The organism is Rhizobium sp. ERR 942, assembly GCF_007828395.1.
In the GTDB taxonomy this organism is placed as follows: Bacteria; Pseudomonadota; Alphaproteobacteria; order Rhizobiales; family Rhizobiaceae; genus Rhizobium; species Rhizobium dioscoreae.
On sequence record NZ_VIUA01000001.1, the window covers coordinates 1 to 112,573 of the forward strand.

At 60.5% G+C, this 112,573-nt stretch carries 110 protein-coding genes and 3 tRNA genes (1 of these 113 cut by a window edge); 62 read left to right on the top strand and 51 right to left on the bottom strand.

Annotation, left to right across the window (positions count from 1 at the left end):
• Positions 1–17 precede the first annotated feature (17 nt).
• Positions 18–94 (top strand) — tRNA-Met (locus FBZ97_RS00005).
• A gap of 16 nt (positions 95–110) precedes the next feature.
• Here FBZ97_RS00005 and FBZ97_RS00010 read toward each other — a convergent pair.
• Positions 111–950 carry a methyltransferase domain-containing protein gene (locus FBZ97_RS00010; RefSeq protein WP_186449458.1) on the bottom strand — a complete coding sequence of 280 codons (840 nt, stop codon included), beginning with the start codon at positions 948–950 and terminating at the stop codon, positions 111–113.
• A gap of 205 nt (positions 951–1,155) precedes the next feature.
• On the opposite strand from FBZ97_RS00010, the gene FBZ97_RS00015 reads away from it, so the two are divergent.
• Positions 1,156–2,019: an alpha/beta hydrolase gene (locus tag FBZ97_RS00015; RefSeq protein ID WP_145315858.1), complete on the top strand. Its 864-nt coding sequence runs from the start codon at positions 1,156–1,158 to the stop codon at positions 2,017–2,019.
• Between the two features lie 65 nt (positions 2,020–2,084).
• On the opposite strand, the gene FBZ97_RS00020 is transcribed toward FBZ97_RS00015, so the two are convergent.
• The 3 genes from FBZ97_RS00020 to FBZ97_RS00030 form a co-directional block, all read right to left on the bottom strand.
• Positions 2,085–4,646 (bottom strand): FAD-dependent oxidoreductase, encoded by a 2,562-nt coding sequence (locus FBZ97_RS00020; protein WP_145315860.1) that lies wholly within the window; start codon positions 4,644–4,646, stop codon positions 2,085–2,087.
• Positions 4,647–4,846: 200 nt separating this feature from the next.
• Positions 4,847–5,737 (bottom strand): amino acid ABC transporter substrate-binding protein, encoded by an 891-nt coding sequence (locus tag FBZ97_RS00025; RefSeq protein WP_113354452.1) that lies wholly within the window; start codon positions 5,735–5,737, stop codon positions 4,847–4,849.
• 144 nt (positions 5,738–5,881) lie between these two features.
• On the bottom strand, positions 5,882–6,745 hold the full coding sequence (locus tag FBZ97_RS00030) for a haloalkane dehalogenase (protein ID WP_145315862.1): 864 nt from the start codon (positions 6,743–6,745) through the stop codon (positions 5,882–5,884).
• Between the two features lie 76 nt (positions 6,746–6,821).
• Here FBZ97_RS00030 and FBZ97_RS00035 point away from each other — a divergent pair, with 76 nt between their 5' ends.
• A complete protein-coding gene (locus FBZ97_RS00035; protein WP_113354454.1) occupies positions 6,822–7,304 on the top strand; it encodes a MarR family transcriptional regulator in 483 nt (160 codons plus the stop codon).
• A 217-nt stretch (positions 7,305–7,521) separates the two neighbouring features.
• Positions 7,522–8,226: an isochorismatase family protein gene (locus FBZ97_RS00040; RefSeq protein WP_145315864.1), complete on the top strand. Its 705-nt coding sequence runs from the start codon at positions 7,522–7,524 to the stop codon at positions 8,224–8,226.
• Between the two features lie 60 nt (positions 8,227–8,286).
• On the opposite strand, the gene FBZ97_RS00045 is transcribed toward FBZ97_RS00040, so the two are convergent.
• A complete protein-coding gene (locus FBZ97_RS00045) occupies positions 8,287–9,018 on the bottom strand; it encodes a dienelactone hydrolase family protein (protein ID WP_145315866.1) in 732 nt (243 codons plus the stop codon).
• 208 nt (positions 9,019–9,226) lie between these two features.
• On the opposite strand from FBZ97_RS00045, the gene FBZ97_RS00050 reads away from it, so the two are divergent.
• Positions 9,227–10,756 (top strand): carboxypeptidase, encoded by a 1,530-nt coding sequence (locus FBZ97_RS00050; RefSeq protein ID WP_145315868.1) that lies wholly within the window; start codon positions 9,227–9,229, stop codon positions 10,754–10,756.
• Between the two features lie 46 nt (positions 10,757–10,802).
• On the opposite strand, the gene FBZ97_RS00055 is transcribed toward FBZ97_RS00050, so the two are convergent.
• Positions 10,803–11,408 carry a TetR/AcrR family transcriptional regulator gene (locus tag FBZ97_RS00055; protein ID WP_145315870.1) on the bottom strand — a complete coding sequence of 202 codons (606 nt, stop codon included), beginning with the start codon at positions 11,406–11,408 and terminating at the stop codon, positions 10,803–10,805.
• Positions 11,409–11,487: 79 nt separating this feature from the next.
• Between FBZ97_RS00055 and FBZ97_RS00060 the strand changes: the two genes are divergently transcribed.
• Positions 11,488–12,099 carry an NAD(P)H-dependent oxidoreductase gene (locus tag FBZ97_RS00060; RefSeq protein ID WP_145315872.1) on the top strand — a complete coding sequence of 204 codons (612 nt, stop codon included), beginning with the start codon at positions 11,488–11,490 and terminating at the stop codon, positions 12,097–12,099.
• Here FBZ97_RS00060 and FBZ97_RS00065 read toward each other — a convergent pair.
• Positions 12,096–13,610, bottom strand: a complete 1,515-nt coding sequence (locus FBZ97_RS00065) for a mechanosensitive ion channel family protein (protein ID WP_145315874.1) — start codon at positions 13,608–13,610, stop codon at positions 12,096–12,098. The genes FBZ97_RS00060 and FBZ97_RS00065 overlap by 4 nt on opposite strands.
• Before the next feature lie 224 nt (positions 13,611–13,834).
• Between FBZ97_RS00065 and FBZ97_RS00070 the strand changes: the two genes are divergently transcribed.
• Positions 13,835–15,415, top strand: coding sequence for an aldehyde dehydrogenase (NADP(+)) (locus FBZ97_RS00070; protein ID WP_145315876.1), 1,581 nt, complete (start codon positions 13,835–13,837; stop codon positions 15,413–15,415).
• Positions 15,416–15,879: 464 nt separating this feature from the next.
• Here FBZ97_RS00070 and FBZ97_RS00075 read toward each other — a convergent pair whose 3' ends face one another.
• On the bottom strand, positions 15,880–16,794 hold the full coding sequence (locus FBZ97_RS00075; protein WP_113389325.1) for a 3-hydroxyacyl-CoA dehydrogenase: 915 nt from the start codon (positions 16,792–16,794) through the stop codon (positions 15,880–15,882).
• Between the two features lie 251 nt (positions 16,795–17,045).
• Here FBZ97_RS00075 and FBZ97_RS00080 point away from each other — a divergent pair, with 251 nt between their 5' ends.
• Positions 17,046–18,029, top strand: coding sequence for a substrate-binding domain-containing protein (locus FBZ97_RS00080; protein WP_145315878.1), 984 nt, complete (start codon positions 17,046–17,048; stop codon positions 18,027–18,029).
• Positions 18,030–18,100: 71 nt separating this feature from the next.
• Here the strand turns inward: FBZ97_RS00080 and FBZ97_RS00085 are convergent, their stop codons facing one another.
• Genes FBZ97_RS00085 through FBZ97_RS00105 form a run of 5 tightly spaced genes read right to left on the bottom strand, consistent with a single transcriptional unit; the run spans position 18,101 to position 23,141 of the window.
• Positions 18,101–19,366 (bottom strand): ABC transporter substrate-binding protein, encoded by a 1,266-nt coding sequence (locus FBZ97_RS00085; protein ID WP_113354461.1) that lies wholly within the window; start codon positions 19,364–19,366, stop codon positions 18,101–18,103.
• Positions 19,367–19,398: 32 nt separating this feature from the next.
• Positions 19,399–20,235: a carbohydrate ABC transporter permease gene (locus FBZ97_RS00090; RefSeq protein ID WP_145315880.1), complete on the bottom strand. Its 837-nt coding sequence runs from the start codon at positions 20,233–20,235 to the stop codon at positions 19,399–19,401.
• The gene (locus FBZ97_RS00095) at positions 20,232–21,155 is read right to left on the bottom strand and encodes a sugar ABC transporter permease (RefSeq protein ID WP_145315882.1); all 924 of its coding nucleotides are present in this window, start codon (positions 21,153–21,155) and stop codon (positions 20,232–20,234) included. The genes FBZ97_RS00090 and FBZ97_RS00095 overlap by 4 nt, the downstream gene beginning before the upstream one ends.
• Positions 21,148–22,311 (bottom strand): ABC transporter ATP-binding protein, encoded by a 1,164-nt coding sequence (locus FBZ97_RS00100; RefSeq protein ID WP_145315884.1) that lies wholly within the window; start codon positions 22,309–22,311, stop codon positions 21,148–21,150. The genes FBZ97_RS00095 and FBZ97_RS00100 overlap by 8 nt, the downstream gene beginning before the upstream one ends.
• Positions 22,308–23,141 (bottom strand): metallophosphoesterase, encoded by an 834-nt coding sequence (locus tag FBZ97_RS00105; protein WP_145315886.1) that lies wholly within the window; start codon positions 23,139–23,141, stop codon positions 22,308–22,310. Before FBZ97_RS00105 ends, FBZ97_RS00100 begins: the two co-directional genes overlap by 4 nt.
• A gap of 234 nt (positions 23,142–23,375) precedes the next feature.
• Between FBZ97_RS00105 and FBZ97_RS00110 the strand changes: the two genes are divergently transcribed.
• The 6 genes from FBZ97_RS00110 to FBZ97_RS00135 all read left to right on the top strand — a co-directional run bounded on the left by FBZ97_RS00110 (position 23,376) and on the right by FBZ97_RS00135 (position 27,601).
• A complete protein-coding gene (locus FBZ97_RS00110; RefSeq protein WP_069615920.1) occupies positions 23,376–23,585 on the top strand; it encodes a SlyX family protein in 210 nt (69 codons plus the stop codon).
• Between the two features lie 120 nt (positions 23,586–23,705).
• Positions 23,706–24,455, top strand: a complete 750-nt coding sequence (msrA, locus tag FBZ97_RS00115) for a peptide-methionine (S)-S-oxide reductase MsrA (RefSeq protein ID WP_145315888.1) — start codon at positions 23,706–23,708, stop codon at positions 24,453–24,455.
• Positions 24,456–24,578: 123 nt separating this feature from the next.
• Positions 24,579–25,502 (top strand): bestrophin family protein, encoded by a 924-nt coding sequence (locus FBZ97_RS00120; RefSeq protein WP_145315890.1) that lies wholly within the window; start codon positions 24,579–24,581, stop codon positions 25,500–25,502.
• A gap of 63 nt (positions 25,503–25,565) precedes the next feature.
• Positions 25,566–26,105, top strand: a complete 540-nt coding sequence (locus tag FBZ97_RS00125) for a sigma-70 family RNA polymerase sigma factor (RefSeq protein ID WP_145315892.1) — start codon at positions 25,566–25,568, stop codon at positions 26,103–26,105.
• Positions 26,092–26,862 carry an anti-sigma factor gene (locus tag FBZ97_RS00130; RefSeq protein ID WP_113389270.1) on the top strand — a complete coding sequence of 257 codons (771 nt, stop codon included), beginning with the start codon at positions 26,092–26,094 and terminating at the stop codon, positions 26,860–26,862. Before FBZ97_RS00125 ends, FBZ97_RS00130 begins: the two co-directional genes overlap by 14 nt.
• 22 nt (positions 26,863–26,884) lie before the next feature.
• A complete protein-coding gene (locus FBZ97_RS00135; protein WP_112341769.1) occupies positions 26,885–27,601 on the top strand; it encodes a Bax inhibitor-1/YccA family protein in 717 nt (238 codons plus the stop codon).
• A 325-nt stretch (positions 27,602–27,926) separates the two neighbouring features.
• On the opposite strand, the gene dgoD is transcribed toward FBZ97_RS00135, so the two are convergent.
• A complete protein-coding gene (gene dgoD / locus FBZ97_RS00140) occupies positions 27,927–29,075 on the bottom strand; it encodes a galactonate dehydratase (protein ID WP_106999017.1) in 1,149 nt (382 codons plus the stop codon).
• 30 nt (positions 29,076–29,105) lie between these two features.
• Positions 29,106–29,900: a FadR/GntR family transcriptional regulator gene (locus FBZ97_RS00145; RefSeq protein ID WP_145315894.1), complete on the bottom strand. Its 795-nt coding sequence runs from the start codon at positions 29,898–29,900 to the stop codon at positions 29,106–29,108.
• Between the two features lie 357 nt (positions 29,901–30,257).
• Between FBZ97_RS00145 and FBZ97_RS00150 the strand changes: the two genes are divergently transcribed.
• The 5 genes from FBZ97_RS00150 to FBZ97_RS00170 all read left to right on the top strand — a co-directional run bounded on the left by FBZ97_RS00150 (position 30,258) and on the right by FBZ97_RS00170 (position 36,514).
• Positions 30,258–30,689, top strand: coding sequence for an OsmC family protein (locus FBZ97_RS00150; RefSeq protein ID WP_004117925.1), 432 nt, complete (start codon positions 30,258–30,260; stop codon positions 30,687–30,689).
• A gap of 117 nt (positions 30,690–30,806) precedes the next feature.
• On the top strand, positions 30,807–31,286 hold the full coding sequence (locus tag FBZ97_RS00155; RefSeq protein WP_113332470.1) for a hypothetical protein: 480 nt from the start codon (positions 30,807–30,809) through the stop codon (positions 31,284–31,286).
• A gap of 228 nt (positions 31,287–31,514) precedes the next feature.
• Positions 31,515–32,123, top strand: a complete 609-nt coding sequence (locus tag FBZ97_RS00160; protein ID WP_145317492.1) for a TetR family transcriptional regulator — start codon at positions 31,515–31,517, stop codon at positions 32,121–32,123.
• A 60-nt stretch (positions 32,124–32,183) separates the two neighbouring features.
• Entirely contained in the window at positions 32,184–33,332 is a 1,149-nt protein-coding gene (locus FBZ97_RS00165; protein WP_113354474.1) for an efflux RND transporter periplasmic adaptor subunit, read from the top strand.
• A gap of 23 nt (positions 33,333–33,355) precedes the next feature.
• Entirely contained in the window at positions 33,356–36,514 is a 3,159-nt protein-coding gene (locus FBZ97_RS00170) for an efflux RND transporter permease subunit (protein WP_186449430.1), read from the top strand.
• Positions 36,515–36,570: 56 nt separating this feature from the next.
• On the opposite strand, the gene FBZ97_RS00175 is transcribed toward FBZ97_RS00170, so the two are convergent.
• The 3 genes from FBZ97_RS00175 to FBZ97_RS00185 all read right to left on the bottom strand — a co-directional run bounded on the left by FBZ97_RS00175 (position 36,571) and on the right by FBZ97_RS00185 (position 38,863).
• The gene (locus FBZ97_RS00175; protein ID WP_113332531.1) at positions 36,571–37,314 is read right to left on the bottom strand and encodes a metallophosphoesterase family protein; all 744 of its coding nucleotides are present in this window, start codon (positions 37,312–37,314) and stop codon (positions 36,571–36,573) included.
• Positions 37,315–37,543: 229 nt separating this feature from the next.
• Complete coding sequence (locus tag FBZ97_RS00180; protein WP_145315896.1) at positions 37,544–38,017, bottom strand: VOC family protein; 474 nt, start codon at positions 38,015–38,017, stop codon at positions 37,544–37,546.
• Between the two features lie 99 nt (positions 38,018–38,116).
• Entirely contained in the window at positions 38,117–38,863 is a 747-nt protein-coding gene (locus FBZ97_RS00185; RefSeq protein WP_113396073.1) for an SDR family oxidoreductase, read from the bottom strand.
• A 112-nt stretch (positions 38,864–38,975) separates the two neighbouring features.
• On the opposite strand from FBZ97_RS00185, the gene FBZ97_RS00190 reads away from it, so the two are divergent.
• Positions 38,976–39,890 (top strand): LysR family transcriptional regulator, encoded by a 915-nt coding sequence (locus FBZ97_RS00190; RefSeq protein WP_145315898.1) that lies wholly within the window; start codon positions 38,976–38,978, stop codon positions 39,888–39,890.
• An 8-nt stretch (positions 39,891–39,898) separates the two neighbouring features.
• On the opposite strand, the gene pdxA is transcribed toward FBZ97_RS00190, so the two are convergent.
• The 3 genes from pdxA to FBZ97_RS00205 form a co-directional block, all read right to left on the bottom strand.
• A complete protein-coding gene (gene pdxA / locus FBZ97_RS00195) occupies positions 39,899–40,912 on the bottom strand; it encodes a 4-hydroxythreonine-4-phosphate dehydrogenase PdxA (protein WP_145315900.1) in 1,014 nt (337 codons plus the stop codon).
• A complete protein-coding gene (locus FBZ97_RS00200) occupies positions 40,909–42,093 on the bottom strand; it encodes a four-carbon acid sugar kinase family protein (RefSeq protein WP_145315902.1) in 1,185 nt (394 codons plus the stop codon). Before FBZ97_RS00200 ends, pdxA begins: the two co-directional genes overlap by 4 nt.
• Positions 42,094–42,292: 199 nt before the next feature.
• Complete coding sequence (locus FBZ97_RS00205) at positions 42,293–43,144, bottom strand: oxidoreductase (RefSeq protein WP_145315904.1); 852 nt, start codon at positions 43,142–43,144, stop codon at positions 42,293–42,295.
• Between the two features lie 182 nt (positions 43,145–43,326).
• On the opposite strand from FBZ97_RS00205, the gene FBZ97_RS00210 reads away from it, so the two are divergent.
• Positions 43,327–44,205 (top strand): AraC family transcriptional regulator, encoded by an 879-nt coding sequence (locus FBZ97_RS00210; protein ID WP_113354480.1) that lies wholly within the window; start codon positions 43,327–43,329, stop codon positions 44,203–44,205.
• Positions 44,206–44,323: 118 nt separating this feature from the next.
• A complete protein-coding gene (locus tag FBZ97_RS00215; protein ID WP_113332530.1) occupies positions 44,324–44,671 on the top strand; it encodes a CAP-Gly domain protein in 348 nt (115 codons plus the stop codon).
• Between the two features lie 36 nt (positions 44,672–44,707).
• Here FBZ97_RS00215 and FBZ97_RS00220 read toward each other — a convergent pair whose 3' ends face one another.
• Positions 44,708–45,772 (bottom strand): D-alanine--D-alanine ligase family protein, encoded by a 1,065-nt coding sequence (locus FBZ97_RS00220; RefSeq protein ID WP_145315906.1) that lies wholly within the window; start codon positions 45,770–45,772, stop codon positions 44,708–44,710.
• Positions 45,773–45,898: 126 nt separating this feature from the next.
• On the bottom strand, positions 45,899–46,453 hold the full coding sequence (locus FBZ97_RS00225) for a hypothetical protein (protein WP_145315908.1): 555 nt from the start codon (positions 46,451–46,453) through the stop codon (positions 45,899–45,901).
• Between the two features lie 24 nt (positions 46,454–46,477).
• Between FBZ97_RS00225 and FBZ97_RS00230 the strand changes: the two genes are divergently transcribed.
• Complete coding sequence (locus FBZ97_RS00230) at positions 46,478–46,873, top strand: hypothetical protein (RefSeq protein WP_145315910.1); 396 nt, start codon at positions 46,478–46,480, stop codon at positions 46,871–46,873.
• Here FBZ97_RS00230 and FBZ97_RS00235 read toward each other — a convergent pair.
• Positions 46,852–46,926, bottom strand: a tRNA-Thr gene (locus tag FBZ97_RS00235). The genes FBZ97_RS00230 and FBZ97_RS00235 overlap by 22 nt on opposite strands.
• A 155-nt stretch (positions 46,927–47,081) precedes the next feature.
• On the opposite strand from FBZ97_RS00235, the gene FBZ97_RS00240 reads away from it, so the two are divergent.
• From FBZ97_RS00240 to FBZ97_RS00300, 13 genes are all read left to right on the top strand, one after another.
• Complete coding sequence (locus FBZ97_RS00240; RefSeq protein ID WP_145315912.1) at positions 47,082–47,366, top strand: hypothetical protein; 285 nt, start codon at positions 47,082–47,084, stop codon at positions 47,364–47,366.
• A gap of 158 nt (positions 47,367–47,524) precedes the next feature.
• The gene (murA, locus tag FBZ97_RS00245; RefSeq protein WP_145315914.1) at positions 47,525–48,817 is read left to right on the top strand and encodes a UDP-N-acetylglucosamine 1-carboxyvinyltransferase; all 1,293 of its coding nucleotides are present in this window, start codon (positions 47,525–47,527) and stop codon (positions 48,815–48,817) included.
• 442 nt (positions 48,818–49,259) lie between these two features.
• Positions 49,260–49,703: a DUF2948 family protein gene (locus tag FBZ97_RS00250; protein ID WP_145315916.1), complete on the top strand. Its 444-nt coding sequence runs from the start codon at positions 49,260–49,262 to the stop codon at positions 49,701–49,703.
• A gap of 58 nt (positions 49,704–49,761) precedes the next feature.
• Positions 49,762–51,060 (top strand): histidinol dehydrogenase, encoded by a 1,299-nt coding sequence (gene hisD, locus FBZ97_RS00255; RefSeq protein WP_145315918.1) that lies wholly within the window; start codon positions 49,762–49,764, stop codon positions 51,058–51,060.
• Positions 51,061–51,063: 3 nt separating this feature from the next.
• A complete protein-coding gene (locus tag FBZ97_RS00260; RefSeq protein WP_069615945.1) occupies positions 51,064–51,537 on the top strand; it encodes a UPF0262 family protein in 474 nt (157 codons plus the stop codon).
• A 5-nt stretch (positions 51,538–51,542) separates the two neighbouring features.
• A complete protein-coding gene (locus tag FBZ97_RS00265; protein ID WP_113332452.1) occupies positions 51,543–52,025 on the top strand; it encodes a low molecular weight phosphatase family protein in 483 nt (160 codons plus the stop codon).
• Between the two features lie 142 nt (positions 52,026–52,167).
• A complete protein-coding gene (gene infA, locus FBZ97_RS00270; protein ID WP_004117876.1) occupies positions 52,168–52,386 on the top strand; it encodes a translation initiation factor IF-1 in 219 nt (72 codons plus the stop codon).
• Positions 52,387–52,475: 89 nt separating this feature from the next.
• Entirely contained in the window at positions 52,476–53,096 is a 621-nt protein-coding gene (locus FBZ97_RS00275) for a Maf-like protein (protein ID WP_095435914.1), read from the top strand.
• Between the two features lie 5 nt (positions 53,097–53,101).
• Positions 53,102–53,317 (top strand): DNA gyrase inhibitor YacG, encoded by a 216-nt coding sequence (yacG, locus tag FBZ97_RS00280; RefSeq protein WP_075851761.1) that lies wholly within the window; start codon positions 53,102–53,104, stop codon positions 53,315–53,317.
• 195 nt (positions 53,318–53,512) lie between these two features.
• Positions 53,513–53,588, top strand: a tRNA-Phe gene (locus FBZ97_RS00285).
• Positions 53,589–53,922: 334 nt separating this feature from the next.
• Positions 53,923–55,869 (top strand): PrkA family serine protein kinase, encoded by a 1,947-nt coding sequence (locus tag FBZ97_RS00290; protein WP_069615949.1) that lies wholly within the window; start codon positions 53,923–53,925, stop codon positions 55,867–55,869.
• An 18-nt stretch (positions 55,870–55,887) separates the two neighbouring features.
• Positions 55,888–57,159, top strand: a complete 1,272-nt coding sequence (locus FBZ97_RS00295; protein WP_069615950.1) for a YeaH/YhbH family protein — start codon at positions 55,888–55,890, stop codon at positions 57,157–57,159.
• The gene (locus FBZ97_RS00300; protein ID WP_113354486.1) at positions 57,159–58,709 is read left to right on the top strand and encodes a SpoVR family protein; all 1,551 of its coding nucleotides are present in this window, start codon (positions 57,159–57,161) and stop codon (positions 58,707–58,709) included. The genes FBZ97_RS00295 and FBZ97_RS00300 overlap by 1 nt, the downstream gene beginning before the upstream one ends.
• Before the next feature lie 3 nt (positions 58,710–58,712).
• Here the strand turns inward: FBZ97_RS00300 and FBZ97_RS00305 are convergent, their stop codons facing one another.
• From FBZ97_RS00305 to FBZ97_RS00330, 6 genes are all read right to left on the bottom strand, one after another.
• Positions 58,713–60,164, bottom strand: a complete 1,452-nt coding sequence (locus FBZ97_RS00305) for a DHA2 family efflux MFS transporter permease subunit (RefSeq protein WP_113389321.1) — start codon at positions 60,162–60,164, stop codon at positions 58,713–58,715.
• Positions 60,165–60,366: 202 nt separating this feature from the next.
• Complete coding sequence (locus tag FBZ97_RS00310; RefSeq protein WP_145315920.1) at positions 60,367–61,248, bottom strand: DUF6030 family protein; 882 nt, start codon at positions 61,246–61,248, stop codon at positions 60,367–60,369.
• Positions 61,249–61,468: 220 nt separating this feature from the next.
• Positions 61,469–62,179, bottom strand: a complete 711-nt coding sequence (locus tag FBZ97_RS00315; RefSeq protein ID WP_145315922.1) for a copper homeostasis protein CutC — start codon at positions 62,177–62,179, stop codon at positions 61,469–61,471.
• A complete protein-coding gene (locus FBZ97_RS00320; protein WP_145315924.1) occupies positions 62,169–63,095 on the bottom strand; it encodes an ROK family protein in 927 nt (308 codons plus the stop codon). The genes FBZ97_RS00315 and FBZ97_RS00320 overlap by 11 nt, the downstream gene beginning before the upstream one ends.
• A 102-nt stretch (positions 63,096–63,197) precedes the next feature.
• Positions 63,198–64,550 (bottom strand): ATP-binding protein, encoded by a 1,353-nt coding sequence (locus FBZ97_RS00325; protein WP_145315926.1) that lies wholly within the window; start codon positions 64,548–64,550, stop codon positions 63,198–63,200.
• Positions 64,547–65,206 (bottom strand): response regulator transcription factor, encoded by a 660-nt coding sequence (locus tag FBZ97_RS00330; RefSeq protein WP_069615956.1) that lies wholly within the window; start codon positions 65,204–65,206, stop codon positions 64,547–64,549. Before FBZ97_RS00330 ends, FBZ97_RS00325 begins: the two co-directional genes overlap by 4 nt.
• Positions 65,207–65,529: 323 nt before the next feature.
• Here FBZ97_RS00330 and FBZ97_RS00335 point away from each other — a divergent pair, with 323 nt between their 5' ends.
• The 9 genes from FBZ97_RS00335 (at position 65,530) to FBZ97_RS00375 (ending at position 75,345) form a co-directional block, all read left to right on the top strand.
• Entirely contained in the window at positions 65,530–65,985 is a 456-nt protein-coding gene (locus FBZ97_RS00335; RefSeq protein ID WP_145315928.1) for an RbsD/FucU family protein, read from the top strand.
• 59 nt (positions 65,986–66,044) lie between these two features.
• Complete coding sequence (locus tag FBZ97_RS00340; protein WP_113332443.1) at positions 66,045–66,998, top strand: sugar-binding transcriptional regulator; 954 nt, start codon at positions 66,045–66,047, stop codon at positions 66,996–66,998.
• Between the two features lie 146 nt (positions 66,999–67,144).
• A complete protein-coding gene (locus tag FBZ97_RS00345; RefSeq protein ID WP_113332442.1) occupies positions 67,145–68,461 on the top strand; it encodes a sugar ABC transporter substrate-binding protein in 1,317 nt (438 codons plus the stop codon).
• A 144-nt stretch (positions 68,462–68,605) separates the two neighbouring features.
• Positions 68,606–69,478, top strand: coding sequence for a sugar ABC transporter permease (locus tag FBZ97_RS00350; protein ID WP_095435901.1), 873 nt, complete (start codon positions 68,606–68,608; stop codon positions 69,476–69,478).
• Between the two features lies 1 nt (position 69,479).
• Positions 69,480–70,322 (top strand): carbohydrate ABC transporter permease, encoded by an 843-nt coding sequence (locus FBZ97_RS00355; protein WP_113395333.1) that lies wholly within the window; start codon positions 69,480–69,482, stop codon positions 70,320–70,322.
• 11 nt (positions 70,323–70,333) lie between these two features.
• Entirely contained in the window at positions 70,334–71,338 is a 1,005-nt protein-coding gene (locus tag FBZ97_RS00360) for an ABC transporter ATP-binding protein (RefSeq protein ID WP_113332441.1), read from the top strand.
• Positions 71,339–71,486: 148 nt separating this feature from the next.
• The gene (locus FBZ97_RS00365) at positions 71,487–72,968 is read left to right on the top strand and encodes a mannitol dehydrogenase family protein (RefSeq protein ID WP_145315929.1); all 1,482 of its coding nucleotides are present in this window, start codon (positions 71,487–71,489) and stop codon (positions 72,966–72,968) included.
• Between the two features lie 98 nt (positions 72,969–73,066).
• Complete coding sequence (locus FBZ97_RS00370; RefSeq protein ID WP_069615964.1) at positions 73,067–73,741, top strand: HAD family hydrolase; 675 nt, start codon at positions 73,067–73,069, stop codon at positions 73,739–73,741.
• 20 nt (positions 73,742–73,761) lie between these two features.
• Positions 73,762–75,345 carry an FGGY-family carbohydrate kinase gene (locus FBZ97_RS00375; protein WP_145315931.1) on the top strand — a complete coding sequence of 528 codons (1,584 nt, stop codon included), beginning with the start codon at positions 73,762–73,764 and terminating at the stop codon, positions 75,343–75,345.
• 5 nt (positions 75,346–75,350) lie between these two features.
• On the opposite strand, the gene FBZ97_RS00380 is transcribed toward FBZ97_RS00375, so the two are convergent.
• Entirely contained in the window at positions 75,351–76,202 is an 852-nt protein-coding gene (locus FBZ97_RS00380) for a MurR/RpiR family transcriptional regulator (protein WP_113332525.1), read from the bottom strand.
• Positions 76,203–76,455: 253 nt separating this feature from the next.
• On the opposite strand from FBZ97_RS00380, the gene FBZ97_RS00385 reads away from it, so the two are divergent.
• Positions 76,456–77,172 carry a sulfate transporter family protein gene (locus FBZ97_RS00385; RefSeq protein WP_113332437.1) on the top strand — a complete coding sequence of 239 codons (717 nt, stop codon included), beginning with the start codon at positions 76,456–76,458 and terminating at the stop codon, positions 77,170–77,172.
• Between the two features lie 2 nt (positions 77,173–77,174).
• Here the strand turns inward: FBZ97_RS00385 and nth are convergent, their stop codons facing one another.
• Positions 77,175–77,954 carry an endonuclease III gene (gene nth, locus FBZ97_RS00390; protein WP_173002423.1) on the bottom strand — a complete coding sequence of 260 codons (780 nt, stop codon included), beginning with the start codon at positions 77,952–77,954 and terminating at the stop codon, positions 77,175–77,177.
• A 22-nt stretch (positions 77,955–77,976) separates the two neighbouring features.
• Here nth and FBZ97_RS00395 point away from each other — a divergent pair, with 22 nt between their 5' ends.
• Both FBZ97_RS00395 and FBZ97_RS00400 read left to right on the top strand, forming a co-directional pair.
• Positions 77,977–78,480, top strand: a complete 504-nt coding sequence (locus FBZ97_RS00395) for a DUF2244 domain-containing protein (protein WP_145315933.1) — start codon at positions 77,977–77,979, stop codon at positions 78,478–78,480.
• Between the two features lie 111 nt (positions 78,481–78,591).
• Positions 78,592–79,464 (top strand): bifunctional helix-turn-helix domain-containing protein/methylated-DNA--[protein]-cysteine S-methyltransferase, encoded by an 873-nt coding sequence (locus FBZ97_RS00400; RefSeq protein ID WP_069615970.1) that lies wholly within the window; start codon positions 78,592–78,594, stop codon positions 79,462–79,464.
• Positions 79,465–79,840: 376 nt separating this feature from the next.
• On the opposite strand, the gene FBZ97_RS00405 is transcribed toward FBZ97_RS00400, so the two are convergent.
• Positions 79,841–80,830, bottom strand: coding sequence for a sugar-binding transcriptional regulator (locus FBZ97_RS00405; RefSeq protein ID WP_145315935.1), 990 nt, complete (start codon positions 80,828–80,830; stop codon positions 79,841–79,843).
• Between the two features lie 502 nt (positions 80,831–81,332).
• Here FBZ97_RS00405 and tal point away from each other — a divergent pair.
• A complete protein-coding gene (gene tal, locus FBZ97_RS00410) occupies positions 81,333–82,298 on the top strand; it encodes a transaldolase (protein WP_069615972.1) in 966 nt (321 codons plus the stop codon).
• A gap of 546 nt (positions 82,299–82,844) precedes the next feature.
• Here tal and FBZ97_RS00415 read toward each other — a convergent pair.
• From FBZ97_RS00415 to FBZ97_RS00430, 4 genes are all read right to left on the bottom strand, one after another.
• Positions 82,845–84,002: a CaiB/BaiF CoA-transferase family protein gene (locus tag FBZ97_RS00415; protein ID WP_145315937.1), complete on the bottom strand. Its 1,158-nt coding sequence runs from the start codon at positions 84,000–84,002 to the stop codon at positions 82,845–82,847.
• Position 84,003: 1 nt separating this feature from the next.
• Positions 84,004–84,549, bottom strand: coding sequence for a MaoC family dehydratase (locus FBZ97_RS00420; RefSeq protein ID WP_069615974.1), 546 nt, complete (start codon positions 84,547–84,549; stop codon positions 84,004–84,006).
• Between the two features lie 30 nt (positions 84,550–84,579).
• Positions 84,580–85,416: an amidohydrolase gene (locus FBZ97_RS00425; protein WP_145315939.1), complete on the bottom strand. Its 837-nt coding sequence runs from the start codon at positions 85,414–85,416 to the stop codon at positions 84,580–84,582.
• A 65-nt stretch (positions 85,417–85,481) separates the two neighbouring features.
• A complete protein-coding gene (locus FBZ97_RS00430; protein ID WP_145315941.1) occupies positions 85,482–86,273 on the bottom strand; it encodes an IclR family transcriptional regulator in 792 nt (263 codons plus the stop codon).
• A gap of 179 nt (positions 86,274–86,452) precedes the next feature.
• On the opposite strand from FBZ97_RS00430, the gene FBZ97_RS00435 reads away from it, so the two are divergent.
• From FBZ97_RS00435 to FBZ97_RS00485, 11 genes are all read left to right on the top strand, one after another.
• The gene (locus FBZ97_RS00435; RefSeq protein WP_113354501.1) at positions 86,453–87,769 is read left to right on the top strand and encodes a sugar ABC transporter substrate-binding protein; all 1,317 of its coding nucleotides are present in this window, start codon (positions 86,453–86,455) and stop codon (positions 87,767–87,769) included.
• Positions 87,770–87,959: 190 nt separating this feature from the next.
• Positions 87,960–88,853 (top strand): sugar ABC transporter permease, encoded by an 894-nt coding sequence (locus tag FBZ97_RS00440; protein WP_113354502.1) that lies wholly within the window; start codon positions 87,960–87,962, stop codon positions 88,851–88,853.
• Between the two features lie 2 nt (positions 88,854–88,855).
• Positions 88,856–89,722: a carbohydrate ABC transporter permease gene (locus FBZ97_RS00445; protein WP_113389248.1), complete on the top strand. Its 867-nt coding sequence runs from the start codon at positions 88,856–88,858 to the stop codon at positions 89,720–89,722.
• A 5-nt stretch (positions 89,723–89,727) separates the two neighbouring features.
• Positions 89,728–90,825 carry a sn-glycerol-3-phosphate ABC transporter ATP-binding protein UgpC gene (gene ugpC, locus FBZ97_RS00450; protein WP_145315943.1) on the top strand — a complete coding sequence of 366 codons (1,098 nt, stop codon included), beginning with the start codon at positions 89,728–89,730 and terminating at the stop codon, positions 90,823–90,825.
• Between the two features lie 12 nt (positions 90,826–90,837).
• Positions 90,838–91,950: a mandelate racemase/muconate lactonizing enzyme family protein gene (locus FBZ97_RS00455; protein WP_113389247.1), complete on the top strand. Its 1,113-nt coding sequence runs from the start codon at positions 90,838–90,840 to the stop codon at positions 91,948–91,950.
• 13 nt (positions 91,951–91,963) lie between these two features.
• The gene (locus FBZ97_RS00460) at positions 91,964–92,293 is read left to right on the top strand and encodes an L-rhamnose mutarotase (RefSeq protein ID WP_113333829.1); all 330 of its coding nucleotides are present in this window, start codon (positions 91,964–91,966) and stop codon (positions 92,291–92,293) included.
• Positions 92,294–92,620: 327 nt separating this feature from the next.
• Positions 92,621–93,694, top strand: a complete 1,074-nt coding sequence (locus FBZ97_RS00465) for a Gfo/Idh/MocA family oxidoreductase (RefSeq protein ID WP_145315945.1) — start codon at positions 92,621–92,623, stop codon at positions 93,692–93,694.
• 3 nt (positions 93,695–93,697) lie between these two features.
• Positions 93,698–94,159 carry a MaoC/PaaZ C-terminal domain-containing protein gene (locus tag FBZ97_RS00470; protein WP_145315947.1) on the top strand — a complete coding sequence of 154 codons (462 nt, stop codon included), beginning with the start codon at positions 93,698–93,700 and terminating at the stop codon, positions 94,157–94,159.
• Positions 94,156–95,289, top strand: a complete 1,134-nt coding sequence (locus FBZ97_RS00475; protein ID WP_145315949.1) for an extracellular solute-binding protein — start codon at positions 94,156–94,158, stop codon at positions 95,287–95,289. Before FBZ97_RS00470 ends, FBZ97_RS00475 begins: the two co-directional genes overlap by 4 nt.
• A 104-nt stretch (positions 95,290–95,393) precedes the next feature.
• The gene (locus FBZ97_RS00480) at positions 95,394–96,125 is read left to right on the top strand and encodes an SDR family oxidoreductase (RefSeq protein ID WP_069615985.1); all 732 of its coding nucleotides are present in this window, start codon (positions 95,394–95,396) and stop codon (positions 96,123–96,125) included.
• Positions 96,126–96,233: 108 nt separating this feature from the next.
• Positions 96,234–96,908: a DUF1345 domain-containing protein gene (locus FBZ97_RS00485; protein WP_113330574.1), complete on the top strand. Its 675-nt coding sequence runs from the start codon at positions 96,234–96,236 to the stop codon at positions 96,906–96,908.
• Between the two features lie 31 nt (positions 96,909–96,939).
• Here FBZ97_RS00485 and FBZ97_RS00490 read toward each other — a convergent pair whose 3' ends face one another.
• From FBZ97_RS00490 to FBZ97_RS00525, 8 genes are all read right to left on the bottom strand, one after another.
• Positions 96,940–97,113, bottom strand: coding sequence for a DUF1328 domain-containing protein (locus FBZ97_RS00490; protein ID WP_069615987.1), 174 nt, complete (start codon positions 97,111–97,113; stop codon positions 96,940–96,942).
• Positions 97,114–97,696: 583 nt separating this feature from the next.
• Positions 97,697–99,124: a gamma-aminobutyraldehyde dehydrogenase gene (locus tag FBZ97_RS00495; RefSeq protein ID WP_113330573.1), complete on the bottom strand. Its 1,428-nt coding sequence runs from the start codon at positions 99,122–99,124 to the stop codon at positions 97,697–97,699.
• Between the two features lie 13 nt (positions 99,125–99,137).
• Positions 99,138–99,953: an ABC transporter permease gene (locus tag FBZ97_RS00500; RefSeq protein WP_145315951.1), complete on the bottom strand. Its 816-nt coding sequence runs from the start codon at positions 99,951–99,953 to the stop codon at positions 99,138–99,140.
• Complete coding sequence (locus FBZ97_RS00505; protein WP_145315953.1) at positions 99,943–100,917, bottom strand: ABC transporter permease; 975 nt, start codon at positions 100,915–100,917, stop codon at positions 99,943–99,945. The genes FBZ97_RS00500 and FBZ97_RS00505 overlap by 11 nt, the downstream gene beginning before the upstream one ends.
• Positions 100,914–101,900, bottom strand: a complete 987-nt coding sequence (locus FBZ97_RS00510; RefSeq protein ID WP_112722590.1) for an ABC transporter ATP-binding protein — start codon at positions 101,898–101,900, stop codon at positions 100,914–100,916. The genes FBZ97_RS00505 and FBZ97_RS00510 overlap by 4 nt, the downstream gene beginning before the upstream one ends.
• 67 nt (positions 101,901–101,967) lie before the next feature.
• Positions 101,968–103,128 (bottom strand): ABC transporter substrate-binding protein, encoded by a 1,161-nt coding sequence (locus FBZ97_RS00515; RefSeq protein WP_145315955.1) that lies wholly within the window; start codon positions 103,126–103,128, stop codon positions 101,968–101,970.
• A gap of 135 nt (positions 103,129–103,263) precedes the next feature.
• Entirely contained in the window at positions 103,264–103,890 is a 627-nt protein-coding gene (locus FBZ97_RS00520) for an exonuclease domain-containing protein (RefSeq protein ID WP_145315957.1), read from the bottom strand.
• 68 nt (positions 103,891–103,958) lie between these two features.
• A complete protein-coding gene (locus FBZ97_RS00525; protein ID WP_113230838.1) occupies positions 103,959–104,867 on the bottom strand; it encodes a LysR family transcriptional regulator in 909 nt (302 codons plus the stop codon).
• 195 nt (positions 104,868–105,062) lie between these two features.
• Here FBZ97_RS00525 and FBZ97_RS00530 point away from each other — a divergent pair, with 195 nt between their 5' ends.
• Positions 105,063–105,899 (top strand): hypothetical protein, encoded by an 837-nt coding sequence (locus FBZ97_RS00530; protein WP_145315959.1) that lies wholly within the window; start codon positions 105,063–105,065, stop codon positions 105,897–105,899.
• Positions 105,900–105,940: 41 nt separating this feature from the next.
• Here FBZ97_RS00530 and FBZ97_RS00535 read toward each other — a convergent pair whose 3' ends face one another.
• From FBZ97_RS00535 to gltX, 3 genes are read right to left on the bottom strand one after another with little or no spacing between them, the layout of a single operon-like run.
• On the bottom strand, positions 105,941–106,225 hold the full coding sequence (locus FBZ97_RS00535; RefSeq protein WP_145315961.1) for a hypothetical protein: 285 nt from the start codon (positions 106,223–106,225) through the stop codon (positions 105,941–105,943).
• Positions 106,226–106,262: 37 nt separating this feature from the next.
• The gene (lysS, locus tag FBZ97_RS00540) at positions 106,263–107,759 is read right to left on the bottom strand and encodes a lysine--tRNA ligase (RefSeq protein WP_113354868.1); all 1,497 of its coding nucleotides are present in this window, start codon (positions 107,757–107,759) and stop codon (positions 106,263–106,265) included.
• A gap of 16 nt (positions 107,760–107,775) precedes the next feature.
• Positions 107,776–109,233, bottom strand: coding sequence for a glutamate--tRNA ligase (gltX, locus tag FBZ97_RS00545; protein WP_095435868.1), 1,458 nt, complete (start codon positions 109,231–109,233; stop codon positions 107,776–107,778).
• Between the two features lie 360 nt (positions 109,234–109,593).
• On the opposite strand from gltX, the gene FBZ97_RS00550 reads away from it, so the two are divergent.
• The gene (locus FBZ97_RS00550; RefSeq protein ID WP_145315963.1) at positions 109,594–110,004 is read left to right on the top strand and encodes a hypothetical protein; all 411 of its coding nucleotides are present in this window, start codon (positions 109,594–109,596) and stop codon (positions 110,002–110,004) included.
• A 45-nt stretch (positions 110,005–110,049) separates the two neighbouring features.
• Here the strand turns inward: FBZ97_RS00550 and FBZ97_RS00555 are convergent, their stop codons facing one another.
• The 3 genes from FBZ97_RS00555 to FBZ97_RS00565 form a co-directional block, all read right to left on the bottom strand.
• A complete protein-coding gene (locus FBZ97_RS00555; RefSeq protein WP_145315965.1) occupies positions 110,050–110,793 on the bottom strand; it encodes a TerC family protein in 744 nt (247 codons plus the stop codon).
• 157 nt (positions 110,794–110,950) lie between these two features.
• Complete coding sequence (locus FBZ97_RS00560; RefSeq protein ID WP_145315967.1) at positions 110,951–111,790, bottom strand: GyrI-like domain-containing protein; 840 nt, start codon at positions 111,788–111,790, stop codon at positions 110,951–110,953.
• 208 nt (positions 111,791–111,998) lie between these two features.
• On the bottom strand, positions 111,999–112,573 hold the 3' portion of the coding sequence (locus FBZ97_RS00565; RefSeq protein WP_113354877.1) for a TetR/AcrR family transcriptional regulator. 106 nt of this gene lie beyond the right edge of the window; only the last 575 of its 681 coding nucleotides appear in the window; its start codon lies off the right edge, out of view — the gene reads right to left on this strand; the stop codon is at positions 111,999–112,001.

Consider the following 112,573-nt stretch of genomic DNA (forward strand, 5'->3'; position numbering starts at 1 on the left):
GCGGCTTACGCTGGTGACGCGGGGTGGAGCAGCCCGGTAGCTCGTCAGGCTCATAACCTGAAGGCCGCAGGTTCAAATCCTGCCCCCGCAACCAAGCTCTCCAAAATACATTAGATAGCGCTCGCGCGAAGACTGCTGCTCAGTGAACGGACTCGCTCGGCAGTGATGATCCATGCGCGGGAGTCGAAGAGCACGCCTTCGCAGGTCATATGCGCTTTCAGCAAATCACGTAGCCGCTGCAGTGGTTGGTCGGGTGCCTCGTTGGTGTGCATGAGTGCGTCCTTGACCATATAGAGGCCGGCAAGGGCATCGAGGGCGGCCTCGACATTTGCTCCATAAAACACTGGTTCCTTCACCTCGGTGAAGTCGATCGAGGTGAAGCCGGCAGCGCTTAGCAGCTCTTTGGCTCTGGTGGGATCGCCAAGCGAAAACGGCTTGCCGGCATTTTCTGGAATTGCGTTTCCCGGAGCCAGCGCATGCCTGATGGCGCTGGACCATTCGTTGCGCTCCTGGCTTTGCCATACCATCCAGGCGATGCGTCCACCCGGGCGGATTGCTTGGGCGATGTTGGCGAATGCCACCGGCGGATCGGCAAAGAACATAACGCCGAACCGGCTGATGCATAGGTCGAAGCCGGCTGCTGGAAAGTCGTGGTTTTGAGCGTCACCCAGCTCGAAGCTGACGTTGCGCAACCCCGCCTCAGCGCTACGCTGGCGGGCAATCTCTAGCATCTCGGCGGAAGTGTCCACGCCGACCGCGCTGCCTTGTGTTGCGGCAAGAGCTGCTTCGCGGGTAGTCTGCCCAGCGCCGCAGCCGATATCGAGTACACGGTCATGCGGCCGAACGCCGGCGGCGGCTCGCAAATGCCGGTTATGCCGTGATAGTTCAGCGTCGTAAAAATCAGCACATTGCAGCACTACAAGCCTCCCCTGTCTCGCCTCGATCTCCATCGGGCGCAGTTCTTGCAAGATCTTCCAACAGCTCCAACGGCATTATTCCCACGCAATTCCGAATGGAAAACTGCTGAGCGCTTTTCTGGAACTGCTCTGACGGACGTCGATGACCGCGTTGCAGCTTCCTCATAAACTGATTGCATAATAAGATCAGTTATGCAATATCAATCCAGTTGCGATTTGCAATCGGATGGATTCTGTCATGGAAGAAACGAGATCATTCATCGCCACCGAGACGTCAATCGAGGTCAAGGGAGCGAGACTGCAGACCCAGGCTTTCGGTGATCCCTCCAGCCCGCCCATCATATTGATCATGGGGATGATGGCTTCGATGCTGTGGTGGCCGGAGGGGTTCTGCGAGGCGCTTGCCGCCCGTCAACGCTATGTGATCCGATATGACCAGCGCGATACAGGCCTTTCGACACATTATCCGCAAGGCGAGCCGTCTTATTCGTTCAGCGACCTTGCCGACGATGCCATCGCCATTCTCGACGGCTATGGATTGGAAACAGCGCATGTGGTGGGCATGTCGATGGGCGGCGTCGTTGCGCAGGAAGTCTCGTTGCGCCACTCTCGACGTGTTCGGACGCTCACGCTGATCAGCACATCACCGCTCGGCGTCGAGGGCTTGCCTTCCTCGACAAAGGCCTATCAAGAGCATTCCAGGTCTGCCGAAGCAATCGACTGGTCGAACCTCAAGGCCATTGCCGATTTTTTGCGTCGCGATACGGCCATGCTTGCCGGCACCCGGCACCCGCATGATCATGACGCTGCAAATGCCCTGATCGCCCGTGACATGGCCCGGGCACCGTCATTTGCGAGTGCTACGAACCATTTCACGCTCGTGAGCGAGGAAAGGCCCGAAAGACTTCAAGCTTCCGATATCAAGCTGCCGGTGCTTGCGATCCATGGCACGGCCGATCCGCTGTTTCCTGTAGGACACGGCGAGGCCTTCACCAAGGTCGTGCGAGATGCCCGGCTGCACCGGGTCGAGGGTGGAGGGCACGAAATCCACGAGCGCGATATTGACGAGATTGCGCAGGCCATCATCGATCACACGACCTGACAGGCGTCCGGCCCGACAGACGACCGGAAAGCAAGGCATGACCTCGCTTTCCGGTCTGTTGGAGATCAGCTTCTCGGCTTCAGGTTCTCTGCGTCGTAGAGCGGTTTGTAGCCGACGCCGGCGACTTCGACCGGGTAGGTTTCGCCGAAATATTCGACCTTCAGCTTGCGGCCTTCCTGGGCATAGGACCAGGGGAGATAGGCGAGCGCAATGTTCTTGCCGATGGTCGGGCCGTAGGCGATCGAGGTGGTGAAGGAGCGGCGGCCGAGCTCGTCGACCAGGGTTTCGCCGGTTTCGGGATCCATGACCGGCAGGATGCCGACGGGGTAGCGGGCCACGCCGTTGGAGTCGATATTGTCGGTCATCACAAGCGTGCAGAGCATGGCCGGCTGATGCTCGCGGGCGCGGTATTCGAGGTGCTTCGCCTTGCCGCGGAAATCGGCCTCCTTGACCTTCGGGCGGGCGAGATCGGCTTCGAGAAGATTATATTCCGTCAGCAGGTCGGCATTCTGCAGGCGCAGGCTCTTTTCCATGCGGCGGCTGTTGGCATAGGTCTCGACGCCGACGGCAATGGCGCCGGTCGAACGCAGCGCATCCCAGACCGCCAGCGCATCACCATAGGCCATGTGCAGTTCCCAGCCCTGTTCGCCGACATAGGAGATGCGGAAGGCCGTGACGTTCTTGCCGGCGATGCGGATCTGCCTGATCGCGGCGAAGGGGAAGTTCTCGTGCGAAAGGCTTTCCGGGTTTTCGACGACCTTCTGCAGGTTGGTGCGGGCATTCGGTCCCCAGATACCGATCGTGACATAGCGTTCGGTGACGTCGGTGATGGTGACGTCAAAGCCCTTGTCCTGGGCAACGCGGCGCATGTAGTGGAAATCGCGCGGGCCGGCATCGGCGCCGTCGATCAGGCGGCAACGGTCGGCCATGCGGATGACGGTAAAATCGGCCCGCACCATGCCCTCGTCGTCGAGGAAGTGGGTGTAGATGCCCTTGCCGATATTGGCATCGCCACCGATCTTGGCCGCACAGAGCCATTCCAGCAGCTCGACATGATCGGGGCCCTCGATGTCGTACATTGCGAAATGCGAGAGGTTGATGATGCCGCAATCTTCGCTGAGCGCCAGATGCTCGGCATTGGAGACGCGCCAGAAATGGCGGTTATCCCATTCGTTTTCGCGCACGGGGATGCGATCGCCATATTTTTCCAGCAGGTGCTCGTTGGCGGCATAGCCATGCGCACGCTCCCAGCCGCCAAGCTCCATGAAGTAGCCGCCGAGCTCCTTTTCGCGCTCATAGAAGGGCGAGCGGCGGATGTTGCGGCCGGTCGCGTAGGGCTCGCGCGGATGGACGGCGGGATTATAGATCTTCTGCGCGGCCTCGGTGCAGCGGCCTTCGATGAACTTTTCTTCCAGCATATGCGGGTAGAAGCGGGAATAATCGATCCTGTTGTGATCGATCGGCGTGCGGCCGTCGGTCATCCAGTCGGCGACCAGTTTGCCGAAGCCCGGGCCGTCCTTCACCCAGATGGCGACGCAATACCAGAGCCCGCGGACCTTCTGGCTTTCGCCGACGGATGGGCCGCCATCGGTAGTGACCTGCAGAAGGCCGTTGAAGGAATGGCCTTCATTATAGCCGAGTTCGCCGAGGATTGGCGTCAGTTCCATGGCGCGCTCGAGCGGCTCGATGATCTGCTCCATGTCGAGATCGCGTTGTGAAGGGGAGAGGCGGGCCTCGTGCTTTTCAAGGAGATCGCGGGGATGGCAGAGGCGCGGGTTCTTCTCTTCGTAGTAGCCCCATTCGATCTGGCCGCCTTCGGCGGTCTTCGGGTCGCCGGTGTCGCGCATATAGGCGGAGTTGCCCTGGTCGCGCATCAGCGGGAAGCCGATTTCCTTGCCGGTATTGGCGAATTCATTGTAGGGGCCGAAGAAGGTCAGCGGATGGTCGACCGGCATGACCGGCAGGTCCTCGCCGACCATTTCGGCGATCAGGCGGCCCCAGAGACCGGCGCAGACGATCACATATTCGGCTTCGATCGTGCCGCGATGGGTGACGACGCCGCTGATGCGGCCGTCCTTGACGATCAGCGACTGGGCCGGCGTATTGGCGAAGGACTGCAGCTTGCCGCTCTTTTCGCCCTGGTCGATCAACTTGCCGGCAACGGTCTGCGAACGGGGAATGACGAGGCCGGCATCCGGGTCCCACATGCCGCCCTGAACCATGCTTTCCTCGATCAGCGGGAATTTTTCCTTGATCTCGGCAGGCTCGATCAGGCGGGCGCGTGTGCCGAAGGCCTTGCCCGAGGTGACCTTGCGCTTGATTTCGGCCATGCGGTCATCATCGCCGACGCGCGCAACTTCCAGGCCGCCGACGCGGGCATAGTGGCCGAGCTTATCGTAGAAATCGATGGAATAGAGGGTCGTCCAGCAGGAAAGGAAATCATGGCTCGTCGTGTAGCAGAAGTCGGAGGCGTGCGCCGTCGAGCCGATATCCGTCGGGATGCCTGATTTGTCGATGCCGACAATATCGTCCCAGCCGCGCTCGATCAGATGGTGGGCGATCGATGCGCCGACGATACCGCCGAGACCGATGATGACGACCTTCGCCTTTTGAGGAAATACTGCCATTGCGTGCGACCCTGATTGATATTGAATACGGATTTTATGACGTGTGCGGCGGCGACCAGAGCCTGTCTACGACATATTGAAGATGCTTGCACGACGACCGTCACGCTGTCCCGTCTGGAATGGTTGGGTTTGTTGGCGACATATGATCAGGAGAACTGTCGCAAAGGCGACTTTGTGACAACCGGAAAGTTGCTGCCGCATTATTGCGGGATGGATTGCATCATGATCTCGCGGCGCAAGACCGGGCCTTCCTCGCCGAAATAGGTGGTCAGCAGCTTGGCGAAATCATCCGACTGGTAGATCTCGGTCAGCGTTTGATCAACGAGCAGGCGGAAGGCGGAGTCATCCTGCCGGAGGGCGATGCCATAAGGCTCATGTGTGAAGAGACGGTTGCCGATGGCGAGCGTGGAGGGATTGCGGGCATGAGAAGCGAGATCGAAGAGCAGGGCGCGATCGGCAAAATAGGCATCGATCTTATGGTTTTCGAGCGCGACCAGGCCGTCCTGATGCGTAGCGAAATCGGCGATCCGCGTCTTCGGCACGTCGGAGCCCAGCGCTTCGCGCAGGGTCGCGCCCGTCGTCGTGTCGGCGCGAACGCCGATCGTGCTCGTTGCGGGGGCGGGCTTGGCGGAGACTTGCGCCAGCCGCTTGTCGAGGAACAAAGCCATCAGATAATCGGGCGAATCCTTGCGCAGCAGGGCGCTTGCGCCGGTGATGAAGATCGGCTGCGAGAAGTCGACGCTTTGACGTCGTCCGAGATTGATGGTGATGGCGCCGCAGAGAAGGTCGACCTGGCCGCTTTTGACTGCATCGAAGCCATCGGCAAGCGTGGTTTCGACATAGTCCCGTTTCAGATTGGCGACGTTGGTACCGACAGCATCGGCGATCTTGTTGCAAAGGTCGATGGCATAGCCCGTTGGGTTGCCGTCCTTCTTCTTGAAGGAGAAGGGTTCTTCGTCGCTGATATAGCCGATGCGGATCGTGCCCTTTTGCGCGATAGTGTCGAGTGTCTGTGCGGCCACCGCCGTATAGGCAGACATGCCTAGGAGAATGCCTGCCAGAACCAGTCGTCTCATGCAGTTTGCCGGCATGATCCCGATCTCCAAAAGAAAAATGGGCAATCGCAAGGGCTTAGGCGCAGATTATGGGCTGGCAGGTTTTTGTCAACGATGGATTGTTCCCGGTGGTTAGTGATCGAGCACGAGTGGCGCAAGGCTCCTGTTCGATTACGAGGCCTATCTGGAGAAGGCGTGACGATCCGCCCAGTCGGAAATCGCTGACGCGATGGCCTTCGGCTGATCTTCCGGCGCATTGTGCCTGGCCGGCCCGCAATTCCTGATCTCGAGGTCGGCTATATTCTCCCGGCACCAGGCGGTCATCACCTCGCTGATCAGCAATGTCTCTGCCGGTCCTTCGAAGGTCAGCAGTAGCTTCGGGACATCAGCGCTTTGTGCCAGCCAGGCGTCATAAGCTTCGATGCGCTTGATCACGTCGGCCGGTTCTCCTTCGATTGGCATCGAGCGGGGCCAGGCGAGCAGCGGTCGTCGGCTGTCGCGCGTCGGATAGGGTGCCGCGTAGACGGCATGATCCTCTTCGCTGAGGCCGTTGAGAACGGTAACCTTCAATGCCTGCTCGATGAAGAAATTCTCGTCCAGCACTTTGGTCTCACCGATACCAGGCGACCGGAGCGCTTCAAAACGAGGACGCGCGCCCGGAAAATCGTCCCAGGTCATCGGCCGGACGATCGTTTCCATGAAGGCGATGCCGCGCACGCGCTCTGGGTGGCGAGCTGCCCAATCGAATCCGAGCGCACCGCCCCAATCGTGGCCGACGAGCACGACATCGTCGAGCGCCAGGGCGTCGAACCAGGCGTCGAGATAGCGGGCGTGATCGTGGAAGCTGTAGGCAATATCCGGTTTGCCGGAGCGGCCCATGCCGATGAGGTCAGGCGCCAGACGACGGCCCGGCGTGGTGACGCCAGGCGACACATTTCGCCAGAGGTAAGATGAGGTGGGATTGCCATGCAGGAACACGAAAGGCGTTCCCGTTCCCGTGTCCTGATGGAAAATGGTTGAATCCAGCACGTTGAGCGAGGGCATGCGGGTATCCTTTCCTTGGTAAGAATGGTAAGGTACCTGTCTATCTACCATAGTAGTCAGGTGCCTGTCTATATTCATGAAAGAGCCTATTTCCCCCCATCTGTCGCTGGGCCTGCTTTTGCGGCTCGTTCATCAGCATTATGCGCAGGCTGTCGATGCCGCGCTGGAGGAGGCCGGCTTCCGTGACATCCGCCCGCCGCATTCCAATGTCTTCACCTTCGCGCGTCCGGAAGGCATCCAGGTGAGCGAACTCACCAAGCTCGCCCATGTGCGCAAGCAGACGATGACCCAGGCGGTGGAGGAACTGGAGCGCCTGGGTTATGTCGAACGGCGACCGGATCCGAACGACCGGCGCGCGCGGCTGGTGTTTCTGACCGAGCGCGGCAAGGGTGTGCGGCCGGTCGCCATGGCCGCGGGCAAGATGGTGGAGCAGCGTTGGTCCGACATGGCCGGTTCGGGCGAAATCGAAGTGATCAGGCAGGGATTGCAAAATCTGCTGGAGACGCTGCGTGGTGGCGAAAAAGGTAGCGAACAGCCGTCCGACGATGCCGGCGCCTAAAGCAATTGCGGGAAAAATGCGCAGCGGTTTTCCGTCCGGGATTGCGTGAAAACAAAGGGATAGAGCGGCTCAGAGATTCCGTGAAAAACTGAACCGCTCTAGCGGCTCCTGTTGCTCGCCGTGATCCGGGCGGGCGACGCATCACGAAGAGTTTCGGTGCCCTGTCGGAATTTATGGCCTATCTCTCTTCCACCACCGTCAATCCAAGAGGACGTCGATGCAGGAGAGGAACTCGATCAGAAAAACAAGCGGCAGGGTTGGCAAGACAAGCTTTGCATTCGGTGCGGGTTTTGCAATCCTATGCATAGGCTTCAGTTCTGCGCTGATCTCGCCGGCAGCCGCCCAGACGATCATCGATGACTGGCAGAAGGTGAAGCCGCCGGCGGCGCCGGAGCTGAAGGAGGTTACCGTCGATCCGAAGACGACGGCGCTTCTGATCCTTGATTTCAATGGCGCACAGGACCCGACCAAAGGGCCGTGCAATGCAAAAATCAAGCCGCGTTGTCTGGCGTCCGTCCCCAAGGTCAAAACTCTGCTCGATCAGGCGCGCGCCAAGGAGATGCTCGTCGTCTTCAGTCTGGCCGGCGCTGGCGAGGCGCAGGATATCGCAACGGCGCTGGCGCCTCTGGCGAGCGAACCGATCGTCAAATCCGGCCCGGACAAGTTTATCGGCACCAACCTGCGCAGCATTCTTTCCGACAAAGGCATCAAGACCGTCATCGTCACGGGTACGGCCTCTGAGGGCGCGGTGCTCGATACGGCAACGGATGCCGCATTGAATGGTATGAATATCGTGCTGCCTGTCGACGGCATGTCATCGACAGAGCTCTATGGCGAGCAATATGTCGCCTGGCACATGGTCAATGCGCCCGGCGTCTCCCAGAAGACGACGCTGACCAGCATCGACAGGATCAAGTTCTGATCTCCGGATCGGATAGCGGCATCCCGCTCGTGATGCCAACGGGATGTCGCCATCAATCGATTACACCAGGGCTTCCTCGAACAGGTTCAGCAGCCGCTTCCAATGCCTTTCGGCGCCGGTCTCGTCATAGACGCCATGATCCGGCACGGTCCATCCATGTGCCATTCCGACATAGTTTTCGATGGTGTGATCGACGCCGCCAGTGCGGAGCGCCTCGGCAAGACGCGCCGATTGTTCCGGCGGAAAGCTGTTGTCGACGCCGGCGACGCCGATATAGATGCGCGCCTTGATATTGGCGGCGAGTCGGTGCGGGCTGTCTTCCGCGTCGCTCGCAAGATTGCCGCCGTGGAAGCTTGCGGCTGCCGCGATGCGATCGGGATAAGAGGCAGCGGCAGTCAGCGCGCGGCCCCCGCCCATGCAATAGCCTACAACGCCGGCCGCACCTTTTGCTCCGGCAGCTGAGAGAGCGTCGAGGAAGGCGGCACTATCGACTTTGGTCATTTCCTGCGTCGTGCCGCGCAGCATCGTCATGATCGTTTCACGGGAGGCCGGATTGCCAAAGGCACCGCCGTCGAAGGGGCCATAGGCGCCGAAGCGATAGAAGAGATCGGGAAGCAGCACGATATAGCCGGCATCAGCCAGCCGCTGCGCCATGCCATCGAGCGCCGCGCGCGGACCCATGGCATCCATATAGAGTATCACGCCATGCTCGGCTGACGCGCCATTCTCGGGGCGGAATATGGCGGCTTTGGCGGTGCCCTCGGCCGTCTTGATTTCGATATCCTGTTTCATCGTCGTTTCCCTTGCGATCTCATTATGGGCTGATGTCCCCGCGGCACATACCACTTTGGCAAACGATATATAGACCCTCAAGATCATGGTTCTTCGAAAAGGCCGAGACCATCAATCAACATCTCTTGAGTTTCGGCGCTTGTCGTCTGTGACATAGTATCGCCAGTAATGACGTCTATGCGACGATCCCCTTGGAGGATGTGATTTCATGTCTTTTCGCCAGATGGTTCCCGGCCTGGCGCTGGCCCTTTCGCTGCTATCGGCAACAGCGTCCGCCGCTCCGCCCGAGCAAGGTCATGGCACGCCTGCAAGCGCCGGTGGCGTGCTCTCGCTCCTGCCGCCTGATGCGGTGAGCGATCATGTGCTGAATGCCGATGGCAAGACCATTCCCTACACGGCGACAGCCGGAACGCTCGATCTTTTCGGCCAGGATGGTCAGCGCAGTGCCGCGATCTTCTACACTGCCTATGTCGCCAAGAACCGCGATACGAGCCGCCCCGTGACCTTCGTGTTCAATGGCGGGCCGGGCGCGGCTTCGGCCTTCCTCAATCTCGGGCTCGTCGGCCCACGCATCGTCGATTTCGGCGCAGACGGGCGCGATGGCGCCCATGCCAAGCTGGTCGACAATCCGCAAAGCTGGCTCGAATTTACCGATCTCGTGCTGATCGATCCGATCGGTACCGGCTGGAGCCGCACTGCCAAGCCCGATGATCAGAATGATTTCTATAGCGTCGACAGCGATGCCGAAAGCCTTGCTAAGGCGATTGCCCTCTACGTCGCCCATAACAGCCGGGCGGCATCGCCGAAATATATTCTCGGGGAGAGCTATGGCGGATTTCGTTCGATCAAGGTTGCCAACAGCCTGCGCGAGGATCAGGGCATTCTGATTTCCGGCGTCGTGATGCTGTCGCCCCTGCTGGAGGGCCGGTTCGTCTTTGGCGGCGGTGAGGATGCGCTTGGCGCAGCCTTGCAACTGCCGTCGCTGGCGGCGGCCGAGCTGGAACGGCAAAATGCCTTCAGCGAGAAGGCGGTTCAGGATGCGGAGGCGTTTGCCCTAAACGAATATCTGCCAGCCCTTGCAGGGCGCCCGCCCTCGGGAGATGCCGGCCAAGCCTTCTATGGGCGCGTGGCGAAGCTGGCCGGCATACCGCAGGATGTCGTCGCCAAGAACCAGGGCTTTCTCGGCGGGGTCTATCGCAAGCATTCCGATGGCGATGGGGCGGATGTGGCGAGCGCTTATGATGCTTCCTTCCTGGCGCCCGACCCCTATCCGCAGTCGGAGGCCGAGCATGGCGGCGATCCGGTTCTGGATGGCTTCGTCCGCGCCTATGGTGGTGCCTTTTCCGGCTATGCCCGTGACGAGTTGGGCTTCCATACCGACATGACCTACACACTGCTGTCCTCATCCGTGAACAGGGAATGGAAATGGGGTGGGCGCAATGGCGGCTCGCGCGGGACCGCCGGTGTTGGCGATGATCTCAAAGAGCTGCTGTCGCTCTCGCCATCATTCCGGGTGATGATCGGGCAGGGTTACAGCGATCTCGTCATTCCCTTCGGCGTGAACAAATATGTGCTCGACCATATGCCACCCGCTTTTGCGGATCGCATGGAGATGAAGCTCTATCGCGGCGGCCATATGTTCTACACGCGGCCAGCGTCGCGCGAGCAGTTCACGGGCGATGCCAAGTCGTTTTATACAGGGCAGGTCAAGGCGGTGCCGACACCGCAATCGAACTGACCGCCATGCGGGGCTCTACCTGGAATGCGGCGGCGTTGGCTGGCCTTCATCTGTTTCTCGCAACCATGGCCTTGATGGTTTCAAAGAGTTCGTCCTTTGCCTGCTGCGGGCTGATATCCCCCGTCGTCGCGGCATAGGACAGGGCTTCGGCCGCACCCAGCATCGCCCAGAGGCCCGCCGATGCAATGGAACCGGTAGTAGCGAAGGGAGCAAGCAGCGCACGGCACTTCTCGAGGAAGGCCGTTTCATATTCGCGCTTGATTTTTTCAAGCTCCGGCGAGCCCGCGAGCGCGGCGATAATGCCGGGTATTTCGCGCCCCTGCAGCAGCACGCAATCGACATAGGAGGCCGCTATCACCTCCGCCCGACCTGCCAGTGTCGGGGTGCTTGCATCAAGCGCCTTGTCCATCACCTCCGTCTGCCTGATATCGAACTCGCGATAGAGGGCGGCCAGCAGGCCGGAACGGGTGACAAAATGGTCGTAAACCACGGGTTTCGTCACGCCGGCGCGCTCCGAAAGCCGGCCCAATGTCAGGGCTTCCGTTCCCTCTTCGCCGATGATTTGCCAGGCAACCTGAATGAGCTGCCGGTAGCGCTCCTCCCGCGTCAGCCGGCTGCGGGACTCCGGTTTCTTTGTCTGCATGCTTGACATCGCTATATACCAAAAGTAACTTACTAAAAGTATATAAGACTGAGCCGCCGCTCACAACGTGTCAGCAGGAGTTTTGCACATGCACGCGCTTATTGTCGTCGCCAATCCGAATTCGGCTTCTTTCAGCCACAGCGTCGCGGCCAAAGTCGCCGAGGGTGTAACGGCTTCGGGCGCTACATTCGAAATCGCGGATCTTACGGCGGAAGGTTTTGATCCGAGGTTCAGCGCTGCCGATATTGCCGCCCATCTCAGAGAAGGACCATCGCCCGAGGATGTCGCTGCCGAGCAAGCGCGGATCGGTCGCGCGGATGCACTGGTGCTCGTCTATCCCGTCTATTGGTGGTCCATGCCCGGGCTTCTCAAGGGATGGATCGACCGGGTGTTCAGCAATGGCTGGGCCTATGACGACATACCGGGTAACGGAACGATCAAAAGATTACGCCATCTTCGCGTCCATCTGATCGCCATCGGCGGTGCGACCATGCGCACCTATGCGCGCCACGGCTATTTCGGCGCCATGAGGACGCAGATCGATCATGGAATTTTCGGATATTGCGGCGCTCCCGTCGCGACCTCCGAACTGCTCTTGACGGAAGCGCAGGATATGAGTCCCCATCTCGACACCGCCCGCGCCATCGGGCAAAATCTCTTTGCTGTTTCGCGATCGACGAAGGCGGCGGATGCGGCCTAATCGTGCTGCTGCAGTTGAAAGAGATGCTTGATGCGCGAGCTTAGCGAGGTCACGTGAGCGCCATGGCCGAGCATATCGGCATTGGCGAAGAGATGCTGCTCCGCCTCGATGCGTTTTGCTAGAATGGCGCCGAGCTCTTCGGCAAGGGTCGGCCGATCGTGCAATAGCGGCGCCAGACATTCCTCGCCGATTTCGTAGGTGACGACAAAGGTCAGGGCGCGAACCGTCCCGACTTCACCCGACCCCATCAGCAGCCCGTTCTCCCCGAAATAATCCCCTGGCGCAAGGCGCGTCAGCTCGATCTGGCGATGTCCTTCGCGGCGGGTGATGCTGACGACGCCCGAGCGGACGATCGTGAGTGCCCGCATGCGAGCATCCTGTTCGGCGATGATGGCATCCTTGCGATAGGTCCGGCGCTGCATATGCGATGCCAGATGTTCCTTTTCATCCTCGGTCAGCGAAGAGAACAGGGGGATATTGCTGACAAGCCGCCAAGGCGTTCCGGGTGCATGTTGCTTCTCGTCGGCCGTCTCAGGTTTTTGCTCCATCGGAAGCATGATCGTGCCGGGGGGATCGGCGAATTTCAAGTTCGCCGCCTTGGCGTGGCGAAATAGCAGATCATAGATCTCGTTCTTTGCGGCTTGTGTCAGCGACATATCGCGCACGCGAAAGGACAGCTGCAGTTCGATCGCCTGCCCATCGATGGAATTGATGGCGACATTGGGTTCGGGGTTCTTCTGGATCGAATTGCAGCTGATCAAGACGTTTTGCATCACATCCGCGATGATGCGCGGTAGAGTGGTGGGCTGAATCCGAACGGTGACGGTGGCGCCATGGCTCTCGTCGGGCGCGGAGAGATTGGTCAACCGCGTCTTGGCAAGGATGCTGTTCGGAATGACGACCAGATCGTTGGTGCCGCTCAGCAATTGCGTGGCGCGCCAATTGGTTTCGACGACGCGGCCCTGGACATCATTTTCGAGCACGATCCAGTCGCCGACGGAGTAAGGGCGGCCGAGATTGAGAGCGATGCCGGAGAAGACATCACTCAGGGTGCTCTGCAAGGCAAGACCGAGAATGATGGCGAAGACGCCCGATGTCGCGATCAAGGTGCCGATGGGCACACTGAAAACATCGCCGACGATGGAGAGAATGGCCCCAAGATAGATGACGCCGACGATCAGATCCTGCAGCAGCCGGCCTTCGCGGGGCTTGCGCTCGAAAATCAGGAACAGCCGCACGCAGGCGATCAGTACCCAGGCACCATTGACCCACCAGACGATCTTGGCAAAGCCCGTGAAGGTGCGCAGCGTCACCGAGTCCTGCGGCGGGCTCGGCTCATAGGGCACGATGCCGTGATAGAACAAAAGTGCGGTCAGGCAGACGAAAAAGGCGACCTGACCGATCAGGCGGCCGGCCCGCTGACGACGCAGCATGACGCGGCTGACGAACGTGCCGACGACAACCAGAATGAAGAACTGGACGATCGGATCGCCAAGAAGTGCAATGGACATGGGGACTTGGTCGCACTCGGTCTTTCGGATGGGCGCTAAATTGGCACGAAAGAGGCCGCAGCGCCATATCTGGAAAAAGTATGATTAATTGACGCAGACGCCTTGATCTCAGGACGTGTACCTTGATAATTAGATGACGATTATCATCTTATATCTGTCATCCCGTCCTGCTATCTGCTCTCGCAGCGCAATCCCCGGCGCTCCGACATCATTAAGGAATACCCATGACACAGTCTTTCGAGATTCGCGGCGATCTGCTGATCGGCTCAGATTCCACCGGCGGCAACAGAACCGTGCGTGCCATCAACCCGGCAACCGGCGCAAGCTTGGAGCCGGCTTTTGCGATCGCCGGCGAGAGCGAAGTTGCCAAGGCGTGCGAACTGGCGGCGCAGGCGTTTGACGTTTACCGTGCGACCACTCCCGAACAGCGCGCAGCATTCCTCGAAAAGATTGCCGACAATATCATGGAAATCGGCGATGCACTGATCGAGCGGGCGACGGAAGAGACCGGCCTGCCGGTGGCGCGTCTGCAGGGTGAGCGCGCCCGCACCGTCGGCCAGTTGCGGCTCTTCGCACAGGTGGTCCGTGCCGGTGAATGGCTCGATCTGCGCGTCGATCCGGCCTTGCCGGAGCGCAAGCCGCTGCCGCGGCCGGACCTGCGTCTGCGCCAGATCCCGCTCGGTCCGGTCGCCGTCTTCGGCGCCAGCAACTTCCCGCTCGCCTTCTCGGTTGCTGGTGGTGATACGGCTTCGGCTCTTGCCGCCGGCTGCCCCGTCGTCGTCAAGGGTCACCTTGCCCATCCGGGGACGGGCGAGCTTGTCGGCCGCGCCATTCGCGCCGCCGTCGCCGCTTGCGGTCTGCCGGAAGGCACATTCTCGCTGCTGACCGGCGCCAACGAGACCGGTGCGGCGCTGGTGCGCGATCCCCGCATCAAGGCAGTCGGCTTCACCGGCTCGCGCGGCGGCGGTCTGGCGCTTGGCGCTATTGCCGCTGCCCGGCCGGAACCTATCCCGGTCTATGCCGAGATGAGCAGCGTCAATCCCGTCTTCCTCTTCCCGGCAGCACTTGCCGCGCGCGCCGAGGCGATCGGGACCGGCTTCATCGATTCCCTGACGCTTGGTGCCGGTCAGTTCTGCACCAATCCGGGCCTGCTTTTTGCAATCGAGAGCCCCGATCTCGACCGCTTCGTCCAGGCCGCAGGCGATGCGCTGAGCGGCCGTGCGCCCGCACCGATGCTGACACCAGGCATTCACGCCGCCTTCGACAAGGGCGTTGCGGCTTTGGCGGAACATGAGGCTGTCAAGACCGTCGCTCACGGCGCCCCGGCCGAAGGCGTCAACCGGAGCCCGGGCATCTTCTTCGAGACAGAAGCGGAGGAGTTCCTCGCCGACGAGCGTCTGGGCCACGAAGTTTTCGGCGCAGCAAGCCTTCTCGTGCGTTGCAAAGACGTCGATCAGATGATCGCCGTTGCGGAAAAGCTCGAGGGCCAGCTGACCGCGACGCTGCAGGTCGAAGCGGATGACTATGCGACGGCCGCCAAGCTGGTGCCGGTGCTGGAGCGCAGGGCTGGGCGCATCCTCGCCAATGGCTGGCCGACCGGTGTCGAAGTCTCCCATGCCATGGTGCATGGCGGGCCTTTCCCGGCGACCTCGGACAGCCGCACGACCTCGGTCGGCACGCTCGCCATCCGCCGCTTCCTGCGCCCGGTCTCCTATCAGGATCTGCCGGAAGGTTTGCTGCCGGCTGAGCTGCGTGACGATGGGGTGAAGTCGCTGCCGCATCTGCTGGATGGCGTGCGCAAGTAACTGATCAGAACCTCATCCGCCCTCGCCCTTCGAGGGGTCCTTCGGACCCTCCTCAGGGCAGGGCTATCGCATATGAGCGGAGATCGCCGCCGTCCCCTTCTCCCCAGCGGGGAGAAGGTGCCGCCAGGCGGATGAGGGGGTGCCTGCCAAGACCACAAAAATCCATGAATTCAAATCGATAACCCCCTCATCCGACCCTTCGGGCCACCTTCTCCCCAAGGGGAGAAGGAGCTTATGGTGCTCATCCGCCTCCATATGCGATAGCCCTGCTCCTCAGGGTGAGGGCTACTCTCTTCCACCAAACGCACCAAATAAAAATAGCTTCAGCATCATTGCTTCAGGCGAGCGGCTTGTTCCGCCCTCATCCTGAGGCGGGAGCGACTGAGCTTGGCGAAGGAGTGCCCCTCGAAGGACGAGGGTCGGCCCCAAAGCGCCACGCTAGGCACACAAAGCATATTCCAACCTCAAATCTCTGCGTAAACAATCCCTGTGAACGAGCCGGCATGATGCAGCAGTTCTCGCTCGCCCGAACCATCGAGGCTGGCGGAATAGAGATTGCCGCCGATGTCCGTGAAGAACATGCGGTTGTTGGGGAGATCGAGTGAGAGGCCGATGCCTTCGTCCAGGCCCTCGAGGACGACTTCGGAGGTTGCGGCGATATCGTTCATCGCTGCGCGGTTGACGGTATTGCCGCGCGGAAGATTGCCGCGGTCGGTCCAGTAGATCGTGCGAGTGGCGAGATCCAGTTCGAGGTCGATCGGTTCCGGCAGCTTGTCCAACAGAGTTTCGATGTCGCTGCGGCTGGTGGCGGTTTCTCCGGCAGGAATATTGATGCCGGCACGGAAGATGCGGCCGAGACCGGCATCCGGCGGTCCTTTCTGGGTCCAATAGATCTGGCCGAGTGGCAGATCGAGGGCAATGCCGACGCACCAGCGTTCAATATCGGCACTATCTTCCGGGCTGTCGCCGTTCTGCACAAGGGTTTCGATATCGCTGCCGTCGATATTGGCGCGCATGACGCGCATGCCTTCGCGGTCGCACCAATAGAGCTTGCCGTTGTCGCGGTCGAGCTGGATCTGCTTCGGCGTGACGAGCGTGCTGCCCGGCGGGATCAGCGTGATGTGGTTGCCGCCGTCGAGGTCCATGCGCTCGATGGAGCCATCATGGGCGTTGTAGTCGTTGCCCATCTCCGTCCAATAGATCCAGCCGTTCTCGCTGTCGACGAGAATGCCGTCTGGGCTGCGGCCCTGCCGCTGGACGATGAGCTTCAAATCGGTGCCGTCGATGGCGGAGGAGAGGATTCGTCCGTCGTTGATATCGAGGAAAAACAGTCTTTCGATCTTGTCGGTGGTGGAGGCAGGCGTCCGTGCTTCTGACATGAGAGCATCCTTTCGAGGGGCGGATCTGCGGATCACAGTGCGGCAATCATGGCATCGGTTGATGACAGCATCATTGGCGGCTGCGAGCGGGACGAGCATCTGCTGCGCTGCAGCAAAGATCAAGGGTCGGATTGTCGCGGTGCGCGCGGAGGGCTGTCAAATAAGTGTCATCGGCCTGATATAAATCCCCGACATTCCCTTAGGGCTGCACCAGTCGAGGGCTGACACCGAAGCCGGAGGTGATTGATATCATGTCGACGCTCCAGCAGGTCGCCTTTCGCGCCGGTTGTTCCGTTGCGACCGCCAGCCGGGTGATGAATCGCACCGGTCCGGTCAGCGACGAGATGGTACGGCGAGTGCGCCGGGCGGCGGCAGAGCTTGGCTATCGCGCCGGCAGTCGCAGCGCCAATGGCCGGCCGGCGATCGGCGTGCTCATTCCCAGCATCACCAATCCGGTTTTCGCAGCTTCGCTCTCGAGTATCCAGAACCGAGCCCTTCACGCGGGGCATAGCGTGCTGATCGCGCAATCGAACTACGATCCAGCACAGGAGGTCGATGCCGTCGCCTCGCTGCTCCAGCAGCAGCCGACTGGGTTGATCCTCACGCTCTGCGATCCCGAACGCAGTCTGGTCCTGTCATCCGCCCTCCCGCCGACCGTGCTGCTCGGAAATCTTCCGACCAGCCGCTTCACAGCTGCGGTCGCGACCGATAATTTCGGTGCAGGCCGGGACCTGACCGAGCACCTCCTGCAAAGGGGGCACCGCCGTATCCTGTTCATATCAGGCCACTTCGCGGCATCGGATCGAGCCAAGCTACGCTATCTCGGCTATATCAGGGCGATGGAAGGGGCGGGGCAACAGCCTCTCGATGCCCTGGAGATTTCCTTCGTGAATAGCCTGGAACAGCTCGATCTTTCGGATGCCGTTTCCCGGTTCGGTCCGACGGCGATCATTGCCTCCAACGATCTTCTGGCGCTCGGCGTCATGGGCGCGCTCCGGCGTCAGGGTCTTTCGATCCCGCGCGATATTTCTGTCGCCGGCTTCGACGGGATTTCCCTCGGTTTTCTGGGTGAGGTGTCCCTGACGACGGTGGAAATTCCGGATGGAACCATGGGTGCCGCTGCCGCCTCGCTGCTGCTCGATATGGCTGAGAATGCCGCGCCGCCGCGTCATCTGACCGTGCCCTATCGGCTGCGTTCCGGCGGAACGGTGCGCAATCTCACCCTCCAATCCTGACATACCTTTGCATATGAAAACGCCGCCTCTCGTTAAGAGGCGGCGCGGATGTTTCAGATGGGTTCGAAAGATCAGCTGCGTGGCAGCAGGCCCTCGACGTCGGAAGCGGCGTCGTCGAGCGCTTCCTTCGGCTCTGCCGAGCCATCGACGATGCGCGAGAGGTTGTCGACGATGGTCTGCGTGACCTTGACGCCGTTGGAGCCGGGGAAGGCGTACCAGGGAACCATGATCGACATTTGGCTGAGGCCGGCCTGGAACAGCGGGTTCTTCTTGTAGAAGTCGCCGAGATATTCGGCCGACTTGGCAGCAAGCTCATTGTTCGGAACATAGCCGGTACCGGGAACGACGACAGAGGCGCCATAGGGGCCGGCGGCGAACTTGGCGAACTTCCAGGCGGCTTCTTCCTTGACCGGGTCGTGGGTCAGGATGACGACGGCGTTGCCGCCCGTCGGCAGGCGGCCGTTGACCGGGTCGATCAGCGGTAGCTTGGCAGTGCGCAGGTCGAACTTGGCGCCGACATTCTTGATGGTGTTGACGAGCGCGCCGGTCGTCTGGAATTCGAAGCCGACCTTGCCCGCAGCAAAGGCCTGTTCGCCGGCAGCCTTGGTGAAGACCGGCATGCCGCCTTCCTTGACGAAGCGCTGGATCAGTTCGACGGCCTTCTGGCCCTCGGGACCGTTGAAGGCCACCTTCGTCTCGTCGTCGCTCAGCATCTTGCCGCCGGCGCCGAAGAGGAGGGCGGAGAACATCCAGTCGTCGCCCTGCCAGCGGAAGTCCATGCCGTCGACGCCGTTGCCGAGCGCCTTGATCTTGCCGGCAAGCGCGATGACCTCGTCCCAGGTCTTCGGCGGGTTGTCCGGGTTGCCGCCGGCAGCCTTCACCAGGTCGGCGTTGTAATACATGATCGGGTTGGACGTCGCGAAGGCGAGGCCGACCTGCTTGCCCTTGACCTGGGCGAGCTTCAGGATCGTGTCCGAGAAGCCTTGCTCGGCCATGTTGCCCTCTTTCTTGACGAGGGGGCCGAGATCGACGGCGACATTGCGCTCGTCGATCATGCGCAGACGGTTGAGGCCGATGAAGGTGACATCGGGCATCTCGCTGGTGCCGGCCTGGCGCAGGATGGTCTGGATGCCTTCCTCATAGGTGGCCGAGGGAGCGGCGAACTGGATCTTGATGTCGGGATTTTCCTCCATGAACTTCTTCGAGATCGTGTCCATCACGTTCTTGAAGAAGCCGGGCATGGGATAGTGAACCGTCAGGGTGGTTTCGGCATAGGCCGGGACCGACACGACCATGGAAATGGCCGCGGCGGCGAGAATCTGGGTGATATGCTTCATCGCTCGTTCTCCGTTTTCAAATTTCGAACCGGTCAGCCCTTGAGACCGGTCATGGTGATGCCCTCGACGAAACGCTTCTGTGCCAGAAGGAATGCCGCGACGAGGGGAAGGGTGATGATGAGGGTTGCAGCCATCAGCGCGCCGTAGTCGTCGCCGGCTTCGGCGGCGCGGAAATACATGAGACCCAGCGGCGGCGTGAAATATTCCTGCTTGGTGATGACGATCAGCGGCCAGTAGAGGTCGTTCCAGTGCGCGACGACCGAGAAGATCGCGAAAGCCGTGACTGCCGGCCAAGCATTCGGCACGATGACGCGGGCGACGATGCCGATTTCCGACATGCCGTCGAGGCGGGCAGCATGGATCAGATCGTCAGGCATGGCGCGGAAGAACTGCAGGAACATGAAGATCGCGAAGACCGAGATCGAGAAGGGCGCGACTAGGGCGGCATAGCTGTTCAGCAGCGACAGGCTGTTGAAGCCGACATAGAGCGGCAGCGCTGTCGCATGGATCGGGATCAGCAGCCCGAGCATGACCAGCACCATCATGGTGCGTGCCGCCGGGAATTTCAGCTTCGCCATGGCATAGGCGCAGGGGATGGCGATCAGCACCTGGAAGAAGAAGATCAGGCCGCAGACGAAGACGCCGTTGAACAGCAGCGTGCCCATCGAAACCTTGCTCAGCGCCTTGGCGATGTTCTCGACGTAATAGAAATGCGTCGGGATCAGCTTTAGTGCCGAAGTGAAGATATCGTCCTGCGCCTTGCCGGCGGTCGAGATCATGAAGATGTAGGGCGCGAGGAAGACGAGCGAGCCCAGGATCAGCAGAGAGAGGCGCAGGATGCGGCCGGGAGTGTAGCCTGTCGAGGTCATGTGTAATGCACCTGCCGGTCTTGGACGCGATATTGCAGGAAGGTCAGCACCACGAGGATAGCGAGAAACACCGTGGTCATTGCCGAGGCATAACCGACGCGGAGATAGACGAAGCCTTCCTGGTAGATGGTGAAGAGCAGGACTTCGGAGGCATGGTTCGGGCCGCCGTCGGTCAGGGCCTTTACGGTGTCGAAGACCTTCACCGCATTGATGATGCTGATTGTGGTCACAAACAGCGTCGTCGGCCCGAGCATCGGGCAGGTGACGAGCCAGAAGCGGTCCCAGGCCGATTTCGCACCATCGACTTCGGCTGCGGCGTAGAGTTCACGCGGGATGGCGGTGAGGCCTGCGAGAAACAGCACCATGTTGAAGCCGACCGATTGCCACACGCCGATGATCGACAGGCTGTAGAGCGCGGTCGCCGAGGCGCCGAGCCAGTTAGGGCCACGCACGCCGATCTCGCCGAGCAGCGTGTTGATCGGGCCGATCGTCGGATGGAAGAGATATTGCCAGACGGTCGCCATCGCGACGATCAGCGAGGCGACGGGCAGGAAATAGGCCGTGCGGAAGAAGCTGCGGCCGATGCCTTCGCTCTCGATCAGCAACGCGACGCCGAGGCCGAGCACGATCGAGACGGGTGCCACGATGGCGGTGTAGGTCGCCGTGTTCCAGAGCGATTTCTGGAAGGCGCGGTCGCGAAGCAGATGCGCGTAGTTCTCAAAAGCCACGAAACGCAGGCTCTTGTCGCCGAGCTGGAAATCCGTGAAGCCGAGTACGACGACGGCGACGATCGGCACGATGATGAAGAGCACGATCAGGATGATGGCGGGCAGGGCAAAGAGGAGAGCCGTACGGGCCTCGCTGCGTTCGCGTGCCGCGGCCGTCTGCATCGGTACGGATGTGGCGGCAATGCTAGCCATGCGCCTTCTCCCGTGTGGTGTCGACGGCTGTGGGGCTCGCGCGCAGGCGGCGGCCGTCTTCGGCGAAGACCAGTGCCTGTTCGGCTGCAAGCGTCAGCGCAACCGGCATGCCGGCGGATAGGCCTGCAACTTCTGCCGGTGCGAGCTTGACGACCATGGTTTCGCCGATGGCGTCGAGCTTGGCATAGAGGATGACTTCGGAGCCGAGGAATTCCATGCGCTCGATATGGGCGGCGAGCGCATCCTGGCGGTCCTGGGAGAGCTGCACGAATTCCGGGCGAATGCCGAGGGTCACATTCCTGCCGGCAAAGCTGCTGTCTTCGAGCGCCAGCCGGATGCCGCCGAAGGCGACGGTGCCGTTTTCGGCGCGCGCCGGCAGCAGATTGATGCGCGGCTGTCCGACAAAACGGGCGACTTCCACATGGGCCGGGTCGTCATAGATCGTCTGCGGCGAGGCGAGCTGCAGCAGCTGGCCGCCGATCATGACGGCGATGCGGTCGGCCATCGACAGCGCCTCGGCCTGATCGTGAGTGACGTAGACCGTGGGCACGCCCGCGCGGCGATGCAGATCGACGATCTCACCGCGGGCATGGACACGCAGATTGGCGTCGAGATTGGAAAGCGGCTCGTCCATGAGGAAGACGGCGGGACGGCGGACCATGGCGCGGGCCAGCGCCACGCGCTGACGCTGGCCGCCCGACATCTGGCCCGGCTTGCGGTCGAGCAGGTGATCGATCTTCAGCGAGACGGCCATGTCGCGGACATCGCGGATGATGCCGGCGCGAGCCGCGCGCTGGCCGGGGATGAGCGAGCCGATGAAAGGCAGGCGCTGGACGCGCGACAGGCGGCGCATGGCGAGCGGCACGGCAATGTTTTCCGAGGCCGTCAGATGCGGATAGAGCGCGTAGGACTGAAAGACCATGGCGATGTTGCGATCGGCAGCTGCAACGCCGGAAACCTCGCTGCGGCCGAGGATGATTTCGCCCCTGTCGGCATGGTCGAGACCGGCGAGGATGCGCAAGAGCGTGCTCTTGCCGCAGCCCGAGGGGCCGACGAGGGCGATGAATTCGCCGGGCTGGACGTCGAGATCGACGCCCTTGAGGATGGCGTTGCCGCCGAAGGATTTGGCGATGCCGCGAAGCGAGAGTGCGCTCATTCGGTCGGCTCCTTTGCCTTGGGGGCGGCCTGCGGATAGACTTCCATGACGACATCATCGAGGAAGTAGGCAGTCATGCCGGGTACGGCGACGAGCTCCGTCGAGACCGTTTCGCCAAGTTCATGGATCGCTGCGCCGATCAGCCGTTCGCCGGGCATTTCGCGTTCCATCTTGTCGAGGATGAAGGCGCCGGGCGGTGCCCATACCAGGTTGGTGTCATTGAAGCGGCCTTCCCAGGTCCAGTGCAGGTGGCCGCTGCCGAAGAGGGCGACGTCGTGGGCCGCGATCAGATCGTAGAGACGGCGGCGCTGGGCCGGGCGCACGCTCCAGTAACCGGTATCGCCCTCATCGGGCGCATCCACGAAGAGCGGCTTGTGGGCGAAAAGGGCAATGCGACGCTCGCCACGGCTTTCGAGTATCTCTTGCAGCCAGTCGAACTGCTTCTGCTCCTCGGCATCCTCGAAGCCCATGAGCAGGCTGTTGAGGCCGATCAGGCGCCAGTTGCCGACGTCCTTCGCCCAATAATCCGGGCCGACGAGGCGGCGCCAGCGGTCCAGCCGTTCGGGATTGACGGGCTGATAGGAGCCGGGCAGGTGGCCGACATCGTGGTTGCCGGGGACGATGAGCATTGGCACGGAGACCTGCCGCATCATCTCCATGGAGAAGACGAGATCTTCATCCTTGTCGGCGCCGTCAACGCTGAGATCGCCGGTATGAATGACGAGATCGGCGCCGCTTGCCTCGATCCATTTCGCCAGCGGCTCCCAATTGCCGTTGAAATGTGGCTTGTTGGGGCTCAAATGGGTGTCGGTGATCTGGATGATCTTCACGGCGCTTCTCCGAGGTCTTCAGAATGGTGCGCCTGTGGAAGGGATTGCCTTCAAATGGGCGCGTCTATGCGCTCTCTTTAGAAGGCGCCCATGTCAGTCAGGTAACAGGTCTTTTCAGCTGTTTTTCAGTTTTGTCATATCGCCGTCAAACGGCGCCAGTGTTCGCTTCACATCGACTTGCGGGATTGTACGCAGCCGCCTCGATGCTATAGATCGTTGCGAAAGGGATCAGACATGTCAGACGAAGAGAGCCGCATCACCAAACTTGAGGAGACGGTCGCCCATCAGGCCAAGACGATCGAGGAGCTTTCCGACCAGATTGCCGAGCAATGGAAGGTCGTCGAACAGACCAGGCAGAAGCTCGACCGGCTGACCGAGCGGTTTTTGACGCTGGAGGAACAATCGCTCGAAGCGCCGGCCATTACCAAGCCGCCGCATTACTGAATCAGGTCACCGCGTCATTCACGTTTCGGTGTTACACGCGGGCGTGTGTAACAAAAGAGCCTGTCTTCCCGTATTTCTTTGTGACCGGAGCATTTGCATCGCGGTCGAGAGGAAATCACCATGAAGATTTTATCGACGGACATGATCCGATTCCGTTCAGCACGCTTTGTTCGCTTCGCCGGCCTGACAGCGGCAGTATTGCTTGGCGGCGTTGCGCTGCAATTTGTCGGCCGTGCTTCGGCCGAGGACGCGCGTGTCATTCCCGCACCGAGCATGGACGAGAAGGCAGCCTCCGCCAATACGGAGACGGCGGTGCTTGCCGGCGGCTGTTTCTGGGGCGTGCAAGGCGTCTTCCAGCACGTCAATGGCGTCATCAGCGCGACATCAGGCTATACCGGTGGCAGCAAGGATGCGGCGCATTATGAAATGGTGAGCGGTGGCGACACTGGCCATGCCGAATCCGTGCGCATCGTCTTCGATCCGCACAAGATCAGCTACGGCCATCTGCTGCAGATCTATTTCTCAGTGGCGCATGATCCGACGGAGCTGAACTATCAGGGACCGGATACCGGGACGCAATATCGCTCGGCGATTTTCCCGACCAGCCAGTCACAGGCCGATATCGCCAAGGCCTATATCGATCAGCTCAACCATGCCAAGGTCTTCGACGCCATGATCGTCACCAAGATCGAGCCGGCGCGGCAATTCTATGCCGCCGAGAGCTATCATCAGGATTTTCTGACGACGCATCCGACGTATCCGTACATCGTCATCAACGATCTGCCGAAGATTAAGAACCTGCAGCATCTCTTTCCCGGGGATTATCGCGCCGATCCGGTTCTGGTGACGGCAAGCGCGAGCGCGAAATGAGGGTCCGCCTAACCGGCGAGCGATGCCCGCCGGTCACGGCCGCCTTGCAAGAAATGCTCATTACTCTCAGCGCGTCTGGTGTATTGCTGCGCCATCAGACATTCATCGAGAGTGCGTTTCGTCATGATCGTCCGCGACCGGCCGAATCTTTTCCAGCTTTTCTTCATCCTTCGTGGGTCGATCATCCGGCGTATCCTGCCGCAGATCATCGCCATCTTTCTGCTGTCAGCATTGATCGTCTGGGGCCATGAGGAGCGGCCGAACCTCATCGTCTCCTTCAACGGCTCGGCGCTGTCGCTGCTCGGTATCGCGCTTTCGATCTTCCTCGGTTTTCGCAACAATGCCTGCTACGACCGTTGGTGGGAGGGGCGGCGCGACTGGGGGCAGCTCGTCCATCTCGCGCGTGGCTTCGCCCGGCAGACGTTGGTGCTGGAGAGTGCAGGGGAGGCCGGCATCGAAGCGCGCAAGGACCTGCTGCGCCTGACGATGGCCTTCGCGCAGGCGCTGGTCTGTCTTCTGCGGCCCGGCAGCGACGAGGGCAAGGTGTTTCGCCTGCTTGCTCCAAGCGAAGCGGAATTCTACCATGCGGCCCGCAACAAGCCTGATCTCATTCTGCGCCTGATGTCCGCTGATCTGGCGCGATTGAAAGCATCGGGCACCATTTCGGATATCCAATATCAGATGCTGGATATCAGCATCGGGCAGATGGGAGCCGCGCAGGCCGCCTGCGAGCGGCTGCGTAATACGCCGCTGCCGTTCGGCTATACGCTGCTTCTGCATCGCACCGCCTATCTCTTCTGTTTCCTGCTGCCTTTCGGCTATGTCGACACGCTCGGCTGGGGCTCGCCCTTCGTGACGGCCCTCATAGCCTATACCTTCTTCGGTCTCGATGCGCTGGGCGACGAGCTGGAAGACCCTTTCGGCCATCGCCCCAATGCGCTCGCCATCGGTGCGCTTGCGGATACGATCGAGATCAATCTGCGCGAAGCGCTGGGAGAAACCGACCTGCCACCGCTGCCCCAACCCAAGGATTTCCTGCTGATGTGAAAATCAGCAAAAATATTCGCTGGGCGATGGAATAGAATCCGGAGTGCTTCCGTATATAGGTGTATGGAACGCAAAGGACGCACATTCGATGTTTTGGGGCAGCTCGGTTCGCTGAGACGTTATGCCCGCTCGCTCGTGCGCAACGCGGACGAGGCCGAGGATCTGGTGCATGACGCGCTGGTCAAGGCCTATGAGCGCAAGGCTTCTTTCAGGCGCGACGGCAATCTGCGCACCTGGCTGCTATCGATCCTGCACAATGTGCATATCGATCGCCTGCGTCAGAAGAAGTCGTTGAACCGCCGTCACGAGGAGGCTGCGGCCGATCTTGAAACGGCACTGCCGGCATCGCAGGATCACACGGTTCGCCTGAACCAGGTCCGTGAAGCCTTCTTCAGTCTGCCCGAGGAGCAGCGCGAGGCGCTGCATCTCGTGGCGATCGAGGATCTCTCCTATCAGGAGGCGGCATCCGCGCTTGGCATTCCTCTGGGCACCCTGATGTCCCGCATTGCCCGGGCTCGCGCGAGCCTGCGTAGTTTCGAGGAGGCTACCTCGAAGATTTCACATCTCAGGCTTATCGAGGGAGGCGGCAATGAAAATCGTTGATCCGATCATCGATACCGATCTCGACGCCTATGTCGACGGCGAACTGACGCTTGCGCGCCGTGTCGAGGTGGAATCCTATCTCTCGGAGCATCCGGAGATCGCCGCCAAGGTAATGGCCGATATGAGCATCCGCGGCGAGCTGCGCATGGCCCTGGCCGGAGAAGGCCATGTGGTTCGGGTGGAAACGCGTGAGGCCGCACGGCGGCTGGAGCGCGGGCTGGTCTACGGCCGTATGCTGGGTTCTTTCCAGCGTGTTGCGGCCGTTGCCGTGCTGGTCACGACCGGCTGGGTTGCGCATACGTCCTTCGGCGCCTTTACGGCGAGCGAGGTCAGCGCGTCGACACGGCCGCCGGCCTTCGTCGACGATGCTGTGCGCGCCTACAAGACCACGGCCGTGCGCGAAGAAATCAAGCCGCAGTCGGCGGCTGCAAATTACAATCCGGATGAAATCCGCGCATCGACGGCAATCATTTTGCCGCAGCTGCCGGGCGACTGGCGTGTCACCGATGCGCAAATCTATCCGTCCGAATTCGGTCCGAGCGTCGAAATGATGGTCGATGCCGGCGAAGACGGACATTTGTCACTGTTTGCCGTCCGTCCGGGCAATTTCGCCGTGCAGGATGTCAGTCACATCAAGCGTGACGATGTCCAGGCTGCCTATTGGCAGATCGGGGAAGTCGCCTATGCGCTGATCGGCAACGGCAAGGCGGGCCAGCTTGACGGCGATGCCGAAAAGCTTGCCCGCAGCCTCTACTAGTTTGGATTAAAGGAGAACGACCATGAACCCGACCAATCCGCGATACGGCTATGGAGCCGCCGCCGGCTCTCAGGCGCTCTTCGACGAGGGGCTGCGCCGGCACATGCTGCGCGTCTACAACTACATGGGTATCGGCCTCGTCGTGACGGGTATCGTCGCGCTGATCGTCGGCACGACGCCGGCGCTCTATGTGCCGATCTTCCAGAGCCCGCTGAAGTGGGTCGTCATGCTGGCGCCGCTTGCCTTCGTGTTCTTCTTCTCGTTCCGCATCCAGTCGATGTCGGCCAGCACGGCGCAGATGATGTTCTGGGCCTTCTGTGCCGTCATGGGCCTGTCGCTGGCCTCCGTCTTCCTGGTTTTCACCGGCACGAGCATCGCGCGTACCTTCTTCATCGCCGCGACCATGTTCGGCGCGACCAGCCTCTACGGCTATACGACGAAGCGTGATCTCTCGAACATCGGCTCGTTCCTGATGATGGGTCTGTTCGGTGTCATCATCGCCAGCATCGTCAATATCTTTCTGGGTTCGAGCGCACTGCAGTTCGCCATCTCGATCATCGGTATCGTCGTCTTCGTCGGCCTGACCGCCTGGGATACGCAGAACATCAAGGAGCAGTATGCCGAAAACTACGATCAGGAATCGCAGCAGAAGCTCGCCGTCTTCGGTGCCCTGTCGCTCTACCTGAACTTCGTCAACATCTTCCAGCTGCTGCTGAATTTCACCGGCGAGCGGGAGTAGTTTGAAATTGCCTGCTTGAGCATGGTCAGAGCTAAAGGGCACTCCACGCCTTTGGTGATCATGCTCCGGTAATGCGTCTCCCTGGGGGCTTGTTGAGACGCATGACGCGCCTGCAGTATCTGCGCCGATACTGCAGGCGCAACTTTTTTGGGAGAACGGCACACGGGATGTGCAGCGATATTCGCCGCCACGCGGCAAAGGGGAAGGTGCCGGATTAAGAGAGCACCGTCTAAAGAAAAGGCCCGATAGCGCAGATCTGCTGCCATCGGGCCTTTCATCATTGGATGATATGCGGTTTCTCGTCCATCAGGTGACGAGCGTGGTCTTACCACTCAGCGACACTGCCATCTTCATGGCGCCAGACGGGGTTGCGCCAGCGGTGGCCTTCCTTGGCACGCTCGATGACATAGGCTTCGTCGACTTCGATGCCGAGGCCTGGACCTTGCGGGATCGAAACGAAACCATCGGCATAGTGGAACACCTCCTTGTTGGAGATGTAGTCGAGGATGTCGTTGCCCTTGTTGTAGTGGATGCCGAGGCTCTGTTCCTGGATGAAGGCATTGTAGCTGACGGCATCGACCTGCAGGCAGGCGGCAAGCGCGATCGGGCCGAGCGGGCAATGCGGGGCGAGCGCCACGTCATAGGCTTCGGCCATGGCCGCGATCTTGCGGCATTCGGTGATGCCGCCTGCGTGGGAGAGATCGGGCTGAAGAATGTCGACATAACCGTCAGACAGGACCGACTTGAAGTCCCAGCGCGAATAGAGACGCTCACCCAAGGCGATCGGCGTCGAGCAATGATTGGCGATTTCCTTCAGCGCCTCGCGGTTTTCCGACAGCACCGGCTCTTCGATGAACAGCAGCTTATAGGGTTCCAGCTCCTTGGCAAGCACCTTGGCCATCGGACGATGGACGCGGCCGTGGAAATCAACGCCGATGCCGATGTAGGGGCCGATCGCTTCGCGGATGGTGGCGATGGTTTCGACAGCCTTCTCCACCTTGTCATAGGTATCGACGATCTGCATTTCCTCGCAGCCGTTGAGCTTGATCGCCTTGAAGCCGCGGGCGACCACATCCTTGGCATTGTTGGCGACGTCGGAGGGACGGTCGCCGCCGATCCAGGAATAGACTTTGATCTTGTCACGCACCTGACCGCCGAGCAGCGAATGGATCGGCTGACCCAGCGCCTTGCCCTTGATGTCCCAGAGAGCCTGGTCGATGCCGGCCAGCGCCGACATGTGAACGGCGCCGCCGCGGTAGAAACCGGCGCGGTACATGACGGTCCAGTGATCCTCGATCAGGAAGGGGTCTTTGCCGATCAGATAGTCTTCCAGTTCGTGCACGGCGGCCTGTACGGTCAGCGCACGGCCCTCGACCACCGGCTCACCCCAGCCGACGATGCCTTCATCGGTCTCGATCTTCAGGAACAGCCAGCGCGGGGGAACGATATAGGTCGTCAGCTTGGTGATTTTCATGGGAATGATTCCGTTTGGCTTTGGGTTGTGTCAGCGGCGCAAGGCCGCAGATCTCCGGGTTTCGGGATTGGTTATCCGGCCTTCGTCCAGCCGTCGTTCGACAGCGAGATCGCGGGCGGCAAGATCGAGCATGCGATGGGCACAGGCGCGGGCGGCATCGCGGTCGCGCAGGCGCAGTGCCTCGACAAGTTCGCCGTGAACGCCAATCGCTTCGTCGCGGCTATCGGCGGCGACGTTGGAGGCGTGCAGAGCATATTTCAGGCCGGCATGCATGGCGCTGGAGAGGCGCCGGAACACCTGGTTGTGACTGGCGCTCAGAAGTACGCTGTGGAAGGTCACGTCGGCTTCGGTAAAGCCTTCCGGATCATCGCCGCTGTCGCGCATCTGCTGCCATGCACTCTCCAGGTCGGCAATTTCGCGGGCCGTGGCGCGCTCGGCCGCATATTCTGCAGCGGCGGGCTCTATGGTGCGGCGCGCTTCGAGAATGGAGCCGAGAATATCGAAATCCGCGATATAGGGACCCATCCATGCCAGCACGTCCTGGTCGAGAATGTTCCAGTCATCCTTGTCGCAAACGGTGGTGCCGATGCGCGGCTTGCCACGCACGAGCCCCTTGGACTCCAGCACCTTGAGGGATTCGCGGATGACCGTGCGGCTGACGCCGTACATTTCGCAGAGATCGTTTTCGCGCGGTAGGGTCGAGCCGGAGGGGTAGCGTTCGGCGCAGATATCTTCGGCGATCGCAGCCGTCACGTTTCTGCGCACGCGCGGACGACGACCCGGCTGAGCCGATGAGTCGTGCCCCTGTCTTTCGAGCGATTCCACCCTATCTCCTCCACACCGTTTCGCATGCTTTTCCGAATACCTTCTCTTTCGACGAGAGGGGCTTCCATGCGGGCGATGCCTTGTCGCGCTTCGCGATCATGTGAACGCGATGATATGGTAATCATCATACATTGGCAATATGCTTGTATGATGATTTAAAAAAGCTTCGGTGAGGCTATCCGGGAACAATCCCTCGCTCCATGCTTTTCGAAATCGGCCTCGCTGCTGTTACGGCGGCGTCGTCTTGGACGGATAGAAGGACTATGGTGACGATGCAGGCGCTCAAGCCGCTTGCCGTCGATCATCAACGGGAGGCGGTTCCGCTCCCGAAATTCATTCAACGACAAGGAGGACGACATGCAGATCAATCGCACAGGTTCGGCTCAATGGTCCGGTGGCTTGAAGGACGGCAAGGGTCAGATCTCGACGCAGAGCGGCGCGCTCAATCACTATCCTTACGGTTTTGCCAGCCGCTTCGAAGGCGTTGCCGGCACCAATCCGGAAGAGCTGATCGGCGCGGCCCATGCCGGCTGCTTCACCATGGCCCTGTCGCTGATCCTCAATGAAGCCGGTTTCACCGCCGAAAGCATGGAGACGACCGCCAAGGTGACGCTTGAAAGCGTCGAAGGCGGCTTCGCCATCACCGCAATCCACCTGACGCTGACCGGCAAGGTGCCCGGCGCCGATGAAGCGACCTTCACCGAGCTTGCCAATAAGGCGAAAGCCGGCTGCCCGGTTTCCAAGGCGCTTGCCTCCGTTCCGATCTCTCTGGAAGTTCACGCCGCCTGAGCGGCCTCTAAGGTCTTCGCGTCGCGCTGGCTGGCGCGGCGCGTTTCGTATATATTCCGCATTCGGGGCATTGGGCTGTCATTTCCATCGAAATGCAATGCTCACTTGGAGGGGCGAATGTCTGGAATTCTCTTGATTCACGTCGTCATCAGCTTGGTCGCCATCATCAGCGGCATCGTGGTAGCCTACGGCTTTCTCACCGCCGATCGTCATAATCGTTCGACGCTCGTCTACATGCTGACGACGGCTCTCACCAGCTTGACGGGTTTTCTGTTCCCGTTTCATGGCGTGACGCCGGCGATCATCGTCGGCATTATCTGTCTGCTGATCTTCATTCCGACGGCGCTGGCGCGCTACACATTCCACCTTGCCGGCATATGGCGTGCCGTTTTCGTGATCGGCGCGCTCGTGTTGTTGTTTTTCAACTGTCTGGTGCTCATCATTCAATCGTTCCAGAAGATACCGGCGCTCAATGCGCTGGCGCCCACCGGAAACGAGCCGCCGATTCTCGCGGCGCAGGTGGCGCTTTTGGTGGTCATCGTCTTCGTCGGCTTTTTCAGCCTTCGACGTTTTCATCCGACACTCTTGAGCGCCTGACAACGCAGCGGCGGTGCCGCGATAAAATTTCGGACACTTTCGGCTTCGCCCCGCGAGGCTGTTGTCGATCGTTTAACTGTTGCTTCAAGTAGTTCGGCGCATTCTCGGTTTATTGAATAGCATCTAAAAGCCGCCCAAGTTGTGGTCGGCTTTATTGACATCGGCACTCTGATGGTTTACGAGTGACGAAAATTGAAAATCGTCACTCGTAAACCATCAGGCCTGCTTATGCTCGATCTTTCCGACGTTAGCGCCGATCCTGCCCGCCAGGAAAACATCACGCGCATTCTCGATGCCGCCGAAAAGCTGTTTCGCCACTATGGCTACAGCAAGACGAACGTCGCCGATATCGCCCGGGATCTCGGCATGTCGACGGCAAATATCTACCGGTTCTTCGGCTCCAAGACGGAAATCCACCAGGCTCTTTGCGGGCGCATGCTCGGCCAGAGCTATCATATGGCTCTTGGTATCCGTAATCAGCCGATCAGCGCGACCGAGCGGCTACGGGCTTACGCACTATCTCAGTACAAGATGATATTGGAGACCATGCTGGATGAGCAGAAGGTTCACGAGATGGTCATCGTCGCCATCGAGCGCGACTGGCATGTCATCGAAAAGCATATCGAGCGTACGCAGGCGCTGGTCGCCGAAATCATCGCGGAGGGGATTGCTGCCGGCGAATTCGCCGAACAGGACCCGCATCTTGCCGCCAAATGCTTCGCTGCGGCGACCGTCGATCTCTGTCACCCGCAAATGGTGGCCCAGTGCCTTGCCAAGCCCTACCAGGCAGATCCCGAAGATCTCATCGCATTCGTCATCAGGGCTTTGAAGAAATAGCAATGCGCGCACCGGATGGCCGGCGTGTTTCCACTTTTTGTTCGATTTTAGGAGAGCGACATGGTTTCGCTGACGACCAACACTCTACGGGCCGCTGCCGGTGCGGTTCTACTTGCAGCCTTGGGGCTCGGGCTTTCGGGCTGCAATGAGAAGAAGGAAGAGACGGCGGAGGTGATCCGGCCGGTCAAGGTCGTCGAAATCGCCCAGGCGGACACGACGCGCAAGCTCGACTATTCCGGCGCCGTTCGTGCGCGGACGGAAATGAATCTCGGCTTTCGTGTCAACGGCAAGATCATCGAGCGCAAGGTGGATATCGGCCAGAGGGTAAAGCCCGGCGATGTGATCGCCCGCATAGATGCCACCGACTATATCCTCGCCGTGCGCCGCTCGCAGGCCGATCTGGATGCGGCCGAAAAGCAGGTGCAGACGACCGAGCTTGCCCGCACGCGTGCACAGACGCTCTTTAACAAGAATGTCACCTCGAAGTCGCAGCTCGAGCAGGCGGAGCTTTCCTATGAGCAGGCCGTTTCGACGCGCGATTCCGCGGTGTCGGCATTGACCGAGGCGAAGAATCAGGTCGCCTATGCTGACCTGACCTCCGACATGAATGGTATCGTGACCGCAATCAATGCCGATGTCGGCCAGGTGGTCAGTTCCGGCACACCAGTCATCACCGTTGCCGTCGATGGCGAGAAGGAAGTGCAGGTCGCTGTCCCGGAAATGGACATCGCCCAGTTCAAGGTCGGCAAGGACGTCAAGGCGCGCTTCTGGTCCGACGCGGCGCTCGTGCTGGATGGAAAGGTGCGTGAAGTATCCGGGAGTGCCGATCAGTCGCGCACCTTCGCGGTGCGTGTGAGCGTGCCGAACGATCCGCGCGTTCTGCTTGGCATGACCGCGACGATCGAGGCGCTTGCCGACAATACGCAGCCCTATGTTTCCATTCCGCTGAGCGCGCTTGCACAGAGGGACGGGCAACAGATCGTCTGGCTTGTCGACCGCAGTGCCGGCACTGTGCATTCCCGGACCATCAAGGTCGCGGACTTTTCCGATGACGGCGTGCGCGTGGCCGATGGCCTCAAGACCGGTGATGTCGTCGTTGCAGCCGGCACCCAGTTCATGAGCGAAAACATGAAGGTCAAGCTTCCGAGCGTCGGCGCTCAGCAGGCCTCCGCAGACACCAAAGCCGCTTCGGCGGATATCGTACGCTGATCCGGATAGAGGGGGACGACGTCATGTCCATCAATAGCACCTCTGGCGAGAGGAAGCGTTTCAACCTGTCGCGCTGGGCGATCGCCCATCCAAGCATCGCGCGGTTCCTGTTCGGGCTCATCATCATCGCTGGCGCACTCGGCCTGACCCATATGGGTCAGAAGGAAGACCCGGATTTCACCTTCCGCGTCATGGTCGTGCAGACCGTCTGGCCCGGCGCCTCGCTGCAGGACATGGAAGACCAGGTGGTCAACAAGATCGAGCGCAAGCTGCAGGAAACGCCGCATCTCGATTGGGTCAAATCCTACACCCGCGCCGGTTTTGCCATCACCACCATCCAGATCAAGGGCGACACCAACACCGCCGAGGTGAAGGACGCCTTCTATCAGATCCGCAAGAAGGTCGGCGATATCGGCAACGAGCTGCCGTCCGGCCTGCTTGGGCCTTATTTCAACGATGAATTCGGCGATACCTTCATCACGCTGCATTCGATCAGCGGCGACGGCTACACCTATCCGGAGCTGAAGAAATTCGCCATCCAGGCCCGTGACATGCTGCTTTCGACGCCCGGCGTCGAGAAGGCCACCATCATCGGCGATCAGGCGGAGCAGATCTATATCGACGTCTCCTCCAAGGTTCTGGCGGAGCGCGGGCTGACGCTCAACGATCTGAAGAACGCCGTTGTCGGCCAGAACAGTGTCGATCCGGCCGGTAATGTCGATACGAGCACGCGCTCCGTGCGTATTTCGGTCGAGGGTGACGTCAACAAGATCGAGGACATCAAGAACCTGCGGCTCAACGCCGGTGGCCAGGTGACCCGTCTCGGCGATATCGCTACCGTCACCGCCGGTCTGCAGGATCCCTATACGGCCAAGTTTCTCTACAATGGCCATCCGAGTGTTCAGCTCGGCGTCGTCATGGCTCCAGGCTTCAAGGTGACCGATGTCGGTAAGTCGGTTGAGGAAACCTACCAACGCTTCGAAGCCTCGCTGCCGGTCGGCGTTCAGGTCGATCAGATCGCCAACCAGCCTGATGTCGTCACCGACGCGATCAGCGAGTTCATGCATGCGCTGGGCGAAGCTCTCGTCATCGTGCTGATCGTCTCGTTCCTGTCGATCGGCTGGCGTTCCGGCCTGGTGATCGCAATCGCCATTCCGCTGGTGCTGGCCGCCACCTTCGCCATCATGTACGAGTTCGGCATCGACCTGCAGCGCATTTCGCTCGGCGCGCTCATCATTGCGCTCGGCCTGCTGGTCGACGACGCCATGATCGTGGTCGAGCTCATGGAGCGCAAACTGGAAGAGGGGCTCGTCAAGCTCGATGCCGCGAGCTTCGCCTATTCCTCGACTGCCTTCCCGATGCTGACGGGCACGCTAATCACCACAGCCGGTTTCATTCCGGTGGGCTTTGCAGCGTCGACAGCAGGCGAATATGTCCGCACGCTGTTCTATGTCGTCGGCATCGCGCTCGTCGTCTCTTGGTTCGTGGCCGTGTATTTCACACCATGGCTTGGCTACATGATCCTCAAGCAGCGCCACCATGCCGGCGAGCATCATGATGTATTCGATACGCGCTTCTATCGCCGTCTGCACTCTTCGGTCGCCTGGGCCGTACGCCATCGCGTCATCGTTCTGCTGATGACGCTCGCCGCCTTTGTCGGCAGCCTTTGGTCCTTCCAGTTCATTCCGCAGAACTTCTTTCCCCAGTCGTCGCGTCCGGAAATCCTGGTCGATCTCTGGCTGCCTGAGGGCACCAGCATCAAGGAGGTCGAGCGCCAGGCTCAAGCGCTGGAAGCCCGCATGGCCGATGATCCGGACAAGCGCTTCATCGCCACCTATGTCGGGCAGGGGGCGCCACGCTTCTTCCTGCCGCTCGATCAGCAGCTCACCAACCCGAACTATGCCCAGATGCTTGTCATGGCCAAGGACGAGCCGGCACGCGAGCGGCTGATTGCCAAGATGCGCGGCATCCTGGCGGCGGATTTCCCCTCCGTCCGCGGCAAGGTCGACCGCCTGTTCCTCGGCCCGCCCACCGGCTGGCCTGTACAGCTGCGCGTCATGGGTCCTGACCGGCAGGAGGTTCGCCGTATTGCCGACCAGGTGAAGCAGCGCTTTACCCAAAACCCGCTGCTCGGCGCCATCCATGATGACTGGCTCGAACCGGTGCCGGCCATGAAGCTGGTAATCGATCAGGATCGCGCCCGCGCTCTCGGCGTCACCTCTCAGCGCATCCGCCAGATGCTGCAGGCCTCGATGTCCGGCTTCACGCTCGACAATTATCGCGAGGGTGAGGAAACCGTCGGGATCGTTGCCCGCGAGCCGGAGGCAAGCCGTCATCTGCTGACCTCGGTCAACTCCGTCTATATCCCGACCGACTCGGGCGGGTTCGTGCCGTTGTCGCAAGTCGCCAAGATCGTGCCCGTCATGGAGCAGAGCATCGAATGGCGCCGCGATCGTCTGCCGACCATCTCAGTGCGGGCAACCTTGCCTGATAACGTGCAGTCGAACGACGTGACGGCCAAGCTCTACAACGATATGGCGGATCTGAGGAGCAGCCTGCCGGCCGGCTACAAGATCGAGATCCAGGGCGGCGCCGAAGACAGTGCCGAAAGCCAGGCCTCGATCGCCGCCAAGGCGCCGATCATGCTCGTCATCATCGTCGTGCTGTTGATGGCGCAGCTGCAGCACTTCGGCAAGGCAATGCTGGTGCTGGCGACCGGCCCGCTCGGCATCATCGGCGCAGCAGGGGCTCTGCTCATCAGCGGTGCGCCCTTCGGCTTCGTCGCGATCCTCGGCGTCATCGCTCTGCTCGGCATCATCATCCGCAACTCGATCATCCTTGTCGACCAGATAGACCAGGATATCGCGGCCGGGATGGATAGGAAGGAGGCGATCATCGGCTCGGCCGTGCGTCGTTTCCGCCCGATCATGCTGACGGCGCTGACGGCCGTGCTGGCGCTGATCCCGATCTCGCGCGGCGTCTTCTGGGGCCCGCTCGCCTATGCCATGATGGGCGGCATTCTGGTCGCGACCGTGCTGACGATCTTCGTCCTGCCCGCCGGCTACGCCCTGTTCTTCGGCCGCGAGCCGAGGAACAAGTCGGCGGAACCGCCGGCCAAGGAGCAGGCCGACGCGGAGGAGCAGAATACGATCCAGCTGCCGCCGGCTGTGGCGGCGGAGTAAGGCACCTGAAAGAAACAAATATCCCGGCTTCGAGCCGGGATATTTGTTTGAACCGTTCAGATCGATGGCAGGATCGTCTGTTTACCTTCGGCGATCTTGAGGATCGTCAGAGTTCCGCCCATCGAAACGGCCGTATCGATACCGATGCGGCTGAGACCAAAAACGGGATGCGAACCTGGTGTGTGGCCGTGGACCACCAGCAGCGGCAATTGCGGTCCGCCCGACAGGAACGGCTCACGAATCCACATCAGATCTTCATCCGTCTGCTCACTGAGAGGAAGGCCGGGTATGATGCCGGCATGGACGAAGAGTATCGAGCCGTAAGTGACAGCTATAGTTAGCGAACGCAGCAGGTCGACATGCGCTGCCGGCATTGCCTTTAGCGTCATGTCGCGCAACTCCGCGACGCTGTAGCCCAGGTCGAAGAGCATATGTCTGGCGTCGATGCCGTAGGATGCGAGCGTCGGCAGGGCACCGAACTCCAGCCAATGGATGTTGGTATCGGGATCGTCCAGAAAGCGCAGGAACACGTCGTCATGATTGCCGCAAAGCGCATAGCGATCAAAGCCTTCAGGCGGCGGTGCACTAAGATGCGCCAGGACATCGCTGGAACGTGGGCCGCGATCGACATAATCGCCGAGAAACAGCAGAAGCTTTCGGCCGGGAAGGGTGCGCGCATCCGCGATGATGCGCCTTTCGGCCTCCATCATCTCATCATAACAGCCATGGATGTCGCTGAGCGCATAGATCGCCGTGTAATCACGTCCGGTGAGATCGATGCGGTCTCGTTGATGCTGCATGAAATCGACCATTTCCTGCCGGGTCGCGCCTGAACGGCCGCGGCAGTCCAATTGCTTGACATGGTGTCGAGAAACCCGCCTGTAGCGAGCCTATAGTGGACGGTATTCCAAGCGTCGATCCGCCGCAAGTCTTACGGGCACAGGCATTGGTCTGAACCGCTGAAATTGCAGGGAAATTCAGAACATCTTCGGCGGACCTCGTCCATAACGCGATCCCCAGAACGGTCGCTCAGCCGCGATAGGCGGCTTCGAGCCCGGCAATGTCGAGCTTGACCATGCCCATCCAGGCTCGCATGACGCGAGCGGCCTTGGCGGGATCCGGATCGGCGATATATTTGCGGAGCACCGCCGGCACGACCTGCCAGTAGACGCCGTAGCGATCCGTCACCCAACCGCAATGCACCGGCGTGCCGCCATCGACAAGGCCGTCCCAAAGGTGGTCGACCTCAGCCTGGTCGGCGCAATCCACCTCCAGCGAGATCGCATGATTGTATTCGATGCGGTCGCCGCCGTTCAGTGCCATGAAGCGCTGGCCGGCGAGCGTGAAAGTAACGACCAGAACCTCATCGGACTTGCCGGAGGGCATGTCGACAATGTTCTTCTGTACGTGATCGATCCGGGAATTGGGGAAGAGCGAAACATAGAAATTCGCAGCCTCCTCGGCTTCGCGCGCAAACCACAGGCATGGGACAATCTTGGACATCGGATGCTCCTCTCTCGTTGGGTACCCCAAGGACGAAAGAGGAGCGGCAAAGCCGACAGGATTGCGGAATTTTTCGAGTTCGTGCCGACAGTCGAGCGGCTAGACCAAGCGGCCGCCACCATCGATATGCAAAACCTCTCCCGTCACAAAGCGGTTGGCCATCAGGAAGAGGATCGCCTGCGCGATATCTTCCGGCCGGCCGATATTGCGGCTCGGCAGGGTCGAGGCGGTCTGTTCGAGCACCTGCCGCTTGGCCTCGCCCATCAGGCCATCGAGCAGCGGGGTATCCACCCATCCCGGCGAAACCGCGTTGATGCGCATTGGCGACAATTCAATGGCGAGGGCGCGAACCGTGCTTTCGACCGCGGAAACGGCGGCCGCCACGACCGCACCGATGGCGGCGGGACGGGAGGCTAACTGCCCGGAGGTCATGGTGATCGAGCTTGCAGGATGCAGCAGGGGAAGAGCAGCCTTGATGGCGAGTAAGGGCCCGATCAGCCGTTCGTTCATGACCTTCGAGAGATCAGCCTCGGACTGATCCTTCAGCGACTGCAGGTGCACGGTCCCCGCCGTGATCAGCAGATGGTCGATTCTTTCGATCCCCGCAAACATCGCCGGCTGCGGGGCGGCAATATCAGAGACGATCTGGACCGCGCCACCGATCGCCCCGGCGGCTTCCCGAAGACGCTCAGGGTTGCGGGATAGCAGAAAGAGATTTGCGCCGGCTTCCTTAGCCTGTCTGGCCGTTGCCAAGCCGATCCCCGAGGAGCCGCCGATGATGACGATGTTCTGACCTTGGAACGATTGAGGCTGCGGATTGCCCGTTTGAATGGTGCTGGTCTGCAAGACTGGTTCTCCGATTGGGTTGTTGACCGGCCGGAAGATCGTCGATCGGCATATGCTCGGGAAGAAAGCGAACAGCGATGTTATTTATCGTAAAAGACGATAAGATGTGGTCATGGATATGCTTTCCGCCATGCGCATCTTTACCCGCGTCGTGGAACGCGGCAGCCTTTCGGCCGCCGCGCGCGATCTTGGCCTTGGCCAGCCCACCGTCAGCGAGCGTGTCGAAAAGCTGGAGAAGCATCTGGGGGCGCGGCTCCTTTACCGCACGACGCGTTCTGTGCAGGCGACCGATGCCGGTGCGCGCTTCTATGATTATGCCAAGCGCGCCATCGAAGCAGCCGAAGAGGCTGAGGCTTCCGTCGCCTCGGCCGAGACATCGCTGACCGGAACGTTCCGGATCGCCGCGCCGCATGGGCTTGGAGAGATGACATTGCCGAGGCTGCTCGTCGAATTTCAGACGCGGCATCCAGCTTTGGCCATCGATGTGATCCTGAACGATCGCTTCGTCGATCCGATGACCGAAGGCGTGGATCTTTCCATCCGCATCGGTGAGATCGGCAGCGGCAATTTCATCGCCCGCCGACTGGGGACTATGCAGCGACTCATGCTGGCCGCTTCCGGCTATATCGAGCGGCATGGGTTGCCGCGCGAACCGGCAGAGTTGGCAGCCCACCCTTTCATTCGTTTCCCAGGCTTCGCGGCGGATGAGCGGCTGCATCTAACCGGTCCCGACGGCGGCCCGGTGGAGGTGCCCATCCGCACCGCGTGGCGCGTCAACCACTGGCGGCCCCTCATGGAGGCGGTATTGGCGGAAAGGGGAATAGGCGCTCTGTTCACATTTGTCTGCGGCCGGGAGATCGCCGATGGCAAGTTAGTGCCCGTACTTCCTTCCTACGAGTTCAGGCGAGTGGGTGTCCATGCCATCTATCCGCCTGGACCGCGACCGGCTGCCCGGACAAAGGCTTTCCTTGCGTTACTCGCCGAGCGGATCGATCTCCTCCTTGGCGAGGCACATGAGCCTTCTTGAAGGACCTATCAACCGCCCGCCAGCCTCTCGGCGAATTCGATCGCCTCGATCAGGCTGCGCTCATTGGCGATGCCCTTGCCGGCGATGTCGAAGGCTGTGCCGTGATCGACGGAGGTGCGCACGATCGGCAGGCCGAGGGTGATGTTGACGCCGGAAAGATCCATCCATTTTCCCGTCGCCGGATCGATCTCGAAACCGAGCAGCTTGACCGGAATATGCCCCTGATCGTGATACATGGCGATGACCGCGTCATACTGGCCGGCGCGCAGCTTGACGAAAACCGTATCGCCGGGAACCGGGCCGACGATATCGAGCCCGTCGGACACCGCCTTGGCGATGGTCGGCGCGGAGATATCAATATCCTGCCGGCCGAAGAGGCCGCCTTCGCCGGCATGCGGGTTGAGCGCCGCCACCGCGATCTTCGGGTTGGCGATGCCGAGGTTTTTGAGAGCCTTGTGCGTGAGGTCGATGACGAGCCGCAGCCGCTCGGGCTTTAGCCGCTTCGGCACGTCTTCCAGCGCGACATGGGTGGTGACGTGGCTGACGCGCATATTGCCATGGGCGAGCATCATCACGGAGCCGCGCGCGCCGGTGAGCTCGGCCAAAAGTTCGGTATGGCCGGCATAATGGAAGCCGGCCTTGTTCAGTGCTTCCTTGTTCAGTGGTGCGGTGACGATGCCGCCGACCTTGCCCGATAGCGCCAGCTGAACGCCCTTTTCGATCGCTTTGAAGGCCATGCGGCCGCCATCGGCGGAAAGCCGGCCCGGTAGGATCGGCTCTCCTTCCGCATCGGCCTGGAGGAAGCAGAGGTTCGGCCAGTCGCCCTCCATCTCAGTCTCTGGAATCTCGATATCGAGGCCAAGCTGTTTTTCGGCAAGCCGCAGGGCAGGGCCGCTGCCTATAATGGTTAGTTTTAACTTACCTTCGTCGAGCCTGCCCTTCAAGCGGGCGGCAGCCTTGACGATGATTTCCGGGCCGATGCCGGCGGGGTCGCCCATGGTGATCGCCAGATGCCGCGTCATGGTTCTTCTCCTCCGGCAATCAGCCCGTTTTCACTCAAGAGATCGCGCCATAGGGTCGGGCCGCCGAATGCGCCTGATTTCGAGATGACCGTCGTGCCTTCCCAGGGACCGCCGACGATCGTCGAGCGGGGCAGGCCGGGTGCGGCCTGGCCGGTAATGCTGAGGGCCGACACATCGAGCGCCGAACAGAGATTGCGCAGGGTCTCGCCGCCGGCGACGATCAACGTGCCTGGGGCGGGCAGGGCCTTGACCATGCCGCCGAAGCTCGCCGCTATCCGCCTTGCAGCATCATCGCGTTCAAGCCCCGTCGGCAGGTCGAGGCTGACCATGGCGACGCCGCTTTGCCGGATTTGATGATCGATAGTATCGGCATCAGCGCCTTCGCCAAGCTTCAGCCAATTGGGGCCACAAGCCTGGAGCTGCGCCAGCGTGATCGGCTGATCCGAGCCGAACAGGCCGAGCACCGGCCGTTGCAGCTTGCGTGAGATGGGGACTGATGGCGCCGAATGGTGTTCGCCTTTGTCATTTTTGGCGCGGGGCAGATGGTGGGTTGCCAGCTCGATATTGCGCGCGAGAGCGCGGGCAAGGCCGCCGGTGCCGCTCCAAAGGACGGGTCCTTCCAGCTCAGATGAGACCCATGCGATGATGGCATCCAGATCCTCATCCGTATGCGCATCGAAAACATGGATGCCATCCGGGATGGACTGGCCTTCGAGCCTATCGAGTGGTGTGTTGAAAGCCGGCAAACCCTCGGCGCGCAAATGCGCTGTTATATCGCCGCTGATGTCGCGCCAGGCGTCCTTGCCGGCATAAAGCACTTGCCGTCCACCGCGTGTGTGCCGCCCGTGATGCGGAAAGGCCGGCGCGAGAATGCAGTGGCGCCAGTGGCCGAGCCGGAAGCAGGCGGCAAGCTCCACCGCCCACGGGCCGCGAAACAGGCTGTCCACCTTCTTGAAGGCGAGATCGGCGCCCTGCAGCAACGGCGCGATGCCGCCGACGATCACTTCTGCTTCGGCGGCCGTCTTCTCGCGGGTACCGCTGTCGATCGCGAGACAATCCGGCAGGTTCTCGGAAAGCGCATCGCTGCGCTCCACGTCGATCGGCCCGTAGACGCCGACGAATTCGACGGCGGTATCGAGTGCGCCGGTCAAGTCGTCAGCAATGAGGCGGAGGGTGGGCATGAACTCAACGAGCCTTGCGGGTATCGGATATGGAAGCAAGGCCGTACGGCTGCTTGAACGAAGCGCAATCTTCAGCCTTCCATGGGTCTTGTCAACGCTTCCTTTGTCACCGTTTCATTGATGGATACCGTGACATTCGTTGTGTTCTCGCAGGCGCCTAACCGAGTGTCGCTAACGATGGCTCGCGCCTGCGAGGATGTCAGTTCTTCCCGGAATCAGGAAAATCGGCACTCAGCGTCACATCCTTCCAGGCATCGAAATTCGCCTTGAGCGCTTCGAGGCGCTTGTAGGCGATATCGAGTGCCGGAGCGCCCAGCAGCAAGCGAAGCGGCGGCACCTCGGCTTCGACCGCCGTTATGATGGCGGCCGCGGCACGCGAGGGATCGCCCGGCTGATTGCCGGAGGAGGCTCTCGTGGATTGGCGGCGTTTTCCGGCGGTGTCGTCATAATCCTCGATCCGGATCGGGGATTCGACCATCGAGCTTCCGGCCCAATTGGTGCGAAACGCGCCCGGCTCGACAATCGTCACCTTCACGCCAAGTGGCGCAACCTCATAGGACAGGGATTCCGAGATCGCTTCCACGGCAAATTTCGTCGCGTGGTAATAGCCTGTGGCAGCGAATGCGACCAGGCCGCCCAACGACGAGATGTTGACGATATGGCCCTTTCTGCGGGCGCGCATGCCGGGCAATACTTCCTTGGTAACATTGATCAGGCCGAACAGATTGGTTTCGAACTGTTTGCGCACGCCCTCATCGTCGCCTTCCTCGATGGCGGCGAGATAGCCATAGCCTGCATTGTTGACGAGCACGTCGATCCTGCCAAAAGCGGCGATGGAAGCGGCCACGGCCGCGCGGATCGTGGAGATGTCGGTGACATCGAGGCGCAGCGCCAAAGCGCGTCCTTCGTGTTCCGCGACAAGGGCTTCAAGTTTCTCAGGCTGCCTTGCCGTTACGACGGCCCGCCAGCCCCGCTCGAGTACGGATTTTGCAAGTTCATATCCAAGGCCGGCGGAGGATCCGGTGATAAGCCATACGGGTGTGTCGCTCATGGTCTGCTCCTTTGTTTGCATGTTTTGGCAGCCTTCCGTTGAAGGATCGCCTTGAGCAAAACTAGGGGCGACTGATGCCCAGGCGTTAGGGCAGAAGGACCAGAGTTTCCTACGATCCTTCCAATTTTGCCTGTTGGCGATATCATGTGTAGGAAATGTCGCCATCATCGAGAGCCGGATTTATGGACCCGTCGACACAGCTGCTAGAGCTGATCAGCCGCCACGCCGCCGCTCCGAAGCAGGCGACCGAAGTACAGGGGCTGACGCTTTATAGAGTTGAGCAGCCGACGCTGCCGACGGATACCGTCTACAGTCCGAGAATCTGCATGGTATTGCAGGGGACGAAGACGATCCGGCTCGGAGAGCGGGTTTTTAGCGTCGATTCCTCGCAATATTTCATCGCGACGGTCAATCTGCCGGTGTCTGCGCGGATCGAGCAGGCCGATCCTGCCAGCCCGCACCTGGCGCTTTCCTTCGAACTGGAGAGGGAGGAGATCGCAAAGCTCCTTGCGGAGGCTCCGGTGATCCATGCGGCGGAGCCTCGCGATCACGCCGGAATTGCGGTGTCGCAGCAGACGCCGGAGATCGTGAGTGCTGCATTGCGCCTTGTCTCCTGTCTCGACGCGCCTGACGATATCGAGATGATGGCAAAGCTTGCCAAGCTTGAACTCTATTACCGGCTGCTGCGCGGCGAGCTCGGGCCGATGCTGCGGCAGCTTGCCACGCATGGCACAAATCTGGCGCAGATCGGCCGCGTCACCGACTGGATCAAGGGCCATTTCGCCGAGGCCATGAGTATCGGCAAACTAGCCGACATGGCGGGAATGAGCCCCACATCGCTGCACCGGCATTTCAAGGCTGTGACATTGATGACGCCGTTGCAATATCGGGCGCTCATCCGGCTGCAGGAAGCGCGTCGCCGGCTGCTTCTTCGCGAGGGCAATGCACGGGAGATCGGATTTGAGGTCGGTTATGACAGCCAGACGCAGTTCACGCGTGAATACCGCAAATTGTTCGGTCGGCCGCCGGCGACGGACGCGGCCTTTCTCAGCGGCAGATGACCGAGATTCGCAGGATATTTGTTCTGGAGAGTGAAGCGCACCGGGTTTGCCGATATCTGGCCATGTTCCTGCCTTAGCGGCAGGAGCGATCATGTTTCGTCGCCTTAAGGAGGGCAGGGTGAGCTACGATTTTCATGTGGGCCAGAAGGTCGTCTGCATCGACGATACGTTCAAGCATGTCAGCATCGATCAGCTGATCCGCAAGGGAACGATCTACACCATCCGCTGGGTCGGCGAATACACGCATTATGTCGATGGCACGTTCATCGGCGTGAAGCTGGAGGAGATCCATCGCGGCAATGACGACGGCCCGGAAGGCTATGGCGCCGCCGACATGCCCTATCGCGCCAGCCGCTTCCGCCCGCTGGTGAAGGACAAGATCGCCTCGCTCAGAAAGCTACTCGCGCCGACGCCGGATGCGCCTGCCGAGCCAAAGGTGAAGACCAAGAAGACGGAAAAGGTCTGAGGGCAGGCGGCATCGAAGCCTACCGCCCATTTTGGATCAGCCCTGCCGCGCCCGCGCCAGACCGTGCTCGATCAGGCGGCTGACGAGCTCCGGATAGGAAATGCCCGAGGCATCCATGGCCTTGGGATACATGCTGATATTGGTGAAGCCGGGCATGGTGTTGATCTCGTTGATGACGGTGCTACCATCCGGCCGCAGAAAGAAATCGACGCGCGCCAGCCCTTCGCATCCGAGCGCCCGGAAACCATCCGCCGCCATGCGCTTCAACCCCTCTGCCGTGTCGGCCGGAATATCCGCCGGCACGGTGACGACGGCGCCGTTCTGATCGAGATATTTCGCCTCGTAGGAATAGAAGCCGTGGGTCGCGGCCGTGGCGATCTCGCCCGGCACGGAGACGAAGAGCGAACCGTCAGGCTCTTCCAGCACGGCGCATTCGATCTCGCGAGCGCGCACGAATTCTTCCACCAGCACCTTGCGGTCATGCCGGAAGGCCTCGGCCAGTGCTGCCCCGAAGGCCGTGGCATCCTGCACTTTGCTGACGCCGACCGACGAGCCCTGGCGCGTCGGCTTGACGAAGACGGGCGAGCCGAGCGTGCTCACGATCTCATTGAAATCAGGCTTGTCGCCGCGCACAAGCGTCACGGAGCGCGCCACCGGCAGGCCGGCCTCGCGCAGCAGGCGCTTTGCCATATCCTTGTCGATCGCATTGGCCGAGCCCAGAATGCCGCAGCCGACGAGGGGCAGGCCAACGATCTGGGCAAGGCCCTGAATGGAGCCATCCTCGCCGTTCAGCCCATGCAGCACCGGAAACAGCACATCGACCGCCGGCAGCTCGCGCGCGCCAGCCCCTTCCAGCGCTAGCAGCCGGCCCTTGCCGCCCGGAACCAGGCAAACCTCTGTGCCCTCATAGGCAATCGGCTCCGCCAGCGCGCCGCCCTTTTCCTCCACCAGCAGCCAGCGCCCGCCGCGATCGATCAGGATCGGCACGATCTCATATCTGCCGCCATCGATCGCTTTGACGACATTGCGGGCCGACATGACGGAAACCTCATGCTCGGTGGACTGACCGCCAAACAGAACGGCGACGCGTAGTTTCGACATTGAGGCTTTTCTCCCGGGCCAAGAAGGATGTGATGGGAGAAGGGTTTAAACGGGGGATTGCAGCGGAATTGGGGAGGGATGAGGTGTGCTGTCACAAGAACAGATTTGTACGTGCCGGAGTTCGTATCATGCCAGGGCGCGCAGCTCCCCATCTGCATTGTCCAATTTGGGGAAAGGCAGAGCCTGATCGAAGACCGGCCATAATTCGTTGAGGAGGATTTTCGTTGCGCCATCGAAGTGGTTTAGAGCAAGCGGCACGGGGAAGTGCAGAATGAAATCAATACCTGCAAGGTCGCCACAGAAGGTGGTCTCGATCGGATTAAGATTATCGTACATCAGGACGATGCCGACGTTTCGCGGTTGGTAGTTCCGCGCAAGCTCGACGAGATCGATCTGCATGGGTGCGTAGGCGTCAATATAGTCCTTTGCGAGCACGATGGGATCCTGTCCAAGCCGCGCACCCTGCCAGCGGCTTTCCAGTGTCGTCCTTTCGATGCGGGCGAACAATTCAGGCCGAAAGCCGGTTTGGGGATTGATCGCGAAAGAGAGAATCGTGGCGTCGCTGCCGCTGTGCTTAAGCCGTTGATCCAGCAGTAACCCCATTCTGATCGCCGCGTATCCGCCGGCGCTGGAGCCAATCATTTTGATCGCCGCAATGTCATGTTCGACGATGTAACGCATAAGGACGTCGAGGATGCGGTCCTGATGCTCAAGATACCAGGAACCCTTCTCTTCCACGAACCAGATGGCATGCGCATCGTAGCGGATGATTTTTCGATAATTCTGGAATTTTGTTCCGAAGGGCCTGCCGGGCTGTTTGCGGGGGCGATTCTCCGCACCATAGGAATTGAAGTAGACGATCAGGTTGTTGGAGCGATTTTGCCGGACAACCGAGAGCAATTCTCCCTTTTGCGGAGCCGTCGTCTCAAAAATCGCTCGAAGTTCTCCGCCAATCATGATCGAATTTCACCCTCGGCCACAACGAATCTGATTGGTGTATTATGGCGCAAACGCCAAGTTCAGGTAACGCGCAATCTTACGCTGCAGCTCAACGGATTAAGAGATTTCCGGAGGAAAACTGGTGCTGCTAGAGAGATTTGAACTCTCGGCCTCTCCCTTACCAAGGGAGTGCTCTACCCCTGAGCTATAGCAGCATTCCGTGGCGCGATTGACTGCGCCGTATTGGGCGAGGCGGCTATTGCCATAGGTCGGGGCGGAGTGCAAGCCGCAAATTGCAAGTTCTGTGAAAGTTCGTTGGAAAAAATGTGTCGGTCTTTTGAAGGCCGAGGTTTTCGGCTATGGGAAAACCATGGCTGCGGACAAGACGAAAATCGATGAAGGGCAGGCTTTGCAGGGCGGTTCGGCCTCCAGTGAGGTCGGCGGCGAGCCGGGCGCGCGGGCGGATGCCAGGCAGGTCACGGAAGCGGATCGGCGGCGGGAGCGTGCGGCGCAGAAGCTGCGGGAGAATCTGGCGCGGCGCAAGCAGCAGGTGCGGGCGCGGCGCGCCGGCCAGGCCGACGAGACGGATGGGCTGCCGGCCGCAAAGGCTGGGGATAGTGCTCAATCCGCCGCAAAAAGGGACGAATCGCAATGATTGATGTCGCCCATCATCAATCGAATTGATGCGTTAATCTATTTCGTCTAAAGAGCGCCTTTTACCAGGTGCACGAAACTTAGGTGCGCGAAACTCGGCGCCCGTAACCTGGGCGCCCGGAACTATCAGGAAAGGCGGGCCTCGCCCGTATTGCTTATATGGATCGTATCAGGATTGTCGGCGGCAATGAGCTCAACGGTATCATTCCGATCTCCGGCGCCAAGAATGCCGCCCTGCCGCTGATGATCGCCTCGCTGCTGACAAGCGATACCCTGACCCTCGAAAACGTGCCGCATCTCGCCGATGTCGAGCTCCTGATGCGCATCCTCGGCAATCACGGCGTCGATGTCGCCGTCAATGGCCGGCGCGAGCGCCAGGAAGACGGCTATTCCCGCACGATCCATTTCACCTGCCGCACCATCGTCGATACGACCGCGCCTTACGAGCTCGTCGCCAAGATGCGCGCGAGCTTCTGGGTCATCGGGCCGCTGCTCGCCCGCGAGGGTCAGGCGCGCGTCTCGCTGCCGGGCGGCTGCGCCATCGGCACGCGCCCGGTCGATCTCTTCATCGAGGGTTTGCAGGCGCTCGGCGCCACCATGGAAATCGACGGCGGTTATATCAATGCCACGGCGCCGAAGGGCGGCCTCATCGGCGCCCGCTATGACTTCCCGAAGGTTTCCGTCGGTGCCACGCATGTGATGATGATGGCGGCGACACTTGCCCGCGGCACCACCGTCATCGGCAATGCGGCCCGCGAGCCGGAGGTCGTCGATCTCGCCAATTGCCTGATCGCCATGGGCGCCAAGATTTCCGGCGCCGGCACCAGCACGATCACCATCGAGGGCGTCACCTCGCTCTCCGGCGCCCGCCACCGCGTGCTGCCTGACCGCATCGAGACCGGCACCTATGCCATGGCGGTCGCCATGGCCGGTGGCGACGTCACGCTTGAGAATACCGATGTCGCGCTGCTCGACACCGCGCTCGAAAGCCTGCGCCGCGCCGGCGCCACGGTTTCGCCGACCAATAACGGCATCCGCGTCATGCGCAATGGCGGCGGCATCCAGCCGGTCGACGTCGTCACCGATCCGTTCCCCGGCTTCCCGACCGACCTGCAGGCGCAGTTCATGGCGCTGATGACCCGCTCCTCGGGCGTCTCGAACATCACCGAGACCATCTTCGAAAACCGCTTCATGCATGTGCAGGAGCTCGCCCGCCTCGGCGCCAAGATCTCGCTTTCCGGCCAGACCGCCCGCGTCGAAGGCGTTCAGAAGCTGAAGGGCGCGCCCGTGATGGCGACCGATCTTCGCGCTTCTGTCTCGCTCGTCATTGCCGGCCTTGCCGCCGAAGGCGAGACGGTGGTGTCGCGCATCTATCACCTCGATCGCGGCTTCGAGCGGCTGGAAGACAAGCTGACGCGCTGCGGCGCCGTAGTCGAGCGCATCAGCGACTAAGGCTCATCGCTGCCCCCCACAATCGCATATGGTGGGATCATCTTCGGAAACTCCTTCTCCCCTCGGGGAGAAGGTGGCCCGAAGGGTCGGATGAGGGGGCTGACTGATTTGAATTCACGAGTTTTCGTACTCCTGGCAGGCACCCCCTCATCCGCCTGATGGCACCTTCTCCCGAGGGGAGAAGGGTGGCGGCAACGATTTCAGCTCATATGCGATTGTCCTGCCTCCCGGGCAGTCCTCCGGTTTTTGCTTTCCGCTGTCGCAAAAGCGCGACAGCATTTTGGATGATCGGGCTTATTTCCATCCATCGGCGCGAAGAGAGCGGGCCAGCCCGCTTTCTTCGGTTGCGTCTTTTGCGCTCCCATCCTATGTCCAGAATGAGGGAACGCCGGCAATCGTGCTTGCCGGGGGTTCCAATGGCGCGATCAGGGATAAAGGACGAATGAGCGATCTCAAGCTAATGGCACTCGACACCGAGGACCTGGATGTCATCTCTGCCTATATGCAGGATAGCGTCTTCAAGGTCGGCGACATGTCCTATGCGCCGAAGCAAGAGCAGTTTTCGCTCGCGGCCAACCGTTTCGTCTGGGAACAATCGGACCAGCGCAGCAAGCCTTACGAACGCCATCGTTCCGCGCTGGTGTTCAAGCGCGTGCAGGCCGTGCGCTCCAGTGGCTTCGACCGGCGCAATCGCGACGAGGTGCTGTCGCTGCTTGCGATCCGTTTCGAGCAGAAGGGCGAGGGGCCTGAGGGGACGATCGAGCTTGCCCTTGCCGCCAACGCCACGATTGCGCTCGATGTCGAATGCATCGAAGCCCAGCTTGCGGATATCGGCGGGGCATGGGAGACGGCCCATAAGCCCCGACATCCCGACGCGGGCGAATAGGCAGCGACCGTTGGATTTTTGCCGCCGCGGGCGGCCGCAGTGAAAGAGGAATATCAGTTTGGCTATCTGGCTGGATCAGGCGTCGGAAGGGTTCGAGCAGCAGTTCGCCGCATTCCTGACGACCAAGCGGGAAGTGTCCGAGGATGTGAATGCCGTTGTGCGCGGCATCATCGACGATGTGCGGGCGCGCGGCGATGCCGCCCTTGCAGATTATTCCAAGAAATTCGACGGCGTCGATTTCGCCGTAACGCCGATGCGCGTCAGCGAAGCGGAGATCGATGCGGCGATCGCGGCCGTTCCGGCGGAGGTTCTGGGCGCGCTGAAGGTCGCCGCCACCCGCATCGAATCGCATCACCGCCGGCAGCTGCCGAAGGACGATATCTACGAGGACGATCTCGGCGTCGGCCTGGGGTCGCGCTGGACGGCGATCGAAGCGGTCGGTCTCTATGTGCCGGGCGGCACGGCGAGCTATCCGAGCTCGGTGCTGATGAATGCCGTGCCGGCCAAAGTCGCCGGTGTCGATCGCGTCGTCATCGCCGTGCCGGCGACGGGCGGTGCCGTCAATCCGGCCGTGCTTGCTGCGGCGCGCATGGCCGGCGTCGAGGAGATCTATCGCATTGGTGGCGCGCAGGCGATCGCGGCACTTGCCTATGGTACGGAGACGATCAAGCCGGTCTATAAGATCACCGGCCCCGGCAATGCCTATGTGGCGGCAGCCAAGCGCCAGGTGTTCGGCACTGTTGGTATCGACATGATTGCCGGCCCCTCCGAAGTGCTCGTCATCGCTGACAAGAACAACGATCCGGACTGGATCGCCGCCGATCTGCTGGCGCAGGCCGAGCATGATGAAAGCGCGCAATCGATCCTGATCACCGATGATGCCGAATTCGGCAGAGCCGTGGAAGCGGCGGTCGAGCGGCAGCTGAAGCAGCTCAGCCGCTCGCAGACGGCAGCGACGAGCTGGCGGGATTTCGGCGCGGTTATCCTGGTCTCCGATCTGAAGCAGGCTATTCCGCTTGCCAACCGCATTGCGGCCGAGCATCTGGAGCTGGCGGTCGATGATCCCGAGCCGCTTTTGGCCGGTGTTCGCAATGCCGGCGCGATCTTTGTCGGCCGTCATACGCCCGAAGTGATCGGCGATTATGTCGGCGGCTCAAACCATGTGCTGCCGACGGCCCGCTCTGCACGCTTCTCCTCCGGGCTGTCGGTGCTCGATTTCGTCAAGCGCACCTCTATTCTCCGGCTGGGGTCCGAGCAGCTCCGCGCGCTCGGGCCAGCGGCGATCGCGCTTGCCAATTCCGAGGGGCTGGATGCGCATGCGCGGTCGGTTGCGATCCGCCTCAATCTCGAGGGGTAAGGCATGGCGAAGGGCGTCTTCCGGCTGAGCGATGTGGTCCTGGACGACACGATCGGCCGCTCGACGCCCGATGTCGAGCACGAGCGCGCCGTCGCCATCTTCGACCTGATTGAGGAAAACAGCTTCGAGCCTGTGGGACATCAGGGCGGCCCCTATCTCCTGAACTTGTCGCTGGTCGACCAGAAGCTGGTCTTCGACATCCGCATGGAAGATGGTGGCGTTGTCGCCACCCATATTCTGTCGCTCACCCCGTTTCGCCGGATCGTGAAGGATTATTTCATGATCTGCGAGAGCTATTACGAGGCGATCCGCTCGGCCACGCCAAGCCGCATCGAGGCGATCGACATGGGCCGGCGCGGCATTCACAACGAAGGCTCGCAGACGCTGATGGACCGGTTGAACGGCAAGATCAGCGTGGATTTCGATACGGCGCGCCGGCTCTTCACGCTCGTCTGCGTGCTCTATTGGCGCGGGTGATTGCCATGGATGAGCCGCAGGCGATCGAGCAGAATGGCAGGTCGCCCGGGGGCAAATCCCCCGGCGCCATCCTCTTCATGTGCGGCCTCAATGCCATCCGTTCGCCCATGGCCGAGGCGATGGCGCGCAGCATGCTGCCGCAGGGCACCTATATCGCCTCAGCGGGAGTGCGCGCCGGCGAGCGCAATCCCTTCGTCGACGTCGTGCTGGGCGAGATCGGACTTTCGCTCGGCCGCCGCCAGCCGCAGACCATGGAAGAGCTGGAGGATGATTTCTTCGATGTCATCATCACGCTGTCTCCCGAGGCGCATCATGCCGCGCTGGAGCTGACGCGGGCGAACGCTGTCGACGTCATCTATTGGCCGACGATGGACCCTTCCGCGACGGATGGAACGCGTGAGCAGGTTCTGGATGCCTATCGCGCGGTGAGGGACTATCTTCTCGGCCTGATTGAGAGCAGGCTTGTGGAACATCGCGGCTCGCTTTAGAGCCGCAAATGAAACAAATGCAGAAACCCTTATCAACGTGGTTCACAAAACCGCGGCGATTGTGTAGTTTCCGCGCAAATTTCCGGCGACCCAGCCTTTTTAACAGGAGCGCCGGCCTCAACCGACAGGAAAAGAAGCTTTAATGCCGAAAGAAGAAGTCCTCGAATTTCCCGGTGTCGTCACCGAACTCCTGCCGAACGCGACCTTTCGCGTGAAGCTGGAAAACGAGCACGAGATCATCGCCCATACCGCGGGCCGCATGCGCAAGAACCGCATTCGCGTTCTGGCCGGCGACAAGGTGCTGGTGGAAATGACCCCTTACGACCTGACCAAGGGCCGCATCACCTACCGTTTCAAGTAATCCGCCGTTCGCTGGAGCCGGATGCCGCCGACATTTTCGGCATCATGCTCCGGACCGGCTCTCATTCCCGCATGACAGGTCGAGATCTGATGGCGTTGAAACACAAGCTGATACTGGCCTCCGGATCGCCGCGTCGCGTCGAGCTCCTGCATCAGTCAGGCATCGAGCCCGCGCGTCTCATGCCCATGGATATCGATGAGACGCCGAAGAAATCGGAGCATCCGCGCTCGCTGGCGCGGCGGCTTTCGGCTGAGAAGGGTGATGCCGCCTTTGCGGCAATCAAGAGCGACGCCGCCTGGCAGGGAAGCTATATCCTTTCGGCCGACACGGTCGTCGCCGTCGGGCGGCGCATCCTGCCGAAGGCGGAATTCGTCGATGAGGCGGCTGCGGCGCTGCATCTGCTCTCCGGGCGCGGCCATGTCGTCTATACCGGCATCTGCCTGATCACGCCGGACCGCAAGGCCCGCCAGAAGGTGGTGGAAACCAAGGTGCGTTTCAAGCGGCTTTCCAGCCGGGATATCGACATGTATCTTGCCTCCGGCCAGTGGCGCGGCAAGGCGGGAGCCTATGGCATTCAGGGGCTTGCCGGCTCCTTCGTGCAAAAGCTTGTCGGTTCCTACACCAATGTCGTCGGATTGCCGCTTTATGAAACCATGCTGCTGCTGGCAGGCGAGGGCTTCGATGTCCATGCCGGATGGCAGGAAGGATAGTCGTCATGACGAAGGCTGAAGAGATCAAGGTCGGTTCGAAGGTCGAGCCGCTGCGAAAGACGCGTCCCTGTCCGGAATGCGGCCGTCCTTCGCTGCGTGAACATTATCCCTTCTGCTCGGATCGCTGCCGCTCCGTCGATCTCTCGCGGTGGCTCAACGGCTCCTATGCCATCCCCGTCACCGAGGACGAGACGAAGGCCGACGGCTCCGACCAGGACTGAATGCGTTTTCCAAAGGTGCAGGATCTCACGAACCCTTTCATTTTGTTCGCGAATTGGCAAAATTCGATTTCCTGTCAAAAAAGAGTCATTTGCTGCTGGACATGGCCGAACAAGATGCTATAACCCCGCTCGCTTCCGGGGCGAACCAACCGCCCAGCGCCTGCCAAGGCTCTTCCCTCGACGCGAAGCTCGGATGCCCAGATAGCTCAGTTGGTAGAGCAGCGGATTGAAAATCCGCGTGTCGCTGGTTCGATTCCGGCTCTGGGCACCATCTTTTCTCCCCAATCATGCGGACAATGAAGCTTGACGCTGGCTTCGATCAATTCTTCGCCGAGATCGTGTATTTGCAAAAATATGCGGCAATAGGCCGGTTGAGGTTGCATAACCACTGCGTGCGTTGTGTTGCCACAACAATCTTGTGGTTGTGTTTCATTAATTCGGTGCATGACCCCATCAAGATATTGATGACATTTGGAATCAAGCGTACGAATTATTGACAGATCACCTATTGATTCGTAGCGAGTCATACCGCACTTTAGATACAGCGGGATAAAGTGATCTCGTAAAAGCCGGCGTTAATTGCAATAGCAAGCTACCGAGGCGCCATGTTAAACAACGATGTTCTGTTCAACACGTTCGCCCGTACTTTTGAAGCACGGCGCGAAGTCGAGATGTCATTCTCAGAATACCTGGAAGCGTGCCGGGATGATCCGCTCATGTACGCAAATGCGGCTGAGCGGCTACTGGCAGCCATGGGCGAACCACTGCTGATCGATACGGCCAAGGATACAAGGCTTGGGCGTATTTTCATGAACCGGACCATCCGGACTTATCCGGCTTTTTCGGGCTTTTTCGGCATGGAAGAGACGATCGAACGCATCGTCGCCTTCTTCCGCCATGCGGCCCAGGGGCTGGAGGAGCGCAAGCAGATCCTCTATCTGCTCGGGCCTGTCGGCGGCGGCAAGTCATCCCTCGCCGAGCGGCTGAAATCATTGATGGAAGTTCATCCCATCTATGTGCTCAAGGCCGGAAACGAGCTTAGCCCGGTCTTCGAAAGCCCGCTCAGCCTGTTCGATCCCGTCACCATGGGGCCGATGATCGAGGAGCGCTATGGCATTCCGCGCCGGCGCCTGACCGGGCTGATGAGTCCCTGGTGCCTCAAGCGGCTGGAAGAGTTCGAAGGCGATATTTCCCGCTTCCGTGTCGTCAGGATGCAGCCCTCAAGGCTGCGGCAAATTGCCGTCGCCAAGACGGAACCGGGCGACGAGAACAACCAGGACATTTCCTCGCTGGTCGGCAAGGTGGATATCCGCAAGCTCGAAAGCCTCGCGCAGAACGATCCGGATGCCTACAGCTACTCCGGTGCATTGAACCGTGCCAACCAGGGCATCCTCGAATTCGTTGAAATGTTCAAGGCCCCGATCAAGATGCTGCATCCGCTGCTGACGGCGACGCAGGAAGGCAATTACATCGGTACGGAAAATATCGGTGCGATACCCTTCTCCGGCATCATCCTGGCGCACTCAAACGAGTCGGAATGGCAGACATTCAAGGCCAACAAGAACAATGAGGCATTCATTGACCGCATCTGCGTGGTGAAAGTGCCTTATTGCCTGCGGGTCACCGAAGAGCAGAAGATCTATGAGAAGCTGATCGAGGAATCCGAACTCAGCGACGCGCCCTGCGCGCCATCGACCTTGGAGACGCTCGCCCGCTTCACGGTTCTGACGCGGCTGTCCAAGCATGAGAATTCGACTGCCTTCTCGAAACTTCGGGTCTATGACGGCGAGAGCCTGAAAGAGACCGATCCGAGAGCGCGAAGCGTGCAGGAATATCGTGACTCGGCCGGTGTCGATGAAGGCATGGATGGAGCCTCCACCCGTTTTGCCTTCAAGGTGCTGGCGGCGACCTTCAACTACGATACGACAGAGGTCGGCGCCGATCCGGTGCATCTGATGTACATGCTGGAGCAGGCAATCCGCAGAGAACAGCTGCCGCTTGAAACCGAAAAGCTCTATATCGAGTTTATCAAGAGCGAACTGGCGCCGCGCTATGCGGAGTTCATCGGCAACGAGATCCAGAAGGCCTATCTGGAATCCTATGCGGATTATGGGCAGAACCTCTTCGATCGCTATGTCGACTATGCCGACGCCTGGATCGAGGATGTCGATTTCAAGGATCCGGATACCGGTCAGCTTCTCGACCGCGAGCTTTTGAACCAGGAGCTCACCAAGATCGAAAAGCCGGCAGGTATCGCTAATCCGAAGGACTTCCGCAACGAGGTGGTCAAGTTCTGCCTGCGGGCACGAGCGAGCCACGGCGGCAAGAACCCGTCCTGGACCAGCTATGAGAAGATCCGTGAAGTCATCGAAAAGCGGATGTTCTCTCAAGTCGAGGACCTTCTGCCCGTCATCTCGTTCGGCTCCAAGAAGGATGGCGAGACGGAGAAGAAACATGGCGAATTCGTCGAGCGGATGGTCGCGCGGGGTTACACCGAACGGCAGGTCCGGCGGCTTGTGGAATGGTACATGCGTGTGAAACAGGCGGGATGAGCCACCAAGGAAGAAGGAATGCACATTGTTGACAGACGCCTGAACCCAGGCGGAAAAAGTCTGGAAAATCGTCAACGGTTTTTGCGAAGAGCAAAAGCGCTGGTGCAGAGAGCGGTCTATGAATCCTCTCAAAATCGCGACATTCAGGATATTCTGAAGGGTGGCGAAATCAGCATTCCCCTGGACGGAACCGAGGAACCTCGGTTCCATCGCGGCCCGGAGGGCCTGAAGGAACATATTCTTCCCGGTAACAAGGACTTCATCGAAGGCGATATGCTTCCCCGCCCCGAGGGCGGTAGCGGAAAGTCGCGAGCCGGCGGCGATGGAACCGGCGAGGATGCCTTCCGCTTCATCTTGACGCGGGACGAATTCCTCGATCTCTTCCTCGACGATCTCGAATTGCCCGATCTAGCCAAGCGCCGCCTGATGTCGGCGGACCAGATCAATCCGGTGCGCTCGGGCTATTCGGTTACGGGATCACCTGCCAATCTTGCCATCAACCGCACGATGCGGCTTGCCATGATGCGCCGTGTCGCGCTGCATCGCCCGAAGCCGGAAACGGTCGAAAAGCTCATCGAGGAGGCCGAGGAGTGCACGGACGAGAAGCGCCGCGCACAGCTCGAAGACGAGATCAAAAGACTGGAATCGAAGGTCCGGCGCATTCCCTATATCGACCCGATCGATATCCGCTATCGCCGTTTCGAGAACGAGCCGAAGCCGGTGGCGCAAGCCGTCATGTTCTGCCTGATGGACGTCTCCGGCTCGATGACGGAGCACATGAAGGATCTCGCCAAGCGCTTCTATATGCTGCTCTACATTTTCCTGACCCGGCAGTATCGCCGCGTCGAGATCGTCTTCATCCGCCATACCGACGTAGCGGAAGAGGTGGACGAGGAGACCTTCTTCCGCAGCCCGGCAACCGGCGGCACCCAGGTTTCGAGCGCGCTCGAGGCCATGCGGCGGATCGTGCGGGACCGCTTCCCGGCATCCGACTGGAACATCTACGCCGCGCAAGCATCGGATGGCGATAACGCCTATTCCGACAATGCGACGACGGCGGCGCTGATGACGAGCGAGATCCTGCCCGTCTGCCAATATTTTGCCTATCTCGAAGTGGGGGAATCACGCAGCGTCGCGATCTCGTCCGGCTCGGCGATCTGGTCGCTCTATGAGCGGATGCAGGCGGGATGGCCGGTGCTTTCCATGCGGCGTGTCAGCGATCGCAGCCAGATCTATCCGGTCTTCCACGATCTCTTCCAGCGCCGTACGGCGGAAACAAGGAGCGGATAATGGCAAAAAAGGCATCGATGGAGCGGCTTTTCGAAGGCGCGGACTGGGATTTCGCCACCATCCAGCGAATTCACGATGCCTGCGAGAAGATCGCCATCGACGAGCTCGGGCTCGATGTTTACCCCAATCAGATCGAGATCATCACCGCCGAGCAGATGCTCGACGTCTATTCCTCGATCGGCATGCCGCTCTTTTACAAGCACTGGTCCTTCGGAAAGCATTTCGCCCATCATGAGGCCTTCTACCGCAAGGGCCTGCGCGGCCTTGCCTATGAGATCGTCATCAACAGCTCGCCCTGCATCTCCTATCTGATGGAGGAGAATAGCGCGACGATGCAGGCTCTCGTCATCGCCCATGCCGCCTTCGGCCACAATCACTTCTTCAAGAACAATTATCTCTTCAAGCTCTGGACCGATGCCGAAGGCATTCTCGATTATCTCAACTTCGCCAAGAGCTATGTGGCGCGCTGTGAGGAGCGCTATGGCCACGCCGCCGTCGAGCGCACGCTGGATGCCGCCCATGCGCTGATGTCGCATGGCGTGCATCGCTATGCCGGCAAGAAGACGCCGGACCTGCGCGACGAGGAGAAGCGCGAGCGCGAGCGGCGCGAATATGACGAGAAGATCTTCAACGATCTCTGGCGCACGGTTCCGGCCGGGTCGGGCAAGAAGACACAGGATCTCGATCTGGAGCGGCGACGCTCGCTGGCGGGCCTGCCGCAGGAAAATATCCTCTATTTCCTGGAAAAGATGGCGCCCCGCTTAAAACCCTGGCAGCGCGAGATCATCCGCATCGTGCGGCATGTCGCCCAATATTTCTATCCGCAGAGTCAGACCAAGGTGATGAACGAGGGCACGGCGACCTACGTGCACTATCGCATCATGACCCGGCTGCACGAACTCGGTGGCATCGGCGACGGCGATTTTCTGGAATTCCTGAAATCGCATACCAATGTGGTTTTCCAACCGACCTTCAACGATCCCCGCTATTCCGGCCTCAACCCCTACGCGATCGGCTTTGCCATGATGCAGGATATCGAGCGCATCGTGACGAAGCCGGAGGAAGAGGATCGCCAATGGTTCCCGGAAATCGCCGGCACCGGCGATGCAATGGCGGTGCTGCGCGATCTCTGGGCCAATTATCGCGACGAGAGTTTTGTCGCGCAGTTCTTGAGCCCGCATCTGATGCGCAAGATGCGCATGTTCCAGCTGACCGACGATCCGGAGGAGGAGGAGGGGCTGAGGGTTGCCGCCATTCATGATGAGCGTGGCTACCGGCGCATCCGCCGTGAATTGTCACGGCAATATGATGTCGGCTGGATCGATCCGCATATCGAGATCGTCGATGTCGATCTTGCCGGCGACAGGCGGCTGCTGGTCAAGCATACGGTGCTGAACGGCGCGATGCTCGACGATATGGATGCCAAGCGCGTATTGCAGCATCTGGCCGATCTGTGGAGCTACGACGTGCTGATGCAGGAAGTCGACCGCTCCGGCGCGGTACTTCGCGATCATCTCGTCCATCCGCGCGCCTCGGCGCTTGCGGCATAAGCCTTACGGCTGCTTTTTCGATTGCCGCTGATGGCCGCTCACTTGCGCGCCGTCTTCCGGCCGCAGCTTGAGAAAGCCGGGTATGCCGAGCAGCGGGATCACGGCCATCAGCAAAAATGCAATGTGGAATTTCTCCGGCGTCAGCGGCGATCCATCCAAAGTCACCAGACCCAGCAGCATGGCGGCGACGGAGACGCCGAAGCTGACGCTCAATTGCTGCAGCACACCGCCGAGACTGGTCGCGCGGCTGAGTTGAGCCGCCGGAGTATCGGAATAGGATAGCGTATTGGACGTCATGAACTGTCCGGCCCGCGCCAGCCCGAAGATGAAGACATAGACGATGATGAACCAGTGCGGCGTATCGGGTGTGATCAATGCGAAGCCGGCGACGACGGCGGCACCGAATACGGCGCTCCACGTCAACATGCGATCGAAGCCATAGAGCTTTAGCAGTTTTGCCGAGACCGGCCGCACGGCAAGGGCGCTCAGGGCGCTGACGAAGGTCAATGTACCCGAGACGATCGGACTCAAGCCGAAGCCGACCTGCAGCATCAGCGGCAGCAGAAAGGGCACGCCATTCAGCCCGACACGACAGATGCCGCCGGCAAGGGTGCCGATGCGGAAGGTGCGCAGCTTGAAGAGGGTGAGATCCACGGCCGGAGATTCCACCGTTCTGGCATAGCGGATGAAGCCGACCAGCAGCAGGCCGGCGGCGGCAAGCGCTAGGAGGATGGCCCAGACCGGAATTGCAGGTCGGCCGATATTCTCGATGCCGTATTGCAGCAGCACACAGCCGAGACCGACCATGACGAAACCGGGAAAGTCGAATTTGATGGTCTCGTCGCGTTCGGTATCCTCGACATAGCGCAGCGCCATGGCCATGCCGATCAGGCCGAAGGGCAGGTTCACCCAGAAGATCCAGCGCCAGGACAGATAGGTTGTCAGGAAGCCGCCGAGCACCGGCCCGATGACGGGCCCGATGACGGCGGGCAGGGTCATGTAGGTCATGGCAGTCACGAGCTGGCTGCGGGGGAAACTGCGGATGAGGATGAGGCGCCCGACCGGCGTCATCATTGCGCCGCCAAAGCCCTGCAGTGCGCGCGTGGCGATAAGCATCGGCAGGCTGGTCGCCAGGCCGCAGAGGATCGAGCCGATGGTGAAGATGAAGAGGGAAAGCGTGAAGATGCGCCGGGCGCCGAAGCGATCGGCAAACCAGCCACTCACCGGAATGAACATGGCAAGCGTCAGAATATAGGTCGTGACCGCCAGATTCATGCGCAGCGGCGTCGTATCGAGGCTCTTGGCGATATCGGGAACGGCGGTGACGAGGATGGTCGAATCCAGCTGTTCCATCAGGAAGGCGACGGCGACCACGGCGGGGATGATGTAGCGCAGGCGGGGATTGCGTTCGACCGCAAAAGTCTGGCTCTGCGGATTGGGATCTATCGAATCCATGAAATGAAATGGCTTTCCAACGTCCGGCTGGGGACCGGCGCGTTTGACGATTTGCATGAATCCCTATGGAAACCGCCTCGTGCTCTCGGGAAACATGGTGCTGGCGGCCGGTGATCCGCCGACCTTCGGAATCGTTGCCTATATGAGCACTATCGATGGCGCAGCGCAACAGGAACCCAGCCTTTCGAAAGAATCTATGTGATCAGTTAGTCGATGGCGGGGAGGGCAGTGTCCAGCGCGCCTTGTCGAAGACGATCGCGGTTCGGAGCTGTTCCGGCGACGTTCTCCGTAATTCCAGCTGCAGATTGAAATTGTTGTCGCTCTGGAATTCCTTGAAAAAGGCAAGCTTGGCGCCGAAGGCTTGCAGCGTCACATCCTGCAACTTGCCGACTGCCTCGAGTGCGGCCTGAAAGTCCAGCCAATGGGTTTCGTTCAGCAATAGGACGACAGTGTCGACAAAGGTGCCGGCAACGGCCTTTCCGTCGTCATTGTCAGGCATGATGACCTTGATGCGGATGGTATCGATTTCGCCTGATGGCTTGCCCCTGGCGATGATGAAGAAGGAAGCTGCCTTGGGATCGCCATAGGCGCCCTTCTGAACGGCATAGCTGCACTCCGAAGTGCCGGCGCCCAGTTCGCTTTGCCGCCATTCCCCTACGGACAGGCCGAACTTCTGGAGATCGGCGCAAAGCGCCTGGCCTGATATCCGCCAGCTGCGCACGAAGGCACTCAGCAGCGCATCGACAGGCTCATCCAGCAGATGGGATCTTTTCTTGACGGATGGCTTGGCGGTGACCGTCGCCGGCTTGACACGGACGCTTGTGGCCGTCGGGCCTGACGTCTTCGGCGCCGCCGCCGCAGGCGTAGCCGCATGGGCCGGCTGCTGTTCCTGCGCAGGCGCGGCGGGCGCTGCTGCATGTTGTTCCGGTTTCGGAAAGAGATTGAGATGATAGCGATCATCCAGCGCCCGCAGATTGCGCATATCGTTGGCAAGGAGCGCGGTTGCCAGGATGATCGAACCGATGACAACAGCTGCAATCCAAAAGACAGCCCTGCTTTTCTTGCGAGGTGGCGCCACCGACATGGTTCAGATCACAGCTACTCCCGAGGAAACTTACCTTGCTGCAATAACTGTATGTTGCGCAGCCATGTTCATGGCTACAGCATATGCGTTTATGAACGATTGATCATTCTAATGTTTCTTTGTCAATTCATGATGTTGCTTAAAGCAGATCGCGACCTTCCGCATGCGGTTCCCGCGTTCCCCGCGTCCGGCTTTTTGCACGTTCTTGGAGCAGTCCGCTCTAGGTGAAATACGCCTTAAGTGCCCTGACGGTAGCGGCATCCGTGCGGCGGACCGATGGCGGAGAGAAGCCGAGGGCGATGAGACGCTCATCTGTCTCCGAGGCGGTTGCGGAGCAGGAGGCGTGGATCTCGCTGATCTGCAGGCGCGGCCATAGCTGGCCGACCGTTGCAAGCGTCACGCCGGAGCCGGGCATGATGGAGATGCGGCCGGCGGCGGCTGCAATCGCCTGTTCAAGCATGGCAACGCCTTCGGCCGCAGTCCTTGCGCCGCCGGAGGTCAGAATGCGTTCGAAGCCGAGAGAGATAGCGACATGGACGGCTTCCTCGACGTCGGGCACCAGATCGAAGGCGCGGTGCAGCGTCTTGCCGAGACCTTCCGCTTGGGCGGTGAGCGCCTTGAGCGTGTCAACATCCAGTCGGCCATCCGGCAGGGAAGCGCCGAGCACGACGCCCGGCAAGCCGGCAGCTCGTGCGGCATCGATGTCGCGCTTCATGATCTCAATTTCATCCGCCGAATAGACGAAGCTGCCGGCGCACGGACGGATAATGGCATATGCAGGGACCGTTATCTTCGCTGCGGCGGCCATCAGCCCGGCAGTCGGCGTCAGCCCGCCGAGAGGAAGCGCGCTGCAAAGCTCGATACGGTCGCCGCCACCCTCGACGGCCGCCTTGAGACCGGCAATATCCTCGACACAGACCTCAAGCAGCATGGGTGCGCTCTCCGGCATATTGCAGGCCCAGCAGGGCGGCGCCGATGAGGCCCGGTTCCAGCTTGCACTCGCTCGGCACGACGAGCGGCCGGCCGAACTTGCGCAGGGTCCGGGCGCGCACCGCCTCGTCCAAACGAGCCAGGAGCGGTTCGACGTTGGAAAGGCCACCGCCGACCGGCACGATGGTCGCGCCAGTTATGTTGACGGTGAGGGCAAGCGGCGAGGCGACCAGATCCACCATGACGTCAATCGTGCGTTCGGCACGGTCTTCGCCCCTGAGCCACTGGCCGATGATCTCCTCGCTGGAAAGTTCCAGCCCGTGAAGCGTCTTGTGCAGGCGTTCGATGCCGCGTGCGCCGCCGACGGTGTCGACGCAGCCCTTCTGGCCACAGCCGCAGGCATAGGCGGGAATAGCGACTGATGGATTGCCGGCGGAGGACGCGATGATGGGGCCGTGGCCCCATTCCCCGGCAAAGCCGCCGGCAGCATTGACCAGCCGGCCATCCGCGACAAGGCCGCCGCCGACGCCGGTGCCGAGAATGGCGCCGAAGACGATGCGATGGCCACGGCCCGCTCCGGACATGGCCTCTGCCATGGCGAAGCAATCGGCATCATTGGCGATCAGCACGGGATAGCCGAGTTCCGCTTCCAGATCGGCGGCAAGATGCCGGCCGTGAATGCAGGGAATATTGGCGCAGGTGAGTGTCTGCGTATCAGGATCGACGACGCCGGCGATGGAGAAGGAGAGGCAATCCGGCCTCTCGCCGGCTTCGGCAATCACCTCACGCAAGGTATTGACGAATTCGGCGAAATCGTGCCTGGGCGTCGGGCGCCGCGCCAGCGGCACGATGTCCGTCATGGAGCGGGCAATGCCGCCTTTGATGGCGCTGCCGCCAATGTCGAAGGAAACGATCATGGATACCGACCCGCTGGAAACATGGCGCACTTGCTCGCACCCTTTGCCGGTCTTTGCAAGATCAATCCTCTATGAGGCCAATCCCTGACAGTTAGAGCGTCATCAGCCGGACGGCAGGGTGATCTTGGCTTCAAAGCCATCGGTCCTGCCGGTCGCCGGCGACAGTAGATCGAGATGGCCGCCGATCTGGCCGACGATGCGCTCGACGATCGAAAGTCCGAGGCCGGAGCCAGCCGCTTTCGTCTTGCCGCGCCAGAAGCGCTTTTTCAGGCCGGCGAGATCATGTGCGGAAAGCACGGCGCCGCCGTTGATGACGCGGACGGTGCGGTCGTCGATCCGGACGGTCACTTCGTCGTCCGCCGGCCCATGGATCAAGGCGTTTTCGATGAGATTGCGCATGACGATCGCAAATGCGTCAATATCGACGTTGCGCATCAGTTTCTCCGCCGTTTCGTTCTCCAGAAGGACACGGCCTGCCGTTCCCGTATCGCGGTCGTAATCGCCTATGACGGTTTCGATGATGGCCACGAGATCGGCGGGTTTGTCACCCGTGCCGATCCCGGCCTGGGCGCGGGAAAGCTGCAGCAGCTTTTCCGCGAGCCGGCCGAGATTGGAAAGCGACGTCTCGATGCGGCCGGCGCGTTCCGTCAATTGCCCCTGCGGCAGTTCGGCGATCAGCCTCTGGGTCTGCGCAAGAGCGCCTGCAATCGGGGTGCGCAGCTCATGGGCGCTATTGGCGGTGAATTCGCGCTCGGCTTCCAGCGCCAGGCGCAGGCGCTCCAGCAGCAGATTGACGGAGCGGGCGATCGGCTGCAGCTCGAGCGGCAGCGTCTCGCTCACGAGCGGCACCATGTTGCCGCCGTCCTTGGTGGCGATCTCCGAGCGCAAGCGGTCGATCGGCCGCAGCGATCGGCCGACGATGACGCCGATGGCGATGATGCTGGCGGGAATGAGGGCCAGTAGCGGCCAGAGCAGCGCAACGCCACTTTCGCGCGATGCCTCGCGGCGATTCTTGAAGGCGTCGGCGACGTGCAGGAAGATCGTGCCGTCGGCCGAGGATTCGGTATAGATCCGGTATCGCGACGTATTGTGGAAGCCGATCTTCAGCGGCACGTCATAGGCGGTTGGAGGGGCATCGTGGGAGTGCAGGATAACCTTGCCGTTCCCATCGAGTACCTGATAGGTCAGATATTCGCGGTTCAGCCCCTTATTGAGCTCTTCCAGGCTCTGAGGATCGCCGGAATGGTCGCGGTTGGCGAGATCGTCGAGCACCAGCGGCAGAAGACGCTCGGCGGTTTCCTGCAATGCGCCATCGAAGGTTTCCGAGAGTTCCTTGTTGACGACATAGACACCGATGCCGACCGCAATCAGCCAGAAGACGACGACAGTACCGGTCAGCGCAGTGATCAGGCGCCGGGTGATGCTGGCGCGGCTGGGCTCCTTGTGTTCGGTCATCGCTCACCCAGGCAATAGCCGACGCCGCGGGCCGTCCTTATGCGGTCCTTGCCGATCTTCTTGCGCAGGCGGCTGACATAGACCTCCACCGTGTTGCTCTCGATTTCGGAGCCGAAGGCATAGAGCGCCTCTTCTATCTTGTCCTTGGAAACGATGGCGCCCGGCCGCGTGATCAGCAGGTCGAGCACGGCCCATTCTCGTCCTGTCAGGATCACGTCCTTGCCCGCCAGCTTGACGCGGCGCTGCGGCTGATCGATTTCGAGGTCGTCAAACCGGAGGGTCGGCTGCGGACTGCCGGCATAACGCCGGGCGACCGCCAGGATACGGGCCGTCAATTCGCCGAGGTTGAACGGCTTGACGAGATAATCATCGGCGCCGCTGTTCAGGCCTTCGATGCGGTCGGAGATCTGATCGCGAGCTGTCAGGATGATGACGGGCGTTTCGTCAGGCTTGCGGCGCAGCCGCTTCAAGAAATCGATGCCGCTGCCATCGGGAAGCTGCAGATCCAACAGGATGAGGCCGTATTGCACCGCACTGGTGACCTCCTCCGCATCGGTCAGGTTCTTGACCCAATCCACGGCATGAGGGCCTGCCGCGATATGGTCGCGAACCGCGCCGCCGATCGTGTCGTCGTCCTCCACCACAAGAATGCGCACATGCACCTCTCAACCGTTGAACGTACCTCAGTTAATGCCGACGAACCTATCGGGTCAATAACGGCTGAAATAAGCCGCGGCGGGATGCACAGTTCATGGCCAGAGCGGTTCAGTTTTTCACGGAATCTCTGAGCCGCTCTATCCCTTTGCTTTCACGCAATCCCGAACGGAAAACCGCTGCGCACTTTTCCTGGAATTGCTCCAGGCTACCCGCCGAAAACGTTCCCGGCGCCTATGGACAGACAGGAACGCGATGGTTACTTGTTTGCGCGGAGAACAAAGCGGCCGCGAAGTGGCCGCCACAGGCTATCGGAGGATCGTTCATGCTGAAGGGAATTTCGCCGCTGTTGAATGCGGACGTGCTCTATGCGCTGAAATCGATGGGGCATGGCGACATGCTCGTCGTCGTCGACACGAATTTCCCGGCGGAGGCCATTGCGAGCCAGACGGTCCTGGGCGAGCTGCTGCGCATCGACAATGTGCCCGCTGCCGATGCCGTCGCGGCGATATTGTCGCTGATGCCGCTCGATACCTTCGTTGATGACGCCGCGACGCGCATGGAAGTTGTCGATGCGCCGGAGGAGGTGCCGCAGGTCCAGCGGGAGGTTCAGGCGGTGATCGACAAGGCCGAGGGCAAGCATTGGCCGTTGATGCCGGTCGAGCGTTACGCCTTCTACGAGCGTGCCAAGGATGCCTTTTGCGTCATTCAGACCGGAGAGCGCCGCTTCTACGGCTGTTTCACCTTGACCAAGGGCGTCATCCCGCCGGAGACTGCATGATCCGGCACGGATAGTCTGGATCATCCCGAGCAAGGGCGCTGTTTCGGTAAAGGAAGGCGATGGCGAAGAAGCTGGATTCCCAAGGGCGGCTTGACGATGCGGCGCGGGCCGGATGGCTCTACTACGTCGCCGGCCGCACGCAGGATGAAATCGCCGTTGCGATGGGAATATCCCGGCAGTCGGCGCAGCGTCTGGTGTCGCTGGCCGTTGCCGAACGGCTGATCAAGGTTCGGCTGGATCACCCGATCGCCGCCTGTCTGGAATATGCGGCGGAGCTCAAGAAGAAGTTCGGCCTGCGCCATGTCGATATCGTGCCGAGCGATCCCGACAGCACATCTTCGACCATTGGCATCGCCGAGGCCGGTGCTGCCGAAATCGAGCGCTGGCTGCGGCGAGCCGACCCCATCGTGCTGGCGATCGGCACGGGCCGCACGTTGAAGGCTGCAGTCGACCAGCTGCCGGCGATCGAATGTCTGCAGCATCGGGTGGTGTCGCTGACGGGCAATATCGGTCCCGACGGTTCCGCTGCCTATTACAACGTCATCTTCAGCATGGCCGACGTCGTCAAGGCGCGGCACTTTCCGATGCCGCTGCCGGTGCTGGTGTCGTCGGCCGAGGAGCGGGAGCTCCTGCATGCGCAGGCACTGGTGCGCTCGACGCTCGATATTAGCGCTCAGGCCGACGTGACTTTCGTCGGTATCGGGGAGATGGGCGTGGAAGCGCCGCTCTGTCTCGACGGCTTTCTCGAGAGGGACGAGATGCTGGCGTTGATGGATCGGGGCGCTGCCGGCGAGATCTGCGGCTGGGTTTTCGATGGCAATGGCAACCTCATGCCCGATGATGTCAATGAGCGCGTCGCCAGTGCGCCCTTGCCGTCGCGCGATACCTGCAGCGTCATCGGAATCGCCAAGGGTCGGCGCAAATTCCAGGCGATCAAGGCGGCCGTTGTCGGTCAGCAGATCAATGGTTTGATTACCGACGAGGCAGTTGCCGAATTTTTGCTCAAGGTTTGAGCAAAAAATTTAACTCATAAAAACAAAAGGATAGGTTGCTTGCTCGGCAATGCAGCAACGAATCTGCATTGACATTTTGTCGCAAGAAGTGAGTAATTGCCCACGAGCAAAGCGAATGCTCATTTTTAATCTTCTGGGAGGAAGATATGAAATTGAAAACTTTACTGCTGGGCGCCTGCTCGGCTCTGATGTTTGCCGGCCTGGCGTCTGCCGAAACCCTCACGATTGCAACCGTCAACAACGGCGACATGGTCCGTATGCAGAAGCTTACGGACGATTTCAAAGCCAAGAACCCCGGTATCGACCTGCAGTGGGTCACGCTTGAAGAAAACGTATTGCGCCAGAAGGTTACGACCGACATCGCTACCAAGGCCGGCCAGTACGACGTGCTGACCATCGGCACCTATGAAGTGCCGATCTGGAGCAAGCTCGGCTGGCTTGCCTCGCTCGACAAGCTTTCCGCCGACAAGAACTATGATGTGGATGACCTTCTCCCGGCCATTCGCAGCGGTCTGACGACCGACGGCAAGCTCTATGCAGCGCCGTTCTACGGCGAAAGCTCGATGGTGATGTACCGCAAGGACCTGTTCGACAAGGCCGGCCTGAAAATGCCGGATGCGCCGACCTGGGACTTTGTTGCCGATGCAGCCCGCAAAATCACCGACAAGGACCATGAAGTCTATGGCATCTGCCTTCGTGGTAAGGCGGGCTGGGGCGAAAACATGGCGTTCCTGACGGCGATGTCGAATTCGTTCGGCGCCCGCTGGTTCGATGAAAAGTGGAAGGCACAGTTCGACCAGCCGGAATGGAAGGACACGCTCGACTTCTACGTCAAGCTGATGAAGGATGCCGGCCCTCCGGGTGCATCGTCCAACGGTTTCAACGAGAACCTGGCCCTGTTCCAGTCCGGCAAGTGCGGCATGTGGATCGACGCCACCGTTGCTGCTTCCTTCGTTTCCGATCCGAAGGAATCGAAGGTTGCCGACAAGGTCGGCTTCGCTCTGGCTCCGGATAAGGGCCTCGGCAAGCGCGGCAACTGGCTCTGGGCATGGAACCTCGCCATCCCGGCTTCCTCGAAGAAGACCGAAGCGGCGGAAAAGTTCATTTCCTGGGCCACCAGCAAGGACTACACCAACCTGGTCGCACAGAAGGAAGGCTGGCTGAATGCACCTCCCGGCACCCGCACGTCGCTCTATGCGAATGCGGATTACCAGAAGGCAGCGCCTTTCGCGAAGATGACGCTCGACTCGATCAATTCGGCTGATCCGACGCATCCGACTGTCAAGCCGGTTCCCTATGTCGGCGTGCAGTTCGTCGCCATCCCTGAATTCCAGGGCATCGGCACGGCTGTCGGCCAGCAGTTCTCGGCTGCTCTCGCCGGCCAGATTTCGGTCGATCAGGCTCTGAAGGCTGCCCAGCAGCTGACGGAACGCGAAATGAAGAAGGCCGGCTATCCGAAGTAAGGGCCTTCGAAGCTAAGGAAAGCAGCGCCCCCTCTCGAGCGTTGCTTTCCCCTAGGCCGCCGAGCGCCGAACTGCCCTTGGCGGCCCTTTTGTTTCAGCCGGTCCGCGGCCACCCCCTCCTTTAAAGATAGGTCGGTACTTGCCATGGCAACGTTGCACACCCGTTCCACCGCACGCGTCATGATGGCGCCTTCGGTTCTGCTTCTCTTTGCGTGGATGATCGTCCCGCTCGTAATGACGATTTATTTCTCGACGCTGAACTACAATCTTCTGAACCCCGGCACGCATGATTTCCTCGGGTTTCTCAACTACGAATATTTCATCACCGATCCGGCCTTCCTCAGCTCGCTGATCGTGACGCTGCTGCTTGTCGGTGGTGCGTTGCTGATCACCGTCATTGGCGGCATTGCGCTGGCTCTCCTGCTTGATCAGCCGATCTTCGGCCAGGGCATCGTGCGCATGTTGGTGCTTGCGCCCTTCTTCGTGATGCCGACGGTCGCCGCCCTCATCTGGAAGCACATGTTCATGAACCCGGTGAACGGGCTACTGGCACATCTCTTCCGTTTTTTCGGGCTCGATCCGCTGACCTGGCTGGAGACGGTTCCGCTTCTGTCGATCATCATCATCATTGCCTGGCAGTGGTTGCCCTTCGCCACGCTCATCCTGCTGACAGCCCTGCAGTCGCTGGATGAGGAGCAGAAGGAAGCCGCCGAGATGGATGGCGCTGGACCGGTTTCGAAGTTCATCTACATCATCCTGCCGCATCTCGCCCGCGCCATCACCGTCGTCATCCTGATCGAGACGATCTTCATGCTGTCGGCCTTCGCCGAGATCCTCGTCACCACCAATGGCGGTCCGGGTACGGCGACGACGAACCTCACCTATCTCGTCTATTCGCAGATCGTTCTGTCGCAGGATGTCGGCGGCGCATCGGCGGGCGGCATCATCGCCGTCATCCTCGCCAATATCGTCGCGATCTTCCTGATGCGCGCAGTCGGCAAGAATCTGGAGGCTTGAGATGGCACGCAAAATCACTACGCAACGCAAGATCGTCGTATCGGTCGCCGCCTGGATCGTGGCAATCCTCATCTTCTTCCCGATCCTGTGGACGATCCTGACGAGCTTCAAGACGGAAGGCGATGCGATTGCCTCGCCGCCGCAGTTCCTCTTCTTCCACTGGACGCTGCAGAATTATTTCGAGGTGCAGTCGCGCTCGGATTATTTCCTCCATTTCGGCAATTCGGTCATCATCGCCTTCGGTTCCACGATCCTCGGTCTGCTCGTTGCGGTGCCTGCCGCCTGGGCCATGGCATTCTCGCCGACCAAGCGCACCAAGGACGTGCTGATGTGGATGCTGTCGACGAAGATGATGCCGCCCGTTGGCGCCTTCATCCCGATCTATCTGCTGTTCCAGGGCTTCGGCCTCCTGAACAACCAGTTCGCTAGCCGGGTGGGCATGGTGATCGTGCTGATGCTCATCAACCTGCCGATCATCGTCTGGATGCTCTACACCTACTTCAAGGAAATTCCCGGCGAAATCCTCGAGGCGGCCCGCATGGATGGGGCGACGCTTGCCAAGGAGATCATCTACGTCCTGACGCCGATGGCGATCCCCGGCCTTGCCTCGACGATGCTGCTCAACATCATCCTCGCCTGGAACGAGGCCTTCTGGACGCTCAATCTCTCCGCGGTAGACGCGGCGCCGCTGAGCACCTTCATCGCCTCCTATTCCAGCCCGGAGGGCCTGTTCTATGCCAAGCTTTCAGCGGCATCGACCATGGCGATCGCTCCGATCCTGATCCTCGGCTGGTTCAGCCAGAAGCAACTCGTTCGCGGCCTGACCTTCGGCGCGGTTAAGTAAGGAAGAGAAACATGGGTAGCATTGTTCTCAAACAAGTCTCCAAGGTCTTCGGCGAAGCCAAGGTCATTCCTTCCATCGATCTTGAGATCGACAACGGCGAGTTCGTCGTTTTCGTCGGCCCTTCGGGCTGTGGCAAGTCCACGCTGCTACGCCTGATCGCCGGCCTCGAAGATGTCTCCGGCGGCCAGATCATGATCGACGGTAAGGATGGCACCAATCTCAAGCCGTCCGAGCGCGGCCTTGCCATGGTGTTTCAGTCCTACGCGCTCTATCCGCATATGAGTGTGCGCAAGAACATCGCCTTTCCGCTGAAGATGGCGAACATGCCGCAGGCGGAAATTGACAAGAAGGTGGCGGATGCAGCACGCGTCCTGAACCTGACGGATTATCTTGAGCGCAAGCCGCGTCAGCTTTCCGGCGGTCAGCGCCAGCGCGTCGCGATCGGCCGCGCCATCGTGCGTCAGCCGGCAGCCTTCCTCTTCGACGAGCCCTTATCGAACTTGGACGCGGCACTGCGCGTTAACATGCGCCTCGAGATCAGCGAGCTGCATCAGCAGTTGAAGACGACGATGATTTATGTGACGCACGATCAGGTCGAGGCCATGACCATGGCTGACAAGATCGTCGTGCTCAACCGCGGCAATATCGAGCAGGTTGGCTCGCCACTGGAGCTTTATCGCAGCCCGCGCAATCTTTTCGTCGCCGGCTTCATCGGCTCGCCGAAGATGAATTTCGTCAAGGGCGCATATGCGCAGACCTTTGGCGCCGACACGATCGGCGTCAGGCCGGAACACGTGCTGCTGTCGACCACGTCGGGTGACTGGCAGGGTAAGGTTCTCGTTGCTGAGCATCTCGGCTCCGACACTTTCCTGCATATCGATGTCGACGGGATCGGCACGGTGACCGCTCGCGGCTCGGGTGATTTTCCAGCCCGGGCTGGCGATACCGTCTATCTCACGCCAGACAAGGCGCATATTCACCGGTTCAACGCCGAAGGGCTGGCGATTTCAGCCTAAAAGCCAAGGCCGTGTGCGCTTGAGCGGGCACGGCCAACGCATCTGTTCCGGTTCGCATCCATCGATCTGCGTGGACCGGTCAAGCATACCAGCCGGTGCGGCGTTCCCGAGCCGCCCGGAGCCAGAGACCTTCAAAAGGACCAGAGACATGACGTGCAAATTATCGCTCGCAACTCTTCAGCAGGCGGCTGCAAAGGCGGCTATTCCTGCTTATGACCGGAAGTCGCTTTCGGCTGGTATCGTGCATTTCGGTGTCGGCAATTTCCATCGTGCCCATCAGGCTGTTTATCTCGACGATCTTTTCAATTCGGGAGAAGCCCATGACTGGGCGATCATCGGCGCCGGTGTGCTGCAGTCGGATGCGGCTATGCGCGAGAAGCTGGCTGCCCAGGATTTTCTGACGACCGTCGTCGAGCAGGACAATAATCGCACGGCCGCGCGCGTGACTGCGCCGATGGTCGACATCCTGCCGGTCGGCGATGCCAAGGCAATCATTGCCAAGCTTGCGGATCCCGCGATCCGCATCGTTTCGATGACGATTACCGAGGGTGGTTACTTCATCGATGCCTCCGGCAAGTTCAATCCCGCCCATCCGGCGATCGTGGCCGACGGGCAGAACTCGGATGCGCCGAAGACGGTGTTCGGCCTGATCGTGGCTGGTCTCAAGGCGCGGCGCGCGGCCGGCCTGCAGCCTTTCACCGTCATGTCCTGCGACAACATTCCCCACAATGGCGGCGTCACCAAAGCTGCTGTCGTCGGCACGGCGCGGCTTTCCGATCCGGCCTTTGCCGACTGGATCGCTGCGCATGTCGCCTTTCCGAACGGCATGGTCGATCGCATCACGCCGGCAACTGGTGCACGCGAGATCGACCTGCTGAAAGAAGTCTTCGATATCGAGGACAACTGGCCCGTCTATTGCGAAGAGTTCAAGCAATGGGTGCTGGAAGACAACTTCCCCGCAGGCCGCCCGCCGTTGGAAAAGGTCGGCGTGACTTTCGTGCCCGACGTGACGCCCTATGAGCACATGAAGATCCGCATCCTCAACGGCGGCCATGCGGCGATCGCCTATCCGGCGGCGCTGATGGATATTCACTTCGTGCATGAGGCCATGGAAGAGCCGCTGATCCGCGCCTTCCTCGCCAAGCTCGAAAATGATGAGATCATCCCCGTCATCCCGCCGGTGCCGAACACGGTGCTTGCGGATTACTTCAAGCTGATCGAGCGGCGCTTCTCCAATCCGAAGATCGCCGATACCATCCCGCGCCTGGCGCAGGACGGCTCCAACCGCCAGCCGAAGTTCATTCTGCCGTCGACAGCCGACCGTCTTCGTCGCGGCGAGGATATTGTCGGCTTATCGCTCGTCTCGGCGCTATGGTGCCGCTACTTTGCCGGCAAGAGCGACAGCGGCAAGGAGATCGTCTTCAACGATGCCAGCGCCGATCGGCTGCATGAAGCGGCGCTCAAGGCGAAGGACGATCCGAATGCCTTCCTGGTCTTCGACGACATCTTCGGCGATGTGGCCAAATCCGATCTCTTCCGCAAGCGCTTCGCGGATGCACTGAAAACGCTGTGGGAAAAGGGTACCCGCGTCACCCTGCAGCTATACTTGGACAACAAACTCGCGGAATAATTTTCAAGCGGCCGGACCTCTCCTGTTCCGGCCGTTTTCCATTGCCGTGCCGGGTTTCCGGCTCGCGGGACAGCAACAAAATTCAGGTTGGATCTGTGATGGCGGATGCGGGAACAGGGCTCGTAATCTTCGATTGCGACGGCGTGCTTGTCGACAGCGAGCCGCTGTCGGTCGGCGTGCTCATCCAGGCGATGCATGATGTCGGCGTCGAGATGAGCGAGGAGGATGTCTACAGCCGCTTCCTCGGCAAGAGCCTGGCGACGCTCGTCGATACGATGCAGACGGAATTCGACGTCTTCATTGACCAGGCATTCCTCGACCGTATCCGCAACGATCTCTATGAGCGCTTCAAACATGAGCTGAAGCCGATCGACGGCATCGGTGCAACGCTGGATGCACTTTCGCTGCCGCGCTGCGTTGCCTCGTCGAGCCAGCTTGAGCGCATCCGTCTCTCTCTCGGCGTGACCGGTCTGCTCGACAGGTTAGAGCCCAATATCTTCAGCGCCAGCATGGTCAAGCGCGGCAAGCCGGCGCCGGATCTCTTTCTCTATGCGGCGGAAAAAATGGGCGTACCGCCGAAGGAATGCATTGTCGTCGAGGATAGTCCTGCGGGGATCACGGCAGCGCGCGCGGCCGGCATGACGGTCTTTGCCTTCACCGGTGGTTCGCATGCTCATTCGCCGAGTTATCGGGCTGAATTGGAGCAGCTTTCCCCGGAAGTCGTGTTTGACGCGATGCCGGAATTGATACAACTTGTCCGCAACAAGAGATAAGTGGGCGGGACCTCTTTTGCATGCGTGATCACGTGGTTGCGGTCGATATCGGCACAGGCAGCGCACGCGCTGGTGTCTTCACCGCGGGCGGTTCACTGCTGGGTAAAAGTGAACATCCGATCCTGATGAACCGCCCGCGCGAGAACCACGCCGAGCATGATTCCGAAGATATATGGACTGCCGTCTGCACCGCCGTTCGCGGAGCCGTGAAGGCATCCGGCGTTGCCGCATCCGCTATCGGCGCTATCGGCTTCGATGCGACCTGCTCGCTGGTTGTGCGCGATCGCGATGGCGAACAGCTCACCGTGTCCACCGGGGGCGAGAAAAGGTTTGATACCATCGTCTGGCTCGATCATCGGGCGCTGGCCGAAGCGGATTACTGTACGGCGACGAAGCACGCGGTTCTTGAATATTCCGGCGAGTTCATGTCGCCGGAAATGGAAATGCCGAAGCTGATGTGGCTGAAGGAGAACCTACCGGAAAGCTGGGCCGAGGCCGGCTACTTTTTCGACCTTGCCGATTTCATGACCTGGAAGGCGACCGGTTCGCTTGCACGGTCGCGCTCCACGCTGGTGGCGAAATGGAATTATCTGGCGCACCGCCAACCGGGCTGGCAGGCCGATTTTCTCAACGTGATCGGCCTTGGCGATCTGCGCGAGCGCGGCAGTTTGCCCGAGGAGAGCGTCGCGGTCGGCAGGAGCATCGGCACGCTGACAGCGGAAGCGGCCGAGGCTTTGGGGTTGGATCGTAGCTGCCATGTCGGTGCAGGCATGATTGACGCCTATGCAGGCGCGCTCGGCGCACTTGCAGCCCATGCCGGCGATGCCGCCACGTTGGAGCATCAGCTGGCACTGATTGCCGGAACTTCAAGCTGCGTGGTTTCCTTTGCGCGGGAGCGCAAGCGCAGCACCGGCATGTGGGGCCCCTATTACGAAGCAGTCTTTCCGGGCATGTGGCTTGCCGAAGCCGGACAATCTGCCACCGGTGCGCTCCTCGACCATATCGTCAGCATGCATGCAGCCGGCGGACATCCAACAGCGGCACTGCATGACCGCATCGTCCGGCGGATCGCGGAATTGCGGCTGGAGGAGGGTGCTTCCTTCGGCGGGCGTATCCATGTGCTGCCCGATTTTCACGGCAATCGCTCGCCGCTTGCCGATCCGCATGCATTGGGCGTCATCAGCGGTATGACGCTGGACGCCTCCTTCGATGGTCTTTGCAGGCTGTACTGGCGCACCAGCGTCGGTATTGCACTCGGCATTCGTCATATCCTGGAGCGAATGCGGGATTACGGCTACGTGCCCGACACGCTGCATGTCGCCGGTGGCCATGTGAAGAATTCGGTGCTGATGGAGCTCTATTCCGACGTGACCGGCTGCAAGGTCGTTATCCCGAAGATGAACGAGACGGTCTTGCTCGGCACCGCAATCGCCGCCTCGGTCGCCTGCGGGATTCACGAAAGCCTCGGAGTTGCCGGCGCCGCCATGTATCCGGGCGGTCATGAACGGCTGCCGAATGCCGAAAAGAAGGAACTCTACGATCGCGATTACCGGCGCTTCCTCGCCATGTACCGCCACCGCGCAGAACTGGACGCCATGGAATAGGCGGCTTACCGGAGCGGCGCCTGGGCGAATATACCTTGAAGTTCTTCTATGCGGCGCGTTCTCATTTCCGCCGCTTCACCTGCGGCGTGAGCGACTGAAATCGCGAGATATTCCATCAGCGCCATTATGGCTGAAAGGTTTTCGCGGCTATTGGCTCGTTGTGGCGGCAAGGACAGCGTGATGTTTGCGAATTCATGCGCCCATTCCGTGAATTGACCGGTTACCAGCAATACCTTGCAGCCCGCGCGACGAGCCGAGCGCGCCAGAAGACGCGATGTGACGAAACCCGGGGAATCGATGACAACGAGCAGCGCATCCTCGGATGGCTTGCCGAACAGCTCGATATAGCTGCCATTGGCGCCGTCGAGGAAAAGGACTTGATCACGGGCAAAGGTCAGGCGGTCGCGGAAATAGTGGCCGATCCCCGCGAGACTGGGATGGGAGGTGATGAAGACATTGCCGGAGGACAGAATTGTCGCAACCGCGTCGCGCCATTGCGGCTGGCCGGCGAGGTTGTAGATATGCTGCAGCATCTCGACCTGTTCGGCAATTTGCGTTGCGAGCGGGCGACCTTCGCTTGCGTCCTTCTGAAGCTGTTCGAGGATATTGGGCAATTGCGACGTGAGGCTCGGTGCATTTTCCTTGAGATGCACCTTTATCCCATCCAGACCGTGATAGCCGAGCGACCGCAGAAACCGTCCTACCGTCATCGGGCTCAGTTCCAGCCTGTCGGCAACGGAGGAAGCCGTCTCAAACGGTAGTTCATTCAGATGCTCGGAGAAATACTTAGCAATTCTTCGTTCGGCCGGAGTGCCGATCTTTATATATTGTCTAAGTTTCTGACTGAGGTCTTCCAAGTTTTGCGCCCCTTTGGTGGTCTTTTCGATGTTCTGTTGCGTCAATTTCTATGTCAATCAGCCATTCAATTTCGATCGGGTTGCCGATCTTGTTGCGGTTGTTGTTCTTAATGTGGCGTACAGGATATATTAGTGCAAACTGTATTACAATAATTCAAATTTTTAATTGGCACATTCATATATCTGAACGGGATATTGATATCGATGCAACCGCTTCTTAAGTGTCCAACTGCCACCAAAAGAGGTAGACCGAATGATTGGCCTTGCTGCCCGCCTCTCCCTGGAAAATCTCTTTGCGCCGGAGACGCGCAAGGTTTTCTGGAAGGTTCTGGGTCTCACATTGCTGGCGCTTCTCGTGCTCTGGTTCGTCCTGCGAGGCGCCTTCAATTCTTTCGTATTGCCTTGGCTGCAGGGCTTTATGCCGTCCACCTCGGATTGGACGGGTTGGCTTACGCTCTTCCTCGCCATCTTCGCCGGCATCGCATTGGCATTGGCCATGGCGCTGCTGATTTCGCCGGTCACAGCCCTGATTGCCGGACTCTTTCTCGATGATGTCGCCGAGGTTGTAGAAAAGCGCGACTATCCAGGCGATGCGCCCGGAACGGCGATGCCGATCGTCGCGGCGATGAAAAGCTCGGTGCGGTTTCTCGGCGTCGTCATCGTCGGCAATATCGTGGCGCTGTTCCTGCTGTTCATTCCGGGCGTCAACCTGATCGCCTTCTTTCTGGTGAACGGCTATCTGCTCGGACGCGAATTCTTCGAATTCGCCGCCATGCGCTTCCGCTCACCGGACGAGGCGCGGCAATTCCGCGTCAAACACGCCTTCACGGTCTTTCTGGCAGGGCTGGTCATCGCAGCCTTTCTGGCAATTCCGCTTCTCAATCTGCTGACGCCGCTCTTTGCCGCCGGCATGATGGTGCATCTGCACAAGCTGATTTCGCACAAGGAAGCGAACCCGCGCCTTCGATAGGTTCAGCCTGCCGCTTCAGCCCCGATGATCTGCGCCGGAAGTTCGACCAGGGGAGCGGGGATGTCCCAGGTCTTTTCCGGCGAGCGACAGAGGTCTGCGATCACGCAGCGCTCGCATTCGGGCTTGCGCGCCTTACAGACATAGCGGCCATGCAGGATCAGCCAATGGTGGGCATGGTAGAGATACTGATCGGGGATGATCTTCATCAGCCGCTGCTCGACTTCGTCGGGCGTCTTGCCGGGGGCGAGCAGCAGCCGGTTGGCGATGCGGAAAATGTGCGTGTCGACCGCCATCGTCGCCTGGCCGAAGGCCATGGACAGGACAACGTTCGCGGTCTTGCGGCCGACGCCGGGTAGGGTTATCAGCTCCTCGCGCGTCCGCGGCACCTCGCCACCGAAATCGGTAATCAGCTTTTCCGAAAGCGCTACGACATTCTTCGCCTTGTTTCGGTAGAGGCCGATCGTCTTGATATATTCGCGGATGCGCTCCTCGCCGAGATCGAGCATCTTCTGCGGTGTGTCGGCAACGGCAAAGAGGGCGCGCGTCGCCTTATTGACGCCGGCATCCGTCGCCTGTGCTGAAAGCGCGACGGCGACGACGAGCGTGAAAGGGTTGACGTGCTCCAACTCGCCCTTCGGTTCCGGCCGCTGGATGGAGAAGCGGCGGAAGATCTCTTCCAGGTCCGCCTTGGAATAGAGGCTTTTGGCCGCCGGCTTGCGGCCTGCGGTCGCATTTGATTTTTTCACGGTTTGGGCGCTGGATTTGATCTTTGGATTTGCCATAAACGACCTATACTCAAGTCCTATGACGGAACGCAACGCCGATACGGCTGCAGACGGCAACAGGCCGGTTTTTGCCGCCGAATTGTTTCCCCATCGCTCGCTGCCGCGAAAGGGGTTCAGGGTCATGCTGGCCTTGGCGGGCGGCTTCTGTCTCATCTACAGCATTCTCTTCGTCACGCGAGGCGCCTGGCCGATCGGGATTTTCTTCGGCGCCGATTTCTTCCTGCTCTATGGCGCCTTCTGGCTGAATTATCGGTCGGGCCGTGTGCGCGAAGAGGTGACGATATCGCGCACCAATGTTTCCATCCGCAAATTCTCGCCGACGGGCCGCATGGTGGAACATGATTTCAATCCGTTCTGGACGCGCTTCCTCGTTCGCCGCCACCGCGAGATCGGGGTCGTGTCGATGCATGTCCGCGACAGGAGCCACGACACCGATGTCGGCTCCTTCCTCAATCCGGAGGATCGCGAGAGTTTCGCCAAAGCCTTCAAGCGGGCATTGGCGACCGTGACACAACGGATATGAGCGGTCTTCCCAACCCGGCGGTATCACATTTTTGCAGAGAGACCACTTGCGCAAGAATCGGGTGGTTTTAGCCCTCTTGCCGTGGTTTTCTCCTTTTCAAGGAGAAAGATCATGAATGCGATTGCACAGCTGAAGAAAGACATCACCCCGGAAGGTCAGGACTACGACACCGTGCGGGAGGTCATCGAGCTCATCACCGAGGAATATCGCGACCAGCCATCGCTGGAGATGCTCGCCGAGAGGCTCGGCCAGTCGCCGACACAATTGCAGAAGACATTCACGCGCTGGGCCGGGCTCTCGCCCAAGGCCTTCCTGCAGGCCGTCACGCTCGATCATGCCAAACGCCTTTTGCGCAAGGAGGATCTACCGCTGCTCGAAACCTCTTTCGAGGTCGGCTTGTCCGGCCCCAGCCGACTGCACGATCTTTTCGTCACGCATGAGGCGATGTCGCCTGGCGAATGGAAAGCAAGGGGCAGCGGCCTGGTGATGCGCTATGCGTTTCACATTTCGCCCTTCGGCCTCGCTTTGATCATGGTCACGGATCGCGGCCTTGCCGGTCTCGCCTTCAGCGATTCCGGCAATGAGAAGGCTTGCCTCGCCGACATGACCTGCCGCTGGCCGAATGCCGAGTTCATCGAGGATCCGAATGCGACGGCACCTTATGCGGCACGCATCTTCGAGCGCTCGAACTGGTCGAGCGACCAGCCGCTGCGCGTCGTGCTGATCGGCTCGGATTTCCAGCTCCGCGTCTGGGAAAGCCTGTTGAAGATCCCGATGGGCCGCGCCGTGACCTATTCCGACATCGCAAGGGATATCGGTCAGCCGACGGCCATGCGGGCCGTAGGTGCTGCCGTCGGCCGCAACCCGATCTCCTTCGTCGTGCCCTGCCACCGAGCGCTCGGCAAGAACGGGCAGCTCACGGGCTATCACTGGGGGCTGACGCGCAAGCGGGCGATGCTCGGGTGGGAAGCGGGGGATGCTTGAGGGGGTGCATTGGAAAGTTCTGCGATCGCTGATGCTCTGATACCTCCTCTGTCGCTTTCGCGACATCTCCCCCCACAAGGGGCAGGGCTATCGCATATGGAGGCGGACGAGCGCCATAAGCTCCTTCTCCCCTTGGGGAGAAGGTGGCCCGAAGGGTCGGATGAGGGGGTTATCGATTTGAATTCATGGATTTTTGTGGTCTTGGCGGGCACCCCCTCATCCGCTTGGCGGCACCTTCTCCCCGCTGGGGAGAAGGGGACAGCGGCGATCTCCCGCTCATATGCGATAGCCCTGCCCCTTGTGGGGGGAGATGTCACGAAGTGACAGAGGGGGGGTACGCACTTTCCCTGAAGTCGGAGCTGATGATCGACCGCCCTCATGCCGCCTTCGCCATGGCCATCTGCAGCAGCGCCTTGGCAGCGCTCTCATCCGTAATCAAAGTATTGCAGCCGATGCGTTTGATGGTGGCGCTGATCGCCTGGGCGCGGTGAGCGCCGCCGGAAGAGATCACGATGTGCTTTGCCTTTTTCAGCGTATCGAGATCGACCGACATGACGCGCTTGTTGATCGGGTGATCGACGGAATTTCCGTCGGCATCAAGGAAGTTGAACATGGTGTCGCAGACGCAACCCATGTCGATCAATTCTTCCAGCTCGCGCTTCGAGATGAAGCCCTCCGATAGCGAGGTCGATTTCGGGCCGATATCGCCGCAGCTGACGATGGCGAGATCGAGGTTTTCCGCCAGGCGGTAGATGGCCTCCAGGCCGCATTTCTCGATGAGATTGCGCTTGGTCTCGACGGAGTCGACGAGAAGCGGCGCCAGGAACATGTAGCATTCGGCACCCAGCTGGCTTGCCAGACGCCAGGTATAGTCGATCGGGTTGGTCTGGTGGACGGCGACGATGCCGCCGAGCAGGGAGACCACCTTGCAATTGTCGCGGCGGGTCGGGCGGAAGCTCGCGAGCGAAGCGGTCATCGTTCGGCCCCAGCCGACGCCGATCGTATAATTGTCGGGGATGGCCTCCGTCAGGAACTGGCCGAGCGCCAGGCCGACGCTCTTTGCCTGGGCGTTGACATTGCCGCCGGCCGGCTCGGGAACGACGATCGCCTCGTCGAGCCCATAGGTGCGCTCGAGCTTGATCGCCAGTTCAACGCAGTCGTCGATGCCTTCGGTGATCCAGATCTGCACCTCGGCACGGCGCATGGCCTCGTCCAGCAGACGGATGACGGTAGTGCGGCTGATGCCGAGCTGCTCGGCAACATCCTTCTGCGTCAGGCCCTGATTGTAATAGAGCCAGGCGGCGCGAAGCCTCAGGGAGGAGGTCTCCGAATAGGCGGTATGGGTTCCGCGTCTCAGTTTGGCCACAGGTCCTCCGGCAAGATTGTCGCATGCGCCGTTTAACGTCATGATCCACCTGAGATGCGAAACGGAATGATGGCGGATGACAGGAGCAGGCGAGATCGGCTCTTCTGCTGCCGATATTCTATGACATGAAACTTATGTCAATCGAATTGCACAAATGTCCTTGACTTTTCCGTGCGAGATTGCTGATAGTCAGCGCTGAGGAATTCGGTCTTGTCCAGTCGAGGAGGACAATGTGCGAGTGCTGCCGCGAGCAAGTGCCAGGCCGGACGGGGAGCCATATAGGGCGTCCGATGCCGGCGGAAAGCTTGTTTTCGGAAGGTTGTCTCCTCATCGCTCGGCCGTTCACCGGAAATGGAACTTTCGCTGTTTTTATCCCGTTACCAAAACATAGGAGAAGGAAGGCCGCACTCCCCTGATGCCTTCGGTCCCGCCCGGCGCAAGACCGGATCTGCCGCCCGACATCTCCCATTCCAATGGGCCTCATTCAACAAGGATACCTGTTATGACTTCCAAGCTTGATCAACTCCGCGCCATGACGACGGTCGTGGCCGATACCGGCGATATCGAGGCAGTCGCTCGCCTGAAGCCGGTGGATTGCACCACCAACCCGACCATCGTGCTGAAGGCGCTCGGCACGCCGATGTTCGCCGATGCGATCAAGGAAGCCGTTGCCTGGGGCAAGAAGCAGGGCGGTGCCTCCGAAGCCGTCGTTGCCGCCGTTGCCGACCGTCTGGCAATCTCCGTCGGCGCAGCGCTCTCCGGTCTCGTTCCCGGCCGTGTCTCGACGGAAGTTGATGCTGATCTCTCCTTCAACACCGAAGCTTCGCTTGCCAAGGCCCGCGCCATCATCGCCGCCTACAAGGAGCGCGGCATCGAGCGCGACCGCATCCTGATCAAGCTCGCCTCCACCTGGGAAGGCATCCGCGCCGCCGAAGTGCTGCAGAAGGAAGGCATCGACTGCAACCTGACGCTGCTCTTCAGCAAGGCCCAGGCGATTGCTTGCGCCGATGCCAAGGCATTCCTGATCTCGCCCTTCGTCGGCCGCATCCTCGATTGGTACAAGAAGTCGACCGGCAAGGACTACACGGCTGAGGAAGATCCGGGCGTCATCTCGGTGCGCGATATCTACCACTATTACAAGGCCAACGACATCAAGACGATCGTCATGGGCGCCTCCTTCCGCAACACTGGCGAAATCGAAGCGCTGGCCGGCTGCGATCGCCTGACGATCAGCCCGAACCTGCTCGACGAACTTTCCAAGGACGAAGGCAAGCTGGAGCGCAAGCTCTCGCCGGAGCCCAAGGGCTCGGTCGAAAAGATCGCGGTCGACGAAAAGACCTTCCGCTGGATGATGAACGAAGACGCAATGGCAACCGAGAAGCTTTCCGAAGGCATCCGCGCTTTCGCCAAGGATCTCGGCACGCTGCGCGCCATGGTCAGCAAGGAACTGCAGCTCGCTGCCGCTTGAAAATGAGATTGGCTCTCTCTTTGGGGAGCTATGATTTGAGAGGGGTGTCGCGGGGATGCGGCGCCCTTTTTATTTGGGGTGATAGGTTGAGACTTTGAGTTTGACGCGCTTACGATACCCCCCTCTGTCCCTTTCGGGACATCTCCCCCACAAGGGGGAGATCGTTAGGGCGCATCGCTAGTTCTACAAAATGAGGCGCGATCGTATCAGCGGATACGAGGCTTATTATCTTTCGATGACGGTGCCGCAGGTTACCAATCTCCCCCCTTGTGGCAGGGCTATCGCATATGGAGGCGGACGAGCACCATAAGCTCCTTCTCCCCTTGGGGAGAAGGTGGCCCGAAGGGTCGGATGAGGGGTTATCGATTTGAATTCATGGATTTTGGTGGTCTTGGCAGGCACCCCCTCATCCGCCTGTCGGCACCTTCTCCCCGCTGGGGAGAAGGAGGACGGCGGCGATCTCCGCTCATATGCGATATCCCTGCCCACAAGGGGGAGATGTCACGAAGTGACAGAGAGGGGTATCAGGGGCGTTGCGTAGAGAACCTAGCGAAGAAACTCCGCCCTGACCTTCTCCGACTGCCCGCCGATCGTCGGCGCCGCCATATCGTTCTTGGCTCGAACACCATTCACGCGGATGGGGCTAGCCGTCGTGCGTACCGAGGCGCCATCGTCGCGGGTTACCGTCTGCAGCATATCGAGCTTACGGAAAGCCGCGCTTTGCAGCAGTTTCGGCCAGTCCAGCACTTCCGCCGCCCAGATATCGGCAGGCTCCAGGAGATCGAGCCACTCGCGAACCGTCTTCTCCTGCAGGCGGCTGGCGATCACGGTCTTGATCTCGTCCCGATGCTGGAAGGCATCATCCGGCGTGTAACCGGCAAGAGCGGGCAGATCGAGCAGCGGCGCGAGTTTTTCCAGCGGCATCATCGCCAGTGCCAGCCAGCCATCGGCACAGCGATAGACGCCATAGGGCGCCGCGAGATAGGCGTGTGCATTGCGCACGGCGGATTTCTTCGGCAGTCGGCCGCCGTCGTTCAGATGGGTGGTTAACACTTCGAACTGGAAATCGACCAGCGCCTCCAGCAAGCTCGTCTCCACATGCACGCCGTGGCCGGTGACGCCGCGGCGCACCAGTCCGGCAAGGATGGCCTGAGCCAGGAGATTACCGGCCAGCATGTCGGCGACGGCGAGCCCAAAAGGCACCGGCCCGTCATCCGCCTCGCCATTCAGCCACATGACGCCGGAGCGGGCCTGGGCCAGGAGATCCTGCCCGGGGAAATGGCGCCATTCATTGTCAGCGCCGTATCCGGTGATGCTGCCATAGACGATGCGGGGATTGATTGCGGCAACGGCGGCATAATCGAGGCCAAGCCTTTCAATGACGCCGGGGCGGAAATTCTGGATGACGACGTCGGCCTTGGCGATCAGCGCGCGCAGTTCCTGCAGATCGCCTTCATCCTTCATATTGACGGCAAAGCTCTCCTTGCCGCGGTTGATGGCATGAAACAGCGTGGAGTCGCCGCCGATCTCGGTGTCGCTGAGATAGAGCCGGCGGCAGAGATCGCCGCCATCGGGCCGCTCGATCTTGATGATCCTCGCGCCGAGATCGCCGAGCCGTAGTGCCGCCATCGGGCCGGCAAGAAACTGGCTCATATCCAGCACGATGATGCCGGAGAGCAGGCCTTCTTCGTTATCCTTGGTCATGTCAGACTTTCAGCGGCGGCGCGTCCGCGGGCCGGCCGTTCCTGTAGCGCACGGTCTGGATATGCTCGCAATAGAGCACCAATTCGCCTTCGCCCTTGAAGACTTCGTAAGAGGAGCGGATCAGGCCGAGCTCGGCATATTTCGGCTGCTTATCGAGATTGGTGCGGATGGTGTAAATCGTCTCACCGATGAAGGTGGGCTTGATGAAGCGCAACTTGTCGTATCCATAGGAAAAGGCGTTGACGCAATTGGTGGCGACGAGCCCAAGTCCGGCGGAAAAGACGAAGGCGCCGGCAACGAGCCGCTTGCCGAACAGGCCTTCGGTTTCCGCAAAAATCTGGTCGCTGACGTAAGGATGCATGTCGAGCACCAGCGCGTTGAACTGCTGGGATTCGCCTTCTGAGATCGTGCGACGCAGCGAGCGGATCCTGTGGCCGATTTCGAAATCTTCGTAGAACCAGTTTTCCGCATTCCAGACAGGAATCTCGGCGTGATCGGCCGGCATGGTCTTCGGACAGGTGCTGGATATGCCGACGGTGGCGGTCATGGCATGTCTTTCGATGGAAAACCTCTGATCTCAAAGAGACCAGAGGCGCTTGGCATTGAGGTGATAGAGCCGGCTGCGTTCGTCGGTGCTTACGCCTTGCATCAGCGCGTGAGTGGCTGCGACCCAGGTGGAAAGATTGCCGCCGAGCGTACAGACTGGCCAGTCGCTGCCCCAGATGACGCGATCCCAGCCGAAGCTTGCGATGCAATGTTCGACGAAGGGACGCAGCGTTTCCGGCGTCCAGCTGTCCGGATCGGCATAGGCGACGACGCCGGAAATCTTAACGGTGACATTCGGGCGCTTCGCCACTTCCGTGATCGCCGCCGCCCAGCTTTCGCTGAAGCCATCCTTCACCGCCGGTACGCCGCAATGGTCGAGGACGAAGCGGACATTGGGATTGAGGTCGATGAGCGCGAGCGCCTTGGACATCTGATGCGGTAGGACGCAGAGGTCGAAGGTGAGCCGCGTGCCGCCGAGCCGCTTGAGGTTCTCGCGGAAGAGGGCGCCCTCGGAGACGTCGTCTGGCACGACATGCAGTACACGGCGGAAACCTTTGACGAAGGGATCGGCAAGTACGCGTTCGAGATAGGCGGGGAAGTTCGTGCTCTCAGGACGGCAGGCGGCGATGGCGCCCCTGAGGAGGCTGCCGGGCTCACGGCTCAGGCCTTTGACGTAATCTGTTTCCCGCTCGATATCATCCTCGGCGACGTCGACCTCCATGTGAAGCGTATCGGCGATCCCAAGCCGCTTGGCCTCGCGCGCATAGTCTTCGTAGAGGCTGTCGCGATTGAGCGCGCCGGCGCCAGCCAGCCAGGGATAGGCGAGACGTTTCCGGTCGACGATGTGCAGATGGCTGTCGAAAAGCATGGCGTTCCTCCCATACCTGCTTGCTCAACATATACTCACAGAAGAATAGTTTATTCAAATAAAAATTATAACTCGACCTTGTCCACCGTGCCGGCCACGGTTTCGGAGATTTGCTTGGCGGCTTCCCGGACATATTCGACCACCTGCTCGCGCGTAGGCGCCTTCGGGTTCACTGGCTCGATATAGGGGCAGGTGAGGGCGGCAAGGGCGTTGCCGTCCATCGCCAGCACAGGCGCGGAAATATTGTGTACGCCGCTCGTCTGCAGGCTGCTCATGGTTTCGAAGCCCTTTTCACGAATTGCTACGAGCTTTTCCTCGAGATCGGCAGGCGGCTCCTCCGGATCCTGTTCCTGGCGTCTCTGCTCGTTGATCATCATCTGACGCTGCTTTGCATCCCGGAATGCCAGAAGAATATGGCCGGAGCCGGTATTATAGAGATTGATCTGCGCGCCGACGCGGATGGAGATGCCCCAATAGGTCGGCGAATCCTGCTGCGCGATGACGACGACGGAGCCGCGATCATAGATCGCCAGATGGCAGGCCTGCTCGGCACGGTTGGAGAATTCGCGCATCAGCGGTGTGGCGAAGGAGACGAGGCGGCGCACCGGCGCATGATAATGCGCAAGGCCGAAGAGCTTCAGCGTCAGATAGAAACGATCGCCATCCTGCCGCTGCACATAGCCGCGCCGTACGAGACGATCGAGCATGCGGTAGAATTCGTTGGGGCTCTTGTTGAGCGCCTTGGCAATCTCGGCCTGCGTCAAGCCGCCGTCGATTGTCGCCAGCAACTCCAAAATGTCGAGCCCCTTGTCCAGCGCCGGCGCGCGGTAGCGATCACTGTCGTCTTCTATGCTCATCAACAAGTCCCCATGCGAAGAAACATGAATCATCATTCATATATGAATGAAGGCATTTTACAAGCGTACGATCGCGGCTTGACGGCCAATGAATAAGATGTTTACTTATAAATCATTGATCCATATTTGGGTCGAGAGGGCAATCGGGCAAGGGGTCCGATTTTAAGGGAGGAAGTTCGATGAGGAATTGGAAGGCCGGTCTTGCTGCCGGCACGATGGCATTGCTTGCCGGCACAGCGGTCTTCGCCGCCGATCTGCCAGGCAAATTTCCGGGCGTGACGATCGACGCCAAACTCATCGGCGGTCAGCAATACGAGCCGCTTTACGCGCGCATCGCCGAGTGGGAGAAGGAGACGGGCGCCAAGGTCAACATTCTCTCGAAGAAGAACCACTTCGAACTCGACAAGGAAATCAAATCGGACATGGCCTCGGGCAGCATCTCCTGGTGCGTCGGCTCGAACCACTCGTCCTTCGCGCCGCAGTATCCCGACCTCTACACTGACCTCGGCAAGCTGCTGCCGAAGGAAGAAATTAGCCAGTTCGTCGATTCGACCATCCAGGCCTCGACCATCGACGGCCGCCTGATCATGCTGCCGCGTGCGCAGTTTGACGTTTCGGCGCTCTACTATCAGAAGAGCCTCTATAACGACGAGGCCAAGAAGACGGCGTTCAAGGCGAAGTATGGCTACGATCTGGCGCCCCCGAAGACTTGGAAGGAAGTCTCCGATCAGGCGATCTTCTTCTCCAACCCGCCGAACTTCTTCGGCACGCAATTCCCCGGCAAGGAAGAGGCGATCAATGGCCGCTTCTATGAAATGCTGGTCGCCGAAGGCGGCGAATATCTCGACAAGGACGGCAAGCCTGCCTTCAACTCCGAAGCCGGCGTGCGCGCGCTCGACTGGTTCGTCAACATGTACAAGGCCAAGGCCGTTCCGGCCGGCACGACCAACTATCTCTGGGACGACCTCGGTGCCGGCTTTGCCTCTGGTTCGATCGCTCTCGATCTCGACTGGCCGGGCTGGGCGACCTATTTCAATGATCCGAAGTCTTCGAAGATCGCCGGCAATGTCGGTGTCGTTGTGCAGCCCGCCGGTTCCTCTGGCAAGCACACCGGCTGGTCCGGTCATCATGGCTTCTCGGTAACCGAAGCCTGTGCCCACAAGGATGCAGCCGCTTCGCTCGTCTGGTTCCTGACGAACGACGACTCGCAGAAGCTAGAAGCCGCCAACGGCACGCTGCCGACCCGCAAGGCCGTATGGGACTGGGATATCCAGCAGGCTGCATCCGACCCTTACAAGAAGGAAGTGCTGAGCACCTTTCAGGAAGCCATGAAGTATGCCTTTCCGGTTCCGCGCACGCCGCAATGGATCGAGATTTCCAACGTCGTCTATCCTGAGCTTCAGGCCGCGATCCTTGGCGACAAGAGTTCGAAGGAGGCGCTTGATGCCGCTGCGCAGAAGGCAACCGATGTTCTGAAGGACGCTGGCGCCCTCTAAGCGGTGCACTCGAAATCCCGCGCGTCTCGGGCGTGCGGGATTTCCGCAAAACTGAGTTCGAGAATGGTTTTCGATCGGTGCCGCAAGGGGCCGGTCTACCCTGCCGGTTTGCTGCCGGCTTCTCGGTCCCAAGCAATCCATTCCACGCAGTCCGGGCCACGCTGCCGAGGAATGCCGACAGGTGCAAACCATGCTTAAAAGAATATCTCCACCGGTCCTGCTTCTTCTTCCGGCGATCATCGTCCTCGTGGCTGTGGTTCTGTTTCCGCTGCTTCTGTCCTTCTATTCCAGCTTCACGCCCTTTCGCCTGACGCGGCCGGCGACGCTTTTCACCTTCATCGGTCTGCGCAACTACATGCGCATCCTGTCGGATCCGGTGTTCCTGGCCGCCTTCGTGCGCACCGTCGTGCTTTTGACGATCGCGCTCAATCTGGAAATGCTGCTTGGTCTCGGATTGGCTTTGCTGGTCAACAAGGCGACCTACGGCAAGCGCGTGCTGCGCACGCTGATGATGTTTCCGATGATGTTCTCGCCCGTTCTCGTCGGCTTCCAGTTCAAATTCATGTTCAACGACAATGTCGGCATCATCAACAATGCCCTGCAGTCGCTAGGGATCACGGAAACGGCCATTCCCTGGCTGATCGACGGCAATCTGGCGCTGTTTTCCATCGTCATTGCCGAAGTCTGGTCGTCGACGTCGGTCTTCGCGATCCTTATCCTCGCAGGCCTGCTCGCCATGCCACAAGAGCCGGTCGAGGCCGCAAAAGTGGACGGCTGCACCAGCTGGCAGACCTTCCGCTACGTCACCTGGCCATTCCTGATGCCGTTCGCCTTCATCGCCATGACGATCCGTTCGCTCGACGTTGCCCGCGCCTACGACATCGTCAAGATCATGACCGATGGCGGGCCGGCGCGGCGCACCGAGCTGATCTGGACGCTGGTCGGGCGCACCGCCTATGCCGATGCGCAGATGGGGCTCGCCAATGCCATGGCCTATGTCTCGATCATTCTTTCTATCGTCTTCACCGTCTATTTCTTCCGCAAGCTGGCGCTTGCCCGCACCCAGATCGGAGCGGAGTGGTAATCATGGATCGCAACGCTCAACAACGCCTGCAGCGCCGCCTCTGGAAGATCGCCTATCTCATCGGCCTCTTCCTCTCGATGCTTATCATCTGCCTGCCCGGTTTCTGGATCGTCATCAGCTCGCTACGGCCGACCGTGGAAATCATGGCGAAGCCGCCGGTCTGGATACCGCAGGAGCTGTCGCTGGAAGCCTATCGCGCCATGTTCAGCGGCGTCGGGCAGGGCGGCATTCCCGTCTGGGATTATTTCCGCAATTCGCTCATCATCTCCGTCACCTCGACCGCCATTGCACTCGTCATCGGCATGTCCGGCGGCTATGCCTTCGCTCGCTTTCGTTTCGCAGGCAAGTCAGCCGTGTTCCTCGGGCTGATGCTGACGCGCTCCGTGCCCGGCGTGGCGCTATCGCTGCCGCTCTTCATGGTCTATGCGCGGCTCGGCATCATCGATACGCATTTCGGCCTGATCCTCACCTATGTCGCGCTGAATGTGCCGTTCACGATCTGGCTGATCGACGGCTTTTTCCGGCAGGTGCCGAAGGATCTCGCCGAGGCCGCGCAGATCGACGGCTGCACGCGCTGGCAGGCGTTCTGGCAGGTGGAATTTCCACTCGCCGGCCCCGGCATCGCATCGGCCGGCATCTTCGCCTTCCTCACCTGCTGGAATGAATATGCTCTCGCCTCGCAGTTGACGCGTTCCGTCGATTCCAAGACGCTGCCGGTCGGTCTCCTCGACTACACGGCCGAGTTCACCATCGACTGGCGCGGCATGTGCGCATTGGCGGTCGTGATGATCATTCCGGCCCTCGCTCTCACTTTCATCATTCAGAAGCATCTGGTGTCGGGTCTGACATTCGGTGCGGTCAAAGGTTGATCTCCATGGCTCAGGTTTCCCTCAAAAAACTCGTCAAGCGCTACGGCGCGCTGGAAATCGTCCACGGGATCGATCTCGACATCGCGGACAAGGAGTTCATCGCGCTTGTCGGCCCGTCCGGCTGCGGCAAGTCGACGACGCTGCGCATGATCGCCGGCTTGGAGGATGTGTCCGACGGCACGATCGAGATCGGCGATACGGTCGTCAACGACCTGCCGCCGCGCGATCGCAACATCTCGATGGTGTTCCAATCATACGCGCTCTATCCACATATGACGGTGCGCGAGAACATGGGTTTCTCGCTGAAGATCGCCAAGCAGCCGCAGGCCGAGATCGACCGGCGCGTCAACGAGGCCGCTGCTATTTTGAGCCTCGAAGCACTGATGGATCGTCGACCGGCGCAGCTTTCCGGCGGCCAGCGCCAGCGCGTTGCCATGGGCCGCGCCATCGTGCGCCAGCCGGAGGTCTTCCTCTTCGACGAGCCGCTATCGAACCTCGATGCCAAGCTGCGCACGCAGATGCGCACCGAGATCAAGAAACTGCATGCCAAGGTGCAGTCGACGGTGGTCTACGTGACGCACGATCAGGTCGAGGCCATGACGCTGGCGGACCGCATCGTCATCATGCGCGACGGCCACATCGAACAAGTCGGCACGCCGGACGAGGTGTTCAAGCGGCCCGCCACCCGCTTCGTTGCCGGCTTCATCGGCTCACCACCGATGAATATCGAAGAGGCGACACTGAAGGTAGGCGAACTCATCTTCAAGAACGGTGATCGTCTGCCGCTGCCGAACCAGTTTGCCGGCAAGGTCAGGGAAGGAGAAAAGGTCGCCTTCGGTCTTAGGCCCGACGATATCTTCCCGACTGGCCACGGCCTGCATTCGGGCGCGGAATCTGCCGTCTACGAGCTGACCCTGCCGGTCGCCATCACCGAACCGCTCGGCAATGAAACACTCGTCTTTGTCGAATTCGCCGGGCGCGAATTGGTGACGCGCATGCTCAATCCGCGCGCGTTGAAGAGTGGCGAGCGGCTGAAGATGAGCTTCGATCTCAGCCAAGCGCATCTCTTCTCCGCCGAAACCGGCAAGAGCCTGGCAAACTGAGGAATAGCTCCCATGGCACGTATCGAGAAAATTGAACTGCGCATGGTCGATCTGCCGCCGAAGGTGAAGCGGACGGATGCGATCCAGAGCTTCGTCAGCCAGGAAACGCCGATCGTTACCATCACCGACAGCGATGGGGCAGCCGGCACCGGTTACAGCTATACGATCGGCACCGGCGGCTCGTCCGTCATGCGGCTGCTGTCCGACCATCTGGTGCCGCTCTTGATCGGCGAGGATGCCGATTGCATCGAGGCGATCTGGCACAGATTGGAATTCGCCACGCATGCTACGACGATCGGTCCCATCACGGCGCTGGCGCTTGCGGCCATCGACACGGCACTTTGGGATCTGCGAGCCAAGAAGCAGAAGCTGCCACTCTGGAAGCTTGCTGGTGGCGCCAAGGATCGGTGCCCGCTCTACACGACGGAAGGTGGCTGGCTGCATATCGAGAAGGAGGCTTTGGTCGAAGACGCCCTGCAGGCGAAGGCCAAGGGCTTTTCCGGCTCCAAGGTGAAGATCGGCAAGCCGCATGGCTCCGAGGATTACGACCGGCTGGCCGCGATGCGTCTGGCACTCGGCTCCGGTTTCGAAATCATGACCGACTGCAATCAGGGCTTCACCGTCGATGAGGCGATCCGCCGGGCAGCACGCCTCAAGGAGCTGGACCTTGCCTGGATCGAGGAGCCGCTGCCGGCCGACGATCTCGATGGCCATATCCGGTTGATCCGATCGACGCCGACGCCGATCGCGGTCGGCGAATCCATGTATTCGATTCGGCATTTTCGCGAATATATGCAGAAGGGCGCCTGCTCGATCGTGCAGGTGGATGTCGCCCGCATCGGCGGCATCACGCCCTGGCTGAAGGTGGCGCATGCCGCCGAAGCCTTCGACATTCCCGTCTGCCCGCATTTCCTGATGGAGCTGCATGTCAGCCTCACCTGCGCCGTGCCGAACGGCAAATATGTCGAATACATCCCGCAGCTCGACGATCTCACCACCAAGGGCATGGACATCGTCGATGGCAAGGCGGTGGCCCCATCAGAGCCCGGTATCGGCATCGCCTGGGACTGGGATGCCGTGAAGGCGCGCTCGATCGGCGAATTCACCCGGGAAATTCACGGCTGAGGAGGAGCTAACCATGCAGCGGATGGGAATGGTGATCGGCCTGGAGCCGGCCAATGTGGCGGAATACAAGGCGCTTCACGCGGCCGTCTGGCCCGAGATCCTGGCGCTGATCTCCGAATGCAACATCACCAACTATTCGATCTTCCTGAAAGAGCCGGAAAACCTGCTCTTCGGCTATTGGGAATATGTCGGCACGGATTTCGAGGCCGATATGTCGAAGATGGCTGCCAGCCCGAAGAACCAAGAGTGGTGGTCTTTCTGCATACCCTGCCAGAAGCCCTTCGAGACCCGCAAAGAGGGCGAGTGGTGGGCCATGATGGAGGAGGTGTTTCATCATGACTGACGTCCAATCAGGGCCCCTTATTCCGCCAGCGGGGAGATTGTGGAATGGATACCCCCCTCTGTCAGCTTCGCTGACATCTCCCCCACAAGGGGGGAGATTGGTAAATCGCGGCTATCTCTGGCAAGCAACAGACATCGAATCTGCTGACACGACAGCTATTCGTTTCCCGAGGTGCTGCGAAACGCTTCAAGCGATCTCCCCCCTTGTGGGGGAGATGTCACGAAGTGACAGAGGGGGGTGTGTAGCTTCCACAACTTCCGAAGCCAATGTTCCTGGCTCTTTTTTCCAGGCAAAAGGTCAACCGGCCTTGATTTCAGGGAGGGTGAGATGAGCTTCGATCCCAAATCTCTTCGCCAATGGTGGCCGAAGCCGTCGCATCCTCGCTCCATCGTGATCTTCGGTGCCGGCAGCATCGTCGGTGACGCGCATCTGCCTGCCTATAAACAAGGCGGCTTTCCGGTCGCGGGCCTCCACGATCCAAACACCGAGAAGGCGGTGGCGCTGGCTGCTCGATGGGGTATTCGAGTTTTCGCCTCCGAGGCAGAAGCCCTTGCCGTCGATGGCGCGATCTTCGATCTGGCGACCCCGCCGGCAGCGCATGCGACGATCCTTTCGAAGTTGCCGCGCGGTTCCTTCGCGCTGATCCAGAAACCGATGGGCAGCGATCTTGCCGGCGCCTCCGAAATTCTGCGGGTCTGCCGCGAGAGGGATATCAAGGCGGCCGTCAACTTCCAACTTCGCTTCGCGCCGATGATGCTGGCGCTCTACGATGCCGTGAACAAAGGGTATCTCGGCGAGGTCGTCGATTTTGATGCGTGGCTGGCGCTTGCAACACCCTGGGGCCTCTGGCCGTTCCTGAAAGGCTTGCCACGCATCGAGATCGCCATGCACTCGATCCACTATTTCGATTTCATTCGCGGGCTGCTCGGTAATCCTCGGGGGATCCACGCCAAGACCATCGGCCATCCCAACCATGATGTCGCCCAGACGCGGACGGCTGCGATTCTCGATTATGGCGACAAGGTTCGCTGCGTGCTCTCGGTCAATCACGACCATGATTTCGGCCGCAAGTTCCAGGCTTGTGAGTTTCGCATCGCCGGCACCAAGGGGGCGGCCTATGTCAAGCTCGGTGTCAATCTCGACTATCCCAGCGGGGAGCCGGACGAACTTTGGATCCGACCTGAGGGCGGCAGCGATTGGGTCGAGGTCAAGCTGGAGGGCGCCTGGTTCCCGGATGCCTTCGTCAATCGCATGGCCAACCTGCAGCGCTTCGCATCCGGCGAGGATCAGGAGCTGATCGGCTCCGTCGAGGATGCCTGGCAGACCATGGCTCTCGTCGAGGCCGCTTATCAATCGAGCGCCGCGCCGGCGACGCCGATTGCCGAACTTCCAAAGGCTTGAGCAATGGCAGAACAAGCCCTCTATTTCGAAGATTATGAAGTCGGCCACGTCAGGGTGACCACGGGACGGACGATCACCGAGACGGATTTTGTTGTCCATGCTGGCCATACCGGCGATTTCTTCCCACATCACATGGATGCGGAATTCGCCAAGACCTTGCCCGGCGGCCAGCGCATCGCGCATGGCACGATGATCTTTGCGATCGGCGTCGGACTAACGGCCTCGCTCATCAATCCCGTCGCCTTTTCCTATGGTTACGATCGGCTCCGCTTCGTCCGCCCGGTGCATATTGGCGATACGATCCGCACCCGCGTCACCATTTCGGCGAAGGAGGATGATCCGAAACGGCCGGCTTCCGGTCGTGTGGTTGAGCGTTGCGAAGTGCTCAACCAGCGCGACGAAGTCGTGCTTGCCGCCGATCATATCCTGGTCGTCGAGCGCAAGCCGAGCGCGGGGAAGGCATGATGGCAAAACTTAAGGGAATGACCTGGTCGCATCCGCGCGGCTACGATCCGATGATCGCCTGCTCGAAGGTGTGGCGGGAAAAGACCGGGGTCGAGATCAGCTGGGAAAAGCGCTCGCTGCAGGATTTCGAGACCTTTCCGGTGGAGGAGCTTGCCGCGCAATACGATCTCATCGTCATCGATCATCCGCATGTCGGCCAGATCACGCGCGAGAACTGCCTGCTGCCGCTCGATGATGCAGGCTATGCGAAGGAAATTGCCGCGATCGCCGCCGGCACCGTTGGGCGCTCCTATCCGAGCTACAACTGGCAGGGCCGGCAATGGGCCTTTCCGCTCGATGCGGCAACACAGGTGCAGGCCTATCGGCCCGACCGGCTGAGCGCGCCGGTCAAGAATCTCGCCGAATTCGTGACGCTCGCCAAGGAAGGCAAAGCAATCCTGCCGATGCGGCCGCCGCATTCGCTGATGACTTTCATCACACTGGCTGCCCACCTCGGCACGCCCTGCAACATCGAAGGGCCGGATTTCATTGCCAAGGCCGATGGCGAAGCGGTGCTCGACTGGATCGCGCAGCTCGTTTCGGGCATGGATTCCAGCTGCTACGAAATGGATCCGATCGCCGTGCTCGATCTGATGGGCCAGCCTGACGGTCCCTATGTGGCGTCGCCGTTCATCTATGGCTACGTGAACTATTCCTTTGCCGGATTCAGGCCGGCGCGGATCGCTTTTGCAGATATGCCCGTGATCGATGGACGCCCGCCGAATGGCTCGGCACTTGGCGGCACCGGCATTGCGGTGTCGGCACGTACGCAAGCGCCTGAAGAGGCGAAGGCTTTTGCGCGCTGGATTGCGAGTGGGCCGGTGCAGGCGGGTGTTTATGCGAGTGGCAATGGTCAACCCGGCCATGCCGACGGCTGGGTCAGCGATGCGGTCAATGCGCCGGCGCTCGATTTTTACCGCAACACGCGTGCGACGCTGGAAGGCGCCTATGTGCGGCCGCGACATGATGGCTACATGGCATTTCAAAGCGATGCATCCGAGATGATTAGCAATGGACTGCGAAGCGGCGAGCGGCATACAGTCCTCGTCGACAAGCTGAATCATCGCTTCGCGCAGTCTTTCGAAGCGTAGCGAGGTTGCGCCAACTGATTGTTATAGCATGATCTTATCCGAGTTTCGGCTATGCAGCCAGCGGCATGGGTGGGGTCATGGTTCCCGAAGAAAGGATCAGGATTATGGGTCACGGGTTGGAAGGCAAGAAGGTCGTCATCACGGCGGCGGGGCAGGGCATCGGCCGGGCGTCGGCAGAGCGCTTCATCTCGCTTGGCGCACATGTCTACGCCACTGATATCAACGAGCAGACGCTCTCGACGCTTGATGGCGCGACCAAACATGTGTTGAACGTGCTCGATAGTGCCGCCGTCAAGGCCTACGCGGAAGAGCTTGGCCCGATCGACGTGCTCTTCAATTGCGCCGGTTTCGTCCATGCCGGCACGATCCTGGACTGCGAGGAGAAGGATTGGGATTTCTCCTTCAACCTCAATGCCAAGGCGATGTACACGACGTGCCGGGCCTTCCTGCCGGGCATGCTGGAAAAGGGCAAGGGTTCGATCGTCAACATGTCCTCCGTTGCTTCCAGTGTGAAGGGCGTGCCGAACCGTTTCGCCTATTGCGCCTCCAAGGCTGCCGTGATCGGCCTGACCAAATCGATCGCCGCCGATTTCGTCGCCAAGGGCATCCGCGCCAATGCGATTTGCCCTGGCACGGTCGATAGCCCCTCGCTGCATGAGCGGCTGAAGGCAACCGGTGACTACGAGAAGGCAATGAAGGACTTTATCGCCCGCCAGCCGATGGGCCGGATCGCGACTGCCGAAGAGATCGCCGCACTGGTGACCTATCTCGCCGGCGACGAGGCGGGCTTCACGACAGGCCAGATCCACGTCATCGACGGCGGCTGGACGGGCTGAGGCTGCATTTTGAAGGTAGGAGGCCCCGTATTGCGGGGCTTCCTTTTATTTGCCACTCTCGTCGACGAAGCGTTGTTTTGAAAGACGATTTGCGATCGGGAGAGCGGCATGGATGCGCAGGGACATTTGCATCATTCCAGATGGCGTGTGCTGTGGCGCAAGCATCATGTCATCTTGATTGCGGTTCTTGCCGGCATCGCCGTGTTTCTGCTTCTGACATCCCGCGAGTTCAATGCCAGCAATCTGCTGATCGCTTGGGATACGACCGCAATCGTCTATATCGTTTACAGCCTGTACAGGATGCTGACGGCCGACCCGCAGCGCATACGCAAGCGCTCGGCCGATCTCGATTTCTCGGATGGATTCCTGCTGTTCCTGTCGATTGCGGCAGCGCTCGCCAGCATCGGCGGCATTGCGCTGGATCTGCTTGGCGTCAAGGACGCCTCACCCGAAATCGCCTTCTACCGCGTGATGATGGCGATCGTGACGATCCTGATATCCTGGACCTTCCTGCATACGCTGTTCACCATCCACTATGCGCACCGGTTCTACAGCAGTCCGGGCAAGGGGCAGGGGCTGAAATTCGCCGAGCCTTTGGAGGAGCCGATCTATTGGGACTTCCTCTATTTCTCCTTCACGATCGGGGTTGCGGCTCAGACCGCCGATATCGGTATTTCCACCGTTTCGATGCGTAAGCTCGCGCTTCTGCACGCGATCCTGTCGTTTCTGTTCAATACGACGATCCTGGCGCTCGCCATAAATGTCGGGGCGAGCCTGATCTAGGCCCGCCCCGATGCGCCGATGATCCCTGCCGTCAAACGACGGCATTGCCGGCCATGACGGCCAGGATCAGGAATATCAGGAAGATGATCAGGAAGATGGCGAAGAGAACACGCGCAATGGTTGCGGTTGCCGCGGACACGCCTGAAAAGCCGAAAAAGCCGCTGATCAAAGAAATCACAAAGAAAATGAGAGCCCATTTCAGCATTTAGCAATCTCCTCTGCGTTGTACTTCTTAAAGACGCGGGAGGAGGGTGAATTGTTCCAAAGGCGTTTTGGGGTAATGAGCATTGTTGCCTTCGACGGATGCTGTCGAGTCTGCTGAGGGTGCATACCCCCTCTGTCACTTTCGTGACATCTCCCCCACAAGGGCAGGGCTATCGCATATGGAGGCGGACGAGCGCCATAAGCTCCTTCTCCCCTTGGGGAGAAGGTGGCCCGAAGGGTCGGATGAGGGGGTTATCGATTTGAATTCATGGATTTTTGTGGTCTTGGCGGGCACCCCCTCATCCGCCTGGCGGCACCTTCTCCCCGCTGGGGAGAAGGGGGACGGCGGCGATCTCCGCTCATATGCGATAGCCCTGCCCACAAGGGGGGAGATCGGTAATCCGCAGCACCTGCTCGCCTCAAACAAACTTCACGTCCGCAGTAATCAAAGCCTGATACTGACCGAGAGATAGCAGCATACTCCAAACGATCTCCCCCCTTGTGGGGGAGATGTCACGAAGTGACAGAGGGGGGTACAGCCGGGCGGCAAAATGGAGAATGCCGTTCACGTCGCGAACCTCCTCTCACCCATGATTGATCATCACGTGCCGCACGGCCGTGTAGTCTTCGATAGCGTAGACTGACATATCCTTGCCGTAGCCGGATTGCTTCAGGCCGCCATGCGGCATTTCGTTGACCAGCATGAAGTGTGTGTTGATCCAGGTGCAGCCATATTGCAGGCGGGCAGCGGTCTGCATGCCGCGGCTGATGTCCTTGGTCCAGACCGAGGAGGCCAGGCCGTAGTCGCTGTCGTTGGCCCAGGTGACGGCGTCGTCGGCATTGGTGAAGCGGGTTACGGAGACCACAGGGCCGAAGACTTCGCGGCGGACGATCTCGTCATCCTGCGTGGCGCCGGCAACGACGGTCGGGGCGTAGAAGAAGCCGTGCTCGCCGGAAATCTTGCCGCCGGTGGTGATTTCCATGTGCTTGTGTTCGGCGGCGCGGGTGACGAAACTTTCGACGCGGTCGCGCTGGCGCTTGGAGATCAGCGGGCCGATCTCGTTTTCCGTATCGTCGGCGAGGTTGAACTTGATGCTTGACACGGCTGACGTCAGATCAGCGACGAAATTGTCGTAAACCTTGGCGTCGGCATAGATGCGGCAGGCGGCGGTGCAGTCCTGGCCGGCATTGTAATAGCCGAAGGTGCGGATGCCGGCGACCACGGCGTCGATATCCGCATCGTCAAAGACGATTACCGGGGCCTTGCCGCCAAGTTCGAGATGGGTGCGCTTGACCGTCTTGGCCGCGGCCTGCAAGACCTTCTTGCCGGTGGCGACATCGCCGGTGATGGAGACCATGCTGATCTTCGGATGGTTGATCAGCGCATTGCCGACGCTCTCGCCGCGGCCGAGGATGACGTTGACGACTCCTTCCGGCAGCACATCCGCCAGCAGCTTCGCCATCTTCAGCGCCGTCAGCGGCGTCTGTTCGGAGGGTTTGAAGACGACGGTGTTGCCGCCGGCAATGGCGGGAGCCAGCTTCCAGGCCATCATCATCAGCGGATAGTTCCAGGGCGCGATGGAGCCGACGATGCCGATCGGATCACGGCGGATCATCGAGGTGTGGCCGGGCAGGTATTCGCCGGCGACCGGGCCGTGCAGGTTACGCACCGCGCCGGCAAAGAAGCGATAGCAGTCGACGATCGCCGGGATTTCGTCATTGAGCACGGCATTGATCGGCTTGCCGCAGTTCAGTGCTTCCAGCGCTGCGAAGCCTTCGGCATCGCGCTCGATGGCGTCGGCGATCTTGAGGAGATAGGCCGACCGCTGGCTTGGCGTCGTCTGCGACCAGCTCGTGAAGGCCTTTTCTGCAGCATCGACGGCGGCGTCGATCTGCCCGAGCGAGGCCTCCGGCAAGTTGAGCACCGTCTCGCCTGTCTTCGGGTTGAGGACGCGTTCTTCCGTCTCCGTGCCGGCTTCGAAGCGGGAGCCGATCAGCATTTGGGTATCCATTATTCTCTCCCTTTCATTTGCCGCCGCCGGCGATCTGGTCGCCGTCGCGGGTAAGATAGTAGGATGCCAGGATCGGCAGGAAGGTGACAAGCACGACGACCATGGCGACGACGTTGGTCACCGGTCGCTGGCGCGGGCGGATGAGTTCCTCCAGCATCCAGATCGGCAGGGTCATCTGCTGGCCGCCGGTGAAGGTGGTCACAATGACTTCATCGAAGGACAGCGCGAAGGCAAGCATGCCGCCCGCAAGCAGCGCCGTGCCAATATTCGGCAGGACGACATGGCGGAAGGTCTGGAAGCCATCGGCGCCAAGATCCATTGAGGCCTCGATCAGCGAGCCGGAGGTGCGGCGGAAGCGGGCGACGGCGTTGTTATAAACAACGACAACGCAGAAGGTGGCATGGCCGAGAACGATCGTCCAGACCGAGAAGGGGATATCGAACAGGCTGAAGGCGGAGCGCAGCGCAATGCCGGTGATGATGCCGGGCAGCGCGATCGGCAGGATGACCAAGAGCGAGATCGCCTCGCGGCCGAAGAACTTCGTCTGGCTGACGGCCGCGGCACAGAGCGTGCCGAGGATCAATGCGATCGCGGTTGCGATGGTCGCGACTTGCACCGAGAGTGCCAGCGCCGACCAGACATCCGGCCTGTTCCAGGCGATACCGAACCATTGCAGGGTCAGCCCCGGCGGCGGCCACTGATAGCTTTTTTCTTCCGTCGTGAAGGCATAGACGAAGATCAGAAGGATCGGCAGATGCAGGAAGAGCAGGCCGCCCGCGGCTGCGATCTTCAGGGGGAAGGAGGCGCGTTGGCCACGATCAGAGCGCATCGAAAGCTCCCTGCCTTTTGGCGATCCAGAGATAGATGGCCATGATGACGATCGGCACGACCGAGAAGGCGGCGGCCAGCGGCACGTTGCCGGCGGTTCCCTGTTGCGTATAGACGGCCTGACCGATGAAGAGGCGAGAGGAGCCGATGATCTGCGGGATGATGTAATCGCCCAGAGTCAGCGAGAAGGTGAAGATGGAGCCGGCGACGACCCCTGGCAGGGCGAGCGGCAACAGTACTGTACGGAAGGTCTGGTTCGGCGTCGCGCCCAGATCGGATGAGGCTTCCAGCAGATTGGCCGGCACGCGCTCAAGTGCTGCCTGCGTCGGCAGGATCATATAGGGCAGCCAGATATAGACGAAGACGAGGAAGGTGCCGATATAGCTGACCGAGAGCGAGTTGCCGCCGATGACGGGAAAGGCAAGCACGCCGTCGAGCAGCCAGCCGAGATGCAGTTTGTCGAAGATCCAGGTGAGAATGCCTTCCTTGGCGAGGATCAGCTTCCAGGCATAGACTTTCACCAGATAGCTCGACCAGAGCGGCAGCATGACGCCGAGATAGAACAGCGCCTTCCATTTTCCCTGCGCATAGCGGGCCGCATAATAGGCGATGGGGAAGGCGACGAAGGCCGAGGCGATGGTGACGAGAGCGGCCATGACGACCGTGCGGACGATGATGTCGAAGTTGGCCGTATTCAGCAGCTGCGCATAGGTCGAGAGGGTAAATTCGTAATTCACCATTCCCGAGAAGTCGTCGATCGAGAAGAAGCTCTGCAGTAGCAGCGCGATCAGCGAGCCGATATAGATGATGCCAAGCCAGAGCAGCGGCGGCGTCAGCATCAGGAAGAGCAGCAGCTTCGGCCGGCGCCAGAAGATATCCGATAGACGGCCAAAGATGCCGCCGCGGCGCGGCAGGATCGAGGCCGGTGCCTGGCTCGACGAGGCGGGGAAGGCGGCGGCGTTCATGCGGCGTCGTCCATATAATGCACATCCGCCGGCAGCCAGGCGAGGCGGACGGAGGCCCCTGTATCCGGAGCCGGCTGGCCCGCGGGTACGGTCACATGCAGTCGGGCGCCATTCGTCTCGACCGAGAGGCGGGTAGCGGCACCGAGAAAGCTCGTCGCCTTCACGGTCGCCGCCACGCCGCTCTCCTCAGTCAACCGGATGGCCTCGGGGCGCAGGCTCGCCCAGCGCCGTTCGCCGCCGAGCGACGACATGGTTTCGGGAGCGATGACGTTGGAGGAGCCGACGAAATCGGCAACGAAACGGGTCTTCGGCCGTTGGTAGATATCGTGTGGCGTGCCTTGCTGCACGATGCGGCCGTCGTTGAAGACGGCGACGCGATCGGCCATGGACAGGGCCTCGCCCTGATCGTGGGTGACGAAGACGAAGGTGATGCCGAGCGCCCGTTGCAGGCTCTTCAACTCCTCCTGCATCTGCTCGCGCAGCTTCAGATCGAGCGCGCCCAGCGGTTCGTCGAGCAGCAGTACCTTCGGTTTGTTGACGAGAGCGCGGGCGAGCGCCACACGCTGCCGCTGGCCGCCGGAGAGCTGGCCCGGACGGCGGGCGCCATAGCCCGGCAACTTTACCAGTTCCAGCGCCTGTTCGGCAGCCCGCAGCCGCTCGGCTTTGCCGACACCCTTGACCATCAGCCCATAGGCGACATTGTCGAGGATGTTGAGATGCGGAAAGAGGGCATAGTCCTGGAAGACCGTATTGACGTTGCGCCTATAGGGTGGAACGCCTTCAGCAGTTTCGCCGAAGATTTCGATATGGCCGCCCGTCGGCTGTTCGAAGCCGGCAATCAATCTGAGGCAGGTGGTCTTGCCGGAGCCGGAAGGGCCGAGCATGGCGAAGAATTCGCCGGGCGCAATCTCCAGATCGACGCGGTCCACAGCGCGGACCTGGCCGAAATGGCGCGACACCTGCTGGAAACGAACGGCGTTCATTGGCTTCTCCAGGGAAGGGTTGTTTTTTCCTTCTCCCCGAGGGGAGAAGGTATGTTTCCCGTGAAGATCACCGCCCGCCGATCACGCCGATATAGTCGGAGACCCAGCGGTGATAGGGCACGCATTCGCCCTGCGTGCTGCATTTCGCGACGGGCGTCTTCCAGAACTTGATCTTGTCGAAGTGATCATAGCCGTTGGTGGCGCAGCCGCTGTCGGTCAGGAGTTCGTTGCCCTTGCAAGCTGCCGGAACCGAGGGCACGGCGCCGAACCATGCGGCGGCATCGCCCTGAACCTTGGCCTGCAGCGAATGTTCCAGCCACATATAGGCGCAGTTCGGATGCTCACTGTCGGCATGCAGCATGGTGGTGTCGGCCCAGCCCGTCGTTCCCTCATCCGGGAAGGTGGAGGCGATCTTCTGCTTGTCGGCCTGCAGCAGGTTCACCTGGAACGGCCAGGAGCCGGAGGCGACGACACCTTCGTTCTTGAAGTCGTCGGTCTGGATCATCGCGTCATGCCAGTAACGGCTGACGAGCTTGCGCTGGCCGCGCAGCAGTTCGAGGGCCGCCTTGTACTGATCTTCGTTGAGCTCGTAGGGGTCCTTGATGCCGAGTTCAGACTTGTGGGCCATGAGATAAAGGGCGGCATCGGCAATATAGATCGGCCCGTCATAGGCCTGCACGCGACCCTTGTTCGACTTACCATCAGGCAGCGTCGTTTCTTCGAAGACGACGTTCCAGCTCTTTGGCGCCTGGCCCTTGAAGGCGTCGGTATTATACATCAGCACATTCGGGCCCCAGAGATAGGGCACGCCGTAATGGACGCCGTTGACCGTGTGCCAAGGGGCATTCTTCAGGCGGTCGTCGAGGTTCTTCCAGCTCGGGATCAGATCAGTATTGATCGGCTGGACGCGCTTGCCGGCAACGAGGCGCAGCGACGCGTCACCGGATGCGGTCACGAGATCGAAGCCGCCTTCGTTCATCAGCGCCACCATTTCGTCCGATGTCGCCGCGGTCTTGACGCTGACCATGCAGCCGGTTTCCTTTTCGAAGCCGGTGACCCAATCGTAATTCTTGTCGCTCTCACCGCGCTCGATATAGCCAGCCCAGGCGACGATGCTGACCGCACCTTCACCCTTACCGAGCGTCTTCAACGGCTCGGCGGCAATGACCTGTGTGGCGAAACTTAAGGATGCGAGTGCGGCCGTGCATGATTTCAGCAGATGCTTCATCGGACTCTCCCGGTTTTTGAGCCTTGATGGCGTGGAGCCAGTGGCTGGCTTCCTGTTCCCGAAAGAAAAGGTGACGCGATTTCGCCGCATTCGCAAATTCATTTATCAGAAAGGTGATATCGGAATTACCGATTCCTAACTGTGCGTGGCTGAGAGATCGAAAACCTCCGGCCGCAGCTTTCCGGCCCGCATGAGGTGCTGCAGCGTGTAGGAAATGGAAAGGGCATCATCGAGCGCGTCATGGCCCTTAAGTGGCGGATGCTGCACGCCATAGTAGTGGGAGAGCGCGTTGCTTGGCGTCTTCGCCAGATCTTCGACCGGCATTCCCGCCGCAAGCAGCAGCTTGACGGCATTGTCGAAACGATGCGCGGGGATCAGGGGCTGGATACCGGCGACGTAACAGCTGATCGCCATCATATTCAGCTCGTCCTTGCCCCAGGACCAGAGGCGGGCACCATCCGAGAAACGATCCAGGCCGGCGACGGCGTCCTGCAGGGCCATTCCTTCCGTCTCGATGTTCTCTTCGGTCACACCCGTCAATGCGGTGAAGAACGGATCGAGCGCATATCGTTTGCCAAACCGATCGACCGGGCGAACATAGGCCTTGTAGCTGTCCAGGATCGCGAAATCGTCTTCGAGGCTGAGCTTGACGGCTCCGACTTGCGCGACAACCGGATCGGGATCATGCGCCGCACACCAGGACCGGCGTTGCGACCCTTCGAGGCAAAGAAACTCACAGTCGAATATGATTGCAGTCTTCATACCTGACCCTCCATTTGCGACAATCTTCGATTGTATTCCCCTCAGTCGGGTCGCAAGAATACTGCGTGCTACCGCTGCCGGCCCGAGCGCATGCTTTCTGCGACACCGACGAAATCGCGGGCCGCTTGCGGCAGGCTGGAGCCCTTGCGCCAGACCATGCCGACCTGCACCACAGGCAGCGAACCGGAGACGTCGCGGCTTTCGATGCGATCGCCTTCCAGCGACCATGGACGATAGACGAGATCCGGCAGCAGTGCGACACCGGCGCCGGTGGCAACCAGGCTGCGCACGGCCTCGACAGAGCGGGTGCGGAACGCGACATGCGGGCGGGCGCCGAGCGCGGTCAAAAGCTTGCCGGTGTTTTCCTCGATTTCGTCGATGGTCAGCATGATCAGTGGCTCGCGGGTGATGTCTGCAACACTGATGATATCGGCCGAGACGAGGGGGTGGCCCATCGGCAGCCAGAGGCGGTAGGGCGAGGTCTCCAGAATCTCGGCCTGCAGAGCCATGCGATCGCGCAGATTGGAAATGACCATGACGGCGACGTCGAGCTCGCCACCAACCAGAAGATGTTCCAGATAACCGCCATTGTCCTCGATGGCACTGACTTCGACCCCGGGGCAGGCGCGGCGATAGCGCGCCAGAAGATCTGACAGAACATAGCCGGCGACAAGCGATGTCACGCCGATATTCAGCGTGCCTCCGGCCTCGTTCTGCTTGCCGGAAAAGCTGGTACGCGCGTCGGAGACCGTCGCCAGGATCTTCGTTGCGTGGCGCAGGAACTGGTGGCCGTTGTGGGTGATCGACAGGCCACGCGGATGGCGCTCGAACAGCTCCACGCCGAGATCGCTTTCCAGTTCCTTAAGAGCTTCGGTGACTGAGGATTGCGAGATGGACAGGTTCTGCGCAGCACGCGTCACGGAGCCCTGTTCCGCAACGGCGACGAAGTATTGCAGCTGTCTCAAGGTGAAGGCCATGCCAAGGTTAGAGCATGTTCGCGGCACGGAAGGCAAGCGCCCGTCATAGGTGTGAAAGTTTGGACCTTTTTTGGTAACGATGTCGAGGACAGCACAAGTTTCACCTCAGTTTTAAGTATTCCGAAACGCCAATTCCCTAACGTGAGGGTTGATCATTTTTGTCGGCTTGGAGTGGTCTATGCTGGAGCAGTTGGCGTGAGCGCCTTACTGCACATTTTCCGGATACCCCGGAAGTTTGTCGTCATGATCGGCGGAGTGGCCTTTCTCATAGGCTGCTCCGGCGTATTGGCGCTTTATGTCGGCAAGGACAGGCTGCTCGGTCTCGCCTCCGCATCTCCTAACGGGCTTCAGTGCACCGACGTCAATCTCGTCACGATCCGTAAGGATAACCGTTTCTGGGTTCGCAAATATATCCGCACGGAGCCGACCGATGGGCTGACGCGTGTCAGGACTGCGCTCCGGGTTGCCAAGGCTGTCTATCAGGAACAGAAACCGGATCTCGTTCAGGTTGTGGTTCTCGACAGAAATGGGCCGACATTGCGGTCTGACTTGCGTGGCCGGGCGCTGGGGGCCGATGTCGTTTACGTGCCGCATCCAGACAAGCTTGTCGATGGCAGCTCCGAGGCACCGCTGACGGCACGCTATTATGATGGCGGTGCGAGCAATGCCGGCCTGTTTTATGGTGAGCAGATTACTATGCTGCCGCAGGATATCGATGCGGCGATCGCCGGGTTGAAGAATCTGACGGACTGCGACAACGCGCTGGCGGCAGACAATGGCGGCGACGCCAAGAAGGACAAGATGAAGGCGGCGATCGCTGCGGAAGAGAAAGCGGCCGCAAATCAAGCGGAGAGCCACGATGCCAAACCGCAGCTGCCGGAACCGAAATCGACCGGCAATGTGCAGCCGGGCTATGATGCGAATGGTGATTTCATCGGCGCCGATGCCGGGGCGAAGGAAAAAAGCCCGTCACCGGGATTGGACCCGACCATGACGGGCGCCGCCGACCGCCGCTCGCCCGTCACCAACTGATCAAAAGCGGATTTGCGCTATCGGGCGGAAAGGCTGATGCCTCATTCCGCCAGATGTTTCTCGCCGATAGCCTGGTAGAGCGCGAAGAGCGCCTCGTGGACTTCGCCGGCAAGACGGTAGAAGTCCGGATTCGCCAGAATGGCGGGGTGCTGCAGCAACTGGTCGTCGGTCATGTCGAGCATGATCGACGCCGTGTGCATCGCTTCGTGGCAACCGAACGTTCCCGGTGCGTATTGTGAGAGATCGATGTCGCCGATCTCGGCAAGATCGGCCAGCCGCTGATGCTCGCTGTCGGCATCTGCCGCCGATATCTCTTTACCCGTCATGATACGCACCTTTGATGTTCGAGGGACGGAACCGGCCTCAATCGGCCTTGTTGCGGCGGGCCGGGAAAAGGATGATGTCGCGGATCGACGGCGAGTTGGTCAAAAGCATGATGAGGCGGTCCACACCGATGCCGAGACCGCCTGCGGGCGGCATGCCCTGATCGATCGCGTCGAGGAATTCTTCGTCGAGTTCCTTCTGCTTTTCGCCGCGCGCATGCGCCTGCTCGAGCTGCTCGACCATGCGGGCGCGCTGTTCTTCCGGATCGTTGAGCTCCGAGAAAGCGTTGCCGAGTTCCCAGGCGTTGCAATAGGTCTCGAAACGTTCGACAAGGCGCGGCTCGCCCGGTACTTCCTTGGCGAAGGGCGAGATATCCTTCGGGAAATGCGTGACGTGCGCCGGCTGGATCAGCGTACCCTCAACCTTCTCCTCGAAGATGAAGGCCAGGCATTCGCCCCAGGTGGCGTCCTTCTCGACGGCAAAGCCGGCGGCCTTGGAGGCGTCGCGAGCTTCCTCGTCGGTCTTGATCGCCAGGAAGTCGATGCCGGTTGCTTCCTTGACGGCATCGGGCATCGGCACGCGGCGGAACGGACCCTTGAAGGAAATCTGCTTGTCGCCGAAGGCGAATTCGGTGCTGCCGTGGATCGACATGGCGAGCGTGGAGAACAGCCGCTCGACGAGGTCCATGATGTCCTCGTAGTCGGCATAGGCCCAGTAGCACTCCATCATCGTGAATTCCGGATTGTGCCGGGTGGAGACGCCTTCGTTGCGGAAGTTGCGGTTGATCTCGAATACCTTGTCGGTGAGGCCCGAAACCAGCGTGCGTTTCAGGAAGAGTTCCGGCGCGATGCGCAGGTACATGTCGAGCTTCAGCGTGTTGTGATGCGTCTTGAACGGCTCGGCGGTAGCGCCGCCATAAACCGAATGCAGCATCGGCGTTTCGACTTCCATGAAGCCGTCATTCTCCATGAAGCGGCGGATGCCGGAAACGATGCGGCTGCGCTGCTGGAAGCGGAGCTTCGATTCCTCGTTAGTCATGATGTCGAGATGGCGCTTGCGATAGCGCAGCTCGATATCGGAAAGGCCGTGCCACTTTTCCGGCATCGGTAGCAGCGACTTGGTCAGCATGGTGATCTGCTGGGCATTGATCGTCAGCTCACCGCGCTTGGTGCGGCGCACGACGCCGGTGACGCCGATGATGTCGCCGATATCGATCATCGGCAGCAGCGAGCGTGCCTCTTCCGAGGTCACGTCCTTGTGGCTGAAGATCTGGATCTTGCCGGACGCGTCGTGGATATCCATGAACATGCCGGAGTTGCGCGAGGAATAGACGCGGCCGGCAACGGTGACGACATCGCCGGTTTCCGTATCCGGCTCCAGGCCTTCGTATTTCGCGGCCAGCTCGGCATTGGTCATCGTGCGGTGGAAATGCGCCGGATAGACGTCGCCGATCTGTTCGCGCAGCAACTTTAGCTTCTGGCGGCGAACTTCCGTTGCGTCGGAGGAGAGGGCGGATGCTTCGGTCTTGTCGTTCATGGTTTTAAAGTCCGGTTCAATTCTTCGGGCCGACGAGGGTCGCAACGGTCTGCGCGGCCAGTTTCAGCCGCTGGCGCACGACGGAGCGGCCGAGGATCGCCATGCTATCGAAAAGCGGCAGGGAGCGCGAGGAGCCCGATACGGCGACGAAAAGCGGGGCAACGATGACCTTCAGCTTCTTGCCCATGCGGTCGGCAATGGCGCGCAGCTCGGCTTCGATCGTCTCGACGTTCCATTCGAGGATCTTTTCAAGGTCCGGCTGTACCGTGTTGAGGATCTCAAGCAATTCTTCCGGCGTCGACTTGATCTTGGCGAAGGCCGAAGGATCGAGGTTGAGATCGGACTTGAACAGGAAGCCTGTGAGGTCGGGCAGCTCGCCGAGCTTGGTGATGCGCGATTGCGAGAGCTTCAGACCCTCCTTCAGGCGGTCGTTTTCCATTGCCCAGGTCAGGACGCGGTGCTGGAACTCTTCTTCCGAGAGCTTCTCGCGGATCCAGCGGCCGTTCAGCCAGTCGAGCTTCTGGATGTCGAAGATGGCCCCGGCCTTGGACAGGTTTTCCGGATCGAACTTTGCGGCAAGCTCATCCATGCTCAAGAGCTCTTCACCTTCGGCGATCTGGATGAAGAACAGACCGAGGAAGTTCATCAGCGCCTCGGGAATGTAGCCGAGAGCCGTATAATAGGAGATCGAGGTCGGGTTCTTGCGCTTCGACAGCTTCGACTTGTCGGCATTGCGCATCAGCGACAGGTGCATGAACACCGGCGGCTCCCAGCCGAGATACTGATAGATCAGAATGTGCTTCGGCACCGAGGCGAGCCATTCCTCGCCGCGCGCGACATGGGTGATCTTCATCAGATGGTCATCGACCACGTTGGCCATGTGATAGGTCGGCATGCCATCGGCCTTCAGGAGAACCTGCATGTCGACGGCATCCCACGGGATTTCCACGTCGCCGTAGACGCCGTCATGGAACTTGCAGGAGCCTTCGGTCGGGATCTTCATGCGCACGACATGCGGCTCGCCGGCAGCGACGCGTGAGGTCACTTCCTCGGCCGAGAGGTTCAGACAGTGGCCGTCATATTTCGGCGGCAGGCCGGCGGCGCGCTGCGCCTCGCGCATCTTTTCCAGGCGCTCCGGCGTGCAGAAGCAGCGGAAGCCATGGCCGTTTGTGACGATCTGCTCGACATAGGGCTTGTAGAGGTCCTTGCGGTCGCTCTGGCGATAGGGGCCGTAGGGGCCGCCGATATCGGGACCTTCGGACCATTTCAGGCCGCACCACTTCAGAGCGTCGAGCACCTTGGTCTCGAATTCCGGGGTGGAGCGGGTTGCGTCGGTATCCTCGATGCGCAGGATGAACTCGCCGCCGTGTTTCTTGGCGAAGAGATAGTTGAACAGCGCGATATAGGCGGTACCGACATGCGGCTCGCCGGTGGGGGAGGGTGCGATGCGGACGCGAACGCCTGAAGTGGTCATTTTGTTTGCCCGTCATAAAAGGCCGGGCCGCGCTTGGGACAAGCGCCGTCCAGCCGAAAATGTCTATCTGGATCAGGAAACCGGCCGGAAAAGGGCGTCTTGCCGCTTCTATCAGCGTTTTCCGTATGGCTGGCCTTAGGCCATATTCAAAGGATGACGTCAAGGGAAACTGCGCCGTAAGAGCAGGCAGAGGCACCGAGGACGCTGTGCTGCATCGAAAAGGGCCGGCCTTCCAATTTCGCTGAGCGTCTTTACTCTTCGTAAGTGTTTCAGAAGAAAAGCCTTACGCTTGCCGAATTTGATTTGCAATTTTCGCGGCAGTGGCAAAATAGGTTTTCAATCGTTCATTCCGGGGATACCATGAAGAAACTGATTTTGTGCTTGCTATTGGCTGTCTCGATGGTCGACGCAGCCGCGGCCCAATCGACCATCACACGGGACAGTTCCGCCCGACTGATCGAGTCCTACCGCGCCTATATCGGCAATGACGATCTTTACAATTCCAAAGGCGAGCGCCTGACGCTGCCCTGGCAGATCATCCGCCAGGACCGCGCCAACTATCACGCCTATCGCCGCCGTGACCGTGGCGACGAGGGCGACAGCTTCTTTTCACTGCCCTCCAATCGCCAGAAGCTGGAAGCCATGCTGGCAAACGGCAATATCGCCGACGATGCCGGGAATTATATCGTTCGCGGCAACGTCTGGATCAAGGTCGACATTTATGGCCGCGGCGATATCGGCGAATGGGTCGACGTGCACGTGCAGGATTGATCGCTCTAATGGAACTGCGCCCGCTGGCGGGCGCAGTTCTTTCGATCAATGGCCGCCAGATGCCTTTTTCCGCCGGTTGCGTGCCACCATGTTCAGCACTTCGACCAGGGCGGAGAAGGCCATGGCGGCGTAGATGTAGCCCTTGGGAACATGCACGCCCATGCCTTCGGCGATCAGCGTCGTGCCGATCATTAGCAGGAAGGCGAGCGCCAGCATGACGATGCTCGGGTTCTTCTCGATGAAATTGGCGAGCGGGTTGGCTGCGACCAGCATGACCGTGACGGCTGCGATGACCGCGACGAACATGATCGGAAGGTGCGGCGTCATGCCGACGGCGGTGATGATGCTATCGATCGAGAAGACCAGGTCGAGCAGCAGGATTTGGCCGATCGCCGAGGCGAAGGTCGTGGTCGTCGATTTGGCGATGAAATCCTCGCCCTGTTCCTGAGGGTCGACGTTGTGATGGATCTCCTTCGTCGCTTTCCAGACGAGGAAGAGGCCGCCGCCGATGAGGATCATGTCCTTCCAGGAGAAGCCCTGGCCGAAGATTTCGAAGACGGGCTGGGTCAGCTGGACGATCCAGGCGACGGTTCCGAGCAGCGCGAGGCGCATGATAAGGGCGAGGCCGATGCCGATCTTGCGGGCTCTGTCACGATGCTCCGGCGGCAGCTTGTTGGTGAGGATCGATATGAAGATCAGGTTGTCGATGCCGAGGACCACCTCCATGACGACAAGCGTGACGAGCGCCACCCACGCTCCCGGGTCCTGTATCAGCCCCATGATATCCATTGAATGTCCCCCTTTGATCAGCATTCGCCGATGCTGACCCCCAGCACGGCCGCTCCAGAATGGCCGTAATGTAAGGAGCACAACCGTCCGTACAAGCGCCGCCACCAATTTCGTGGCGGCGGCCTTGTTTCAAGGACTCTGTTCCCAGGCTTGGTTTTCAGGCGTCCAGGGGTATCCAGATTTCCGTCACGCCCATGCCGGTGCGCGGATCGAAGCGGTCGTCATAGCGTTCCATCATGTCGGGTGTGCCGGCATGCTGTTGACCCGATTGCGGCAGCCATTCGCCGAAGATCTGATGCACCGTGCCGGAAATGCCGGAGATATGGCCGCGATGCGTGAAGATCGCATAGCGCTGCTGCGGCAGCTTCACCGTCACGAAGCCTTCTGGCAAGCCGTCGGCGGCGGAAACTTCGGCTGCCGACATATAGCGGAAGCTTTCGCTGCCTTCTTCCGCCTGGGTGCAGACGCCATAGGCGACATTGCCGATCTGGCCGGGAATATGGCCGAAATGCTCGTTGAATTTCTGCCAGAGCGAGGGGATGGCCTCTGTCGCCTCATAGGCATAGGTTTCCGCAAGACCGGCAAGCAGCATCGCGGGATGGGTCTCGAAGCGCGGTCCATCGAGCTTGGGAAGGCGGGTGTCGTCCATTCTGATCGGCTCCTGTAGAGCGAGGTTGCGAACGTGTCCTTGTTTGCGCAGGCTTTCCGGCGTCATGCCGAATTGCTCGCGGAAGGCACGGGTGAAAGCCTCGTGCGAGCCGTAGCCGGCATCGAGGGCAACCTGGAGAATGGAAGAGGAGCCGTCGATCAGTGCGAGAGCCGCTTCGCCGAGGCGGCGGTTCCGGATATAGCTGCTGATCGAGTGACCGGTCGTCATGCCGAAGACGCGCGAGAGATGAAAGCGCGACAGCCCGGCCGTCTCGGCGATCTCGTCGAGCGAGATGTCGGATTTAAAATGGCTTTCGATAAACCATATCGCTCTGCCGATCGCGCTCATTTTCAACTCCCCTGGTTGCCGGGCCAGTCATAGGCCTGTGGCGGCGGCAATGCTTGATCGCCATTGCGGAGTTGAATGACTACACCGTTGCGGCCGGCGGGAGAGGCCTGTTCATCCCAGAGCAGTACAGTTTTTCACGGAATCTCCGAACCGCTCTATTCACGCAATTCCGGACGAAAAGCCGCTGCGCACTTTCCCTGGAATTGCTCTAATCCCTGCGATCCGGACCGTAGCCCGCCAGGAAGACGCGGACGGCGCCGCGCACGACATAGTCGATCTCTTCCTTCGACGGCGGCTGTTCCATGTCGCCGAAGAGCCGCAGCTTGAAATAGCCGCCGCTGGCCATTTCCAGGAAGTGGCGGGCAGCCATGTCGAAGTCGTCGATCTTGAGATGGCCGGCGGCAACCTGCCGCTCGAGGAAGCCGCGCAGCACCGTGCGCAGATTTTCGGGGCCGGTGAAGAAGCGTTGACAGAGCGAGGGCATGCGTTCGCGCACGCCGATGACCGTGCGCATTGCGCTGATGGTCTTATCCGAGGTGACGTGCGTGACGAAGACGATGCCGAAATCATAAAGCGAGGTCGTGACATCCGCTTCGTCTGAAAGGGCATTGCGGACAAGGTTGACGAAATGGGTGCGCTCGCTCTCCATCATGGCGGCGAACAGATCTTCCTTGTTGGCAAAATAGACGTAGAGAGTGCCCTTGGAAACGCCCGCCTCGCGGGTGACATCGTTCATGCTCGCCGCATCGAAGCCCATTTTCATAAAGACACGCTTGGCGCCTT

Excerpts from the sequence above, each read along its gene's own strand:
- FBZ97_RS00010 (WP_186449458.1), bottom strand. The coding sequence starts at position 950 with ATGGAGATCGAGGCGAGACAGGGGAGGCTTGTAGTGCTGCAATGTGCT.
- FBZ97_RS00015 (WP_145315858.1), top strand. The coding sequence starts at position 1,156 with ATGGAAGAAACGAGATCATTCATCGCCACCGAGACGTCAATCGAGGTC.
- FBZ97_RS00020 (WP_145315860.1), bottom strand. The coding sequence starts at position 4,646 with ATGGCAGTATTTCCTCAAAAGGCGAAGGTCGTCATCATCGGTCTCGGC.
- FBZ97_RS00025 (WP_113354452.1), bottom strand. The coding sequence starts at position 5,737 with ATGCCGGCAAACTGCATGAGACGACTGGTTCTGGCAGGCATTCTCCTA.
- FBZ97_RS00030 (WP_145315862.1), bottom strand. The coding sequence starts at position 6,745 with ATGCCCTCGCTCAACGTGCTGGATTCAACCATTTTCCATCAGGACACG.
- FBZ97_RS00035 (WP_113354454.1), top strand. The coding sequence starts at position 6,822 with ATGAAAGAGCCTATTTCCCCCCATCTGTCGCTGGGCCTGCTTTTGCGG.
- FBZ97_RS00040 (WP_145315864.1), top strand. The coding sequence starts at position 7,522 with ATGCAGGAGAGGAACTCGATCAGAAAAACAAGCGGCAGGGTTGGCAAG.
- FBZ97_RS00045 (WP_145315866.1), bottom strand. The coding sequence starts at position 9,018 with ATGAAACAGGATATCGAAATCAAGACGGCCGAGGGCACCGCCAAAGCC.
- FBZ97_RS00050 (WP_145315868.1), top strand. The coding sequence starts at position 9,227 with ATGTCTTTTCGCCAGATGGTTCCCGGCCTGGCGCTGGCCCTTTCGCTG.
- FBZ97_RS00055 (WP_145315870.1), bottom strand. The coding sequence starts at position 11,408 with ATGTCAAGCATGCAGACAAAGAAACCGGAGTCCCGCAGCCGGCTGACG.
- FBZ97_RS00060 (WP_145315872.1), top strand. The coding sequence starts at position 11,488 with ATGCACGCGCTTATTGTCGTCGCCAATCCGAATTCGGCTTCTTTCAGC.
- FBZ97_RS00065 (WP_145315874.1), bottom strand. The coding sequence starts at position 13,610 with ATGTCCATTGCACTTCTTGGCGATCCGATCGTCCAGTTCTTCATTCTG.
- FBZ97_RS00070 (WP_145315876.1), top strand. The coding sequence starts at position 13,835 with ATGACACAGTCTTTCGAGATTCGCGGCGATCTGCTGATCGGCTCAGAT.
- FBZ97_RS00075 (WP_113389325.1), bottom strand. The coding sequence starts at position 16,794 with ATGTCAGAAGCACGGACGCCTGCCTCCACCACCGACAAGATCGAAAGA.
- FBZ97_RS00080 (WP_145315878.1), top strand. The coding sequence starts at position 17,046 with ATGTCGACGCTCCAGCAGGTCGCCTTTCGCGCCGGTTGTTCCGTTGCG.
- FBZ97_RS00085 (WP_113354461.1), bottom strand. The coding sequence starts at position 19,366 with ATGAAGCATATCACCCAGATTCTCGCCGCCGCGGCCATTTCCATGGTC.
- FBZ97_RS00090 (WP_145315880.1), bottom strand. The coding sequence starts at position 20,235 with ATGACCTCGACAGGCTACACTCCCGGCCGCATCCTGCGCCTCTCTCTG.
- FBZ97_RS00095 (WP_145315882.1), bottom strand. The coding sequence starts at position 21,155 with ATGGCTAGCATTGCCGCCACATCCGTACCGATGCAGACGGCCGCGGCA.
- FBZ97_RS00100 (WP_145315884.1), bottom strand. The coding sequence starts at position 22,311 with ATGAGCGCACTCTCGCTTCGCGGCATCGCCAAATCCTTCGGCGGCAAC.
- FBZ97_RS00110 (WP_069615920.1), top strand. The coding sequence starts at position 23,376 with ATGTCAGACGAAGAGAGCCGCATCACCAAACTTGAGGAGACGGTCGCC.
- msrA (WP_145315888.1), top strand. The coding sequence starts at position 23,706 with ATGAAGATTTTATCGACGGACATGATCCGATTCCGTTCAGCACGCTTT.
- FBZ97_RS00120 (WP_145315890.1), top strand. The coding sequence starts at position 24,579 with ATGATCGTCCGCGACCGGCCGAATCTTTTCCAGCTTTTCTTCATCCTT.
- FBZ97_RS00125 (WP_145315892.1), top strand. The coding sequence starts at position 25,566 with ATGGAACGCAAAGGACGCACATTCGATGTTTTGGGGCAGCTCGGTTCG.
- FBZ97_RS00130 (WP_113389270.1), top strand. The coding sequence starts at position 26,092 with ATGAAAATCGTTGATCCGATCATCGATACCGATCTCGACGCCTATGTC.
- FBZ97_RS00135 (WP_112341769.1), top strand. The coding sequence starts at position 26,885 with ATGAACCCGACCAATCCGCGATACGGCTATGGAGCCGCCGCCGGCTCT.
- dgoD (WP_106999017.1), bottom strand. The coding sequence starts at position 29,075 with ATGAAAATCACCAAGCTGACGACCTATATCGTTCCCCCGCGCTGGCTG.
- FBZ97_RS00150 (WP_004117925.1), top strand. The coding sequence starts at position 30,258 with ATGCAGATCAATCGCACAGGTTCGGCTCAATGGTCCGGTGGCTTGAAG.
- FBZ97_RS00155 (WP_113332470.1), top strand. The coding sequence starts at position 30,807 with ATGTCTGGAATTCTCTTGATTCACGTCGTCATCAGCTTGGTCGCCATC.
- FBZ97_RS00160 (WP_145317492.1), top strand. The coding sequence starts at position 31,515 with ATGCTCGATCTTTCCGACGTTAGCGCCGATCCTGCCCGCCAGGAAAAC.
- FBZ97_RS00165 (WP_113354474.1), top strand. The coding sequence starts at position 32,184 with ATGGTTTCGCTGACGACCAACACTCTACGGGCCGCTGCCGGTGCGGTT.
- FBZ97_RS00170 (WP_186449430.1), top strand. The coding sequence starts at position 33,356 with ATGTCCATCAATAGCACCTCTGGCGAGAGGAAGCGTTTCAACCTGTCG.
- FBZ97_RS00175 (WP_113332531.1), bottom strand. The coding sequence starts at position 37,314 with ATGCAGCATCAACGAGACCGCATCGATCTCACCGGACGTGATTACACG.
- FBZ97_RS00180 (WP_145315896.1), bottom strand. The coding sequence starts at position 38,017 with ATGTCCAAGATTGTCCCATGCCTGTGGTTTGCGCGCGAAGCCGAGGAG.
- FBZ97_RS00190 (WP_145315898.1), top strand. The coding sequence starts at position 38,976 with ATGGATATGCTTTCCGCCATGCGCATCTTTACCCGCGTCGTGGAACGC.
- pdxA (WP_145315900.1), bottom strand. The coding sequence starts at position 40,912 with ATGACGCGGCATCTGGCGATCACCATGGGCGACCCCGCCGGCATCGGC.
- FBZ97_RS00200 (WP_145315902.1), bottom strand. The coding sequence starts at position 42,093 with ATGCCCACCCTCCGCCTCATTGCTGACGACTTGACCGGCGCACTCGAT.
- FBZ97_RS00205 (WP_145315904.1), bottom strand. The coding sequence starts at position 43,144 with ATGAGCGACACACCCGTATGGCTTATCACCGGATCCTCCGCCGGCCTT.
- FBZ97_RS00210 (WP_113354480.1), top strand. The coding sequence starts at position 43,327 with ATGGACCCGTCGACACAGCTGCTAGAGCTGATCAGCCGCCACGCCGCC.
- FBZ97_RS00220 (WP_145315906.1), bottom strand. The coding sequence starts at position 45,772 with ATGTCGAAACTACGCGTCGCCGTTCTGTTTGGCGGTCAGTCCACCGAG.
- FBZ97_RS00225 (WP_145315908.1), bottom strand. The coding sequence starts at position 46,453 with ATGCGTTACATCGTCGAACATGACATTGCGGCGATCAAAATGATTGGC.
- FBZ97_RS00230 (WP_145315910.1), top strand. The coding sequence starts at position 46,478 with ATGCTCAAGATACCAGGAACCCTTCTCTTCCACGAACCAGATGGCATG.
- FBZ97_RS00240 (WP_145315912.1), top strand. The coding sequence starts at position 47,082 with ATGGCTGCGGACAAGACGAAAATCGATGAAGGGCAGGCTTTGCAGGGC.
- murA (WP_145315914.1), top strand. The coding sequence starts at position 47,525 with ATGGATCGTATCAGGATTGTCGGCGGCAATGAGCTCAACGGTATCATT.
- FBZ97_RS00250 (WP_145315916.1), top strand. The coding sequence starts at position 49,260 with ATGAGCGATCTCAAGCTAATGGCACTCGACACCGAGGACCTGGATGTC.
- FBZ97_RS00260 (WP_069615945.1), top strand. The coding sequence starts at position 51,064 with ATGGCGAAGGGCGTCTTCCGGCTGAGCGATGTGGTCCTGGACGACACG.
- FBZ97_RS00265 (WP_113332452.1), top strand. The coding sequence starts at position 51,543 with ATGGATGAGCCGCAGGCGATCGAGCAGAATGGCAGGTCGCCCGGGGGC.
- infA (WP_004117876.1), top strand. The coding sequence starts at position 52,168 with ATGCCGAAAGAAGAAGTCCTCGAATTTCCCGGTGTCGTCACCGAACTC.
- FBZ97_RS00275 (WP_095435914.1), top strand. The coding sequence starts at position 52,476 with ATGGCGTTGAAACACAAGCTGATACTGGCCTCCGGATCGCCGCGTCGC.
- yacG (WP_075851761.1), top strand. The coding sequence starts at position 53,102 with ATGACGAAGGCTGAAGAGATCAAGGTCGGTTCGAAGGTCGAGCCGCTG.
- FBZ97_RS00290 (WP_069615949.1), top strand. The coding sequence starts at position 53,923 with ATGTTAAACAACGATGTTCTGTTCAACACGTTCGCCCGTACTTTTGAA.
- FBZ97_RS00295 (WP_069615950.1), top strand. The coding sequence starts at position 55,888 with ATGCACATTGTTGACAGACGCCTGAACCCAGGCGGAAAAAGTCTGGAA.
- FBZ97_RS00300 (WP_113354486.1), top strand. The coding sequence starts at position 57,159 with ATGGCAAAAAAGGCATCGATGGAGCGGCTTTTCGAAGGCGCGGACTGG.
- FBZ97_RS00305 (WP_113389321.1), bottom strand. The coding sequence starts at position 60,164 with ATGGATTCGATAGATCCCAATCCGCAGAGCCAGACTTTTGCGGTCGAA.
- FBZ97_RS00310 (WP_145315920.1), bottom strand. The coding sequence starts at position 61,248 with ATGTCGGTGGCGCCACCTCGCAAGAAAAGCAGGGCTGTCTTTTGGATT.
- FBZ97_RS00315 (WP_145315922.1), bottom strand. The coding sequence starts at position 62,179 with ATGCTGCTTGAGGTCTGTGTCGAGGATATTGCCGGTCTCAAGGCGGCC.
- FBZ97_RS00320 (WP_145315924.1), bottom strand. The coding sequence starts at position 63,095 with ATGATCGTTTCCTTCGACATTGGCGGCAGCGCCATCAAAGGCGGCATT.
- FBZ97_RS00325 (WP_145315926.1), bottom strand. The coding sequence starts at position 64,550 with ATGACCGAACACAAGGAGCCCAGCCGCGCCAGCATCACCCGGCGCCTG.
- FBZ97_RS00335 (WP_145315928.1), top strand. The coding sequence starts at position 65,530 with ATGCTGAAGGGAATTTCGCCGCTGTTGAATGCGGACGTGCTCTATGCG.
- FBZ97_RS00340 (WP_113332443.1), top strand. The coding sequence starts at position 66,045 with ATGGCGAAGAAGCTGGATTCCCAAGGGCGGCTTGACGATGCGGCGCGG.
- FBZ97_RS00345 (WP_113332442.1), top strand. The coding sequence starts at position 67,145 with ATGAAATTGAAAACTTTACTGCTGGGCGCCTGCTCGGCTCTGATGTTT.
- FBZ97_RS00350 (WP_095435901.1), top strand. The coding sequence starts at position 68,606 with ATGGCAACGTTGCACACCCGTTCCACCGCACGCGTCATGATGGCGCCT.
- FBZ97_RS00355 (WP_113395333.1), top strand. The coding sequence starts at position 69,480 with ATGGCACGCAAAATCACTACGCAACGCAAGATCGTCGTATCGGTCGCC.
- FBZ97_RS00360 (WP_113332441.1), top strand. The coding sequence starts at position 70,334 with ATGGGTAGCATTGTTCTCAAACAAGTCTCCAAGGTCTTCGGCGAAGCC.
- FBZ97_RS00365 (WP_145315929.1), top strand. The coding sequence starts at position 71,487 with ATGACGTGCAAATTATCGCTCGCAACTCTTCAGCAGGCGGCTGCAAAG.
- FBZ97_RS00370 (WP_069615964.1), top strand. The coding sequence starts at position 73,067 with ATGGCGGATGCGGGAACAGGGCTCGTAATCTTCGATTGCGACGGCGTG.
- FBZ97_RS00375 (WP_145315931.1), top strand. The coding sequence starts at position 73,762 with ATGCGTGATCACGTGGTTGCGGTCGATATCGGCACAGGCAGCGCACGC.
- FBZ97_RS00385 (WP_113332437.1), top strand. The coding sequence starts at position 76,456 with ATGATTGGCCTTGCTGCCCGCCTCTCCCTGGAAAATCTCTTTGCGCCG.
- nth (WP_173002423.1), bottom strand. The coding sequence starts at position 77,954 with ATGGCAAATCCAAAGATCAAATCCAGCGCCCAAACCGTGAAAAAATCA.
- FBZ97_RS00395 (WP_145315933.1), top strand. The coding sequence starts at position 77,977 with ATGACGGAACGCAACGCCGATACGGCTGCAGACGGCAACAGGCCGGTT.
- FBZ97_RS00400 (WP_069615970.1), top strand. The coding sequence starts at position 78,592 with ATGAATGCGATTGCACAGCTGAAGAAAGACATCACCCCGGAAGGTCAG.
- tal (WP_069615972.1), top strand. The coding sequence starts at position 81,333 with ATGACTTCCAAGCTTGATCAACTCCGCGCCATGACGACGGTCGTGGCC.
- FBZ97_RS00415 (WP_145315937.1), bottom strand. The coding sequence starts at position 84,002 with ATGACCAAGGATAACGAAGAAGGCCTGCTCTCCGGCATCATCGTGCTG.
- FBZ97_RS00420 (WP_069615974.1), bottom strand. The coding sequence starts at position 84,549 with ATGACCGCCACCGTCGGCATATCCAGCACCTGTCCGAAGACCATGCCG.
- FBZ97_RS00425 (WP_145315939.1), bottom strand. The coding sequence starts at position 85,416 with ATGCTTTTCGACAGCCATCTGCACATCGTCGACCGGAAACGTCTCGCC.
- FBZ97_RS00430 (WP_145315941.1), bottom strand. The coding sequence starts at position 86,273 with ATGAGCATAGAAGACGACAGTGATCGCTACCGCGCGCCGGCGCTGGAC.
- FBZ97_RS00435 (WP_113354501.1), top strand. The coding sequence starts at position 86,453 with ATGAGGAATTGGAAGGCCGGTCTTGCTGCCGGCACGATGGCATTGCTT.
- FBZ97_RS00440 (WP_113354502.1), top strand. The coding sequence starts at position 87,960 with ATGCTTAAAAGAATATCTCCACCGGTCCTGCTTCTTCTTCCGGCGATC.
- FBZ97_RS00445 (WP_113389248.1), top strand. The coding sequence starts at position 88,856 with ATGGATCGCAACGCTCAACAACGCCTGCAGCGCCGCCTCTGGAAGATC.
- ugpC (WP_145315943.1), top strand. The coding sequence starts at position 89,728 with ATGGCTCAGGTTTCCCTCAAAAAACTCGTCAAGCGCTACGGCGCGCTG.
- FBZ97_RS00455 (WP_113389247.1), top strand. The coding sequence starts at position 90,838 with ATGGCACGTATCGAGAAAATTGAACTGCGCATGGTCGATCTGCCGCCG.
- FBZ97_RS00460 (WP_113333829.1), top strand. The coding sequence starts at position 91,964 with ATGCAGCGGATGGGAATGGTGATCGGCCTGGAGCCGGCCAATGTGGCG.
- FBZ97_RS00465 (WP_145315945.1), top strand. The coding sequence starts at position 92,621 with ATGAGCTTCGATCCCAAATCTCTTCGCCAATGGTGGCCGAAGCCGTCG.
- FBZ97_RS00470 (WP_145315947.1), top strand. The coding sequence starts at position 93,698 with ATGGCAGAACAAGCCCTCTATTTCGAAGATTATGAAGTCGGCCACGTC.
- FBZ97_RS00475 (WP_145315949.1), top strand. The coding sequence starts at position 94,156 with ATGATGGCAAAACTTAAGGGAATGACCTGGTCGCATCCGCGCGGCTAC.
- FBZ97_RS00480 (WP_069615985.1), top strand. The coding sequence starts at position 95,394 with ATGGGTCACGGGTTGGAAGGCAAGAAGGTCGTCATCACGGCGGCGGGG.
- FBZ97_RS00485 (WP_113330574.1), top strand. The coding sequence starts at position 96,234 with ATGGATGCGCAGGGACATTTGCATCATTCCAGATGGCGTGTGCTGTGG.
- FBZ97_RS00490 (WP_069615987.1), bottom strand. The coding sequence starts at position 97,113 with ATGCTGAAATGGGCTCTCATTTTCTTTGTGATTTCTTTGATCAGCGGC.
- FBZ97_RS00495 (WP_113330573.1), bottom strand. The coding sequence starts at position 99,124 with ATGGATACCCAAATGCTGATCGGCTCCCGCTTCGAAGCCGGCACGGAG.
- FBZ97_RS00500 (WP_145315951.1), bottom strand. The coding sequence starts at position 99,953 with ATGCGCTCTGATCGTGGCCAACGCGCCTCCTTCCCCCTGAAGATCGCA.
- FBZ97_RS00505 (WP_145315953.1), bottom strand. The coding sequence starts at position 100,917 with ATGAACGCCGCCGCCTTCCCCGCCTCGTCGAGCCAGGCACCGGCCTCG.
- FBZ97_RS00510 (WP_112722590.1), bottom strand. The coding sequence starts at position 101,900 with ATGAACGCCGTTCGTTTCCAGCAGGTGTCGCGCCATTTCGGCCAGGTC.
- FBZ97_RS00515 (WP_145315955.1), bottom strand. The coding sequence starts at position 103,128 with ATGAAGCATCTGCTGAAATCATGCACGGCCGCACTCGCATCCTTAAGT.
- FBZ97_RS00520 (WP_145315957.1), bottom strand. The coding sequence starts at position 103,890 with ATGAAGACTGCAATCATATTCGACTGTGAGTTTCTTTGCCTCGAAGGG.
- FBZ97_RS00525 (WP_113230838.1), bottom strand. The coding sequence starts at position 104,867 with ATGGCCTTCACCTTGAGACAGCTGCAATACTTCGTCGCCGTTGCGGAA.
- FBZ97_RS00535 (WP_145315961.1), bottom strand. The coding sequence starts at position 106,225 with ATGACGGGTAAAGAGATATCGGCGGCAGATGCCGACAGCGAGCATCAG.
- lysS (WP_113354868.1), bottom strand. The coding sequence starts at position 107,759 with ATGAACGACAAGACCGAAGCATCCGCCCTCTCCTCCGACGCAACGGAA.
- gltX (WP_095435868.1), bottom strand. The coding sequence starts at position 109,233 with ATGACCACTTCAGGCGTTCGCGTCCGCATCGCACCCTCCCCCACCGGC.
- FBZ97_RS00550 (WP_145315963.1), top strand. The coding sequence starts at position 109,594 with ATGAAGAAACTGATTTTGTGCTTGCTATTGGCTGTCTCGATGGTCGAC.
- FBZ97_RS00555 (WP_145315965.1), bottom strand. The coding sequence starts at position 110,793 with ATGGATATCATGGGGCTGATACAGGACCCGGGAGCGTGGGTGGCGCTC.
- FBZ97_RS00560 (WP_145315967.1), bottom strand. The coding sequence starts at position 111,790 with ATGAGCGCGATCGGCAGAGCGATATGGTTTATCGAAAGCCATTTTAAA.